Annotated in this window: 96 protein-coding genes and 1 pseudogene (1 of these 97 running past the window's edge); 52 read left to right on the top strand and 45 right to left on the bottom strand. The window is 38.4% G+C overall.

The annotated features are described in order from the left end of the window. The 6 genes and pseudogenes from G466_RS24060 to G466_RS24645 all read left to right on the top strand — a co-directional run. Window positions 1-1,423: pseudogene (locus G466_RS24060) on the top strand (hypothetical protein); the annotation flags it as partial. Between the two features lie 29 nt (window positions 1,424-1,452). Further along, on the top strand, window positions 1,453-2,607 hold the full coding sequence (locus G466_RS0102055; RefSeq protein WP_026812148.1) for a gliding motility-associated C-terminal domain-containing protein: 1,155 nt from the start codon (window positions 1,453-1,455) through the stop codon (window positions 2,605-2,607). A 520-nt stretch (window positions 2,608-3,127) separates the two neighbouring features. Beyond that, window positions 3,128-3,862 carry a M15 family metallopeptidase gene (locus G466_RS0102060; RefSeq protein WP_026812149.1) on the top strand — a complete coding sequence of 245 codons (735 nt, stop codon included), beginning with the start codon at window positions 3,128-3,130 and terminating at the stop codon, window positions 3,860-3,862. A 78-nt stretch (window positions 3,863-3,940) separates the two neighbouring features. Then, window positions 3,941-4,132, top strand: a complete 192-nt coding sequence (locus G466_RS0102065; RefSeq protein ID WP_026812150.1) for a hypothetical protein — start codon at window positions 3,941-3,943, stop codon at window positions 4,130-4,132. A gap of 33 nt (window positions 4,133-4,165) precedes the next feature. Next, complete coding sequence (locus tag G466_RS0102070; protein ID WP_026812151.1) at window positions 4,166-4,930, top strand: M48 family metalloprotease; 765 nt, start codon at window positions 4,166-4,168, stop codon at window positions 4,928-4,930. Window positions 4,931-5,061: 131 nt separating this feature from the next. Continuing rightward, the gene (locus tag G466_RS24645; RefSeq protein WP_308427454.1) at window positions 5,062-5,229 is read left to right on the top strand and encodes a DUF6747 family protein; all 168 of its coding nucleotides are present in this window, start codon (window positions 5,062-5,064) and stop codon (window positions 5,227-5,229) included. 129 nt (window positions 5,230-5,358) lie between these two features. Here the strand turns inward: G466_RS24645 and G466_RS0102075 are convergent, their stop codons facing one another. Then, entirely contained in the window at window positions 5,359-5,751 is a 393-nt protein-coding gene (locus G466_RS0102075) for an ankyrin repeat domain-containing protein (protein WP_026812152.1), read from the bottom strand. 230 nt (window positions 5,752-5,981) lie between these two features. On the opposite strand from G466_RS0102075, the gene gpmI reads away from it, so the two are divergent. The 3 genes from gpmI (at window position 5,982) to G466_RS0102090 (ending at window position 9,338) form a co-directional block, all read left to right on the top strand. Next, complete coding sequence (gene gpmI, locus G466_RS0102080; protein ID WP_026812153.1) at window positions 5,982-7,499, top strand: 2,3-bisphosphoglycerate-independent phosphoglycerate mutase; 1,518 nt, start codon at window positions 5,982-5,984, stop codon at window positions 7,497-7,499. Window positions 7,500-7,575: 76 nt separating this feature from the next. Continuing rightward, entirely contained in the window at window positions 7,576-8,394 is an 819-nt protein-coding gene (map, locus tag G466_RS0102085; RefSeq protein ID WP_026812154.1) for a type I methionyl aminopeptidase, read from the top strand. Between the two features lie 176 nt (window positions 8,395-8,570). Continuing rightward, complete coding sequence (locus G466_RS0102090) at window positions 8,571-9,338, top strand: class I SAM-dependent methyltransferase (protein WP_026812155.1); 768 nt, start codon at window positions 8,571-8,573, stop codon at window positions 9,336-9,338. Here the strand turns inward: G466_RS0102090 and G466_RS0102095 are convergent, their stop codons facing one another. The 8 genes from G466_RS0102095 to G466_RS0102130 all read right to left on the bottom strand — a co-directional run bounded on the left by G466_RS0102095 (window position 9,339) and on the right by G466_RS0102130 (window position 16,914). Further along, window positions 9,339-10,370, bottom strand: a complete 1,032-nt coding sequence (locus tag G466_RS0102095; protein ID WP_026812156.1) for an FAD:protein FMN transferase — start codon at window positions 10,368-10,370, stop codon at window positions 9,339-9,341. Continuing rightward, on the bottom strand, window positions 10,348-10,707 hold the full coding sequence (locus G466_RS0102100) for a hypothetical protein (RefSeq protein ID WP_026812157.1): 360 nt from the start codon (window positions 10,705-10,707) through the stop codon (window positions 10,348-10,350). Before G466_RS0102100 ends, G466_RS0102095 begins: the two co-directional genes overlap by 23 nt. A 101-nt stretch (window positions 10,708-10,808) precedes the next feature. After that, window positions 10,809-12,116 carry an NADH:ubiquinone reductase (Na(+)-transporting) subunit F gene (nqrF, locus tag G466_RS0102105; protein WP_026812158.1) on the bottom strand — a complete coding sequence of 436 codons (1,308 nt, stop codon included), beginning with the start codon at window positions 12,114-12,116 and terminating at the stop codon, window positions 10,809-10,811. Between the two features lie 3 nt (window positions 12,117-12,119). Then, window positions 12,120-12,860: an NADH:ubiquinone reductase (Na(+)-transporting) subunit E gene (gene nqrE, locus G466_RS0102110; protein WP_026812159.1), complete on the bottom strand. Its 741-nt coding sequence runs from the start codon at window positions 12,858-12,860 to the stop codon at window positions 12,120-12,122. A gap of 24 nt (window positions 12,861-12,884) precedes the next feature. Further along, entirely contained in the window at window positions 12,885-13,532 is a 648-nt protein-coding gene (locus G466_RS0102115) for an NADH:ubiquinone reductase (Na(+)-transporting) subunit D (RefSeq protein WP_026812160.1), read from the bottom strand. A 3-nt stretch (window positions 13,533-13,535) separates the two neighbouring features. After that, on the bottom strand, window positions 13,536-14,291 hold the full coding sequence (locus tag G466_RS0102120; RefSeq protein ID WP_026812161.1) for a Na(+)-translocating NADH-quinone reductase subunit C: 756 nt from the start codon (window positions 14,289-14,291) through the stop codon (window positions 13,536-13,538). Window positions 14,292-14,293: 2 nt separating this feature from the next. After that, window positions 14,294-15,562, bottom strand: coding sequence for an NADH:ubiquinone reductase (Na(+)-transporting) subunit B (locus G466_RS0102125; RefSeq protein ID WP_026812162.1), 1,269 nt, complete (start codon window positions 15,560-15,562; stop codon window positions 14,294-14,296). 2 nt (window positions 15,563-15,564) lie between these two features. Further along, window positions 15,565-16,914 (bottom strand): Na(+)-translocating NADH-quinone reductase subunit A, encoded by a 1,350-nt coding sequence (locus G466_RS0102130; RefSeq protein ID WP_026812163.1) that lies wholly within the window; start codon window positions 16,912-16,914, stop codon window positions 15,565-15,567. Between the two features lie 149 nt (window positions 16,915-17,063). Here G466_RS0102130 and G466_RS0102135 point away from each other — a divergent pair, with 149 nt between their 5' ends. The 3 genes from G466_RS0102135 to pruA all read left to right on the top strand — a co-directional run bounded on the left by G466_RS0102135 (window position 17,064) and on the right by pruA (window position 21,025). Beyond that, window positions 17,064-18,308, top strand: coding sequence for a type IX secretion system plug protein (locus G466_RS0102135; RefSeq protein WP_026812164.1), 1,245 nt, complete (start codon window positions 17,064-17,066; stop codon window positions 18,306-18,308). Between the two features lie 387 nt (window positions 18,309-18,695). Continuing rightward, complete coding sequence (gene apaG, locus G466_RS0102140; RefSeq protein WP_026812165.1) at window positions 18,696-19,082, top strand: Co2+/Mg2+ efflux protein ApaG; 387 nt, start codon at window positions 18,696-18,698, stop codon at window positions 19,080-19,082. Between the two features lie 314 nt (window positions 19,083-19,396). Continuing rightward, window positions 19,397-21,025, top strand: a complete 1,629-nt coding sequence (pruA, locus tag G466_RS0102145; RefSeq protein WP_026812166.1) for an L-glutamate gamma-semialdehyde dehydrogenase — start codon at window positions 19,397-19,399, stop codon at window positions 21,023-21,025. A gap of 288 nt (window positions 21,026-21,313) precedes the next feature. Here the strand turns inward: pruA and rsmG are convergent, their stop codons facing one another. Beyond that, window positions 21,314-21,949: a 16S rRNA (guanine(527)-N(7))-methyltransferase RsmG gene (rsmG, locus tag G466_RS0102150; protein ID WP_026812167.1), complete on the bottom strand. Its 636-nt coding sequence runs from the start codon at window positions 21,947-21,949 to the stop codon at window positions 21,314-21,316. 113 nt (window positions 21,950-22,062) lie between these two features. Here rsmG and G466_RS0102155 point away from each other — a divergent pair, with 113 nt between their 5' ends. After that, a complete protein-coding gene (locus G466_RS0102155; RefSeq protein ID WP_026812168.1) occupies window positions 22,063-23,166 on the top strand; it encodes a fatty acid desaturase family protein in 1,104 nt (367 codons plus the stop codon). 13 nt (window positions 23,167-23,179) lie between these two features. Next, window positions 23,180-24,364, top strand: a complete 1,185-nt coding sequence (locus G466_RS0102160; protein ID WP_026812169.1) for a pyridoxal phosphate-dependent aminotransferase — start codon at window positions 23,180-23,182, stop codon at window positions 24,362-24,364. Window positions 24,365-24,545: 181 nt separating this feature from the next. Here G466_RS0102160 and G466_RS0102165 read toward each other — a convergent pair whose 3' ends face one another. Both G466_RS0102165 and trkA read right to left on the bottom strand, forming a co-directional pair. Continuing rightward, window positions 24,546-26,036 carry a TrkH family potassium uptake protein gene (locus G466_RS0102165; RefSeq protein ID WP_026812170.1) on the bottom strand — a complete coding sequence of 497 codons (1,491 nt, stop codon included), beginning with the start codon at window positions 26,034-26,036 and terminating at the stop codon, window positions 24,546-24,548. Window position 26,037: 1 nt separating this feature from the next. Beyond that, window positions 26,038-27,387, bottom strand: a complete 1,350-nt coding sequence (gene trkA / locus G466_RS0102170) for a Trk system potassium transporter TrkA (protein ID WP_026812171.1) — start codon at window positions 27,385-27,387, stop codon at window positions 26,038-26,040. A gap of 430 nt (window positions 27,388-27,817) precedes the next feature. Between trkA and ubiE the strand changes: the two genes are divergently transcribed. Both ubiE and porT read left to right on the top strand, forming a co-directional pair. After that, window positions 27,818-28,546: a bifunctional demethylmenaquinone methyltransferase/2-methoxy-6-polyprenyl-1,4-benzoquinol methylase UbiE gene (gene ubiE / locus G466_RS0102175; RefSeq protein ID WP_026812172.1), complete on the top strand. Its 729-nt coding sequence runs from the start codon at window positions 27,818-27,820 to the stop codon at window positions 28,544-28,546. Window positions 28,547-28,641: 95 nt separating this feature from the next. Further along, complete coding sequence (porT, locus tag G466_RS0102180; RefSeq protein ID WP_026812173.1) at window positions 28,642-29,358, top strand: type IX secretion/gliding motility protein PorT/SprT; 717 nt, start codon at window positions 28,642-28,644, stop codon at window positions 29,356-29,358. 1 nt (window position 29,359) lies between these two features. Here porT and G466_RS0102185 read toward each other — a convergent pair whose 3' ends face one another. Next, window positions 29,360-30,085: a TrmH family RNA methyltransferase gene (locus G466_RS0102185; protein ID WP_026812174.1), complete on the bottom strand. Its 726-nt coding sequence runs from the start codon at window positions 30,083-30,085 to the stop codon at window positions 29,360-29,362. Between the two features lie 75 nt (window positions 30,086-30,160). Here G466_RS0102185 and tamL point away from each other — a divergent pair, with 75 nt between their 5' ends. From tamL to G466_RS0102215, 6 genes are all read left to right on the top strand, one after another. Beyond that, window positions 30,161-32,704: a translocation and assembly module lipoprotein TamL gene (gene tamL, locus G466_RS0102190; protein WP_308427457.1), complete on the top strand. Its 2,544-nt coding sequence runs from the start codon at window positions 30,161-30,163 to the stop codon at window positions 32,702-32,704. Window positions 32,705-32,764: 60 nt separating this feature from the next. Next, window positions 32,765-33,832: a class II fructose-bisphosphate aldolase gene (gene fbaA, locus G466_RS0102195; RefSeq protein ID WP_026812176.1), complete on the top strand. Its 1,068-nt coding sequence runs from the start codon at window positions 32,765-32,767 to the stop codon at window positions 33,830-33,832. Window positions 33,833-33,856: 24 nt separating this feature from the next. Further along, window positions 33,857-34,717 carry an acetyl-CoA carboxylase, carboxyltransferase subunit beta gene (gene accD, locus G466_RS0102200; RefSeq protein ID WP_026812177.1) on the top strand — a complete coding sequence of 287 codons (861 nt, stop codon included), beginning with the start codon at window positions 33,857-33,859 and terminating at the stop codon, window positions 34,715-34,717. A gap of 173 nt (window positions 34,718-34,890) precedes the next feature. Continuing rightward, window positions 34,891-35,160, top strand: a complete 270-nt coding sequence (rpsO, locus tag G466_RS0102205; protein WP_026812178.1) for a 30S ribosomal protein S15 — start codon at window positions 34,891-34,893, stop codon at window positions 35,158-35,160. Between the two features lie 234 nt (window positions 35,161-35,394). Further along, window positions 35,395-37,614: a polyribonucleotide nucleotidyltransferase gene (locus G466_RS0102210; protein ID WP_026812179.1), complete on the top strand. Its 2,220-nt coding sequence runs from the start codon at window positions 35,395-35,397 to the stop codon at window positions 37,612-37,614. A gap of 183 nt (window positions 37,615-37,797) precedes the next feature. Continuing rightward, a complete protein-coding gene (locus G466_RS0102215; RefSeq protein ID WP_026812180.1) occupies window positions 37,798-38,661 on the top strand; it encodes a sigma-70 family RNA polymerase sigma factor in 864 nt (287 codons plus the stop codon). A gap of 165 nt (window positions 38,662-38,826) precedes the next feature. On the opposite strand, the gene G466_RS0102220 is transcribed toward G466_RS0102215, so the two are convergent. After that, window positions 38,827-39,780, bottom strand: a complete 954-nt coding sequence (locus G466_RS0102220) for a TIM barrel protein (RefSeq protein ID WP_026812181.1) — start codon at window positions 39,778-39,780, stop codon at window positions 38,827-38,829. 137 nt (window positions 39,781-39,917) lie between these two features. On the opposite strand from G466_RS0102220, the gene G466_RS0102225 reads away from it, so the two are divergent. From G466_RS0102225 to G466_RS0102240, 4 genes are all read left to right on the top strand, one after another. Continuing rightward, on the top strand, window positions 39,918-41,153 hold the full coding sequence (locus G466_RS0102225) for a DEAD/DEAH box helicase (RefSeq protein WP_026812182.1): 1,236 nt from the start codon (window positions 39,918-39,920) through the stop codon (window positions 41,151-41,153). Window positions 41,154-41,295: 142 nt separating this feature from the next. Beyond that, the gene (rpe, locus tag G466_RS0102230; RefSeq protein WP_026812183.1) at window positions 41,296-41,955 is read left to right on the top strand and encodes a ribulose-phosphate 3-epimerase; all 660 of its coding nucleotides are present in this window, start codon (window positions 41,296-41,298) and stop codon (window positions 41,953-41,955) included. Then, the gene (locus G466_RS0102235) at window positions 41,955-42,947 is read left to right on the top strand and encodes a YpdA family putative bacillithiol disulfide reductase (protein ID WP_026812184.1); all 993 of its coding nucleotides are present in this window, start codon (window positions 41,955-41,957) and stop codon (window positions 42,945-42,947) included. Before rpe ends, G466_RS0102235 begins: the two co-directional genes overlap by 1 nt. 248 nt (window positions 42,948-43,195) lie before the next feature. After that, window positions 43,196-43,762, top strand: coding sequence for a hypothetical protein (locus G466_RS0102240; protein WP_034234420.1), 567 nt, complete (start codon window positions 43,196-43,198; stop codon window positions 43,760-43,762). A 79-nt stretch (window positions 43,763-43,841) separates the two neighbouring features. On the opposite strand, the gene G466_RS0102245 is transcribed toward G466_RS0102240, so the two are convergent. Beyond that, window positions 43,842-45,371, bottom strand: coding sequence for a GH3 family domain-containing protein (locus G466_RS0102245; protein ID WP_026812186.1), 1,530 nt, complete (start codon window positions 45,369-45,371; stop codon window positions 43,842-43,844). Between the two features lie 352 nt (window positions 45,372-45,723). On the opposite strand from G466_RS0102245, the gene G466_RS0102250 reads away from it, so the two are divergent. Both G466_RS0102250 and G466_RS0102260 read left to right on the top strand, forming a co-directional pair. Next, complete coding sequence (locus tag G466_RS0102250; protein WP_026812187.1) at window positions 45,724-46,395, top strand: ankyrin repeat domain-containing protein; 672 nt, start codon at window positions 45,724-45,726, stop codon at window positions 46,393-46,395. Between the two features lie 336 nt (window positions 46,396-46,731). After that, a complete protein-coding gene (locus G466_RS0102260; RefSeq protein ID WP_051315495.1) occupies window positions 46,732-47,607 on the top strand; it encodes a glycerophosphodiester phosphodiesterase family protein in 876 nt (291 codons plus the stop codon). A 55-nt stretch (window positions 47,608-47,662) separates the two neighbouring features. Here the strand turns inward: G466_RS0102260 and G466_RS0102265 are convergent, their stop codons facing one another. Together G466_RS0102265 and G466_RS0102275 are read right to left on the bottom strand one after the other, a co-directional pair. Next, entirely contained in the window at window positions 47,663-49,108 is a 1,446-nt protein-coding gene (locus tag G466_RS0102265; RefSeq protein ID WP_026812189.1) for a PHP domain-containing protein, read from the bottom strand. Between the two features lie 327 nt (window positions 49,109-49,435). Continuing rightward, entirely contained in the window at window positions 49,436-50,359 is a 924-nt protein-coding gene (locus G466_RS0102275; RefSeq protein WP_026812191.1) for a dihydrodipicolinate synthase family protein, read from the bottom strand. Window positions 50,360-50,590: 231 nt separating this feature from the next. On the opposite strand from G466_RS0102275, the gene G466_RS0102280 reads away from it, so the two are divergent. Further along, window positions 50,591-51,439: an AraC family transcriptional regulator gene (locus G466_RS0102280; protein ID WP_026812192.1), complete on the top strand. Its 849-nt coding sequence runs from the start codon at window positions 50,591-50,593 to the stop codon at window positions 51,437-51,439. A gap of 36 nt (window positions 51,440-51,475) precedes the next feature. Here the strand turns inward: G466_RS0102280 and G466_RS0102285 are convergent, their stop codons facing one another. From G466_RS0102285 to G466_RS0102315, 7 genes are all read right to left on the bottom strand, one after another. Then, window positions 51,476-52,114: a hypothetical protein gene (locus tag G466_RS0102285; protein ID WP_026812193.1), complete on the bottom strand. Its 639-nt coding sequence runs from the start codon at window positions 52,112-52,114 to the stop codon at window positions 51,476-51,478. 4 nt (window positions 52,115-52,118) lie between these two features. Further along, window positions 52,119-53,390, bottom strand: coding sequence for a hypothetical protein (locus G466_RS0102290; RefSeq protein ID WP_026812194.1), 1,272 nt, complete (start codon window positions 53,388-53,390; stop codon window positions 52,119-52,121). Between the two features lie 207 nt (window positions 53,391-53,597). Next, complete coding sequence (locus tag G466_RS0102295; protein ID WP_026812195.1) at window positions 53,598-54,719, bottom strand: metallophosphoesterase family protein; 1,122 nt, start codon at window positions 54,717-54,719, stop codon at window positions 53,598-53,600. A gap of 51 nt (window positions 54,720-54,770) precedes the next feature. Further along, window positions 54,771-55,982: a sialidase family protein gene (locus G466_RS21280; protein WP_051315497.1), complete on the bottom strand. Its 1,212-nt coding sequence runs from the start codon at window positions 55,980-55,982 to the stop codon at window positions 54,771-54,773. Window positions 55,983-56,187: 205 nt separating this feature from the next. Continuing rightward, entirely contained in the window at window positions 56,188-57,843 is a 1,656-nt protein-coding gene (locus tag G466_RS0102305) for a SusD/RagB family nutrient-binding outer membrane lipoprotein (RefSeq protein WP_205622016.1), read from the bottom strand. Window positions 57,844-57,860: 17 nt separating this feature from the next. Next, entirely contained in the window at window positions 57,861-61,262 is a 3,402-nt protein-coding gene (locus G466_RS0102310) for a SusC/RagA family TonB-linked outer membrane protein (RefSeq protein ID WP_026812197.1), read from the bottom strand. A gap of 63 nt (window positions 61,263-61,325) precedes the next feature. Then, the gene (locus G466_RS0102315; RefSeq protein WP_084418678.1) at window positions 61,326-62,276 is read right to left on the bottom strand and encodes a PKD domain-containing protein; all 951 of its coding nucleotides are present in this window, start codon (window positions 62,274-62,276) and stop codon (window positions 61,326-61,328) included. A gap of 307 nt (window positions 62,277-62,583) precedes the next feature. On the opposite strand from G466_RS0102315, the gene G466_RS0102320 reads away from it, so the two are divergent. The 10 genes from G466_RS0102320 (at window position 62,584) to G466_RS0102370 (ending at window position 75,741) form a co-directional block, all read left to right on the top strand. Then, the gene (locus G466_RS0102320; protein ID WP_034234422.1) at window positions 62,584-63,885 is read left to right on the top strand and encodes a hypothetical protein; all 1,302 of its coding nucleotides are present in this window, start codon (window positions 62,584-62,586) and stop codon (window positions 63,883-63,885) included. Window positions 63,886-63,896: 11 nt separating this feature from the next. Continuing rightward, window positions 63,897-65,279 carry a PhoPQ-activated pathogenicity-related family protein gene (locus G466_RS0102325; RefSeq protein ID WP_026812200.1) on the top strand — a complete coding sequence of 461 codons (1,383 nt, stop codon included), beginning with the start codon at window positions 63,897-63,899 and terminating at the stop codon, window positions 65,277-65,279. Continuing rightward, window positions 65,266-66,186 (top strand): alpha/beta hydrolase, encoded by a 921-nt coding sequence (locus G466_RS0102330; protein ID WP_026812201.1) that lies wholly within the window; start codon window positions 65,266-65,268, stop codon window positions 66,184-66,186. Before G466_RS0102325 ends, G466_RS0102330 begins: the two co-directional genes overlap by 14 nt. 19 nt (window positions 66,187-66,205) lie before the next feature. After that, the gene (locus G466_RS0102335; RefSeq protein ID WP_026812202.1) at window positions 66,206-67,231 is read left to right on the top strand and encodes a polysaccharide deacetylase family protein; all 1,026 of its coding nucleotides are present in this window, start codon (window positions 66,206-66,208) and stop codon (window positions 67,229-67,231) included. A 259-nt stretch (window positions 67,232-67,490) separates the two neighbouring features. Next, window positions 67,491-68,369, top strand: a complete 879-nt coding sequence (locus G466_RS21285; RefSeq protein ID WP_034234424.1) for a bile acid:sodium symporter family protein — start codon at window positions 67,491-67,493, stop codon at window positions 68,367-68,369. 32 nt (window positions 68,370-68,401) lie between these two features. Continuing rightward, complete coding sequence (locus tag G466_RS21290; RefSeq protein ID WP_084418680.1) at window positions 68,402-69,727, top strand: sugar MFS transporter; 1,326 nt, start codon at window positions 68,402-68,404, stop codon at window positions 69,725-69,727. Then, window positions 69,724-70,863, top strand: coding sequence for a sialidase family protein (locus tag G466_RS21295; RefSeq protein ID WP_205622017.1), 1,140 nt, complete (start codon window positions 69,724-69,726; stop codon window positions 70,861-70,863). The genes G466_RS21290 and G466_RS21295 overlap by 4 nt, the downstream gene beginning before the upstream one ends. Window positions 70,864-70,871: 8 nt before the next feature. Continuing rightward, a complete protein-coding gene (locus G466_RS0102355) occupies window positions 70,872-72,272 on the top strand; it encodes a neutral/alkaline non-lysosomal ceramidase N-terminal domain-containing protein (protein ID WP_026812203.1) in 1,401 nt (466 codons plus the stop codon). 12 nt (window positions 72,273-72,284) lie between these two features. Beyond that, on the top strand, window positions 72,285-73,850 hold the full coding sequence (locus G466_RS0102360) for a hypothetical protein (protein WP_026812204.1): 1,566 nt from the start codon (window positions 72,285-72,287) through the stop codon (window positions 73,848-73,850). Between the two features lie 511 nt (window positions 73,851-74,361). Further along, complete coding sequence (locus tag G466_RS0102370) at window positions 74,362-75,741, top strand: exonuclease domain-containing protein (RefSeq protein ID WP_026812205.1); 1,380 nt, start codon at window positions 74,362-74,364, stop codon at window positions 75,739-75,741. A gap of 45 nt (window positions 75,742-75,786) precedes the next feature. On the opposite strand, the gene G466_RS24580 is transcribed toward G466_RS0102370, so the two are convergent. From G466_RS24580 to G466_RS0102385, 3 genes are all read right to left on the bottom strand, one after another. Then, complete coding sequence (locus G466_RS24580) at window positions 75,787-75,912, bottom strand: hypothetical protein (RefSeq protein ID WP_262482311.1); 126 nt, start codon at window positions 75,910-75,912, stop codon at window positions 75,787-75,789. Between the two features lie 304 nt (window positions 75,913-76,216). Next, window positions 76,217-77,626, bottom strand: coding sequence for an MBL fold metallo-hydrolase (locus G466_RS0102380; protein WP_026812206.1), 1,410 nt, complete (start codon window positions 77,624-77,626; stop codon window positions 76,217-76,219). Between the two features lie 193 nt (window positions 77,627-77,819). Further along, a complete protein-coding gene (locus G466_RS0102385) occupies window positions 77,820-79,544 on the bottom strand; it encodes a SulP family inorganic anion transporter (protein WP_026812207.1) in 1,725 nt (574 codons plus the stop codon). A gap of 174 nt (window positions 79,545-79,718) precedes the next feature. Here G466_RS0102385 and G466_RS0102390 point away from each other — a divergent pair, with 174 nt between their 5' ends. Continuing rightward, a complete protein-coding gene (locus G466_RS0102390; RefSeq protein WP_026812208.1) occupies window positions 79,719-80,594 on the top strand; it encodes a 3-keto-disaccharide hydrolase in 876 nt (291 codons plus the stop codon). 59 nt (window positions 80,595-80,653) lie between these two features. Here G466_RS0102390 and G466_RS0102395 read toward each other — a convergent pair whose 3' ends face one another. From G466_RS0102395 to G466_RS0102415, 5 genes are all read right to left on the bottom strand, one after another. Beyond that, the gene (locus G466_RS0102395) at window positions 80,654-81,832 is read right to left on the bottom strand and encodes a cytochrome-c peroxidase (protein WP_026812209.1); all 1,179 of its coding nucleotides are present in this window, start codon (window positions 81,830-81,832) and stop codon (window positions 80,654-80,656) included. Window positions 81,833-81,917: 85 nt separating this feature from the next. Further along, window positions 81,918-82,550 carry a Crp/Fnr family transcriptional regulator gene (locus G466_RS0102400; RefSeq protein WP_026812210.1) on the bottom strand — a complete coding sequence of 211 codons (633 nt, stop codon included), beginning with the start codon at window positions 82,548-82,550 and terminating at the stop codon, window positions 81,918-81,920. Window positions 82,551-82,561: 11 nt separating this feature from the next. Then, a complete protein-coding gene (locus G466_RS0102405) occupies window positions 82,562-83,341 on the bottom strand; it encodes an aldose epimerase family protein (protein ID WP_026812211.1) in 780 nt (259 codons plus the stop codon). 117 nt (window positions 83,342-83,458) lie between these two features. Next, on the bottom strand, window positions 83,459-84,439 hold the full coding sequence (locus tag G466_RS0102410) for a PLP-dependent cysteine synthase family protein (RefSeq protein ID WP_026812212.1): 981 nt from the start codon (window positions 84,437-84,439) through the stop codon (window positions 83,459-83,461). A 230-nt stretch (window positions 84,440-84,669) separates the two neighbouring features. Then, on the bottom strand, window positions 84,670-85,911 hold the full coding sequence (locus G466_RS0102415; RefSeq protein ID WP_026812213.1) for an ABC transporter permease: 1,242 nt from the start codon (window positions 85,909-85,911) through the stop codon (window positions 84,670-84,672). A gap of 3 nt (window positions 85,912-85,914) precedes the next feature. Here G466_RS0102415 and G466_RS0102420 point away from each other — a divergent pair, with 3 nt between their 5' ends. Continuing rightward, complete coding sequence (locus tag G466_RS0102420) at window positions 85,915-87,162, top strand: exo-beta-N-acetylmuramidase NamZ family protein (RefSeq protein ID WP_026812214.1); 1,248 nt, start codon at window positions 85,915-85,917, stop codon at window positions 87,160-87,162. Here the strand turns inward: G466_RS0102420 and G466_RS0102425 are convergent. Further along, window positions 87,153-88,004, bottom strand: coding sequence for a sterol desaturase family protein (locus G466_RS0102425; protein ID WP_026812215.1), 852 nt, complete (start codon window positions 88,002-88,004; stop codon window positions 87,153-87,155). The genes G466_RS0102420 and G466_RS0102425 overlap by 10 nt on opposite strands. Window positions 88,005-88,275: 271 nt before the next feature. Next, entirely contained in the window at window positions 88,276-88,773 is a 498-nt protein-coding gene (locus tag G466_RS0102430; RefSeq protein ID WP_026812216.1) for a YkgJ family cysteine cluster protein, read from the bottom strand. 199 nt (window positions 88,774-88,972) lie between these two features. On the opposite strand from G466_RS0102430, the gene G466_RS0102435 reads away from it, so the two are divergent. Together G466_RS0102435 and G466_RS0102440 are read left to right on the top strand one after the other, a co-directional pair. Next, on the top strand, window positions 88,973-89,689 hold the full coding sequence (locus G466_RS0102435) for a class I SAM-dependent methyltransferase (protein WP_026812217.1): 717 nt from the start codon (window positions 88,973-88,975) through the stop codon (window positions 89,687-89,689). Window positions 89,690-89,745: 56 nt separating this feature from the next. Further along, complete coding sequence (locus G466_RS0102440; protein WP_026812218.1) at window positions 89,746-90,525, top strand: hypothetical protein; 780 nt, start codon at window positions 89,746-89,748, stop codon at window positions 90,523-90,525. Between the two features lie 578 nt (window positions 90,526-91,103). Here G466_RS0102440 and G466_RS0102445 read toward each other — a convergent pair. After that, entirely contained in the window at window positions 91,104-91,736 is a 633-nt protein-coding gene (locus G466_RS0102445; RefSeq protein WP_026812219.1) for a 7-carboxy-7-deazaguanine synthase QueE, read from the bottom strand. Window positions 91,737-91,919: 183 nt separating this feature from the next. On the opposite strand from G466_RS0102445, the gene G466_RS0102450 reads away from it, so the two are divergent. The 3 genes from G466_RS0102450 (at window position 91,920) to G466_RS0102460 (ending at window position 95,565) form a co-directional block, all read left to right on the top strand. Then, complete coding sequence (locus tag G466_RS0102450) at window positions 91,920-92,153, top strand: thioredoxin domain-containing protein (protein ID WP_026812220.1); 234 nt, start codon at window positions 91,920-91,922, stop codon at window positions 92,151-92,153. A gap of 251 nt (window positions 92,154-92,404) precedes the next feature. After that, on the top strand, window positions 92,405-93,019 hold the full coding sequence (locus G466_RS0102455) for a MarR family winged helix-turn-helix transcriptional regulator (RefSeq protein ID WP_026812221.1): 615 nt from the start codon (window positions 92,405-92,407) through the stop codon (window positions 93,017-93,019). Between the two features lie 173 nt (window positions 93,020-93,192). After that, window positions 93,193-95,565, top strand: a complete 2,373-nt coding sequence (locus tag G466_RS0102460; protein WP_026812222.1) for a S9 family peptidase — start codon at window positions 93,193-93,195, stop codon at window positions 95,563-95,565. A gap of 13 nt (window positions 95,566-95,578) precedes the next feature. On the opposite strand, the gene G466_RS0102465 is transcribed toward G466_RS0102460, so the two are convergent. Then, window positions 95,579-96,037, bottom strand: coding sequence for a RidA family protein (locus G466_RS0102465; RefSeq protein ID WP_229797135.1), 459 nt, complete (start codon window positions 96,035-96,037; stop codon window positions 95,579-95,581). 82 nt (window positions 96,038-96,119) lie between these two features. Here G466_RS0102465 and G466_RS0102470 point away from each other — a divergent pair, with 82 nt between their 5' ends. The 3 genes from G466_RS0102470 to G466_RS0102480 all read left to right on the top strand — a co-directional run bounded on the left by G466_RS0102470 (window position 96,120) and on the right by G466_RS0102480 (window position 99,096). After that, window positions 96,120-97,637, top strand: coding sequence for a helicase HerA-like domain-containing protein (locus G466_RS0102470; protein ID WP_026812224.1), 1,518 nt, complete (start codon window positions 96,120-96,122; stop codon window positions 97,635-97,637). 62 nt (window positions 97,638-97,699) lie between these two features. Beyond that, a complete protein-coding gene (locus tag G466_RS0102475) occupies window positions 97,700-98,248 on the top strand; it encodes a hypothetical protein (protein WP_026812225.1) in 549 nt (182 codons plus the stop codon). 8 nt (window positions 98,249-98,256) lie between these two features. Beyond that, entirely contained in the window at window positions 98,257-99,096 is an 840-nt protein-coding gene (locus G466_RS0102480) for an alpha/beta hydrolase (RefSeq protein ID WP_026812226.1), read from the top strand. Between the two features lie 35 nt (window positions 99,097-99,131). On the opposite strand, the gene G466_RS0102485 is transcribed toward G466_RS0102480, so the two are convergent. From G466_RS0102485 to G466_RS0102520, 8 genes are all read right to left on the bottom strand, one after another. Then, entirely contained in the window at window positions 99,132-99,968 is an 837-nt protein-coding gene (locus G466_RS0102485) for a sugar phosphate isomerase/epimerase family protein (protein ID WP_026812227.1), read from the bottom strand. A gap of 17 nt (window positions 99,969-99,985) precedes the next feature. Continuing rightward, complete coding sequence (locus G466_RS0102490) at window positions 99,986-100,957, bottom strand: aldo/keto reductase (protein WP_026812228.1); 972 nt, start codon at window positions 100,955-100,957, stop codon at window positions 99,986-99,988. Between the two features lie 53 nt (window positions 100,958-101,010). Further along, on the bottom strand, window positions 101,011-101,871 hold the full coding sequence (locus G466_RS0102495; RefSeq protein WP_026812229.1) for an alpha/beta hydrolase: 861 nt from the start codon (window positions 101,869-101,871) through the stop codon (window positions 101,011-101,013). 276 nt (window positions 101,872-102,147) lie between these two features. Then, window positions 102,148-103,335, bottom strand: a complete 1,188-nt coding sequence (fabV, locus tag G466_RS0102500; RefSeq protein ID WP_026812230.1) for an enoyl-ACP reductase FabV — start codon at window positions 103,333-103,335, stop codon at window positions 102,148-102,150. A 614-nt stretch (window positions 103,336-103,949) separates the two neighbouring features. After that, on the bottom strand, window positions 103,950-105,014 hold the full coding sequence (locus G466_RS0102505) for a PAS domain-containing sensor histidine kinase (protein ID WP_026812231.1): 1,065 nt from the start codon (window positions 105,012-105,014) through the stop codon (window positions 103,950-103,952). A 140-nt stretch (window positions 105,015-105,154) separates the two neighbouring features. After that, window positions 105,155-106,039, bottom strand: a complete 885-nt coding sequence (locus G466_RS0102510) for a bifunctional 5,10-methylenetetrahydrofolate dehydrogenase/5,10-methenyltetrahydrofolate cyclohydrolase (RefSeq protein WP_026812232.1) — start codon at window positions 106,037-106,039, stop codon at window positions 105,155-105,157. A gap of 463 nt (window positions 106,040-106,502) precedes the next feature. Then, complete coding sequence (ffh, locus tag G466_RS0102515; RefSeq protein ID WP_026812233.1) at window positions 106,503-107,840, bottom strand: signal recognition particle protein; 1,338 nt, start codon at window positions 107,838-107,840, stop codon at window positions 106,503-106,505. A 140-nt stretch (window positions 107,841-107,980) separates the two neighbouring features. Beyond that, window positions 107,981-109,711 (bottom strand): hypothetical protein, encoded by a 1,731-nt coding sequence (locus G466_RS0102520; RefSeq protein ID WP_026812234.1) that lies wholly within the window; start codon window positions 109,709-109,711, stop codon window positions 107,981-107,983. Window positions 109,712-109,829: 118 nt separating this feature from the next. On the opposite strand from G466_RS0102520, the gene G466_RS0102525 reads away from it, so the two are divergent. The 3 genes from G466_RS0102525 (at window position 109,830) to G466_RS0102535 (ending at window position 113,967) form a co-directional block, all read left to right on the top strand. Next, window positions 109,830-110,327 (top strand): RNA polymerase sigma factor, encoded by a 498-nt coding sequence (locus G466_RS0102525; RefSeq protein ID WP_026812235.1) that lies wholly within the window; start codon window positions 109,830-109,832, stop codon window positions 110,325-110,327. A 186-nt stretch (window positions 110,328-110,513) separates the two neighbouring features. Next, complete coding sequence (locus G466_RS0102530) at window positions 110,514-111,422, top strand: FecR family protein (RefSeq protein ID WP_026812236.1); 909 nt, start codon at window positions 110,514-110,516, stop codon at window positions 111,420-111,422. Further along, on the top strand, window positions 111,406-113,967 hold the full coding sequence (locus tag G466_RS0102535; protein ID WP_026812237.1) for a TonB-dependent receptor: 2,562 nt from the start codon (window positions 111,406-111,408) through the stop codon (window positions 113,965-113,967). The genes G466_RS0102530 and G466_RS0102535 overlap by 17 nt, the downstream gene beginning before the upstream one ends. Before the next feature lie 135 nt (window positions 113,968-114,102). On the opposite strand, the gene G466_RS0102540 is transcribed toward G466_RS0102535, so the two are convergent. Next, window positions 114,103-115,343, bottom strand: partial view of a DUF1080 domain-containing protein gene (locus G466_RS0102540; RefSeq protein ID WP_026812238.1) — the 3' end only. 2,161 nt of this gene lie beyond the right edge of the window; 1,241 of the gene's 3,402 nt are visible here — the last part of the coding sequence; the start codon falls outside the window, past its right edge — the gene reads right to left on this strand; the stop codon is at window positions 114,103-114,105.

Below are 115,343 nucleotides of genomic sequence, written 5' to 3' on the forward strand. Positions count from 1 at the left end.
CCTAAGTGACATGGGAGCCACTGATGGACAAATATTAAAGTGGGATGAGTTGGCAAATGCAGGTGCAGGAGGATGGACTTTAACAGAAGATCTCACTGACGGATCCGGTATTAAAGACTTAAGCAATGGGAAAATACTAATCGGTGACATTGACAACATCCCAGTAGAAATAACAATATCAGGAGATGCAACTTTAAATAACTTAGGAGTACTTACAATTGAAAACGATGCTATAACCTCTGAAAAAATTGTAAGTAAGACCATCAAATCAGAACACCTAAGTCCAATGGGAGCAGCTGAAAACCAAGTCCTTAAATGGAATGGAACTATTTGGGCACCAGCGGAAGATGACTCTGGTACACTACCCACATTAACTAATGCCGAAGTCATAATCGGGGATAATGCAGGCAATCCTGCAGCACGAACAATAACAGGTGACGCTACCTTAAATAATACAGGAATACTCACAATTGTGAACCAAGCAGTAACCTCTGAAAAAATTGCTAACAATGCAGTCACTACAGATAAAATAGCAGATGGTAATGTCATTGAATCTAAAATTAATAAAGGATTAGACGGCCAAGTTTTAACAACCGTAGGCGGGGCCGTAAAATGGGAAGATCCCTCCCCCGCAGTATTAGCAGCTAACTCCGTAACCTCTACCATGATAGCAGACGGAGCCATCAAAGCAAGTCATATTGCTCCTGGAGCAATTAAAGGTGGTCCAGGAGGAGCTATTGCTTTAAATTCAATAAGACAAGGGGACATAGCTCCAGATGCTATTGGCTCTAGTGAGTTGGATGCCGATTCCGTGGGAGAATCTGAACTAAAAGATGGTGCTGTAACAACTGATAAAATTTTGAACGGAACAATCCTTGACGCTGATATTAATGCAGGTGCTGACATAGCTGGAACAAAAATAGCTCCAAACTTTGGCGCTCAAAATATTGTTACCACTGGTACATTAGCAGCCGGTAATACTACAGTGACTGGAACAATCAATGCAACAGGAACTATTTTAACCACAGCAGGCCTTTCGGTGGGTGCAGATATACTATTAAATGGAAATTTAGTTCTCCCCGACTACGTCTTCCAAAAATACTTCCAAGGGTATTCCACCATAAACAACGACTACCAATTTAAAAGCTTGGCAGAGATTGAGGCATTTGTAAAACAACACAATCACTTGCCAGGGATTAAATCGGCAGAAGAAGTTAAAAAAGATGGCTTTTGGAACTTGAGTGAATCTAACCTTCAAAACCTGGAAAAAATTGAGGAATTGTTCCTGCATACTATTGAGCAGGAAAAGAAAATAGAGCAGCTTAAAAAAGAGAACGAAAATCTTTCTTCGGAGCTCCATTCCATAAAAAAGGACCTGGAAGAAATTAAATCGCTCCTTAAAAACAACAATCAAAAGCAATAGAAAGCAGAAACACTAGTGCATCTAAAACCATGAAAAATGTCCTCGCCATATTCGCTATTTTGTTAAGCCTAGGCCTCCAGGCCCAATCGGCTATGCACAATACCGGTAATATCCGGATACATGAACAGGGGCAGATAGGCTTTCATACCAACCTCATCAATAATACCGCCTTTGATCAAAACTTGGGTTTGGTAGGGTTTTATGGTAGTAATATTATTTCTGTTTCTGGGGCTTTTATGCCCATTTTCTACGATATCGAGATCGCTTTAGATCAAGAAGTACAACTCAATACCGGCATAAGTGTCCTAAACAACACTAATTTTATTGAGGGGAATATTGCCACCCCAAGGCAACAACAAGAGGTGTATTACAACTTTTTGGACGAAGCCGATTATATAGGGGAAACCGATTTTTCCAAAGTAGATGGGTATGTTACCGCAAACAACGTAAGTACCATGGAATTTCCTGTTGGCGATGCTACCCAACTCCGAGCCCTTACCCTAGTCAGTAATACTACCAACAAATTTGTGAAATGCGCCTACTATAGGGATAATGTGGACAATCCCTTAATTTCTACGCAACGGTTTGATACCATTCAAAAGCCTATGTCCGTTGGCCGAATCAGCACCAAGGAATTCTGGCATCTGGAAGCCACTGAAAACTCCAGTATCCAGATCAGCTGGAATCCCGATAGTGATCTAGCTGCCCTCACCGATAATGTGGCAAAAATTATTCCGGTAGGATGGAGTATTGCCAGGGGTTCGTGGGTAAATCTAGGAACCGAATCCGTAATGGGCGACCTGGAAACAGGAATGCTGATCTCCAGAAATTTTGTACCCTCGGATTATGCCGCCATTACCTTTGCTAGCGCATCCAAACCCAAAGACTTACTTACACTGGATAATTATTTGGTCACCCCAAACGGCGATGGCGTAAACGATTTTCTCTTTATAGAAGAACTACAACGCTCCCAAGACCACATGCTAAGGATCTTTGATCGGAATGGTTTAAAAGTGTACGAAGAAAAAAATTACACCAACGGATTTACCGGTTATTCCAACGTTAATAATCTGGTCATAAATCGCGATCAAGGTCTCCCTGATGGCATCTATTATTACATTGTGGATATGTACGACCTGAAGTTAAGCTATCAGGGGTATCTGTATTTGGAACGGAAGAGATAGTTTTCAGTCGTCAGTTATATTCAATAAACAATTAGCGGTAAACGATTAGCAATAAACATTTGCAGGGAGGTGTGGGTATTTAGATATGAGTAGTGAGATGCTATTCTGGCTATAACCTATCCAGAAAGACTGGGTATAAAATAACAATGTCACACTTAACTGAACATAACCGGCTAAAGCCATGGAGCGATTGCATCACTTAACCACAGACTAAAGCGTCGTGGCTATTCAAAAGCCTTCCATCTCGCCTGATGTCCAAATTGATACCTCTCCAAATCATTGGTAAATTGCTACATTGATCAATTACAACATTAATTCATTGTTACATTAATCAATTGCTACAGTAAATCACCATTTCCAAATTAACCCAACATCAATTTTTATTAAAATTGGATAACTTTATCCTTCTCTTTCCGTTTATAGATTAGGAAACCTATATTTATAGCACTAAACGCGCCACTTGCGGTGTTATTGAGTGGTATGGAGTACATAAAATCAACTATTAAACACGTATTGCCCTATGCAAAGAAGATCTTTTATTAAAAAAAGCGGTTATACCGGATTAGCATTAGCACTAATGCCCGGGATTGCCATGGCCCAAGATTCGGAATATTCGTTGGATGAATTAATGGGGAAAAAAGACATCGCATTATTTGGGAAGGACATCAATATGAAAAAAGCGGCCCATGATGCCTTCGTAGAAATGAGAAAAGCGGCCTCTAGTGACGGAATCGATTTAAAAGTGGTTTCTAGTTTTAGGAGCTTCTTTAGGCAAGATACCATTTGGGAGCGCAAATACCTGCAAAATACCAATGAGAGGGGTATGTCTAAACTGGCGGCAATAGAAAAAATTATTGAATATTCTACCATCCCAGGTACCAGCAGACACCATTGGGGAACGGATGTGGATATAATTGATGGCTACCCAAAAACTACCGGTGGCGTATTAGACCCGGCAAAATTTGAAGCGGGTGGCCCCTTTGAACTTTTTAAGCAGTGGATGGACGAGAATGCCAATAAATTCGATTTTTATTTGGTCTACACCGATAATCCAAAAAGGAAAGGGTTTAAATACGAACCTTGGCACTACAGCTATGCCCCTATTTCTAGACCTATGTTAAAAGCATATCGGAGAAATAATATCGCAAAACTGATTATGCAGGAAGATATTATTGGCAAGGAAAACTTTACGGCAGGCTTCCTTAGGGAGTATATACAAAACAATATATTGGATATAAATCCCGAATTATTGTAACCATTTTTTTCGTAAATTGTTCAATAAACGACGGATGAAATGGGGAATCATTACCCATCGTAAGTTGGACCAATATCAATGGTAAGCAAGGACAATTATGCGTATAAAGCAGTTGGGATGTTGGCCGCTTCTAGGTGCAATAACCACCAAAATCCGTACGTATGCCACAGCTGTTTAACCGTAGTTGCCAATAAGAACGGCAATGGAAGGAATGGGAACGGGAGGCATTGGATTTTTAGCGATATGCCACAAATTGGCACTGGACATTAGAACTATTTTGACTTAAACTAACATTAGGTAATCATGAGGCGAAATTGGAAAATCAGGATTTTTATTGGCTTGGCCATTGTCGCCTTCGCCTATGTACAACGCTGCACCAATAAGGAAGAGAATCCCTATACTGGCAGGGTGCAGAATATTAGCATGAGTACAGACCAAGAGATTGCCATTGGCTTACAGAGCGCCCCGCAAATTGCACAGCAGTACGGCGGACTCCATCCTGATGATAACCTACAGGCGCTTGTAGACCAAGTAGGCAACAAGTTGGTAAACAATAGCGTTGCCAGGGAAACTCCCTATAAGTATGAATTTCACCTTCTAGCAGACGACCAGACCATAAATGCCTTTGCACTTCCCGGGGGACAGGTTTTTATTACCTATGCCCTGCTTTCCAAATTAAACGAAGCCCAGTTGGCAGGGGTTTTAGGCCATGAAATAGGCCATGTGATCGGTAGGCACTCCGCCGAAAGGATTGCCGAAGGAAACTTTTGGAAAACAGTCTCCGTTGGCGCTTCCGTAGGGGCCGATGCTGGCGATATTGTAGGAAGTATAGGACAGAACACCTTACTGACCAATGGTAGGGAAGATGAGTTGGAAAGTGATGATCTTGGTGTTTTATTTATGCTTCGCTCTGGTTATGATCCAGAAGAAATGATTAGGGTCATGGAAATTTTAAAAGAGGCCGCAGGGCCAAATCAAGTTCCCGAATTTAAAAGCACCCATCCCGACCCGGACAATAGGATAGAGAAAATAAAAAGCGCTATAGAAAAATATAAAAATAACCTTTAGAACCAAAATAAAACAGGGCCTAACCCCCTGAATTCCAATTAATTTAGTATATTGCAACGATTCCCAATCTTTCATACTCGTTCAATTTAACCCCTTATAGCTTTGATTATTATTAATCTAAACAAGTCTATATGGGAACACTATTACATTTTAAACACCTTTATTTAAATGCATTTGAGAATTGTAAACCGGAGTTCGCAGTATTTGTTTTAAAGCTGTATTCCGTTTTCTGCCTCGTTATGCTATCATTGGCACTTTATGCTTTTTTGTTCAGAATTTTTACCGGATTCGATTTTTAATACTAAAAAAAAAATCACCCTTACTTAAACTGAACACTATAGTAGAGAACAACCACATTAAAAAATTGAAAAGAACCTATCGGATAATTTCGATAGGTTCTTTTATTTTACAGCAATACCGCTATGTTATTATCTTAAATGCGCATTAATCACTGCCAAAGCATCTGTAGCATTAGAAAGTTCTGCATGTTTCTTTGCAGTGTACCCACTATCGCACCTAATAGTCACGTCTGCACCATTTTTTATTAAGAGCGATACAATTTCAGCCTTGTTATAACGGGCAGCAAAAATAACCGGAGTTTTTCCCAAAGACTTTTCATTTACATCCTCTCCCAATGCAATTAACCGTTTTACGGTTTTAATATCCCCTTTCATAATAGCTTTGCAAAAAGAATTTAGTTCACGGGGGTTCTCTATTAGCGGCGAACTATAATTTTCTTGGGTGTCCACTAGTTTTTCGGCACTAAAGCCACTTGCCATACATAAAAATGCCATGGCAGCAATTACGATTGTTTTTCTCATGATGAATACGATTAAATTAAAAAATAGTTTTTGATTGTACCTAAAAGACCGAGAACTCGTTAATTCGTTACAAAAATCACATTTAAATAACATAATATTAACATAATAGAGCTGTTTGATAGTAGGCTGTACTATCTAATAACAGGAGGCAGTAATTTTAAAATTCATAGGTCAAATTCTAGTATTCCATGGGCAATAGTTCTATTTTTGACGTGAATAACAATAACATTATGAACAAAAAAGTAATCCTAATGATTTTGGACGGTTGGGGAAAATCACCCGACCCCAAAGTATCTGCAATTGAAAATGCCAACACCCCATTTATAGACTCTCTTTACACACAATATGCCAATGCCAATTTATTGACCGATGGTATGAATGTGGGTTTACCAGAAGGACAAATGGGTAATAGTGAGGTAGGACATATGAATTTAGGGGCTGGAAGGATCGTTTATCAAGATCTCGCAAAAATTAACCTTGCCATAGACCAGAACACTTTAAAGGATGAGCTTGTTTTAAAAGAAGCTTTATTACACGCTAAAAACAATAATAAGACAGTACATTTTTTAGGATTATTGAGTGATGGTGGCGTACATAGTCACACCTCCCACCTAAGAGGACTTATAGACGCTTGTGAAAGCTACGGCATTAAAAATAGTTATGTCCATGCCTTTACGGATGGTAGGGACGTAGACCCTAAAAGTGGCGTTGGTTATCTATCCGAGTTAACCGATTACTGTGCAGATAAGAACGTAAAATTGGCTAGCGTTATTGGTCGTTATTACGCTATGGACCGAGATAAGAGATGGGAACGTGTAAAAATGGCCTACGATCTTTTGGTAAATGGAGCGGGTACAAAAACCCAAGACATCCAAGCCGCTGTTTTAAATAGTTATGAGGAAGGTATAACCGATGAATTCTTGAAACCTTTAGTGGTCACCAATGAAATTAACGAGCCACTTGCAACCATAAAAGACGGGGATGTAGTACTATTCTACAACTTTAGAACGGATCGTGGTAGGGAACTCACCCAAGTATTGAGTCAGGTAGATATGCACGAGCTGAACATGCACAAACTAGACCTTTACTATGTTACCATGACCAATTACGACGACTCCTATATTGGGGTAAAAGTAATCTATGACAAAGACAATATAGAGGAAACTTTGGGCGAGACCTTGTCCAAAGCAAATAAGAAGCAGATCCGTATTGCGGAGACAGAAAAATACCCTCACGTTACATTCTTCTTCAATGGAGGAAGGGAAATTCCGTTTGATGGGGAGCAAAGAATCCTTTGCCCGTCACCAAAAGTGGCTACCTACGATTTAATGCCAGAAATGAGTGCATACGAAATTCGTGATGCTATTATTCCTGAGCTAGATAAGGGAGAAGTAGATTTTGTATGTTTAAATTTTGCCAACCCGGATATGGTAGGTCATACTGGAGATATGCAAGCAGCGATAAAAGCATGTGAGGTAGTGGACAGTTGTGCCAATTCGGTCATTACTGCTGGACTCAGGAACGGGTACACCACCTTGGTAATTGCAGATCATGGCAATTGTGAAACCATGATAAACCCCGACGGTAGCCCCAATACGGCCCATACTACCAATCCGGTTCCCTTAATTCTGGTAGACAAGGAACTACAACATATTAAAGATGGGGTGTTAGGTGATATTGCCCCTACCATTCTTGCACTTTTAGGAGTGCCACAACCAAAAGTAATGACAGGGCAAAGCTTAATTTAAGGAGATTGATGTTGGAAGTAGAAACCTAAGAATAGGGGTTTCCAGTTCTAATAGTAATGTTTTACCTTTGTAGACTATGATTATAACAAAAACACCGGAAGAGATAGAATTAATGCGCGAGAGTGCATTAATCGTAAGTAAAACCTTGGGGATGTTGGCCAGTGAAGTAAAGCCTGGCGTAACCACCTTGCACTTGGATAAGCTGGCAGAAACCTTTATCCGTGATCACGGGGCAACTCCAGGATTTCTTGGAATGTATGATTTTCCCAATTCACTTTGTATGAGTCCTAATGCTCAAGTGGTACATGGTATTCCTAACGATACCCCCCTTGAAGAAGGAGATATTATATCTATTGACTGTGGGGCCTTGAAGAATGATTTTTACGGAGATCATGCCTACACCTTTGAAGTGGGAGAAGTTTCCCCGGAAATAAAAAAACTTCTGGAAGTAACCAAAGAGTCACTTTATATTGGAATTCGAGAATTTAAGGTTGGTAATCGCGTTGGTGATGTTGGATTTGCCATTCAAAAGTTCACAGAAGACCACGGTTATGGAGTAGTACGGGAATTAGTAGGTCACGGTATAGGACGCAAGATGCATGAAGACCCTGAAATGCCCAATTACGGGAAGCGAGGCCGAGGAAAGAAATTTACCGAGGGAATGGTGGTTGCCATAGAGCCCATGACCAATTTAGGAACACGCCATATAAAACAATTGAGTGACGGATGGACCATTCTCACTCGGGATGGAAAGCCCAGCGCCCATTTTGAGCACAATGTGGCCATTGTAAATGGCAAACCAGAGATACTCTCTACCTTTGCCTATATCTACGAAGCCTTGGGAATCACTAGCGATGAGGAGGATGAATTCCGCCAAAAAGCGTTAGTGCTGTAATAAGATAATTCTAAACTCCTGTTTTAAACAAACAGGAGTTTTTGTATCCTATAGATTTCGATTTTTTTGCTCCTCCTATTCTCGTCAGGTTTATGCTCGTCAAACAACCTACATCAGAATAGCAGGTAAATGATAAACCTTACCTCACAGGGCTACCCCAACTTTTAACAATGGCATTGAAAAACATATTTAAACTGATCCTTAACTCGGTTCCTAGACCAATACTTATAAATTTAAGCTATGTAGCCAGGCCCATATTGGCATTGGCCATGCGTGGCACTAAGTACACCGACCCTATAGATGGAAAAACCTTTAGGAAGTTTCTACCCTATGGTTATGAGCGTCCGCGAGAAAACGTGTTGTCCCCCTCCACTCTATCCTTGGAACGGCACAGATTATTGTGGTTGTATCTAAAAAACGAAACGGATTTTTTTAAAAAGCGTCTCAAAGTTTTACACTTTGCACCAGAACAGGCATTCTACAAACGTTTTGGGAAACTTGAAAATTTAGATTATACCACCACCGATCTAGAATCTCCTTTAGCAGATATTACAGCGGACATTTGCGATCTACCTTTTCAGGATAACACTTATGATGTAGTTCTTTGTAACCATGTGTTAGAACACATACAAGATGACACTCAGGCAATGAAAGAACTTTATAGAATCTTAAAACCTGGTGGCTGGGGAATTTTTCAGATCCCTCAAGATTTAAAAAGAGCCCACACTTTTGAAGACAACACCATTACAGACAGGAAGGAAAGAGCCAAAATATTTGGTCAGTACGATCATGTGCGGATTTATGGACGTGACTATTTTGACAAACTACGTACTATTGGTTTTAAGGTAACGGAGGTAGACTACACCAACACGAAACTAACCCCTGATGAAGTAGACCGCTACCGTTTGGCACCAGGGGAAATAATCCCACTGGTAACCAAATAATTATTTTATCACCATCGTTTTAAAACCATCGGTCATATACTCCAATACCTCCCCGCTATCATCCAAATATATAATATAACCCTCCAAAGTTTCATCTGCATTTAATATCTCCTTGGAGTGCGCCAGGTCCATCGCCATAAATGCGGTAGCATAGGCGTCTGCAGTAGCACAGTCCTTCGCCACTATTGTTACGGCCAGGATATTGGAGTTTTTGGTAAATCCGGTCAATGGATCAATGGTATGTACATATTTGTCACCCGTATCTGGATCAATTTTAAACTTCCTATAATTCCCAGAAGAGGCCATTGCATTATCCTTCATATTTACGGTTTTCTTGGAAGTCCTTTCCCAATCCATCTGGGGGTCGTCTATAGCCACTACCCATTGCTTATTCTTAATGGCATTCTCACCTTTCGCAACCAGTTCTCCCCCTACTTCAAGCAAATAATTCTTAATCCCTTTAGCATCTAAGAACACTGCTATTCTATCTACTGCATATCCTTTAGCAATAGCATTAAAATCGAAATAAATAGTAGGGTCAGCTTTTGTTATCTTATTCTCTGGCGTGATACTCACTTTATTAAAACCCACATATTGCAAAAGACTATCTACACGCTCGCTATTCATATCCAGCTCCTTTCCTGGACCAAAGCCCCATGCATTGACCAAAGCGCCCACAGTGGGGTCAAAATAGCCCTCAGTGGCAGTATATATCTCATTAGAAAGGTTAAACACCTCCTTAAACATATGATCTACTACCACAGTAGTATCGCCACTATTAATCCTAGAAATATCCGAATTAGGGATATAGGTAGACATAGATTGGTTTATTACCTTAAAGATAGAATCGATCTCCTTTTGATAGTCGAGCTCTTCTTCCGCGATATAGATCAAGCTATAAGTGGTCCCCAGCGCTTCTCCTACATTACCATTTTTCACCCACTTCCCATTTTTCTGCCCACAACCCATAACCAGGAATAAAAGTGGAATGGTAATTATCCAGGAATAATTATAATTTAACAAGTCCTTCATATTCTAAAATATAGTCTTCATTTAAATAAACCGGTAAGCTTCTATCTACAGCATTGTAGAGCCCTACTCCTGCATAATACGCCTCCCCCTCCTGTTTCTCTGCGTGATCTTTCATTTTCTGCATAAATTCCTCATCATACGCTTTAGGATCTAACGGATAGGGAACATTACGAACCACAATAAAATGAAGCTTCCTGTCTTTTAAGCACACAAATTGTGGATTTTTTTTAAGCTCACTATTCACCCCCATAAATTCGTACCCTTGGGCCTCTAGCTCTTTTCCAACAATATTCATGGCCAGATTATGCAATTCCTGATTGGTTAATTCTTTTCTCATTTTAAATATTAAAATAAATAAACGGTTAAAAAAAAGAGACCTGTCTTGTTTTGGAAACAGGACAGGTCTTTAAAATCATTTAGATAAATATCAACTTTGGATTACCCACCAAAATCATCAAATCTAATATGCTCATCCGGGATACCAAAATCTTCTCCCATTTTCTGTACCGCCTTGTTCATCAATGGAGGTCCACAGAAGTACAATTCAATATCTTCTGGATTTTCGTGATGGTTAAGGTAGTTTTCTATTACACAATTGTGAATAAATCCAACGAACCCATCTCCAGGAGCATCTATATTCTCTTTTACTTTCCAGTTATCTTCCTCTAATGGTTCTGAAAGTGCCAAGTAGAATTTAAAGTTAGGGAACTGATCCTCCAACTGCTTAAAATGATCCAAATAGAATAACTCACGTTTAGACCTACCACCATACCAATAAGTAACCTTTCTATTGGTTTTTAGGGTGTGGAACAAATGATATAGATGCGATCTCATTGGAGCCATTCCGGCACCACCACCTACGTACAACATCTCAGACTCAGATTCATTGATAAAGAACTCACCGTAAGGTCCAGAAATAATACACTTATCGCCTTTCTTTAGGTTAAAGATATAGGATGATGCAATACCTGGGTTTACATCCATCCATCCATTTTTGTTCCTATCCCATGGCGGAGTAGCAATACGTACGTTCAACATAATCTCTCTTCCTTCAGCAGGGTAAGAAGCCATAGAATAAGCTCTTTCTACCGTTTCGGAGTTTTTCATTACTAAAGGCCATAGGTTAAATTTGTCCCATTCTGCCTGAAACTTATCTGGTGTCTCGTGCTCTTCTGGGTGCGCAGTGATATCCATTTCAGAGAATTTCACCTCACATTCAGGAATCTCAATTTGAATATATCCGCCAGCCTTATAGCCCATATCTTCGGGAATTTCAACTACGAACTCCTTAATAAAGGATGCCACGTTATAGTTTCTAACGACGGTAGCCTCCCATTTTTTAATACCAAAGACTTCTTCAGGAATGGTGATGTCCATATCCTGTTTTACCTTTACCTGGCAAGCCAAACGAATTCCTTCACTTAATTCCCTTCTAGAGAAGTGCGGGGTTTCTGTAGGCAATGCTTCTCCACCACCTTCTAGAACGTGGCACTCGCACTGAATACAAGTTCCACCTCCACCACAGGCAGATGGAAGGAAGATCTTTTGATTTCCTAAGGTGGTCAATAGACTGTCTCCAGAACCAACTTCAATTTTTCTTTCCCCATTAATGGTAATGGTCACTGGTCCTGACGGGGATAATTTCTCTTTGGTGAACAGCAAAAGTGCCACCAACAATAACAACAGTATTAAAAACGCGATTACTGTTATCAGTATAGTTCCAAGTGTGCTTGTAGCTAATATCATCTTCTAGTTTTTGTTTTTTATAGCGTTGTTATAGGAAACGGTATTTTCTTTAGCCTCTTCCGAAATTTTATCCTCATTCTCTTTTTGAACTGTAGTAGGCACTTCTTCCTGAGCAGCTTCGTCTCCCCCGGTCAACATACCTCCAAAGCTCATGAAACCAATTGCCATTAGACCTGTAATTATAAAGGTAATGCCAAGACCTCTTAAAGGTGCAGGCACATTAGAATATCTAATTTTCTCTCTAATAGCAGCGATGGCCAGAATAGCAAGGAACCATCCTATCCCAGAACTAAGTCCATAATTAAAGGCCAATCCTAAAGTCTGGATATCTCTAGACTGCATAAACAAAGATCCACCTAAGATGGCACAGTTTACTGCAATAAGCGGTAAAAATATCCCCAAGGAATTATAAAGGGCAGGAGAGAATTTCTCCACTACAATCTCTACCAATTGCACCATAGTAGCAATAGTCGCGATAAACAGAATAAAGGATAAAAATCCAAGATTATAATCGGCGTACTCTGGTCCTAACCATGCCAATGCCCCATCCCTAAGAAGGTACTGATCTAACAACCAGTTTAAAGGAACCGTCACAGCCAATACAAAGATTACCGCAGCTCCAAGACCTACTGCTGTAGCTACCCTTTTGGATACCGCCAGATAGGAACACATTCCTAAGAAGGTCGCAAATACCATATTATCAATAAATATGGATTTAAAAAATAACTCTATATGTTCTAACATAACATTCTATTATTTTGGTAACTACTAGTTTTCTTCTATTAAGGCCTTATTTCTTGAACGCTGTACCCAGATAATGAGTCCAACCACGATCAATGCCATTGGTGACAACAACATAAACCCGTTGTTCTCATAGCCTATGGAATATAGTCCGGTTTTAGCGATAGGATCACCCAAGACCTTATATCCTAGCAAGGTCCCAGAACCTAAAAGCTCTCTAAAGAAACCAATGATAACTAGAATAACTCCATATCCAGCGGCATTTCCAATACCGTCCAAGAAGGATCTCCAAGTTCCGTTGGCCAAAGCAAAAGCCTCAAAACGTCCCATAATGATACAGTTGGTAATGATTAACCCCACAAAAACAGATAGGGTTTTACTAAGCTCATAGGCGAACGCCTTTAAAACTTGATCCACTATAATCACAAGAGTCGCTACAACGACCAATTGAACAATAATTCTAATTTTTGATGGGATGATGTTTCTCATCAAGGAAATAACAACGTTCCCCATTCCCATTACAAACAATACCGAAATTGCCATTACTATAGAGGCTTTTAATTCGGCTGTAATTGCTAGGGCAGAACATATACCCAATACCTGAATGGTAATAGGGTTGTTATCCGATAGCGGATCTAATAATAGATTTGTATCTTTTTTTGAAAGTAGTGCCATAGTTTATTTTTTAACTCTTATGGTTTCCAAATAGGGTTTATATAAATTTAAAGTTTCTCTGATCATTGCGGTAACTCCATTACCAGTGATCGTAGAACCTGCCAATGCATCTACAGCATTATCGTCTTTTCGCTCATTGGTAGGGTCATTGTTTCCCTTAGCAACTTCAACACCTACGTATCTACTTCCGCTAAGGACAGACTCCCCAATAAAATCGTCCATAAAATAACGTTGGTTAATATTTGCACCAAGACCTGGCGTTTCACCAGCGTGGTCAAAGAAAACACCTTGAACTACCATATTAGCGTCTAAAGACATAAATCCCCATATTGCATCCCAGAGCCCTTTGCCCCGCATAGGGATAATATAGTATTCTTTTCCATCTCTTTCTCCAACAAATAAGGGAAGTCTTCTTTCCTTACCTGTCTTTGCCAAAGATTCTTCTTTTTTAAGATCAATGAGGTACGCATTCTCATCCTTAGTAATATCATCACCTTGAATAACCAATTGCTCTTTAATGTACTTTTCGAATTCGCCCGCTACTTCGCTGGTTGAAACAAAATTTACACTGCCTTCATCATCTCCATTCTCATTTACCCCCATGGCATAAAGAATGTTCTGTTGCTTCTCTAATCTTTCGTTTTCACTGATCTTTCCACTAAGTGATGAAGCTAAAAAAGCTAAAACCGATCCAACGATAACCACCATAATGGCGGCAAAAATAACCGTATAACTATTCTTCTCTGTATTAACTGCCATGTCTATACTGTTTCTGCTTTTAATTTTTCTGCTTTTCCTTCACCATCCGTAGGTAAAACCATAGCATTTTTTGCACGTTTCAACCTTCTGTTTATATTTCCTTTAACCACATAATGATCAATTGTAGGAGCAAATACGTTCATTAACAAGATGGCCAAGAAAACCCCTTCTGGATAAGCTGGATTGAATACCCTGATCAATACAGAGATCAATCCAATAAAGAACCCATAGATCCATTTTCCACGATTGGTCTGTGCTCCCGTTACCGGGTCAGTAGCCATATACACGATACCAAATGCCAATCCACCCACTAGTAAGTGCTTCCAATACTCAAAGCTCATTAAACCATAAAAGGTACTTGTCTCTGTAATCCAACCTGCAGAAACGGCGACGTTAAAAATAAGTCCCATAATTAAAGAACCTGCAACGGCACTTACCATAATCCTCCAACTGGCAACTTTAGTAAAAAGTAAAAAGAGTCCACCTAGAAGAATTAGCAAAGTTGAAGTTTCCCCAACGGAACCGGGGATAAATCCGTAGAACATATCAGCAACAGAATAAGACATCTCTGAAGTCTTTCCCTGAGCCAAGAAACCTAATACAGTTTCCCCTGAAATAGCATCTGGACCACCAGCTAAATCAACTGCTTGGTGCACCCATACCTTATCACCACTCATCCAAGTAGGATACGCAAAAAATAAAAATGCTCTAATGGTCAATGCTGGGTTTAGGATATTCATCCCTGTACCACCAAATACTTCTTTTCCAATTACCACACCAAAGGCAACAGCAACTGCCAACATCCATAACGGAGTATCTACAGGAACAATCAAAGGCACCAACATCCCTGTAACCAAATACCCTTCTTCCACTTCATGCCCTTTCATTACGGCAAAAAGAAACTCTATCGCAAGACCTACCCCATAAGAAACAATTACAAGGGGCAATACCGTCCAAGCTCCCATAATGAAGTTATCCCATGTTAAGAAGTTTCCAAAAAGAGATGCTTCACGGATAATTCCATTAGCAGCATCTACAGCGGCGTAATGTTGATAACCTGCATTGAAGATTCCAAATATTAAAACAGGAACCAATGCCATTATCACCGTATTCATGGTACGCTTTAAATCGTCTACTGCACGAATATGAGACCCAGAATGGGTTGTTTCATTAGGCGAATACAAGAAAGTATGCAAGGCATTAAATGCCGGGGCCATTTTCTTGCCCCTATACTTTTCTTTTAGTTGATGTAAATTATTTTTTAAGCTCATCTTTATCCTATTTCTTTATATAATAAATCCAACCCTTCCCTAATAATCTGCTGATGGGGCTGTTTAGAGACACAAATAAATTCAGTAAGTGCGAAATCTTCAGGAGCCACTTCATACAGTCCCAGTTGTTCCATCTCATCTATATCCTGTACCATACACGCTTTTAAAAGCTGTAATGGATAAATATCTAAAGGAAAAACCTCTTCATAGAAACCTGTAAGCACAAAGTTTCTATACTCCCCATTGGTATTGGTATCCAAGTCATATTTCTTCTTTGGCTGCAACCAAGAGAATGTAAGTGACCTAGTAGATGATATCTTATTAAAAACAGGCTTGTTCCAACCGAAGAATTCATAGTCATCTCCTTCTGGAATTACACTAACGGTGTTATTATAAAAACCTAAGTGACCATCTGGCTGTGTTTTAATACCTGTAAGTACATCGCCATTGATAACCCTAAAGTTTTTCGAGTTTACGCCACTGGCATAAAGAAATGTAGAAACTTCCGAACCTATCTTAGTAGTATAGTATTTTGGTGCTTTTACAGAAGAACCTACTAAAGCTATCACTCGCTCAGGATTATATTTCCCGGTAAGCATTAACTCTCCTATAACCACAAGGTCTTGCGGGGTAATGGTCCAAGCAACCTCCCCTTTATTAATAGGATCTATTCTATTAATCTGAGTACCCACCAATCCGGCTGGGTGTGGTCCTGACACTTTGTGCAATTCAATCCCCTCCATTCCCGAGAAAATAGAATTTTCACCTTTCCCTATAGACACATGAACCTTCCCTGGAGTAAGCTTATTCAAAGCGTTCAATGCCGCCTGAATCTCCTTATCCTTTCCTTTTAACGAAAACTCTAAATTTGCCGCTAAAGGACTGGTTACATATGCCGAAACAAAAATGGCCTTAGGAGCCACCTCTGGATTTGCGATAATATCATAAGGCCTTTGTTTGATAAATGGCCAACAACCCGATTTTAACAGCAAAGCCTTTATATCTTCTGCACTGCTGCTTGAAGACACTGGGGCATGAGCAATAGATTCCTGATTCTTATCGGCTAAAATTTTTAGCGACAATATTCTTCTCCTCGCTCCTCGCTCCACTTCTATTAATTCTCCGCTTACTGGTGAGACAAAAAGCATATCTTCCACGTCTTTATTATAAAACAGTGGCTCTCCTGCCTTTACCTCAGCACCTTGCTTAACTAACATTTTGGGAGTAATTCCGTGAAATTCCAGAAGATTGATCGCATAAACATTACTCACTACAGCCTTGGAAATAGATTTTTCCGCTTCGCCAATAAGATTAATGTTCAAGCCTTTCTTAATTCGAATGTCTTTTGACATATTTAGTAGACCTTAGGTTATCAAAATTTCGTGCAAATTTAGCACTTAATAGAAAGTTTTCATAATAAATATCGATAAATTTAGTGTTTGATAGCCCCAATCGACATTAGGCCCGCTTTTTGTTTACCTTTACCCTAAAAATTGGCCACATGCGTAGTATAATTAGCATTGTTTTCTTCTTAATTTTTAGCCTTTCCATTCATGCACAGATTCAGGAGGAAATAAACGCCCCCACCCATATTAAATCTATCCAATTTAAAGGCAATACGGATGATCAATTTCCTATAGTTGCATTGGGTGAAACTGTTTTTTTAGAATTTGATGATCTCCTTGCCAATGAACAGGATTATTACTATAAAATTGTACATTGCAATTACGATTGGACCCCCTCCTCACTGTTAAAGTCGCAATATTTACAGGGAATGGACAATGAGCGAATTACAGATTACCAAAACAGCTACTCCACTTTACAGCCCTACTCAAATTACAAACTTAGCATTCCCAATGAGTACACCAAGCTAAAAGTTAGCGGCAATTATATTTTAGAGGTTTACAATAGCTACAATGAAATTCAGTTTTCTCGAAGATTTCTGGTTTATGAAGATAGGGTAAAGGTAGGCGGAGTTGTTAAACGGTCTAGGGATTTTAACCACATCAATGAAAAACAGGTAGTTCAATTTAATATCAACACCCAAAATTACCCATTAACAAACCCCAGCAAGGAGGTTAAAATAGCAATTTTACAAAACGATCAATGGGCCACCTCCCTTGGAAATATACCACCGCAGTTTATCCTTGGCACCGAACTGGTCTACAAATACGATAAAGAAACCAGTTTCTTTGGTGGGAATGAATATTTTAATTTTGATACCAAGGACGTACGAGCCCCTAGCTCTTCCATTTCAAGAATAGCGCTCACTGACCTCTACAACCACTATTTATTTGCAGATTACTTTAGGTATGACCGTCCCTACACCTATTATCCTGATATCAATGGGGATTTTGTAATAAGAACCCTTCAGGGGCCAGAAGCGTCCAGGGAAGCAGAATACACCTATGTACATTTTAAACTCCCCTACACGGATAAGATCGGTCTAAATGAAGTATACGTATATGGGAAATTTAATAATTACGCGTTAAACGAGGAGAACCTAATGACCTATAATGAGGAGACAGGCCATATGGAAGTCACACTTAAACTGAAACAAGGGTTTTACAACTATAAATATGTAATGGTACGCCAGGACGGCACCTTAGATAAAAATACCATTTCCGGAAACTTTCATTTTACTGAAAACAAATACTTAATCCTTGTATATTACAGGCAATTTGGAGATCAGCACGACAGCCTGATAGGAATTGGATCAGCAAATTCTAGGAGCATCACAAATTAGCATTAAAATACCCCTAAAACCATATCATCACCAGATATTCACGCTTTCCTTGACGAAGGGCTAAGATTGAAGCATTTACACCGAATAATTGTTAATTACCTTCTCCCTTTATTTTTTCTTCTATACCTTGCTGTCGGAAAGCAAAAAAACACGCACTCTCGTTAAAGTTAATAGCATTGGCATTAAAGTTAAAGACATCGAAATTTTTCTTTGTATTTTTGAAAACCCTTATTATTAAGTCGATTACTTAGTTCATAATCGGCATTTGGCAGGGAGAATAAAACAATCAAGTTTAAAGCAAAAGGCCCATTGAAGAATAGTCCGGATGCCCATTCGTTTTACCGAAAGAAATAGCTTTTTTTATTAATAAGTTTAGATGAGAATCTTATGATTACACAGGTAACCAAAGGGATAAAGATATCCGTTAGCACCACTTTTGAAGGTACATTTTTTAAGAATTATAAAATGCACTTTGCCTTTGGGTATACCATTACCATTGAAAACCAAAGTAAAAATTCAGTTCAACTTACCTCCCGTCACTGGCAAATTTATGACTCATTAAATGAGTTGGAAATTTTAGACGGCGAAGGAGTAATTGGGCAAAAACCCGTTATTAAGCCAGGGGAATCCCATACTTACAGCTCTGGCTGCCTATTAGCTTCTACTATTGGCGCTATGAAAGGACATTACAATATGGTAACTTTATCGACTTCCGAGAAGTTTAGAGTTTACATCCCCACCTTTAAATTTAGCGCACCTTTTGCATTGAATTAAAATCAATAAGAAGACACTTTAATTATAAATTCACTTAGAAAAGCAAGGTGCTGCTGTGCTTACGATGAAAAACACGTAATTAAACGCGCTGTTATTGTTTTTGAATCAGGTTCAATACAGTAAGTTGCGCCTAACAATTTTTATATATACCCCTCACCTTACCACCAACTACATCATCTATTTTTTACGCGAGCACTCCCTTATAACCCATAAAATCTTGCTCCCTAAAACCCAATAATCCTATTCTGTCATGTTTTATTATCGCGGATGCTTTTAGTACCTTTGCGTGAAATTAAATATTTAAAATCATAATTATGGGTAAAGGTTTTTTTCAAGTACCTACAGCATATAATGAGCCAATAAAGAGCTACAAACCGGGATCTCCAGAACGGGAAGAAGTATTGATTCAATACAATAGCTACTTTAACAATTCTGTAGATATTCCAATGTACATTGGAAGCAAAGAGGTGAGAACAGGCAACACCAAGCCTATGTCTCCTCCACATGACCATCAACATATTGTAGGGCATTATCACCTTGCAGAAAAGAAACATGTTTCAGAAGCTATCGAAAATGCTTTGGAATCCCGTGAAAAATGGGCAAATCTGCCTTGGGAGCAACGGGCCGCTATTTTTTTGAAAGCTGCAGAATTGATTGCAGGACCATATAGGGCCAAGATCAATGCAGCCACCATGATTGCACAGTCTAAAACGATTCATCAGGCTGAAATTGATGCCGCGTGTGAGCTTATAGACTTCCTACGTTTTAACGTGGAGTATATGTCTCAGATCTATGCAGATCAACCAGATTCTTCTGAAGGTATTTGGAACCGCGTAGAATATAGACCATTAGAAGGTTTTGTCTATGCTATAACCCCTTTCAACTTTACTGCTATTGCAGGAAACCTTTCAGCCAGTGCCGCCATGATGGGGAACGTGGTATTGTGGAAACCTAGCGATAGCCAAGTATATTCCGCAAAGGTAATCGTAGACATTTTTAAGGAGGCCGGCGTACCAGACGGAGTAATCAACGTAGTATATGGCGACCCAGTAATGATTACCAAAGTAGCTTTGGATAGTCCAGACTTTGCAGGTCTTCACTACACCGGATCTACACATGTATTTAAGGAACTATGGAAACAGATTGGCAACAACATACACACCTACAAAACCTACCCTAGGATCGTAGGCGAAACAGGGGGCAAGGATTTTATTATTGCGCATCCAACAGCCAATCCAAAACAAGTTTCTACCGCTATTGTTAGAGGTGCATTTGAATTTCAAGGACAGAAATGTAGTGCCGCTTCCAGAGTATATCTTCCAAAATCGATTTCTAACGAAATATTGGAATTTGTGAAGGCGGACCTAGCGTCTATGAACAAACCAGGATCTCCAGAAAATATGGGGAATTTTATTACTGCCGTAATCCACGAAGCCTCATTTGACAAATTGGCCAAGTATATAGACCAGGCTAAAAAGGACAAAAAAGCAACCATATTTGCAGGTGGGAATTATGATAAGACCAAGGGCTATTTCATAGAGCCAACGGTGATAGTCACTACCGATCCAAAGTACACTACTATGGAAACAGAGCTGTTTGGACCCGTAGTTACTATATATGTTTACGAAGATAAAGAATGGTCAGATACCCTAAAGTTAGTAGACAGCACTTCTGAATACGCGCTTACGGGAGCCGTTATTTCCGGTGATCGATACGCCATAGATGAGGCTACAAAAGCACTACAGAACTGTGCTGGTAACTTCTACATTAATGACAAGCCTACTGGCGCCGTAGTAGGACAACAACCTTTTGGTGGCGCTAGGGCCTCTGGCACCAATGACAAAGCAGGATCTGCACAAAACCTATTGCGATGGGTATCTCCAAGATTAATAAAGGAGACTTTTGTAACTCCTGTAAATTATAAATATCCATTCCTAGGATAGAACAAGTCGCGTTTGAACAAAAAACCCGTAGTGCTAATGGCGCTACGGGTTTTTTTATTTTATGATTTCCGGAAAAAGAATACCCTTCCCCGAACACAATATTGGTTGAAATTTAGCGTTACCATATAACGACTATCCACTTACAACCTAAAACATTACTTTAATGAACAGACCAACAACCCACAACAGGAAAAATTTAGAAATAACTTCTTGGGCCGCGAACTTCCCTAAATCACTAAAGGAATATGCAAAACGCTGTAGAGATTCATACCAATTTATGTTAAAGCTTTAAACCTTATACTTCATTGGCAGATAAACCAATTTCTTAGTTTCAAAAAACTCTTCCTCAAAATAATCCGATATCGGATATACTTCTACGGTACGATACTCTTTTAATTCTTCTTCCAAATCGCCACCCTTAAGATAAAGGATGCCATTTTTTCGATCGTGAACAGAGTCCTTTTTTATTTTCCCCTTTACCCAATGCACAAAGGTGGGCATGATCGCTACAGCTCTACTAACAATAAAATCAAATTGCTGATCTAACTCCTCCACACGGGAATGAATAGCCGTTACGTTGGTAATCCCCAGTTTATCTACCACCTCTTGTACCACTTTAATTTTCTTGCCTATGGCATCTACCAAAACAAACTGTGTTTCCGGAAATAGAATCGCTAGGGGAATCCCAGGAAATCCACCACCCGTTCCTACATCTAATACCGAGGAATTTGGAGCAAACTCTTGAAATTTTGCGATTGCCAAAGAATGCAAAACGTGGCGAATATAAAGTTCATCTATATCCTTCCTAGAAACCACATTGATTTTCATATTCCAATCTTGGTAAACTTCTTGCAACTTTGTAAATTGCTCTTTTTGCAACTCCGTTAACTCGGGAAAGTATTTATAGATAATAGTAAGATCCATATTTTTGATAAATTATTGCCAAAAATAGCAATTTCATGGCCATTGGCTTCGTTTTAACTACACCTAAATAATAAATAATTTTCTTTTACCGTATATTTACAAAAAATTAAATCATGGAGAATAAAACCATTCGATTTTCTAGAAAAGATTCAGCTCAGTTTTTCAGAACATTAAATAAAAGAGTCAACGATTACTTTAAGGAAAATAACATTAAAAAAACAGGCAACTGGAAATTACATATAAAAACAGCCGTTATGTTCACGCTGTTCCTAGCTCCGTACTTCTTAATACTTACGCTAGGATTGCCTAATTGGGCAAATCTACTGCTTACCATCGTCATGGGAATAGGCATGGCAGGTGTAGGCATGAACGTAATGCACGATGGTAACCATGGTGCATATTCCAATAAAAAGTGGGTAAACAAAATAATGGGAGGAAGTATTTACATACTTGCAGGAAATGTTTACAACTGGCAGGTACAACACAACGTACTGCACCACACTTACACCAACATACACGAACACGATGAAGACCTAGAAGCAGGTAGGATCCTTAGATTCTCTAAGCACGCCAAATGGCATAAGTTTCATAGATTCCAACATTACTATTCCATTCTACTATATGGACTGTTGACCTTTAACTGGGCCATTACTACCGATTTCCAACAAATGTACCGGTACACTAAAAGAAAATTATCTTATGGTAAGTTCCCTAGTCCTATTTTAAACTGGAGCATGCTAGTGGTTACCAAACTTATCTACCTTACCATTTGGATTATAATTCCCATGTTATTTCTTAGTATAGCATGGTGGAAGATTTTATTAGGATTCTTTATCATGCATTATGTGGCAGGGGTTATTTTAAGTGTTGTTTTCCAATTAGCACACGTAGTAGACCATGCAGACACGCCTCTACCTGCAGAAGACGGCAGTATGAAAAATACTTGGGCAATCCATCAACTTTTCACTACCGTGAATTTTGGCACCAAAAACAGAATCGTTAATTGGTTTACGGGCGGACTTAATCATCAGGTAGAACATCATATCTTCCCCAACATTAGCCACATTCATTACACAAATATTGCTAAAATTGTTAAAGAGACTGCAAATGAATTTAATTTGCCTTACAACGAATATGAAACTACAAGAAAAGCTATAATTTCGCACTTCAAACATTTAAAAGAATTGGGCAAAAATCCAGAAATACAATATCAGTAAACCTAATACTATAATGAAGAACCATTTATCCGATAGGATTAACTCAATGTCCACTTCGGCCACATTAGCTATGGCCGCGAAAGCGAGAGAATTAAAAAACGAAGGCAAAGATATCATTGGCCTTAGTTTGGGAGAACCAGATTTTAACATTCCTGAATTCATTAAAGAGGCAGCAAAGGAAGCGATAGATCAGAACTATAGCAGTTACTCCCCAGTAGATGGGTATGCCGATTTAAAAGAAGCAATAGCCAATAAATTTAAAAGGGACAACGGCCTTACTTACGGCCCTAGTCAGATAGTAGTCTCTACCGGTGCAAAACAATCCTTGGCCAATGTTGCCATGGTAATGTTGAACCACGGTGATGAAGTTATTCTCCCAGCTCCTTATTGGGTAAGCTATAGCGATATAGTGAAATTAGCGGAAGGGGTACCTGTTGAGGTGCCAACGAGTATAGACACCGATTTTAAGATGACCCCGGCCCAGCTAGAAAACGCCATCACCCCAAAAACTAAAATGATATGGTTTAGCTCCCCTTGTAACCCAAGTGGATCCGTATACAGCAAAGAGGAATTGGAAGGCCTTGCAGCAGTATTGCGTAAGCACCCAAATATCTTTATAGTATCCGACGAAATATATGAGCACATCAATTTCAAAGGAAATCACGTAAGTATTGCCAACGTAGAAGGTATGTACGACCGCACAGTAACCGTAAACGGGGTGTCTAAAGCGTTTGCTATGACTGGATGGCGTATTGGATACATTGGCGCACCAGAATGGATCGCTAAAGCTTGCAACAAGTTTCAAGGGCAGATTACCAGTGGAGCCAATGCCATAGCACAACGCGCTACCATTGCTGCTCTAAATGCACCTGTATCGTCCATAAAATTCATGATTGATGAGTTTCATAAGAGACGAGACATCGTATTGGAATTATTAGGTGAAATAGAAGGATTTAATTTAAACGTACCAGAAGGTGCATTTTATGTATTTCCAGATATTTCCAGCTTCTTTGGAAAAACACTTAACGGAACTACAATTAATAATGCTTCCGATTTCTCATTATACCTTTTGGAAAAAGCCAATGTAGCTACCGTAACTGGTGAAGCATTTGGAAATGAAAACTGTATTAGAATTTCTTATGCAGCCTCTGAAAAGGAATTAAGAGAGGCTATAGCCAGAATAAAAGCGGTTTTATAGTCGCATTTAAATTTCGTAAAAACAAAAATGGACATCCTAACCGATGTCCATTTTTTTTTGTTTTTACATTTTGCTAATACCGACCAGAAGACAGAAACTCTACAACTTCTTTTCCGCTTGCCATAGTACTAAAGTAGGGAAGACAAAATCGCCAACCCCATAATAATGCATTAATCACCCTTTAGCTCCTTTTCCAAAAGTAAGGCGTTATCAATATCAACACGGTAAATAGCTCCAACCTACCTAATAACATTAAAATTCCGCACCACCATTTTCCAAAAGCGGGCAAACTATTATAATTGCTCACGGGATTTAATTCCCCAAAAGCAGGCCCTACATTCCCGAGTGAGGATGCAGCACCCCCGATAGCACTAATAAAATCCAGTCCAAGCGCTCCCAATACCAAAGAGCCAATAATAAACAACAACATATATAGCACAAAGAAAGCTATGATATTATAAACTATATGCTGCTGAACGGTCTTATTATTATAACGCACCGGAATTATAGCGTTGGTATGTAAAGTGCGTTTAAATTCCAGCAAGCCATTTTTTATAATCAGAACATGGCGCATAACTTTTATACCTCCCGAAGTAGAACCTGCGGACCCTCCAATAAACATTAGTATAAAGAACAAGATTGTTAAAAATGGAGTCCATGCAGTAAAATCTGCCGTTACAAATCCCGTGGTAGTAATTACGGAAACCACTTGGAATAGCGCATGTCTAAATGCACTTTCAGCTTCTCCAAATACCATTGGATGAAAGTCCGAAACCGGCACATTGGCCTTTAAGTATATTACCAAAGCCGAAAGAAGAGCAAAACATACAACTAAAATGGAGTACACTTTAAACTCCTCATCCATAATAACTTTTTGGACCTTCCCTTTAAAGGCATAATAACTCAATACAAAATTACTACCCGCCAAAAACATAAATAATATGACTATATACTGAACCAATGGTTGATCGTTCCAATACGCCATGCTGGCATTTTTTGTAGAAAATCCACCAGTAGAGAGTGTAGCCAAAGAATGATTAATCGCATCAAAAAAGCTCATTCCGGCCAATTTTAACAAGATTGTTTCCGCCACGGTATAACTAAAATAGATCAACCATAATCTTTTAGCCGTATCGGTAATCCTTGGATGCAACTTATCTCCACTAGGACCTGGCGCTTCTGCGGCAAACAACTGCATTCCTCCTATTCCCAATAATGGTAAAATAGCTATAGCTAACACAATTATCCCCATTCCACCTATCCAATGTGTAAGGCTCCTCCAAAAGAGAATGCCTTCTGGCAACGCCTCAATATCATCTACTATAGAGGCACCAGTTGTAGTATAACCCGATATTGTTTCAAAAAAGGCATTGGTTACTCCAGGAATACTTTCAGAAAAAAGATAGGGCAACATTCCTGAAATAGACATTACCAGCCATCCAAAAGTAACTATAATATAACCTTCACGGCGCTTAACCTCTTTATCATGCTCCCGGGTGTAGAACATAGATAAGGTTCCGACTAACATAGTAACAATTGCTGCAAGGGCAATTTCTATGGTTACACCGTCTTCATAAATACCACTAACAATGGCTGCTAAGACCATAAACCCACCATTGCATAGCAACAGTAGCCCCATTAAGTGAAAAATTATCTTTGAGTTTAGCGCCATTTTAAAGGAAAAGCTTTTCTATTTTACGGATAGCACTCGGCAAACAACACACCACTACCCTATCGCCCTGGGAAATCTTAAATCCACCCAAGGCAATTATCCCTTGATTATCACGGATCACACCACCAATGGTAGCTTCTTTCGGGAAATTTAAATCCCTAATAAATTTACCGTTTACTAAAGAAGTAGGTTTTACAATAAACTCTAATATTTCTGCATTTAGATTATTCAGCCTCGTCATGGCTACCACTTCCCCTTTTCTAATATGTCTGAAAATATGGTTGGCAGCAAGTAATTTTTTATTCAGTAGCGTGTCGATTCCAATGGAGTGCGATAATTGAAAATAATCCATATTTTCTACTAGGGCCATCGTTTTCTTTACATTTTTAGATTTCGCGACTAAACAGGACATAATATTCGTTTCAGAATTTCCGGTCACCGCAATAAAGGCATCCATAAATTCCAAATTCTCCTCCTCTAGCAATTCAACATTTCTTCCATCCCCATTAATAATCAGCGCATCAGGTAATTCATCTGCAAGCTCAAACGCCCTTTCCTTGTTTTTTTCTATCAATTTTACATTGAATTTATTTTGACAAAGGTCCCTAGCCGTCTTAAATCCCACATTACTACCCCCTAGGATCATTACATTCTTTATTTCTCTCTTAACCTTTCCTGTAAGCTTGTAAAGATCATCTAATCCGGCTCTATTGGTTACAAAATATACTTGATCCTTCTCCTTAAATACAGTCCCACCTCTAGGCACAATGGTATATTGAGTACCCATTCTTTGAATGGCAATAGGCATAAAATGCAGTTCAGGAAAGATTTTAGCGGCTTCCATAACTGATTTCCCCACAAAAGGCGCTGCTTTGGGGAGGGACACCCCTACCATAATCAACAATCCTTCTTCAAATTCATAGGTATTATTAAAGGCAGATTGATTTAATAACAATTGTATTTCCGCAGCTGCAAGGGCTTCTGGGGAAATTAGCTCATCAATCCCCAATTCATCAAATTTAATAAGGTCTTTATTATGGATAAACTCCGCGTTAGAAATACGGGCAATAGTACGCTTGCACCCCAATTGCTTGGCCAACATACACAAGGTTATATTGGTTGTCTCCGAGGAAGTTACCCCTATCATAAGGTCCGATTTCTCTATTTGGGCCTCCTTTAAAATGGCAATCGATGTGGCATCGCCTTTTATCACCCTAATATCCAAATGACTATCAGCGTAAGAAAGACTATCCTTATTACAATCTATTAGCGTAATATCTTGAGCTTCATAAGATAATAGTTTGGCCAAATGAAAACCCACCTCACCAGCACCTGCAATAATAATTTTCATTGGTATGTTGAATTGATTAAAAGCAATTAAAAGTAATGTATATATTTGAAGTCCAGTTCTATTTAAACCGTTTCTGTTCTAGTTTATTTATGTATAATGTTTTCTGCCAAACAAGAAAACATGAAGAATCCGAAATGGACTGCCTAGAGAAATTCATAATCATATAGCCATTACAGCTTTTTATTAGAACCCTCACACCATTTCGTCCTAACTAATGAGACTAAACTAGATCCCCAATGATTAAAGTTAGCTACAATTTTTCAAAAAAAAACAAGTTTAAGAACTTCTTAAACAGACGCAAAACTACATAATAATATCTGGTTGACTTACATAAACATCAACTTAAAAAAGACATTGGCACACTGATAAATCAAAAAACAAACCCATAACTCTATCACTATATAGTATATTTACCAAAAATTTCACGCTTATGAATAAGAAAGTTACCCCATATAAAGATTCCAGTCTTGGAAAGAAGGAGCAGGTAACAAAAATGTTCGATACTATTTCCGGTAAGTATGACGGATTAAATAGGGTAATCTCCTTTGGGATCGACATTAAGTGGAGGAAACGGGTAGTGGCTATTATTGGCAAAAATAATCCTGAATCTATTTTAGATATTGCAACCGGTACTGGGGACTTGGCCATAAATATGGTACAAACCGGAGCCAAAGAGATTATTGGCCTCGATATTTCCCCTGGTATGCTAGAAGTAGGAAGGAAGAAAATTGAAGCAAAAAAATTGGACACTACCATAAAAATGGTGGTTGGGGACAGTGAAAATCTTCCCTTTGAAGACAATACTTTCGACGCCATTACTGTTGCCTTTGGCGTCAGGAATTTTGAAAATCTTGAAAAAGGCCTTTCCGAAATTTACAGGGTCCTAAAGAAAAATGGCACTTTTGTGGTATTGGAAACCTCCAATCCTACGAAATTCCCATACAAACAAGGTTATAATTTTTATTCGAAATATATCTTACCGTCCATTGGAAAATTATTTTCTAAAGACCGTAGCGCCTATACCTATCTTTCCGAATCTGCTGCAGTTTTTCCCCATGGCGCAGCTTTCAACAATATTTTAAAAAAAATAGGGTTTATAGATGTAGAGAACAAGCCCCAGACATTTGGAGTGGCGTCTATTTACGTTGCAACAAAATAATAGGCAAAAGTCAGGTATAGGGCCGTTCTTTATGCTAACTTAGTATTGATATGCAATTTATCGTGAATTTAAAAAAAGCATGCGTTTCCAGACTGATGAAAAAAAATACAATCCTATTTGTGTGCTGTATTCTTTTGGGCACTACATTATCTGCACAATTTAATGAAAGACCGGTTTTAAACTTACAAAACGAGGATATGTATCCACTTAACTGGGGGTACTTTCTAGGCTTTAACCAGTACGACTTTAAATTTGAATATATAGATGACAAACAAGACCGCGGCAATAACACTGATATTTTAGTAGGAAAATCTTTGGGATTCAATGTAGGTTTGATTGGAGAGCTACGGATTAACAATCACTTGGACCTTAGATTTGAACCTGGACTACACTACAATAGAAGGGAATTAGGATTTCCTGATTTTGTTAATTCAGAAAAGGATGGCTTTAGGGAAGTGAAATCTACCTACCTCCATTTTCCCTTACTACTTAAAGTAAGCACCAAACGATTGGGAAACTGGAAACCATTTTTAACCGGTGGTGTCTCCACATCCTTAAACCTTAGTAGCAACGAAGACAGCAAGGACGACAATTCTAGTAATAGATTTAGAATGAAAAAAAACACCTATTATTACGAAATGGGGTTTGGAATTGATTTTTACTTGGAATATTTTAAATTCTCCCCTTCTATCCGCGGCATATTTGCCATCAATGACGAACTGGTGCGCGACAATTCGCCCAATAGTCCATGGACAGGCAATATTGACGCAATGAAGACCCGTGGCCTATTTGTAAACTTTACTTTTGAATAGATTACCCAGACCTTCTTATTTCACTCAACAAAATAGCGGTAGCCGTAGCCACATTTAAACTCTCGGCAGTTTTAGGTCCAAATTGAGGGATACTTATCCTTTTATTGACGATTCTTTCGATTTCATTCGATATTCCGTTGGCCTCGTTCCCCATAACCAAAATACCTGTACTTGGTAAGGATGACTTATACACCACCTCTCCGTCCATAAATGCTCCCACTACCATTGACCCTGCTTCCTCTATAACTAAAGGAAGCTCCTTATATACAATATTTACCCTACTAATAGAGCCCATAGTTGCTTGAAGTGTTTTAGGATTGTAGCAATCTACCGTTTTTAGTGAACATATTAGATCCGATATGCCAAACCAATCACATAACCTAATAATAGTACCTAAATTACCGGGATCACGAACATCGTCCAAGGCAATCACCCACCCGGAATAATCTACTGGTTTGGGTTCTGGGAAATGAAAGACCCCTACTACTTTGTTAGGAGTGGCCAATCCACTCATTTTCTTGAGATCCGCTTCGCTTATTACTTCTATATCCGTTAAATGTTCATTCAATATTGAAGCATCTTTAACGTATACCTTGTAAGGTTTTAGGGAAGACGCTAGGAGCTCCCTGACTGTTTTAATGCCCTCCACAACAAATAAGCGATTCTGTAAACGGTACTTTTTCTGCTGTAAACTTTTTATAAACTTTATTTGGCTTTTAACAACCATACAAATAATGTATTTTTGACCTCCATGGGGATGCGATCGTTTATGAATTTTAACGTTACGAAAATAAGCTTATTATTGCTAGCAATTGCAATGACCTCGTGCAACGCATTGAGGAGGGTAGGCGATAATGAGCTATTATTAACCAAAAACACGATCTTTGCCGATAGTGTAAAGGTCAATAATGAAGATGTACATAGCCTCATTTTCCAGAAGCCCAATAGCACAGTATTAGGGTACCCCTTGAGATTAAACTTATATAATCTAGCAAAGAAAGACCCTGACTCCTCTTTCAGGGCATGGCTTCATAAAAAAGAAAAAAGAGAACAACGCCTTATTAACTTCCTATCTAAAAAACAGGTAGAACGGTTAGGGGAGTCCTTTTTTGTAAAAGGCGCCAGCATTTGGCTCAAGAATATTGGGGAAGCTCCAGTAGTGATAGACACCTTTAGAACCAGAAGATCCCTCCAAAGACTAAGTGCCTATTATAAAAGCAAGGGGTACTTTAACAACAATACCACTTTTGTCTTAGACAGCAGCAGACGTAAACAGCGTGCTGCAATCAATTATAACATAGCGTTGGGGGAGCCGTATAAAATAGATTCCCTACAAAGTAGCATAAATTCTCCCCAATTAGATTCCATTCATCGCTTAAACCTAACGAAATCTTATTTAAAGTCAGGCAATCAGATTAAACTGGAAGATTTAAGTAACGAAAGAGAAAGGCTAACCGAGCTATTTAGAAACACTGGCGTATATAACTTTCAAGAAAGTTCTATTTCATTTGACCTGATAGGAGATACGACTAAAATAGGGTCCAATCAAAAATTAGATATCCTTTTAAATATTGAGAATCTAAATAAGAGAACAGACAATGCCATTACTACTTCGGAGTACAAAGTGCATACCTTTAAAAAAATAAATATCTATACCGACTACACCTTTAATGGTTTAGAGGATAGTCTACAATCTGTAGATTACAAGGATTTTACCATTTATTATAAAAACAAGCTACGCTATAAACCAAAGGCATTGACCGATGCTATATTTATAAAGAAAGATAGTATTTATAAGGAGATAGATCGAATTAGGACTCACCGTCAAATCTCCAATTTAAACACCTTTAAATATCCAAATATCGAATTTGTTGAGGATAGCACTGGGTCTAAATTAACAGCCAACATACATTTAAGCCCACGACCAAGATATTCCTTGGGGATCGATTTTGACGTTACCCATTCCAATATTCAATTTTTAGGTCTTGGATTTAGCCCCTCCTTGCAGGCAAGGAATTTGTTTAAAGGTGCTGAAAATCTCAGTATTTCGGGAAGAATCAATATGGGTGCTTCCAAGGACCCCAGCATAGTGGACAGTCGGTTTTTTAATATTCTGGAATTTGGAGCAGACATCAATCTAAATACACCTAGGATATGGATGCCCCTTTTCAGCACTTCCAAACTGATTCCAAACTATATGGTACCCCAGACCAAAATATCTTTGGGAACGAGCTTTCAACAAAATATTGGGCTCGATAAAGAAACCTTTAATGCAATTTTAGGATATAATTGGTCGCCCACAGATTACAAAAAGAATACTATAGAATTGCTAAATGTTCAGTTTGTCCGCAATGTTAACCCCAACAGATTCTTTTCGGTCTACCAGAACACCTATAACAAATTGGATAGGTTAGCTAACAATTATCAAAACAATCCTGCCCTTTCCGAATTTTTTGAAATTCCGGAGGGCGGTACGGAGCCACAACTTATTATTCCGGAAGGAACCTCTGGCTTCACCAATGCCATCTTAAACAAGGACGTGTATTCCACTTCAACGCATTATAATGAAATAAGCAGCATAGAGGAGCGAAGAAAGCGGCTTTCTGAAAACAACCTGATTTTCACCAGTAATTATACTTATAACAAAAACAATAAAATAGGGATCACAGATAATGATTTTTATCAGCTCCGTTTTAAAGTAGAAAGTGCGGGCAACCTACTTTCGGGCGTTTCCAATATCATACCATTCGACAAAAGTGACAGCGATAAGAAATTGGTATTTGGAGTACCCTTTTCCCAATATGTAAAAACAGAATTCGATTACATACAACATTGGAGTATTTCTAGAAACGAGGTACTGGCCTTTAGAGGTTTTTTCGGGATAGCCATTCCTTATGGGAACTCGGATAACATCCCTTTTGCACGAAGTTATTTTGCGGGCGGATCTAACGATAACCGTGCATGGCTCCCCTACTCCTTGGGACCGGGACGCACCCAAGATGTTAACGACTTTAATGAAGCAAACTTAAAATTAGCTTTAAATATAGAGTACCGGTTTCCTATAGTAGGAAATATTAAGGGAGCCCTTTTTGCCGATGCAGGCAATATCTGGAACGTATTAGATAATGTTCAGGATGAAGCCGCTACTTTTAACAACTTTAGCTCCCTTGCCGACGTTGCTTTAGGCACAGGATTGGGGATCCGGTACGACTTTTCATATTTTGTATTCCGGTTAGACATGGGCTTTAAAACCTACAATCCGGCCGAAGAAAATTCAAAAAGATGGTTCAGGGACTATAATTTGGCGAACGGGGTATTCAACATAGGTATTAATTATCCTTTTTAAGCCTAATAATTTTATTTACTTTTGTCCCATCTATTTAATCATTTACAATAAATTAAGATTATGGCACACAATATTAAACCAGGAGTTGCAACTGGAGATGACGTTCAGAAAATTTTCAACTATGCAAAAGAGAATGGGTTTGCACTACCTGCTGTCAATGTTATTGGTTCTGACACAATAAATGGAGTATTAGAAACAGCGGCAAGTTTAAATGCTCCGGTAATTATACAGTTCTCAAACGGAGGCGCACAGTTTAATGCGGGGAAAGGCTTATCCAACGAAAACCAACAAGCTGCAATACTAGGAGCTGTTGCAGGTGCTAAGCACGTACACGCATTGGCAGAAGCTTATGGCGCTACAGTTATATTGCACACAGACCATTGTGCCAAAAAACTTTTACCATGGATAGACGGCCTTTTAGATGCTAGTGAAAAGCATTTTGAAGAAACAGGAAAGCCGTTATACAGTTCCCATATGATTGACCTATCGGAAGAACCGTTGGAAGAAAATATTGAAATCTGTAAAAAATACCTTGCTAGGATGAGCAAGATGGGAATGACTTTAGAGATTGAATTAGGTATCACCGGTGGAGAGGAAGATGGTGTTGATAATACCGATGTGGACGATTCTAAACTATATACTCAACCAAAAGAGGTAGCTTACGCTTACGAAGAACTTTCTAAAGTAAGTCCCAAGTTTACCATTGCAGCTGCTTTTGGAAACGTTCACGGTGTATATAAGCCAGGAAACGTAAAATTAACCCCAACGATTTTAAGGGATTCCCAGGAATATGTATCTAAAAAATATGGCGTAGAGCACAATCATATCGATTTTGTTTTCCATGGTGGATCCGGATCATCAATCGAAGAAATTCGCGAAGCTATTGGATACGGAGTAATTAAAATGAACATAGACACTGACCTTCAGTATGCTTTTATGGAAGGGATCAGAAACTATATCCAAGACAAGAAAGACTATTTACAATCGCAGATTGGAAATCCAGATGGAGCGGATGAGCCAAATAAAAAGCATTATGACCCACGTGTTTGGTTAAGAGAAGGCGAGAAAACTTTCGTTACGCGTTTAAAAAAGGCCTTTGAGGACCTTAATAATGTGAATACCCTATAACCCCCTAACCTTAAAAAGAAACTTATGTCATCTTGGTTTAAGAGAAAGGAAAAAGGAATTCAGACCGCTACGGATCAGAAGAAAGATACCCCAAAAGGACTTTGGTACAAGTCTCCTACTGGGAAGATCGTTGAATCTGATGAATTAGCAAAAAACTTTTATGTTAGTCCTGAGGATGATTATCACGTACGAATTGGCAGCAAGGAGTACTTTGAAATCTTATTTGACAACAACAAGTTTAAAGAATTAGATGCTAAGCTATCCTCCAAGGATCCGCTAAAGTTTGAGGATACCAAAAAATATGTAGATCGTTTGGCCTCTGCGGAGAAAAAAACAGGCTTAAAAGATGCCGTTAGGACCGCAGTAGGTAAATCTCAAGGAAAGGATTTGGTAATCGCCTGTATGGACTTCAGTTTTATTGGCGGTTCTATGGGTAGTGTTGTAGGAGAAAAAATTGCTAGGGCAATAGACTATTCCATAAAAAAGAAGATTCCATTTCTAATGATCTCTAAATCTGGAGGAGCTAGAATGATGGAGGCCGCCCTATCGCTTATGCAGTTAGCCAAGACATCGGCTAAATTAGCTCAACTCGCAGACGCTGGCATCCCTTATATTTCACTTTGTACCGATCCTACAACTGGTGGTACAACCGCATCATACGCCATGCTTGGTGATATAAACATATCCGAACCAGGGGCTTTGATAGGTTTTGCAGGACCTCGTGTAGTTAAAGAAGCCACCGGTAAAGAATTACCAGAGGGTTTCCAGACTGCCGAATTCTTACAAGAGCACGGTTTTCTAGATTTTATTGTCCACAGAAGAGACCTTAAAAAGAAAATCAACCTCTACATAGATTTAATAGAAAATAAACCCGTAAGGAAATAACAGAAGAGGCCTTGACTATAAAATCAAGGCCTTTTTTTTATTTACCCCTTGCAGTTGCTATTAAATCTTTTGAAAAATCATCAAACATGCTCGTTGGATATAAAAAATAGCCTATCTTTGCGCCCTGATTGAAAAACAATCACATACATAAAAATCATTAAACCAATATTGGAATGTATTTAAGCAAAGAAGTAAAGGCCGACATTTTTAAAAAACACGGCGGTGATGCAAAGAACACAGGTTCTACTGAAGGACAAATAGCTTTGTTCACTTATAGAATTGAGCACCTATCCCAACACCTAAAGAAAAATCGTAAAGATTTTAACACTGAGCGTTCCTTGGTGAAATTGGTAGGTAAGAGAAGATCACTTTTAGATTACCTAATTAAAACTGATATCGTAAGGTATCGTGAGATAATTAAAGAATTAGGAATCAGAAAATAAATTTAAAAAGGGGAAACGTTTTACATTTCCCCTTTTTTTTATATTACCTATACTAAAATTTTTATAGTTTTAGTTTTATTACAAAGTCCCTTGGTTTATATTAGGGCAAAATAAAAAGCTTACACACAGTTTTTCATTGGTCAACAACAACTACAACACAACAACGTCGTCTATACAGACGAAAGACCATTGTTTAACAAGCCTACATATACAGGTAGGTTTTAATTCGTATTTATGATACCAAAAGTATTTAGAGAGGTTATTGACCTCGGGGACGGTAGGGAAATTTCTATCGAAACCGGAAAATTGGCAAAGCAGGCACATGGTTCTGTTGTTGTACAGTCAGGAAAATGTATGTTATTATGTACAGTTGTTTCCAATTACAAACAAAGTGATGTGGATTTCCTTCCACTTACGGTAGATTACCGTGAAAAATTTGCAGCATCTGGACGTTACCCAGGTGGTTTCTTTAAGAGAGAAGCAAGACCTAGTGACGGGGAGGTGTTAACTATGAGATTGGTAGACCGCGTATTGCGTCCACTTTTCCCAAAGGATTATCATGCTGAAACCCAGGTAATGATCCAATTAATGTCTCATGACGATGATGTTATGCCAGATGCTATGGCTGGATTAGCCGCTTCTGCTGCTATTCAATTGTCTGATTTTCCTTTTGAATGTCCTATTTCTGAGGCTAGAGTTGGTCGTATCAATGGTGAATTCATCATAAATCCAACACGTGCACAATTAGCAGAGTCCGACATCGATATGATGATTGGTGCTTCTGCCGATTCTGTAATGATGGTGGAAGGTGAAATGGATGAGATTTCTGAAGAAGAAATGGCCGAGGCCATTAAATTTGCCCATGAAGCAATTAAAGTTCAGTGTGCTGCACAGGTAAGATTGGCAGAAGCATTTGGAAAGAAAGAAGTTCGTGAATACGAAGGAGAAAGGGAAGATGCAGATTTAGCAAAGAAGATCCATGATATGGCATACGACAAGGTATATGCCGTTGCAAAAGCAGGTTCTTCCAAGCAAGAAAGAACCGCCGCCTTTGATGCTATAAAAGAAGAAGTTAAAGCTAGCTTCTCGGAAGAGGAAACAGCGGATTTTGGATCAATGATTTCCAAATATTATTACCAAGCAGAGAAAGAAGCGGTTAGAGACCTTACCTTAAATGAAGGCCTCCGTTTAGACGGTCGTAAGACTGACGAGATTAGACCCATCTGGTGTGAAGTAGATTATTTACCTTCTACACACGGTTCTGCTCTCTTTACTCGTGGAGAAACTCAAGCCTTGGCAACAGTTACATTAGGTACCTCTAGAGAGGCGAACCAAATAGATATGCCCTCTTTTGAAGGTGAAGAGCGTTTCTATTTACATTATAACTTCCCACCTTTTTCAACAGGTGAAGCAAGACCTATTCGTGGAACATCTCGTAGAGAGATAGGACACGGTAACCTAGCACAACGTGCCTTAAAAGGAATGGTTCCTGATGAGTGTGCTTACACAGTTCGGGTGGTATCTGAAGTATTAGAATCTAACGGTTCTTCTTCCATGGCTACTGTCTGTGCTGGTACAATGGCACTTATGGATGCGGGTATTCAGTTAAAGAAACCTGTTTCTGGTATAGCTATGGGATTGATTTCTGATAGTGATTCTGGAAAGTATGCTGTATTGTCTGATATTTTAGGTGATGAAGATCACTTAGGAGATATGGACTTTAAAGTTACTGGAACCGCTGACGGTATTACCGCCTGTCAAATGGACATTAAAGTAAAAGGATTGTCTTACGAAATATTAGTGAATGCGTTAAAGCAAGCACGTAATGGTCGTTTACATATCCTAGAGAAATTGACTGAAACAATTGCTACTCCAGCTGCAGATGTTAAGGCTCATGCTCCTAAAATGATTACAAGACGTATACCTAACGAATTTATTGGCGCCTTAATTGGACCTGGTGGAAAAGTAATTCAAGAATTACAAAAAGTAACCGGTACAACTATCGTTATCAATGAAGATCCCGTTACTGAAGAAGGAATTGTAGAAATTTTAGGTGTTGGCAGTGAAGGTATTGATGCTGTTTTGGCAAAAATAGATTCTTTATTATTTAAACCTGAAGTTGGTAGCGTATACGAAGTGAAAGTAATTAAAATGCTCGATTTTGGTGCGGTAGTAGAATACATAGATGCCCCAGGCAACGAAGTATTGCTTCACGTTTCTGAATTGGCATGGGAACGCACCGAAAATGTTTCCGATGTGGTAAACATGGGGGATGTTTTTGATGTGAAATACTTTGGTGTAGACCCAAGAACCAAAAAGGAGAAGGTATCTAGAAAAGCTATCTTACCTAAACCCGAAGGTTATGTAGCAAGACCACCGAGAGAAGATCGTGGTAGAAATGACAGGGGAAACGATAGAAATAGAGATAGAGATCGCAAACCTAGAAGAGACTAACTAAAACATAGTCACCATATTAAAAGCCCCGTTTTCCAAATATTTTGTGAAAACGGGGCTTTTTTCATGTTGTATGAACAAAAATCAAAAATAATACAGCTTAATTGTAACATTTCTAACTTTCCTACGTATAACTATTGCAGCTTATGATTAGTGCACTTAATTTAGAAAGGAAAAATTTCGATGAGACAGCTTAAAATTACAAAACAAGTTACCAATAGGGAAACTGCTTCTTTGGACAAATACCTACAAGAAATTGGAAAGGTAGACCTGATTACTGCAGATGAGGAAGTAGAATTGGCACAGCGGATCAAGGCAGGTGATCAGATTGCACTTGAAAAACTTACCAAGGCCAACTTACGATTTGTGGTATCCGTAGCAAAGCAATACCAAAATCAAGGTTTAACGCTTCCCGATTTAATTAATGAAGGTAACCTTGGCCTTATAAAGGCTGCCCAGCGTTTTGATGAAACTAGGGGTTTTAAATTTATTTCCTATGCAGTATGGTGGATACGTCAGTCTATCTTACAGGCATTGGCAGAACAATCTAGGATTGTTAGGTTGCCATTAAACAAAATTGGCTCCATCAACAAAATAAACAAGACTTTTGCCTTCTTGGAGCAAGCTCATGAAAGACAGCCATCCCCAGAAGAGATTGCCAAAGAATTGGATATGACTGTTGAGGATGTAAAGCAGTCCCTTAAAAACTCTGGTCGCCATGTATCCATGGATGCTCCATTGATAGACGGTGAAGATTCTAACCTATACGACGTATTGCGTAGTGGGGAGTCGCCTAATCCGGACAAGGAATTATTGCACGAATCTTTAAGGACAGAAATAGAAAGAGCTTTGGAAACATTAACCCCTAGGGAAGCGGATGTAATCCGTTTATACTTTGGCTTAGCGGGACAACATTCCATGACGCTAGAAGAAATAGGAGAAACATTTGACCTTACCAGAGAAAGGGTACGTCAGATAAAAGAAAAAGCTATTAGAAGATTAAAACATACCTCTAGAAGCAAGATTCTTAAAACATATCTTGGGTAACCCCAATCAATTTAAATTTTACACAAGTAGACACCTTAATTGGAAATTTGTAGTTAAAATCGTAAATTGTACCGTTAACAACAGTTATCATGACTGTTCGTTTTTTGATTGATGAATAAACTCCGGCTGATTACCGGAGTTTTTCATTTTATATATTAGGACAATCTACAATTCATAATAGAAAGAATCCCTTAGTACTTCTAAGCTTTTTGGAACTGCTGTTTCTGGAGATTCATTTCCCTCAAATTCAAGCGAAACATACCCTCGATAATTAGTATCGCGCATTATCTGTCCAATTTTAGGATAATCTATATCCAAAGTATACCACTTACCCCCTCCATAATAGGTTTTTGCCTGCACCAAAAAAGCCTGTGGAGCAAGTAACTTTATCTGTTCCTCTCTATTTTCTAAAAAATTACCCGTATCTAACGTCACCTGCAACCATGGACTGGCTATACTATCTACTATTCGCTTTACCCCTTCTGCAGTTCTTCCTAAGCCCCAATGGTTTTCTAGACCTAATACTACTCCGCATTTCTCTGCTACTGGCAAACATTTCTCTATGGCCTCTATCACCCAAACAAATGCATCATCATCGGTATAACCTTCCAAGGGCGATTCTATTCCTTTGTTGGCCATAAGCTCATCAAAAGAACCAGACGTTCCCCAGCGCCCTGTATTTAACCTCATTGTGGGTATACCCAATTTATATGCTAACTCAATTTGATGGATAGTCTTTGCTATATTTTCATCGCGAGAGCTTTTTTCTGGGCTAACATATCCCTGGTGGGTGGAAAACCCCATTAAATCCAATCCCGCATGAAATGCTTGTTTTTTAAGTTTTTGCAAATACCCATTTTCCTCAGAACTCATCTGAACCAACAAAAGTTCAATTCCGTCAAAACCCATCGCTGCTGCCTTATCTATACAGAACTCCATAGACACTTCCTCTTTTGGCCCATTAAACTGCCAAAAAGAATAGGTGGACACCCCAATAGGATTGTGCTTAATCTTTTTTATTTTTTTGGGATCAGCAACCGCACTCATGGGGCTAAAACTGGTTAAGGCTGTCCCCGCTCCCACCACAGCAGCGCCTTGAATAAATTTTCTTCTATCCATAAGTCTATATAATTAATTAATCTTAATTCTAAATATACTCATTAAAACCATAATCTAATAGTCCAAAAATTTTAGGTTTAAATGATAAACGAGGATTTAGATGTATCTTTGCATCCATATTATATTAAATAAAATGCATGAATTTCAAGGAATTAAAGCTTAACAAACCTATTTTAAGAGCTGTTGCAGAAAAAAACTACAACGCCCCTACCCCAGTACAGGAAATGGCTATTCCATTAGTCTTAGAAGGGAAAGATATAATTGTATCTGCACAAACCGGAACTGGGAAAACTGCTGCTTATGCACTTCCCATTCTTCAAATGCTATATAATAGGCAAGAAAGCTCAAAAAAAGGAAATAAAATAAAAGCTTTAATCGTGAGTCCCACTAGGGAATTAGCCATTCAGATTCAAGAAAGCTTTCGGGATTACGGTTTATACACCAGTCTAGTTTCCACGGTAGTCTATGGTGGTACCCCAATGGAACCGCAGATTGCCGAACTGAAAAAAGGAGTAGATATCCTTGTCGCAACCCCAGGTAGACTCTTAGACCTACACAAACAGGATATTATAAATTTGGATTATGTGGAAACCCTTGTCCTGGATGAAGCCGACCTTATGTTGGATATGGGGTTTATAGATGATGTTAAAAAAATAGAGCGGCTCTGTCCTTCGGGAAAACAAACACTTCTTTTCTCGGCTACTATCCCCTATAAGGTGGTACAACTGGCTGACAGCATTTTAAAGGATCCCACAAAAATTACGCTCACTCCAACCTCCTTGGCTGCTGCAAGAGTACATCAATTACTTTATTTTACTCCAAAAGCAAAGAAGATAGAACTGTCCCTGCACCTTTTAAAAAACACTGTAAAAGGCAATATCCTTATTTTTAGGAGAACAAAATATGGGGTGGACAAATTGGAGCAAACCCTGCTAAAAAATAACTATAAAGTAGAAACTTTACACGGGGATAAATCTCAAATAGATAGGCAGGAAGCACTTAAGCGATTCAAAAACAAGGAAGCCAGTATTTTAATCGCTACCGACGTGGCCGCCAGAGGGATAGACATAGACAACTTAGATAATGTTCTAAATTTTGATCTTCCAAACATTCCTGAGACCTATGTACACCGCATTGGAAGAACCGGAAGAGCCGGACAAAGCGGAACGTCATATTCCTTCTGCTCTGCCGACGAAAAAGAATATGTGATAAGCATACAAAAGCTAATGCAAAAACATATAGATGTTGTTGAGGACAATCCTTATCCTTTAGATCCCAAAGCAAAGCCCGAAATACATAAGAGGAAGGGAAGTAAACACAGAAAAGGAAGAAAATCTGAAGCGTCGAAAAAGAAAAAGAAACGGTGGTATTAGTATTTACTTGATTAAATACGCTATAATTTTACATCGATCTGTAATAGAATTATCGGTAGCGGCTCATTAAACAAACCGACCAATTTAGCAGAACCTAGCAAATTCCTTATCTTTATAAAAATTAACTTTTAGACAATTAAGAATGGATAAAAAATGTATTGCTCCTTCCTTATTAGCAGCCGATTTTGGCAATCTTCAGAGAGACATAGAAATGGTGAATAGAAGTGATGCAGATTGGTTCCATATAGATATAATGGATGGGGTCTTTGTACCTAACATCTCCTTTGGCATGCCAGTATTAAAGGCAATTACTGCCCACGCTACAAAGACCATAGATGTGCATCTTATGATTGTAGATCCTGACAGGTATATAAAAACATTTGCACAATTAGGTGCCAATAACCTTACGGTACACTATGAGGCTTGCACGCATTTACACCGCACTTTACAGGCCATTAAGGACGAGGGTATGGCAGCAGGGGTCGCCATTAATCCACATACAAATATCAGTCTCTTAGAAGATACTATTAACGATATTGACTTGGTATTGATCATGAGTGTAAACCCAGGATTTGGAGGTCAATCTTTTATTGAAAATACCTATGATAAGATTAAAGCCTTAAAAGCATTGATCAACCGAAAAGGAGCACATACCCTAATAGAAATTGACGGTGGAGTAACCTCTGAAAATGCCAAACCACTTATAGATGCCGGAGCAGATGTTCTAGTTGCGGGAAGCTTTATCTTTAAGAGTGATGACCCCTCTAAAACAATAACAGAATTAAAAGAATTAGTAGGATAATGAAGGATTATGATATTATTATTATCGGGGGTGGACCAATAGGAATAGCATGTGGACTGGAAGCTCAGAAGAAAGGAATGTCCTATATAATTATAGAAAAAGGATGTATCGTAAACTCTCTCTACAACTATCCTCTTAACATGCAATTTTTTTCCTCTTCGGAAAAGCTAGAAATAGATAATATCCCATTTATCAGCATAGAGGCCAAACCCAAAAGGAATGAAGCCTTGGAATATTATCGTAGAATAGTAACCTCTAACCAATTACAAATTCAATTGTTTGAGAAGGTTACTTCAATAGACAAGAACAACGGTCAGTTCCTTGTAAACACCACAAAAGATAACTATAAAACGGATAATATCATTGTTGCTACGGGGTTTTATGATATCCCCAATACGATGGATGTCCCTGGTGAAGATTTGGAAAAAGTATCCCATTACTATAAGGATCCACACTATTATTCCAATCAGAAGGTTGCTGTAATTGGAGCTAGTAATTCTTCTGTGGATGCTGCTTTGGAATGCTACCGTAAAGGAGCCGATGTTACCATGATTGTCCGTGGACCAGAAATTGGGGAACGCGTTAAATATTGGGTAAGACCCGATATTGTAAACAGGATTAGCGAAGGGAGTATAAAAGCCTATTACAACAGCAACGTAAAGGAGATTACCGAAGAAGAAATCCACATTGCAACACCAGAGGGAACCATATCTATAGAGAACGATTATGTATTGGCCTTAACGGGATATATGCCGAATTTCAATTTCTTGGAAAAATTAGGAATCCACTTATCAAATGACCATAAAAAACTCCCAAACTATAATCCTAAAACTATGGAAACCAATGTTTCGGGTATCTATTTAGCTGGAGTAATATGTGGAGGTATGGAAACCCATAAATGGTTTATAGAAAATTCTAGGATACACGCCCCTATGATCATAGATCATATTGAAAACAAAATCAGAGAGCAAAAGACAACTATTGCGGATTAATTACTATTGAAGTAATTGCCCTAATTTTTCATTTTCTAAGCCATAAATAGTTGCCTTTTTAAAAAGAATACAATACAAAAAGCGTTAAGATTACCCCAACACCACCCCCTCCATTAACGCATTTCCAACATTCTTTAATGCTATAGCAAATGCGCTCTTGTACCCGTATATTTTTATATAACTTATACTACCTCTAACGATAATCATTGGGAATCCAGATGAGAATTCTATTAATCTTTATTTTTTTTATGACCTTAGTTTCATTAAACGCCCAACATATTGCTCCCAAATCCATTAAAGATGAGGTAGCTACTGCCCTTTCCTATTACCCCGAACTGGCGGACACTCCTGTTACCGTTAAGTTTAAAAAAAATATTAGAAAATCTACTATGATGGCCCAGCCTAATTTCTGGAGCCTCTTTGGGTCAAGGAAGAATAGAAAATACCTTATCCTAATAAGTGAAAAGTTTAAGATTTCAGGGAAGGAGTTTCATACCAAATCCATTGATCCTAAGATTATGATAGGATGGATTGGGCATGAATTAGGTCATATTATGGATTACAAAGATAGGAGCAACCTTAATCTTTTTTGGTTTGGCATTAAATACTTCCTCTCTGGTTCTTATATAATAGAAGCAGAACGTGCTGCGGATACGTATGCTGTATCCCACGGAATGGGCACTTACATTTTAGGTACCAAAAACTTTATCCTGGACCATGCAGAAATCCGACAAGACTATAAAGACAGAATCAAGAAATATTATTTATCCCCCGAAGAGATCATGGTTTTGGTTGAACAAATGGAAGATAAATAGCTTACTTACCCTACGATACCACTTACCCTCCCTGTTATTATAATTGAACGAATACCAATAAGAGATAATTTTAAGCGTATTATGATTGTCTGTTTTCCATCACAAATTGTTCCCACTCTTCAAACTTTTCCTCTCCCATTACACGTTCCATTTTTACCTGTCCGCCTTTCTTTTTATTAGCCGCATTCCAATCATGGAATATGGAAACTGGCACTGGAGTTACCTTTACTCCTTTTAATGCTTTTGAACGTGCCACCTTATAATTCTTATTGGCACTTTTTAAATATTCATCCAAGTTTTCTGCGGTTTCATGCTCATCTAATTGTTCATCCGTGCCTAAGTACCAACAATGATGAAATTCACCTCCAATCTTTTTAGCGCAGATAGTGTATTCTGGAATTTTTATAGAAAATTGATCCTCAAGATGGTTTACGGCATCGTCCATTTTATTTACAGATAGTTGAGATCCCACCACATTCAGGAAAAACTTGGTCCGCCCTGTTATCTTAATTTCTGCCCGTTCTATGTCTGTAAATTCTATGGTGTCTCCAATAATATATCGCCAAGCCCCAGAAACCGTACTGATGATTAGAACATAATCCTGATTTAATTCTACTTCTGACAAAGGGATACACGGGGCATCTTTTATCAGGGCTCCATTTTGATCTATATACTTCGGATTAAAGGGCACAAACTCAAAATAAATCCCTCCATTGGTTACCAATTGCATGGCATCGGTTTCTGGTCTCGCTTGGAATGCTATAAACCCTTCAGACGCCAAATAGGTATCAATAATTGTGATGGGCTTCCCCAATAACGCATTAAAACTTTTTTCGTATGGAGAAAATGCAACTCCTCCAGAGGTATACACCTGCAAATTAGGCCATAGTTCGTGAATGTTCTTCAGTTTATGTCTTTCAATTACCTCCTTGAGCATCAGTTCCATCCAAGATGGAATACCACTTAGGGCTCCTATATCCCACTCGGTAGCTTTTTCGGCAATCCGATTAACACGTTCGTCCCAGTCATCTATTTCTGCAATTTCTTCTCCTGGCTTATAGTAACCCCTAAACCATGCGGGAATCTTACTTGCGCTTATTCCGCTAATTTCCCCTTCCAAATGTTCATCTACATTATCTAAGGCAGTAGAACTACCTAACATCATAATATCTTTTTCAAAGAAATCGGCAGGCAGATCAAAATTCGTTAAAGCATAGACTTGTTCTATTCCGGCGTCTTTTATCGCCTTAATCATTTCATTGGTCACCGGAATACGTTTACTAGTCTTCCCAGTTGTACCGGAACTTAGAGCAAAATAATCTGGTCTGCCCGGCCAGCTAACATCATTAGCCCCTTCGTGGATTTTGCACCACCACTCGGTGTTCATTTTATTATAGTCAAAATAAGGTACTTTTTGGGTAAAAGCATCTAACTGGTCTGGCGATTGTAAAATCTCATTAAACTTATAATGCTTACCAAAGTCGGTATCCTTAGCGGTCTCCAAAAGCATTTGTAATACTTCTTTTTGGGATTCTACCGGATTTTTTTCGCTTACCAACTGATCTCTTAAATCTAAAAACCCTTTAACTATACTACCTACTATCGCCATTTTTTCTTTAAAAATATGAGAGCTCCCTATAACTGATGAACGCGGACGATTAATATGTTGATGCAAATAAAATATTGTTGATAAAACTAACCTCAATTAATCATGACTTTGGGAGAAAACTAAGCTAAAAACATGAGAAGGAGGCCAGTTTTTATCTGTGGCGATACAGTGATTTCTAATAGCACGGACAGGCCAAAGCAACATATAATAAAGAACAAGATGAATCCTAAATTTTAATTTGATTATTATTATATACGAGAGATAGGCCACAATTCCCATAAAGACGGTTATCACCTTAAAAATCACTTCCTATTATCGACAAGGATGCTTAACTTTAGCAAAAATGTAATTAATGAAAACCGTTTTTTTAGTCAGTTTCATACTTTTTGTAGGGGTCTCCTGTGCCCAAAATAATGGAGATAATAATATGCCCAACACCTTATTATTTAAAGCTGCAGCAAATAACGACACTATAAGCTTAATACATGCGATTAATAAAGGTGCCAATCTGGAATTTAAAGACAGTAAAGGAAAAACGGCATTAATGATCGCTACCTATAATAATTATATAGAAGCCGCTAAGATCTTAATTAATGCAGGTGCCGATGTTAATGCACAAGATCATATGCTAAACTCCCCCTTTCTTTATGCAGGTGCCGAGGGTTTTACCGAAATTGTAAAGTTATGCATGACCGCTAATCCAGATTACCGGGTGGTAAATCGCTATCAAGGGACCGCGTTAATTCCGGCTTGTGAAAGCGCCCATTTGGAGGTCATTAAGATATTACTTGAAGACCCTAGCTATCCTGTAGACCATATTAACCGTTTGGGATGGACTGCTCTATTGGAGGCTATAATTCTAGGACATGGCGGAAAGGCGTATCAACAAACGGTTTCCCTTTTAATAGCTGCCAATGCCGATGTAAATATCGCTGACAGCAATAATGTATCCCCCCTACAGCACGCAGAACAAAAAGGATTTAAAGAAATTGTTCAAATTCTAAAAAATGCCGGGGCTAAATAATTCATTCCTCTTGTAATTGAATTATTGACCAATGTCTTTCAGTATTAATGAAGAAATATAATGTTCAGCAATGTAAGGATCACCTAACCCTTAAAAAAAACCACCCTTCACATCTAATTAAATTTTTATTCAATTTTTTTGCGCCTAAAAGCGTACACTTTGCTGATTGCATTAAACACCCTAGTGGGTTTATGGAAGATTAATAATATCAACTTATTAAATAGCCGCTTCATCCCTTCTAAAATGGAAACTTAAATGCTTTATAGATCAGGATAATTCACTTATCTTAGAGTTATCCATAATTGCAAATTACTACGCGCTTAATTCAATTTTTAAATGAAAAATTATTTATCGTTATTAGTGAAAAGAAATCTCTTTGTTCTATTTCTTTTTCTCACTGTTGGATTGTCTGCACAAGAGTCTAACTTAGATAGTATTTTATCCGACTTTAAAAATAAACCTCAACGAGTTCTGGTTGCTGCCCATAGAGCTACCAATGATAATTACCCAGAGAATTCTTTGGGCGCGATAAAGGAAAGCATTCTTATAGGTGTAGATATCGTTGAATTAGATATTAGGCAAAGCAAAGATGGGGAGTTGGTAATTATGCACGATCGTACCTTGGACAGAACTACCACTGGCAGTGGAAATGTAGAAGACTATACCCTAAAAGAACTTAAAAAGCTGCTACTAATGCATATGGACAGCGTTAGTACAGAGCACATCCCCACCTTCGAAGAGGTGCTTCAATTGACTAAGGGAAAAATTCTGCTAGACATCGATTTTAAATTAGAGGATATGGCCTCCATTGAGAAGACCTATGCCCTCATTCAAAAATACGGCATGGAAAACCAAATTCTATTTTTCCTTTATGATTATAAAGACACCCCAACCTTGCAAAAACTGGACAAAAGGATACGAATTATGCCAAGGGCCTATTCTAGAAGGGAAGTGAGGAGAATTTTAAGGATGGATAATATTGATATTGTTCATATCGACGAAAGCTACTATAAAGACAGCGCTATGCGCAACATCATAAACTCCGGAGCAAGGGTTTGGATAAATTCATTAGGAAAATATGATGCTATGGAACGCGTGAAAAAAGATTCTGGATTTAATGCTTTGTTGAGCAAGAAGTATGTTAATGTAATACAGACCGATTTACCAGAAGCCCTTTTAAATTACCTAAGAGCACGTAACCTCCACCGTTAATTTTGCCATATTATAAAGTCGGGAAAATCGATATTATTTTAGACAAATATTTTGATTACGTATTTTCGTTTTTTCTAACGAATCGATAATATATCACCATTCCCGAATATAGCAAAAAGACACCTCCAATAATATACAAGAGGGTGCTGTACTCAGTATACAATTTTGTATACCCTTGCAAGGCTTGGCCGCGCCTATAATAAAAAACTCCCAAAACCAGCATAAACAAGGAACTTAATGCTCCCCAAATAGGCAAAGCATTAACACAATCCAAATTCTTAATCTTTTTAAATTTTAGCAACAACTGGAGAATGGCCCACCACATCATCCAAGATGCCACTTGATACCCATTAAGAGACCTAAAATAATTAATAATCGTAACAGGCGGACTCAATAATAGAGGTATGCCCTTATAAGAAGGCCGATCCCGATACATTAGTATCTTTAGCTTGCTCTGGTCCCTATCTCTTAAAATTTCGACTATAGACCTCACTTTTGCCTTTGGATCCATAGCATACCAGTTGGGGATTGTAAAGGCATTCCAAATTGCGCATACCCTTCCATAACCATGATAATCCAACCCTCCCACCATAATTAATTCATTTTCTTCACAATATTGTTTAAGCTCCTGAAATAAGGTACGATCATAATACAATTCCTTACCTACATTTTCAATTTCAAATCCATCAGCTCCCAATTCTTTATAAAATTCCTTTTCTTTCCCCTTCCCATCAAACCAATGATTTATTATTACCGCACCACCATTATTATGCGTTAACTTAACAATGGTAGAATCTGGTTGCTCCATGGTCTGAAAACTTCCATCTAGCCCCAAAAGACTCATATGGTTAGAGCCCGAATGTTCTTGACCCACCATGACCATCGGCGTTAATGGAAATTTGTTATCCCGCTGTTGACGGGAAAATTCCATGGTTTTATTGTAATTGGCATGATCAGTAATAAAAAAAGCATCAAATCCATTTCTTTTATGCCACTCCCACATATTCTTTTGAGTAGTAAGTCCGTCATGGCTATATTCGGTATGGGAATGGGTGGTAACCAAAATATCATTTTTAGAATTATTAACTATAGTATTGTTAGGCAAAGGGATAAATAGCATTACCAAGAAGAAGGCAAATCCTACCGCAAGTAATAATGGAATATCACCAAACATCTTTATTAGCTTTTTTCTTTTTAAAGACTTGGAAGGAAGGGTTTTAAGTTGCATCAACCTATAACCGCTATAAAGAAACAACATCCATAAAATTGCAATTGGTATCTCACGCAAAGGATCTACCGCACGATTAAAAAAAAGTAAAGGCCCAAAAATAGGCTCAAACAGCATTCTCCATACAGGTATATGAATACTAAAATCAGCTACCGGCTGTACTGTTAATGCATTAATTATTTCGATGGGGAATGGAAATAAAAGAACTAAAATGAGTAGAAGAAGAGGTCCTACAATCCCTATTATAATCTCATCCCACTTTTCTTTTCGCATGTCCAAAAACTATTTTTACACCTTAGCTTTACTTTTGTTGAAATACACAAAAAATAAAACCATAATCCTATCTATGGCCTTTGATTCCTTTATGATGTGCTACACATTACTGTACCTCCCCACAAGTACCCTCGGAAAGGTCTATTATCAGGGCTTCTTAAAATACAATCAAAATACTGAAAAATAGGTAGAATCCCGTCAGATCTAAAACAGTTTGTTTAGTTTTTACGCTCATCGCTATGATGGTGAAAGTTTAAGTTTTTTGAAAGCCAACCTATCAGGGCATACGTTAGCCATGAATAACCTATGCCTAACAAGATAAAGAATTTATTGTCTAGGATTAGAGGTAGTATAATAGTTAAATGCTTTTACATACTCTTTTATTTGCGTCTGTTGCTCTGGATTGAACCGTTGTAAAGGCTCTGCTACAAAATCCTGACAAATGTTCATCGCTAACAAAGCGGACTTAGTACCTTTAATATGTCTAGATGAATATTTCCCCACTTCATAGATGGTATTATGGATCTTAATCACCTTTTTGCGCAAGGATTTTACCCTCTCAAAATCCTTTTCTTCAATCGCCTCATAAAGCTCTACAAATAATCCAGGAAAAAAATTAGCGCCTCCCGCCACAGCGCCATGTCCTCCATTCATTATAGTTTCAGGTAAGAACAATTCGGTTCCCGTCATGATAGAAAATAGGGGATCCTTTTTAAACTCCTCGATTAACATATAAAGAAATGACAGATCACCAGAACTATCCTTTATTCCTATTGCTCCTAACTCCCATGCTTTCCTTACTATTTTCATAGTTAAGTTTAGTTTTGTACAGCTAGGCATATTGTAAAGAATAAATGGCAATGGCAGTAGTGGCACTAAATTCTGCAAATAATCCAACATTTCTTTTTCCGAGATAGGAAGATAAAATGGAGGTGCTATCACCAAAGCATCGGCTCCTTCTTTTTTTGCATGGCTAGCCAAATCTATTGTTTCTTCAAACGAAGTGTCCGTAACACCCACAAGTATGGGCACCTTCCCGGCTACCAATCTACAGGTTTCGGTGATCAACTTTTTACGGAGGTTATGGCTTAAGCTAGGTCCCTCACCTGATGTCCCCAAAAGGAAAATACCGTGTACTCTACCATCCAATAAATGATAAACCAAATTCTTTAAGCCAATAATATCTAACTTTAGATTCTCTTGGAGTGGAGTAACCATTGGCGGGATAATCCCCTTTAAAGGTAAATTCATTTGCCTGTATTTATAAGTCTTCCGCATACGGGTTACATCGATATCAAACAAATAGCCTACTCTAGCAATAAGACTTGTCAATATACCGGTATTAACCCTATATAGGATATACACAAAATAAAATGAATTATAAACCTCACACCACTATAATATTGTTTTAATTACATTAAATATTACCTTTTATTTAAAATTAATTAGTTATATTCACAATATAATGTCAATATATTAAATATGGAGTTTGTATTTGAGAATATCTATGTCCCGACCAAACATTCATTTATTTCGAGGAAGTTACCATTGGCATCCAATGCAAGAATCCACTCTCATAAAAACTTCGAATTAAATTTTATTACCTCGGGTTCTGGAAGAAGAATTGTAGGAGACAATATTTCTGGATTTGAAAATGGTGACCTCGTACTTTTGGGGCCTAACTTGCCCCATTGCTGGGAAGCTTTGGATGCCGAAAAAGGGAAAGATCCCTTTTGTATTGTCACCCATTTTTCGGAAGACATTATAAACTCGGATTTTTTCAAAATGCCTGAGTTGGAGCAGGTGTTGGATTTACTAAAACAATCTAATACTGGACTGCGATTTAAGCTTAAAAATGATACTTACATACGGTCTATCCTAGAAAAAATCACCCAGTTGACAGGTTTGGCATATTACATCCAATTATTAACTATATTCAATTATCTGATTCACGTTGAAGAAAGGGAAAATTTATCCAACCCCAATAGCCACTCTCCTACTTTTTCAAAAAATCTGGATAAGATCAACAAGGTGTATGAATATGTCTTTCAAAACATCCAGGAAGGGGTGAAATTAGAAGAAGCTGCTGCTGTATTAAATATGGCCCCTAGTAGTTTTTGCAGATATTTTAAGAAAAAGACTGGCCTTACCTTTATGGAATATGTAAAAAGCGTAAGGGTAGGCATAGCGGCCAAATTACTTGCGGAAACCGATAAGCAGATTACCCAAATTTGCTTTGAAAGTGGCTATAACAATCTTGCCAATTTTAATCATTATTTTAAGTTTATCATGGAAAAGACCCCATCCGAATATCGTAAGACGTTTAGATAATTCTACCTCCGTGCTGGCCTTTAATACAAATGAACCCTACCGCTTAAAAACATTAATCAACACTCCTAAAGATATTACTACAAAAGAAACTAAGGTGATAGGAGGCAGTCCCCCTTTCCAATTAGCAAAGTTCATCCAATTGTGATATCCCAAAAAAAATAGATGTAGCCCGAATAATAATAACAATCCCAGTATAAATTTACTAGAGGTCAAAAAATTCACCAGTCTTTCTTTACCTACTCCCCCATTCTTGAAACATTGATGATAAACTACTAACATCATAAAACTAATCACCCCAGCTAATAAACTTATTCCTCCCCTAGCAGACAACGTGCCGTTCTCTTCAAAAAAAACATTAAAATAAGAGGGATTAAGAATTAACAAACTCAATAATACATGGAGAATGGTCATTAAAAGTCCAGAAATCCCCAATAGTTTCTTAGCAGCTCTTGTTGAAAAAACAACTATGCCCAGGGTGGACAACGGCCTAATGGAAACACATAAAGTAAGAATGGTTATAGCCCCTAAGGACACTCCCTTATTAAGGACGAAGATGGGAAAGTCCTTCCAAGGCACATCCCCTTTTAGATGATACCTTAAAACAGCATATCCTATAGCTATTATCACAACAACTGTGATGAAAAAAATGTTCTTTTCTTTATCTTTATTCGTCATACACCTAGTCTAAAGGAAATCTATTGTGACCCCCTATATCGCCATGCAAAGTAATGGCCAGCAATGCCAAAAGAGCCATAAATGTTATAGCAACCAACAAATAGAGAGACCATTTTTTTATTGGCACACTGTCTTGGTTCCCAAAAGAAAAGGGTGCTTTTATGAAACGAAGTAATAGTATAAGTATTAAAATATTTAGTAAATACAGGTGATGCGTAGCTTCCATTATCCCTCCAAAAATCCCTTTAACGATATAACTCACCAACATATAGGGAACCAATAAAATAAATAAGGTTTGGAACACCTCTTTCTGCCCTAATTGCCTATTTCTCAATTGCAAGTACAGTAAAATCATCATTAAAAATAGTACTACAGCTGCCACCACCGTACTAATGGTGGCGAGCGACTCCAAGTTTGGTAAATTTTTTAAACGCCTAGCAAAGTGTGCGTAGCTCAGGGATTCTCTATAAACGATTAGCGGTATAAATAGAGCAATAACAACCCAGGCACTCCAGTTTTCCCACTTTTTTGGCTCTGGAATATCCATTGGCCATTTGGAACTGAAGACACCATAGGCCATCCCCAAGCCCCCAAAGAACCCGATACTATATTCCATAACATTCCACATATTAAAGGAAACCAGTGCTGTGATGCCCAATACCTGTAAAAAGTTACCTAATCCAAAGCCAATACCTGCTCCTAGCATTGAAAAAAATGCTACCCTAATGGCCGACAGTCTTTTTTCCCTAGCCATATGCCATAACATGGCTAATGCGGCACCCAAACAAACTGCCCAAGCCTCGGACCGTGGCGGAGTCATTTTTACACCTATTTGTTCTACTAAAAGATAGTAAGTTAAGAGTCCGCCAACTGTCATTTCTGTTATTAACGCTCCCCATTTAACTCTATTTTCCTTGGTAGAATCTAGGGTAAGCCCAACTAGTCCACCTCCTAACCATCCAAAAAGTCCGCCTATTACAAATAACATTCCCAGACCATAAAAGGCATTGATAAAATTGTCTGCTTTGCCATAGCCAACTATCATTCCGTAGCTAATCATACCGCCTGCTCCCCAGCCAATTCCAGAAGCCAAGGCGACAACCATCATTTTACGGTACCAATCTTGTCGTCGTGAAACCAGCACCAGTGCAACTCCGCCTATGCCGCCCGCCCATGCGGCACCCTGCTCATGCCCAAACTGACCCCGTATAGCCCATGCAGTTGCCAAAGACATAGCAACAATTAGTGCTGGGATTCGCCAAGTGCCTGTTTTCATAATAATGATTTTTGACTATTTTATTTCTTCGATCACACGTTTTACATGTCAATGAGTTCCACTAATTACCATCAGTCACCAATGAACGTAGTGGTACATCTCTGCCCCATAGGCTCCGTTTTCTTCTTTTATACTTAGCAATCAGATCAAGACTCAGTTCGTTAGTCCAATTGTGAGTGGCCTATTAGCTTAGGGTTTTGGTCTAATTTATTTTCGTCTCTTAACTTCTACTGTTTCTATTTCGTTTCCGTTAATATCCGTCACCAATAGAATGGCTTTGTTTTTTTTAACCTGCACGTTAACAAAATGCTCTATTTTAGTAGCTTTTTTTGTTTCGGGAAGTTCAAAATCAATGTCATATAGCGGTGCACCGGCACCAGCAGAGGTAATATAGTGAACGCCATTTTTTGTTGCTCTATGGTAATGATGATCATGACCGTTAAAAAAGACCTGCACATGGTGTCTTTCAAAAATATCGCCCCAGAACTTCCTAGTCTTTTCCGCTTCCGCTTTTCGATTTTTCATGGCACTGTAAAGGGGTTTGTGTTGAAAAATAAAAACAAAACCTGCTTCCTTATTTAAGTCCAACACTTTTTCCAACCATTTTTTTTGAGTGATGAAATATTCCGAGAATGCCTCTTGCCAAAAAGCCTCACTATTTTTATCGGTCACAAACTCGGGTTGGGAGATCTGTTTTCCTTCACTATCCAAAACAATCATAAGGGCATCACCTACAGTAAAGTAGTAGTATTTCTCATTATTGGGAAGATCGAAAAGGTCATAATAATAAGGGGAATCCTTCTCATGATTTCCTAATACTGGATAATAGGGGGTATTCCGCATCAAATCTTTATTCACTTCAAAAAATGCTTCCCAATCTTCTATAGATCTACCATTGGATACCAAATCACCAGAATTGACAATAAACCGTGGATTGGTTTCCATTATTTTGGCTACTACCTTGGCATGTACATCATGCCTACTTCTAGAATCGCCAGTAACCACAAAATTAAACGGGGCTATTTCCTCGGGATAGGTAGTTAATGTACCTTTCCCTTCATCCGTGCCATCATTAAGCACATCATAAGTATACTCCGTATTGGGCATTAATCTTCCCAAATGAATCTTATGGTGTTTATATTCACTTACGGTCTTTACATTTCCTTCGGGATCTGTAATAGTAGGCTCACTTACTTTAGTAGACCAGCATATGGTAGCGTCCTTGGTTCCCATTTGTTGTATATAAGGTCCAAAAGCAATCTTTGGATTTTCTTGTGCCAATCCAAATGCACCGATCAATAAGCATAATAAGAACAAAACTTTTTTCATGATTTACTATTTTTATATTTTAATTTATTGAGATACCATTTCCCTTTTACATCATTTATATTCCTTTACCCATTCTAGAGGAAATGCAACATGCTTAATAGTCTTATTTCCTTTGATATGATATGAATACGTAATATGGATTAAGCCATCCTTGGACTGAATCATGGACGGATAGGAAAAAGACCCTTCTTTGTTAACCTCATTTTCCAGGTTTCGGGTCCACTTCCATGTTTTACCTTCATCATCGGATACGCTTACAGCCAGACTATACCTTCCCGATTCAATATCATTATAGACCATAATCCAATTCCCATTCTTTAGTACAATGGTTTCTACGCTGGTACCAGGATTAGGGATTTTAGATTCGCTGGCATGGGTCCAAGAATAACCTTCATCCTTAGAAGTACTTTCCAAAATACGACCGGGAGCATCTCCATTATCGCGCATATAGGCAACTAGGCTTCCATCTTTCTTTTGTACAATACTAGGCTGAATATTACCATAGCCCACAATAGGCAAGCTCGGTTGCCAGGTAGCCCCATTATCATCTGAAATACCAATTAAGGAGAGGTTATAGCCATCCGAATAAAGTGGTAGGAGAATACGACCAGAAGGGAGTACTGTGGGATGAATACGGGTCATCCATCCCGTTTCTTTTTTGGTTTTATCCTTAGCGGCTTCTATGATCATGCTTTCGTAATTTGGCGCAAATTCTGCCCATGTTAGCCCACGGGAAGGCATCGCCTCAAATTGTTCCTCGATAGTTTTTTCAAAGGCTTCATCGGGTTTTAATAAAATAACATCTTGCCATTCCCATTTTGGAATTTCAGCTTTCATATAATCCGAAGCCACCTTATATTTCAAAATGGATCTTTCCCATCTATTCGCCTGAACCACGACCCAGAAGAGGTATAATTTATCTTTCGCATCCAAAAAAAGCACTGGGTTGCAATCTGGTTGACCGGGAGTGTCCGCGAGTAGAAAAGGTGCACTCCACTTCTTGCTTCCTTTTTTTAGTCTAGAACCATTTATTACAACGTCATTGGAATTACGTTCCCCTGAACCTTGAAACCAACTGGATAATAGGTCTCCGTTAGGAAGTTCCACTATAGAGCTTGCGTGGACATGCTGCCCTTGAAAAGGGAAAATATATTCTTCCCCATACCGCTGTTTTTGAGAAAACAGACTAACGGATATAAAAAATAAACCAATAAAATATCGGAAGGGCGCTGACGAATTTTGGATGGTACTAATTAGCTTCATTTTATAAATTTAGAAATTGATTATTGTTCAATGATTTTGATGGCAAATAATAAAAAAGAGGATGTTTAAATACAGTATGATTTATGTGTTGAGCTCAATGGAAATTGGTTAATATTTAACCAATACAATTTTCCAACTTTGCTAAAACGAACATCAAAATCTACATTTAAACTCCCTCCTTACTTATTGAAAAAACAAAAAAAAATCAATAAGGTTTACCTGTACCTTGTAGAACCCACATTTTAGACCATGCACTGTTATTACTGGTATCTTCTCCCTTAAACTGAGTGGCATCGAGCTTGCTTATTGCGGCATCGGCATTTTCAGAATTGGTGTCAATCTCATTGATATGATAATAAAACCTCAAGGGTAATGCATCTCGTTTAGAAGCCTCGCCGGTCTGTAAATTTGGGAAACCTGTTCTCCTATAATCAAACCATGCTTCTGCTGCGGAAGTCCAGTTTGCTATCCACTTTTGCAGCATAATATCTTCTAGACCTCCGTAGCGAGCACCTGTAATATAATCGTTATAACTACCTCCTACGCCCCAAGTTTCCAAGGATTGCTTAATACCTTCATTATAATGGCCCTCTGGACTACCAGACACCCAACCTTTGAGTGCTGCTTCCGCCAAAATAAAATGAACCTCAGCTGCAGATAACAAACGAGCTTTTAATAAGGGCCCCTTTGCTTCTTTATAAATATCATTTAACTGTGAAACATGTGGATTAAATGAACCTTGTTTAAATTCCTTCTTTAAGTTAAAAGCAGGACCCAAGGTGATAGCAGTTGGCAATCCAATATAATCCTTAGCATAATTTACTGGCACTCCCACCACATCTTCATATGCATCCACAATATCTTGGGAAACATGCCTTTCTCCATCCAGCATATAATCCGTACCATCTGGTGCCCCTGCATCCAAAACCAGGGGTATACCCACTTTATTCGCCCATACCCCTAATCTTGGATCATCCAAAGATTTTAATACCTCCACTAAGGTTTCTGCTATTTTAATTCTAAAATACGCTCCTTGGGAATCTGTGTCAAACTTAGTATTAGTAGGCCAAGAATCGTTCCCAGTATTACCTACATATGCCATAGCCGCATCATCCGCTGCGTTCAAGATCAAAGGATATTGCCCTGGGTTGGTAGTTATTCTTTTGATGCCATCTTCTGCCAAACCTGGCTCTTTTTCGGACAGTCTCATATAATACCTTAACGCCAGCGAATTAGCAAATTTTCTCCATTTCGCAACGCTCCCCGCGTAAAGTACATCTTGAGCCCCCTTAATTCCAAAATAGGAATCTTGACTTTTAGACAACAACGTATTAGCCCTAGCAAGATCGTCTAGGATTCCAAGATAGATATCTTTTTGATCGTCAAAGGCCGCATCAAAAAATGCTGCTCCTTCATTTCCTCTGAGCGCTTCAGAATAGGGAGCATCTCCCCACAGATCTGTAATCATTCCAAATAAATAAGCTCTCATAACCAGTCCTAATCCAAGGTGGAATTCTAAATTCTCACTCTCCGCCTTTTGAATTAAGGTTTTGTTATTGGTTAGAATGCTATACAGGCCATTCCAACTATGGGAGTCATTGCTCCAATCATAGGTATTATGTCCTCCGGACCACCCGTCTTTTTGTGTGTGTTGCATTACCCCCGCCAAATCACCGAAACCTAGATTCAGGGTGTTTTTTGCGGCACCTGTTATTACCGTCGGTACCAATAAATTAGGTTCCACGGTTTCTGCACTTATTTGATTTGGGTTTTCATTTAACTCTTCCAAACCATGGCAGGACACCAAAAAGGCAAGGCCGATTAACATTACAGCAACTTTATTTCTTATGTGATACATCATGATCATAGTTTTATTATTTAAAATGTGATACCAATTTTAAACCCTACCGGGATCACCCATGGATCTACGTTATAGCGCTCAATACCTTGTTTAAATTGTGTACCGCGTTTGTCTTGCCCAGATTCTGCCTGATATGCCCTTTCGGGATCTATTCCGAAAGCCGAATCCTTAGTCCACAACATAATGTTCCTACTATATACCGAAAGGGTTACATTGTGTAGTCCGGCCCTATCTACAAATATACGGGGGAGATCATAGCCCAAGGATATTTCTCTTAGCTTGATGAAGTCTGCATCGAACATATGGGGAGTTCCAAAATCCCATGCATTGGCAACTGAAAAGGGGATAAAACTGGTGCCTTCCAAGCCAAGGTTCTCTCTTTCCAATATAAAGTTGCCATTTTCATCGTGATACCCTACCACACCAGCGTTAAAGACCCCATCATAGACAACGCTACCCCCTAATGCTTCTGGGAACCCACCATTTCCTGGAGGTCCTCCAATGGATATAAAATTCTCTCCATAAATTAATAAGTCGGCATTGTCCAGCACCCAATCCTTTAATTCCTGTCCAGTAGAAGAAATCCCGGGATTGATTAAATTATCCAATAATTGCTGACTATATCCATCCTCGGTCATATACCTGGAAGTTTGGGACATATACTGTCCTCCAGAGCGCCAATCGAAGGTTAAATTCAGTGTAAAATTCTTATAGGACAGACTACTCTGTAATCCCATAATAAAGTCAGGATTATAATTCCCCACCTTTACGCGTTCTTCTTCTGCCAGCCATTCGGCATCCTCACCTTCACCTAGCAAAGGGTATCCAAAATAGGGAGAACTAGTATCTGTTACTCTTTTTATTTTGGGAGAATAAAGATTACCCACTAGGCCATCTTCCCCAGTAGCGGGACTGGCAACATAACCCCTAGAGACACTTTTATTATCGCTCCAGAATTCAATATAATCTATCCCTTCGGCAAGCGCTTTTATCTTGGATTCATTGGTGGTGAAATTTAGGTTTAGATCCCAATTTAAATTTTCTGTACTAATTGGGGCAAGCCCTAAAGAAAATTCATAGCCCTTACTTTCTAGAACCCCCGCATTTATGCTTACACTGCTATATCCCGATGAACCTGGAATTGGCACACTGGGAACGATTTGATTTTTGTTTTCCACCGTATAATAGGTCCCCTCAAAACGAACCCTATTATTAAAGAGGGCTAGATCTAAACCAAATTCCTTGGAGGTTGCCTCCTCAGGTTCCAAGCTTGGGGTGCTTAATCCTCCCGAAGCACTATACAAGATTGCATTAGCCCATTGGCCAGCGTTGTTATAATAGGCTCCCAATTGATAAGGACTGGTGTCGTTCCCTACCCGGGCCCACCCTCCTCTTAATTTAAACAGATTCATTTTGGGAATATTGACCACTTCGCTCAATAAAAAACTTAATGAAGCTGATGGATAAAAATAAGAACGATTATCTATGGGCAAGGTACTGGACCAATCGTTCCGCGCCGTAACATCCAAATACAGCATATCCTTAAATCCGAAATTGGCAAGACCGTAAACACTATTGATTGCTCTTTCACTTAAATAACTAGAATATTCCAAAGCAGTTGGTGCTATATTTTTCACCGTAAACAGATCGGGTACTATTAGTCCAACCCTAGATGCTGCAGAATTACTGAGGCCACTACTTTTTTGATACATTAAATTACCCCCTGCGGAAATACTAACATCAAGATCCCCATAATCCTTGGCATAGGTGGCCAGTAAATCCACATTGGTCTCCAACCCATCCGATTTAGCAATACCATAGGTCCCATTATTAGGTTCATTATTATACCCAGGAGACATTTTGGTTTCTTGCGTCTGATTGTAACTGTTCAGGTTATAACTGGTTCTAATATTGAAATCAGAGGATAGTTGCCAGTCCAAGGCCATATTACCAAAAATACGGTAGCGAGAATTGCTGTTGTTTATCCCATACGCCAAAAAATAGGGATTATTATAATCCTCGGAGATACTGAGTACGTCTGTACCTGGAAGATCATAATCCTTAATACTCCGTATATCTATATTGGCAGGCATGGCATATGCCCATTGTAAAGGATTTGCTCCTCTATTGGATGCTGGCCTATTATCTGAAAAGCTATGCACCACATTTACGTGGGTACTTATGATTAGTTTTTGATTAAAATTTGACGATGCTGAAAGGGAAAAACTGTTTCTATTGACATCGGAATTGGGAACAAGTCCTTTATTCTCCATATTGGTTACCCCTAACCTATAATTAAGCGCTTCTGTACTGTTGGTCACCGTAAGGCTATTGGATGTAGTAATTCCCGTTTGCAAGAAATTCTTAATATTGTTGGGGTAAGACCTGAGTTCGGTAGGTATGCGAACGCCATTGGCATCTAATGGTGCGTTCCATTGTACCGCATAATACCCTTTATCCAATTCTGGACCGGAATTACCTCCAGACAAGGATATTTCGGGTAGAATATTACTTCCTCCCTGGGATTCTGGGGAGAAAGAAAAATACCCAGAAGCAAATCTCGTCTGCTGTTTTAAATATTTATAAGGAACATCGAAAACGGTACTGGACGAAAAGGAGACTTTCATTTTTTCCTTATCCTTTGCTCTCTTAGTAGTAATCAATACCACACCATTACCAGCTCTGGAACCATAAAGTGCCGCAGCACTAGGTCCTTTTAATATACTTACATCCTCTATACTCTCAGGATCCAAATCCGAAATAGCGTTCCCGTAATCTACTCGGTTATCCCTACCAAAACCGCCAACGTTATTAACCGAGTTGGCAATTGGCACCCCATCTATTACAAAAAGCGGCTGGTTATCCGAACTCAATGAAATAGCGCCTCTTATCACCATACTTACAGAGGAACCAGTACCTCCGGTAGCGTTTAGGGTTACCCCTGCTACTTTCCCAGAGAGGGAATTTAATACGTTCTCTTGGGCCACACGGGTAAGTTCTTCGCCTGCGACATTTTCTACAGAATACCCTAAGGATTTTTCTGCCCTTTTAATACCAAGTGCAGTAACAACCACCTCATCTAGGTTTTCCGCACTGGTTTCCAAAACTATATTAATAGTTGCTCTACCATTTATGGGTGTCTCGGTTGGCTTATATCCCAAATAAGAATAGACCAAAACACTATTGCTTGAAGGTACATTAATACTATAATTTCCATCAAAGTCGGTAGACACCCCCTGGGTGGTACCCTTAACTAGTATGGTTACTCCAGGTAAGGGAGTTCCGTCATCCCATGACGAAACATTACCCGATACCGTATGTTGACCTGATTGTGCCGATAGTGCAGCCGTGCTTAGGAACAACAGCAGCAAACAAACTTGTCCAACTATCGGTTTTAGATAATTTATGTAATTGTTCATAAAATTGTTTTGTGGTTGGTTAAATTTTTTCGGAATATCCCCGTGTACTAATGATTTAACGGTTTATTTCACAACTTCAAAGGTTAAAACCAATGCGTGGGTATTAATTCCAATAGCATCTGTAGATGCTGCCATAAACATTGCCGCTCGCATTGTATTATCATTAACTTCCAATAGGATTACTTTCCGTTGGAAATCCATAAAACCCAAAAATTCAGTACCTGAAAAATCAAGGGTACTTACTGCTTTATAGGTTAAGGACATACCTGGGCCATATACTGAAGGAACGGTAAAGTCCTCACTTTCCACATAGGTAAACGTTGCGGAGTCATCTGGGGTATATCGTCCTGTACACAATCCAAAACTTTGATCGGCACTAGGGTTCACAATTCCAGCTCCTCCCGTGGTCACAAATTGGTAGACAAGACCACTGAAAGCAGCCCCGTCAGCTTTCACATCGTGCTCGTACCTACCATCAAAATGAAAGGTATACTCGTCTTCGTACACCTCCCCTATGCCTAAACCAGCACCCATAATTCCTGCAGGAAGTGGATTTGGCGCACCGGCAAACGGCGATAATGACGCATCCGCATTAGCGAAATAATCTGAAGCAGAGTGACTACTAGCTAATTTCCAAGTCTTGCCATTAGTTGCCGTTGGGCCGCCAGTAAGAAGAATATAGGGCGTAAGATCTACGGCCAACTGGATCTCTTTAGTTACAGAACTCCCATTGGCCCCCGTAGCTGTTAAAGTAGTAGTATAATACCCTCCCGTGGCGTAATTATGTACAGGATTTTTCTCAGTGCTAGTGTTTCCGTCTCCAAAATCCCATGTCCAGGAGACTGCACTATTCGTTAATCCTTGAAAGGCTACCTTCTTCCCCTTTACGCTATTAAAGATATCCGCAGAGAGCGGAAAACTATCCTTAACCGAATCGTCTGAGCTACAGGAGGACAAAGACAATAAAAGAGAAAACAGCATTCCAAAAATTACTGTTGTATTTTTTTTCATCATAGGTATTGCTTTTAGTTAAATGTGTGGTTGGTTAAAATTTCATTTTAAGTATTTAAAAGCTTGTAATCTTCCCCCTACTAACTTGCATTTTCAAATTCTCATTATAATCATAAGATATTAATTAATCATCAAACTTAACCTTAATATTTTCATTATAATTCAGCTATTTTATTAAAAACACATTAAATATTAACCTTCGATTTAATTATTTAAATATAATTTTACCGAAAAAGTCAATATTCTTAATGTTACGCCTTTGTTTAGAATTACAACTTTTCCTGACTATAATGTTAAATAACGCTATATAATGCTAAATTCTTCACGATTTTCCCCGTTGCTATTTAGTCTTCTTTGCTACTGTTTCTCAGTTGGGCTACAGTCTCAGCATCTTAAGGTTGGAGCAGCTATGCGAATGATTACGCCAGACCCTCTTATTGCCGTTTCTGGAGGTGTAGGAGTGCCAAAGCCCTCAAATGTTAAAAAAGGCGAACTAACCGTTAGGGCGATGGTCCTAGAAAAGGCAGGAGAGCGAATTGCAATAGTGAATATAGATAACCTGGGCTGGCCCGCTGCCCTTGGAAACAGAACAAAGGCATTGATTAAAGGCATTCCTGCAGAAAATATTGTAATTGGAGCAACCCACACCCACAGTGCGCCAGATGCGTATGCCTTCCCTGATAAAACAGGAAAGACTACCGCAGATCTAGCTTATTTAGACTGGTGCGTTATACAAATGGCAGAGGCAATAAATGAAGCTATTGAAAGTTTAGAATCCGCTTATCTAAAAATTACAGTTGGAGAAGTAATGGGTAAAATTGCTTACAACTATTATGCACCACAACTCTATGACCCTAGATGTGGGGTAATACAAGCGCTTGGCACTTCTGGAAAAAATAAAGACAAGCCTATTGTCACCTTGATAAATTATGCGATTCACCCTGAAGTTATAGGTAATAATCAAAAAATATTGAGTCCAGATCTAATTGGTCCGTTATATGATCGTATTACCTCCAAGACCCAAGGAATGGCCCTTTTTATGAACGGGGCGCAAGGAGGTATGGTCACGGCAGACAATAGATTAGATAATGGCAAGGAGGCAAACGATTGGGAAGAGTGTATTAGAATAGGTAATTTATTGGCAGATGAAGCCTTACGTTTATTATCGGATGCAAAACCCCAGCTCGATCCGCAAATGTTCGTACAGAGCAAACAAGTCATTTTTCCAATTGAATCTGAAATGATGCGTTTTATACTAAACAACTCTCCATTAAGCACGGGAACTTCTGATGACGGTAAAATTTCAACCGCTATTACGCTTTTAAATATAGGTACTGCCCAGGTTCTAACCATCCCCGGCGAAGCCTTACCCAATATTGGTTATTATCTAAAGCGAAAGATGCCTACAGATCATTCTTTCCTGTTTGGGTTGACTAATGATGCTTTTGGTTATATCTTAACCAAAGAAGATTATAACAGTTTTAAGCGATACGAATATATTACCAAGACTAGTTTAGGAGAAATGACCGGTGAAATCTTGGTTACGGAATTACTGGAACTCATTAATAAAAGTCCATTACCAGACAGCATTAAAACATACTCATCCAATTAAAACAAATAGCAATGAAAAAATACCTATCACTTTTTACACTAGTATTCTTAGTACTAGTTTCGGCCTGTAAGGAAGGTCCAACCAAATTAGCAGATAATAAGAGTGTTTCGGACCCTATAACTCCCGAAACTGCATTAAAAAGTTATTTGCACAACAATGACTCTCATTATGAGTGGGAAATTAAGGAAACTTATAACCTTGGAGAGTCCACTGTTTACGAGCTATTACTTACTTCCCAAAAATGGCGCGAATTTACTTGGAAACACCAACTTACCCTATTGGTGCCAAAAAAAGTATCTCATGATGGCGCCTTATTATTTATTACGGGGGGAAGCATAAAGGATGGCTCTCCCAATTGGTCGTCCAATAAAGAAAATAAAAGAGCACAAAGTTTTAATCATATCGCAGATAAAAACCAAGCAATTGTAGCGATTATAAAACAAGTTCCTAATCAGCCTCTCTATGATGGGATGGTAGAGGATGAGCTCATATCCTATACCCTACACAATTATAAAAATGACAAAGATTTAACCTGGCCCCTACTTTTCCCTATGGTAAAGAGTGCGGTAAGGGCTATGGACGCCATACAGGAGTTTAGCGATAAAGAATTAAAACAACCAATTACCCGTTTCACTGTTTCCGGAGCCTCTAAAAGAGGGTGGACCACTTGGCTTACTGGTGCTAGTGATAATAGGGTTACCGCAATTGCTCCTATGGTTATAGATGTGCTAAATATGCCTGTAAGCTTAGATTATCACATTACTGCTTGGAATGAATACAGCGTACAGATTAACGATTATATAAAATTAGAAATTCCGCAAACAGTGCGCTCTGCAGACGGAAATGCCCTAACCCAAATGATAGACCCTTACTCATATAGGGATCAACTTACTATGCCTAAACTGATATTTATTGGCACCAATGACGAATATTGGCCAGTAGATGCCGTTAAAAATTACATAGATGATATTCCGGGAGAAAACTACCTTCATTATGTCCCCAATGCTGGCCATGACCTTGGAGGAGGAGAACAAGCCCTTAGGGCACTAAGTGCTTTCTGGGGAAATTCATTGAACGAGGAACCCCTATCCCCTTTAACCTATAATATATCCACGAACACAGAATTGGCTACCCTTACTGTACATTCCACGGCAAAAGATCTACAAAACGCCTATTTATGGTCCGCAGATTCCGAAGATCGAGACTTTAGGGATGAGGAGTGGTCACCTATAAAAATTGACATCACAGATCCGGAAAGTATTATTTACAATATATCCTTCCCTGAGAAAGGATATAAGGCCTTTTATATCGATTTGGAATATACCGATTCCAATGGAGAGCTATACACAAAGAGCACTAGGATGTATGTAACGGATACCAATGAAGTTCTTTAATAAAAAAAGCAGGATTTGGGTAGCGAGCTTTATCGCCCTATTGCTATTAAGCTCACTTTTTTTGTGGCTATCCCTATTTAAAACCAAGCAAACTATAGCCGTAACTAGTTACTATGAATATGATAAGGTAATCCCCCTAAAAGACACTTTAGCCCTACTTGAAGAAACTGATGTTTTTAAATTATATCATTTAAAGTATACTAGTGCACACAACAAAATGGTAACAGGCTTATTGAGTATTCCTAAAAATGAAAAAGCGCCTTACCCTGTAATCATCCTAATGCATGGTCTCGGAGACCATAAAGAGGTAGATTATGTTACATACGGTAATTCCCGCTTCACTAAAAATGGATATGCAGTACTACGTTTAGACATGAGCGACCATGGGGAAAGAAAAGGTGATTTCTATGATTTTGACCTTACAGGAGACTATAAATATTGGACTCGGGAGATTATATCCCAGACGGTCTTTGATTTAAGACGTGCTGTAGATTTTATTGAAACCCAAAAGGAATTGGACGCGAAAAGAATAGGATATTATGGGATTAGCTTGGGAGGAATTACAGGCACTATATTTTGCGGGGTAGAAACGCGGGTAAAAGTACCTATCGTAGCCTTAGCTGGGGGACAACTGAATTTACTTTATGGAAGGACTGGCCTTTCCCATGAAGCGAAAGAATTTACCAGTATTATAGAACCACTCAACTTTGTACAAATGATTGCCCCACGCCCCTTTTTGATGTTAAATGCAGAAAATGATGAAGTAGTTCCGCCAATTATGTCCAAGTTACTGTTTAGGAAGGCAAAACAGCCAAAAGCTATAATTTGGTACAACGCCAAACATAGGGATACTCCTTTAGAAAGAATTTATGGAGATGGCCTAAACTGGTTTAATGAACATTTATAATCAACAAAAAAACATGACCATGAAAAAATCACACAAACCTAAATTTATCCTAGGCCTTTGCCTATCTGTTTTCTTAATAGGATGCGGAGAAAAAAAGAGTAATAACCAAATGGCTACAGAAACCTTGGAGACTGCGGAAATATCACAGAACACACCCAGTACCTGGGCGGAAAAATTAGGATGGCCAGCAGGAAAAAAGGTTATCATGTTACATGCTGATGATATTGGCATGTGTCCAGAAGCCAATATTGCGGCAAAAGCACAGCTAACAGCTGGTCAAATTCAGTCCGCAGCAGTTATGATTCCTTGTCCAAATGCGGAAGAATTTATTAGCTGGGCTATAAAAAATCCGTCTATGGATATAGGCCTCCACCTTACATTAACCAGCGAATGGAAAGATCATCGTTGGGGACCGATTACCGATAAAACCGAAGTTCCGGGCTTATTAGACCCTGAAGCTAAATTATGGCGAAGCGTTCCCGAAGTGGTACAACACGCCACTGCCCAAGAAGTGGAAAAAGAGATTCGTGCTCAAATAGAACAGTCCCTAGCTTGGGGCTATACTCCACATCATATAGACACCCATATGGGGACGCTTTACGGCGATCCCAGTTTTGTAAAAGCTTACATAAAAGTAGCACAGGAATATGGCATCCCAGCCAATATTATTGATATTTCCAATCCAAAAGTATTAGCTATTTTTAAGGAGCAAGGATATCCGTTAGATGATTCGGTAGTGAACATGATTGCGGACTACACGCTCCCAAAATTAGACTTTTTCACTAGTGCGCCTAAGGCGAAATCCTACGAAGAAAAGGTAGAGAACTTTAAAGCATTAATCTTAGGGTTAGAACCAGGACTAACCGAGATTATTTTCCATCCCTCCGTGGAAACAGAAAATTTAAAAGGCATAACCAATTCATGGCAAGAAAGGGTTTGGGAAGCTAAGATGTTTGGAGATCCAGAGTTAATAGAGTTCTTTAAAAACGAGGATATTATTTTTACGAATTGGAGGGAGATAATGAAACGGTTTAAAGAGATGTAAATATAGTAGCAAATAGCAATATTGATACTGTACGAATCATTCCATAGAAAGAAGCCACAAGGAGCTCTTAAATCTATTCTCAAGCTGTATTGGTTAGTTAGTTTGCAACTAAAATATCCATTTAAGTTGAGTCAATATATGATGCATATAGCATAATATATACGAAGCAATTGTCCTTGCTATATGGTTTATTTGTTGGTAGTGGATGGACTACCATCCTGAAGATTTAGGATTAATAATTAAGATATTATAATTATTTATGAATACTACCTCTGGAATTATCCTCGCTATTTCACTTATCATTATCATGTTTGGGATGGGATTATCTCTTACCCTTTCAGATTTTAAAAGGGTATTGATTTATCCAAAAGCAATGATTGTGGGACTTTCTTGCCAAATAATCTTATTACCTTTAATTGGATATCTTATAACCATATATTTAAACCTGTCCCCTACCACCGCTGTTGGCGTGATGTTATTGGCTGCATGTCCTGGAGGCCCCACCTCCAATATGTTATCTTACTTAGCCAAGGGCGACCTGGCGTTATCCGTTTCCCTCACTGCAGTATCTAGTTTACTAACCATCATCACAATTCCTATTATTGTACAATTTGCCCTCATAGAATTTGCTAACCAAAGTTTAGCGGTTTCTGTAGAAGCCCTTACCATGGTAAAGCAATTATTTGTAATCGTATTGATCCCAGTGGGTTTGGGAATGTTGGTTAAAGGCCAATACCCACACTTCGCGCTTAAAATGGATAAACCCGTAAAAATAGCTTCGGCCATAATATTTATTCTAGTAATTATAGGGGTAACCATTAGCATTAAAGATGTATTCATGAGCTACTTGCAGGAAGCAGGGCTCCCAGCTATATTGTTAAATGTAAGTACGATGACCCTAGGTTTTCTATTAGCCGTTATCTTTAAATTATCCAGACCGCAGGCCATTAGCATATCTATAGAAACCGGAATTCAGAACGGGACCTTGGCCATAACTTTAGCTACCATAGCACTTAATAATGCTGAGTACTCCATAGTTCCTGCTATCTACGGACTCCTAATGTTTGTAACCGCCACAGTGATCATATTCATAAGAAAGCCACTTGGCGTAAAAGACGAACTAAGCGTAGAAGAATAATCCTATTTTAACTCCCCTCACACCCCTGTTATATGAGAAAAAAACACCTAATTGTAATTCTAATCCTTTTCATCTTTTTTGTTATTTCTTTTCTAACTAATATTTTAGGGCCATTGATCCCTGATATTATTACGGATTTCGAAATGAGCCTCACTATGGCCGCATTATTACCATTCGCCTTCTTTATAGCCTACGGTGTATTTTCTATTCCTTCTGGAGTTGCTGTAGAGAAATATGGTGAAAAGTCCTCTATCCTAGGCGCTTTTTTCATCGCTTTCTGTGGTGCTATATTGTTCTCGTTGATCCCCACTTTTCCCATTGCTTTACTTTCTCTATTCCTAATAGGTTCTGGAATGGCAATGTTACAAGTTGCAATAAACCCATTATTAAGGGTCGCTGGCGGAGAGGAAAATTTCGCTTTCAATTCCGTATTGGGACAATTGGCCTTTGGACTGGCTTCTTTTGTGAGCCCTTTCCTTTTTTCTTATCTCGTTCTAAATCTAGAAGGTTATTCCGAAACAGGTAACAGCAGTTTTATTATTACGTTTTTTCATAATCTGGTGCCCGCAGAATTACCTTGGGTTTCCTTATACTGGATATTCGCTTTAATTTGTCTACTGATGTTAGTCTTCATCTCCCCAATAAAACTTCCTAAAGTGGAAAGAAATGAGGACGAAAAAACAGGCAATTGGGCAACAAACAAAGATCTCTTAAAAAACAAAAAAGTCATCCTCTATTTCATGGCTGTATTCGCCTATGTGGGCACTGAGCAAGGGGTAGCAAACTGGATGTCCCAGTTTTTATCCCAATACCATGGCTTAAACCCAAGAATTGAAGGAGCAAGCTCTATTTCTTTGTTTTGGGGATTATTAACGGTAGGCTGTATTTTAGGTCTTATATTACTAAAACTAATGGATAGTAAATTAGTTTTAAAACTTTTTTCTGGCGCTGCCATTCTGAGTCTCACCGCTGCTTTATTCGGGACTGCACAAATTGCACTAATTGCATTTCCTATGGTAGGATTTTTTGCTTCTGTGATGTGGTCCATTATTATTTCATTAGCTTTAAATTCCGTACGAAACAACCATGGGGCATTATCCGGTATTTTGTGCTCCGGCATAGTTGGCGGTGCAGTAGTTCCTTTAATCGTAGGTGTTCTTGGAGATGCTATAGGCCTTAGGGGCGGAATGGTGTTTTTATACCTTACTCTTGGCTTTATATTTAGCATTGGCTTTTGGGCCAACCCCCTTATTAACAACGAGACCATTAAAATAAAGGAATTATTTGGTTCTCCTACGCCCCCTAAACCCTTTACCGATTTTAGTAGCAATATTTACAACCAAAAGATTAAAATATGAAGAAGAAAACTATGATTACAGCAGTACCACCACATCAATTAAATAAAACCAATCGCATGAAATTACTATTCTTTCTCTGCTCCTTGACACTGGTATCTTGTAATGAAAAAATGGAAAAATTACCTCAAGTTATTCCATTAGATCATCCTGCCATTGTAGAACAAGCATTTATTTACGAATTGGATAAGGCACTAACTCCGGAGTGCCATGCCTCTACCGTAGAAGTAAGCAATGGTACTGTGGTAGCTTCCTGGTTTGGGGGAACCAAAGAAAAAAATGACGATGTAGGTATTTGGGTATCGCGCAAAACAGACGGCTCTTGGTCTACTCCTGTAGAGGTAGCTAATGGGATACAGGACGATGGCTCTAGATTTCCGTGCTGGAACCCTGTACTGTTTAAGCCAAAAGGACAACCTCTAATGTTATTCTACAAAGTAGGACCCGATCCTAAGGAATGGTGGGGTCTTTATATGACTTCCAATGATGATGGAAAAACATGGTCTGCCCCTACAATGCTTCCGGATGGAGTGTTGGGTCCAATAAAAAATCAGCCTATACAATTGGCCAATGGAGAAATAATTTCTCCTTCCAGTACAGAAAGTGATGAGGACGGATGGCAGATACATATGGAGCATAGTTCAGATTCGGGTAAAACTTGGCACCGGACCGAATCGCTGAACGATGGGAAGGAGTTTGGCGCCATACAGCCGGTAGTATTAGATTATGGAGATGGAAAACTACAGTTATTGAGTCGCACCGAAAACGAGGTAATCTCCCAAAACTGGTCTAATGACTATGGCAAGACCTGGGACAAAATGACCGCTACGGAACTCCCCAATCCAAACTCGGGTATAGATGGAGTAAGTCTAAAAGATGGCCGACAATTGTTGATATATAACCCTACAGGGAAAAACTGGGGCGACCGAGTACCCTTGAGTTTGGCACTATCTACGGATGGCAAAAAATGGAATAGGGTACTAGATTTAGAACCACTACGCGAAAACACGGATAAAGAAGGGGAAGAGTACTCCTACCCTACTATGCTTCTTGCCGATGATGGAATGGTTCATATTGTATATACTTGGAATAGGAAAACAGTAAAATACATAAAATTAGATCCTACAAAGCTTAAATAAAAGGGATAATGAAAAAATGGGGAAAGGTATCACTGAAAATTATGGCTGGGCTTCTATTATTATTAGCCTTAATTTTCTTTTTTGCTACTGCCACTATTGATACCACTCCCTATTTTGAAACGGCGTATTACCATAATACCATTGCAAAAATGGAGCTGGCAGCAAAAAACAAGACGGAATCCAATGGTCCGCTTCTTGCCGGCTTTGCCAAGGTAAATATTACCCCCACGATAGTCAAGGGAAATCCGAATCCAGAAAAAGGAGAATTTAGCGGAATTAAACTAGCAGGGTATGGGGATGGTAAGCTTGCCAAAGGAGTGCACGATTCTATTTATGCAAAAGCCATTGCTTTAGAGGTGGGACAAAAAGAAGTGGTTATAATTAGTGCCGATCTCCTCCTAATGCCAGAACCTATAGTATTGTCAGTTGCAGAAAAACTAAAAGGCATAATTGCAAGGGATCAACTATTATTTGGAGCCACTCATACCCATTCTAGTATTGGCAACTGCCTTCCTAGTTATGTTGGGGAAAGTTTTGGGGGAGAATACCAACCAGAGATGGTTGCATGGCTGAGTGATAAGATAGCCACCCTTATAAAAAAAGCCTTAGCAGACAAACAACCCGCTCAGTTTTCATCGGGGGATATTAGAGTTCCTAATTTGGTGAAAAATAGAATCATCGGAGAGTCGGGAAGGTTAAATGATAGGTTAGATGTGTTATCCTTTAAGCAAGACTCAGGAAAAAGCGCAACTATAGGAGTCTATTCTGCACATGCCACTGTGATAGGAACATTTAATGACGAATTCAGCGGGGATTACCCAGGTTATTTTCAGCGACATTTAGAGGAGAACGGAACTGACCTTGCTCTTTTCTTTGCTGGCACAGTAGGTAGTCATTCTAACAAAGGAGAAGGCGAAAAATTTGAGAAAGCCAAATATATAGGGGAAACCTTGGCAGATTCTGCTCAAGTAATTTTACATGGATTAGAATATCATGCAGACCTCCACTTATCAACCATCAATACAGAATTGGAGATTCCAAAACTACAGTTCTTTAAGATTTCTGACCGATTGCGATTGTCTCCATTTTTTGGAAAAAAATTGATGCCTAAAATAACATCTATCCCTTTGCAAGGATTAAAATTAAACCATCTTGTTTGGATTACCCTACCCTATGAATTAAGTGGTGAGTATGGATTAGACCTTAAAAATGCAATGGAAGCTGCAGATCATCAATTGGTCCTAAGTAGTTTCAACGGACAATATCTAGGCTATATCATACCTGCAAAATACTATTATTTTGACACCTATGAAGCGGCACTAATGGGATGGTACGGCCCTAGCATGGGAGATTACCTTATGGAACTTAATTTTAAAATGGCCAATGCGCTTATTCATCCCAATTTGTAAAGCAGCAGAATTATGAAGACGCTTAAAAAAATTTTAAAAATAACGGGAGTTGTTCTCCTACTCACCTTAATTGCGGCTGCTTCCATAGCCATGTATAATTGGCGAGACCGAAATCCAGGGTATGCACTTGATCTAAAAATAGAGAACAAATCAATGAATCCCATTAGAGCAGGGTTTGCAAAAAGACCTATTACTCCAACCATCATAGATACATGGAACGATGCCAATGGCAATCATAAATACAATAAGAAGGAGGGCGACACGTATAATGACAACAATAATAATGGGAAGTTTGATGCCTACTGGATTGCTGGAATGAGCAATGCAAAACCTGCACAGGGAGTGCATGACGATGTTTGGTCTAGAGTAATGGTTATTGAGGATAATAGTTCAAGAATTGCCATGATCTCATTGGATGCTATCGGCTTTTTACATGGCGATGTGGTAGCTATACGAAACCGAATTCCCAAGGAACTTGGGATTGACTACACCCTTATATCCTCTACCCACACCCATGAAAGCAATGACCTTATTGGAATATGGGGCGAGAATATGTTCAACACAGGGGTAAACCCTGAAATGATGGAATATGTAAAGACACAGACCGTAGCAGCTATCACCGAAGCAGTTGGCAATATGCGCAGTGCCAAACTAGTCTTTGCAGAAGACCTTTCGGGAGCCGATGGAGCGTTTATTAAAGACACCAGAGAGCCTATTGTAAAAGCAACAGGAATACATCTTATGCAGGTGTTGGATGCCGAAAACGAAACTACCATGGGTACGCTGATCAATTGGTCCAACCACCCAGAAACGCTTTGGTCCCAGAACCTTCTAATCAGCTCAGATTTCCCTCATTTTATAAGGGAAGCTGTAGAGAGCGGGGTGTACCATAACGACCAATTAATGGAAAAAGGCTTAGGGGGAATGGCCATTTATTTTACTGGGGCAATAGGCGGACTCATGGCGCCGCATCCCTCCTTGCCCATTCCAGATCCTTTCACAGGAGAGGAATATTTGGAACCTACCTTCAAGAAAACAAAGGCATTGGGGGATCAAATTGCCTTATTATCCCTAGCAGCCCTAAAACAAAAAGGGGACACTATTCCAGAAAGTAATATTTCCTTAAGCGCTAAAACACTCTCTGCTCCAGTTGAAAACAATACATTTAAACTTACCAGTGCCATTGGGCTAATCCAGATGGGAATGCCCGAATATTTTAAGCTTAGGACCGAAGTTGGTGCCATCCGCATTGGTCCCAGCCTTTGGCTAAGCATTCCAGGAGAAATCTATCCCGAAATTGTATTTGGTGGCATTGAAGCGCCTGAAGGGAGCGATTTTAATATTGATCCCATTGAAGTCCCTCCCATAGCAGAATTTATTAAGGACCAATATAAATTTTACCTTGGATTATCCAATGACGAGATTGGATATATCATCCCTAAAAGCCAGTGGGATGTAGAAAAACCCTATCTCTATAATCGAGAAAGAGCCACTTATGGGGAAAGTAACTCCCTAGGCCCAGAAACCGGTCCTTTAATTTATAAAGCTCTAATAGAAGTGATTCAAGATTTGGATTGATACAATTAAATTAATCCCATTTTTAAGAGCAACTTTAGATATTTAAAATTTGAGCGGGTTACTACCTTCAACATAACAATTATCGTATATTTAAGCAAATGAACTGATTCTGTGCCATTTAGTGATTTTAGAAAAATCCGTTCTTATCTTATAATCCTTTTCCCAACATCTAGACAAATTTCGGCAAGTATACTTCCCAGTTTCGGGCCAGGCTCTCTTATTGGACCATTATCGATGCTTTCCCCTGCTTGACTTCTATATGGATATAATATCACTATCACCATATACAATACCATAAGAATTTATAAAAAGAAACCAGTGAAATACGGACCGACCTTAGCTGTTTTAAAGTAGTTAATTTGCAACTCAAATGCTTTCAGTTTTAATGGACCATTTTCATTATTCATTGAAAATATACCCAAGTTGAAAATTAGATTTAATAGGCAACATCCCAATTATCTAATCAATTTCCCATAACTTTAAGGTCCTCAAAAAAGCAGGAAAGAAGTAGATGTACAGCATTATAGATATAGAAACCACTGGGAATGGTATTAAGGGCAATAGGATAACAGAAATCTCCATATTTAATTTTGACGGTACGGAGGTAGTGGACGAATTCACTTCTTTAGTAAATCCGGAATGTCCAATACCCCAGTTTATTACCGGCCTAACTGGAATAGACGATAACATGGTACGGAATGCCCCCAAATGGGAGGAAATAGCCGACACGGTTTTGGAAATGACCCAAAACACCATTTTCGTGGCCCATAGTGTCAACTTCGACTATAATGTGATAAAAAATGAATTTGAAAATTTAGGAATTATCTATGTTCGGAAGAAACTCTGTACGGTAAGACTTTCCCGTAAATTAATTCCGGGCTTTAACTCCTATAGTTTGGGAAAACTATGCTCCGCCTTAAATATTCCCTTAACCGATAGGCATAGAGCAAGAGGAGACGCACATGCTACCGTTTTGTTATTTAAAAGATTACTTGATGCCGAAGGAGCTAATGATGTATTTAAAACCTTCCTTAACTCGCGTTCTCAAGAAGCTACCCTTCCACCTGGCCTGCCAAAAGAGGTTTTTGATAAACTCCCCAACGCGGCAGGGGTCTATTATTTTAAAGACGAAAATGGTAATATAATATATATCGGAAAGGCCATAAATATTAAGAAAAGAGTCCTCGGCCATTTCTATAATAAATCCAATAAAGAAAATCTACTATGTAAAGCTACTCACGACATAGATTATGAGCTTTCAGGTAGTGAATTAGTGGCGCTTTTAATGGAGTCCCATGCTATAAAGCAACATTACCCTAAGTTTAATGTTAGTCAAAAAAGAAATACACAAGAGTATGCTATTTTTACTTATGAGGATAGAAATGGCATCATCCATCTAGCCTACAACAATGCAAAGATGGTTATGGACCCTATTTGTACATTCAATAATATTACGGAATGTAGGTTCTTTCTAGAAGATATTTGCCAATCCCATAACCTATGTCCGAAATTCTGTCATTTACAGGAAAACACACAAAGTTGTTCTCACTTTAGCCTTAGCAGCTGCCAAGGGATTTGTAGGGGTAAAGAAGTAATTACAGACTATAATGAAAGAGTAGAAGAGGCCATAGAAAAAGTAAAAGAGAAGAATATACATATTTTAATTACTGAAAAAGGAAGACAGCCTAATGAAAATGCGTTTGTTTTAATAACTGATGGTCAGTACAAGGGGTTTGGTTTTATCCAAAAAAGCGAGCAGATTACTAGCTTGGAGGTCTTAGAAACCTATTTGGAACGCAAAAAAGAAAATTTAGACACGAAACGAATTATTGCTGGCTACCTCAAAAAATTTCCCCATAAAAGTATGCCACTACCACTGACATCAATTTAGGAAAACCTAAAAAGAACAATTAGGCCCCACTTCTATAAATTGTAATTATTTCTTTTTGCCGCTGCTTAAAAACACAAGCACTATACCAACCAATGCTACGCACACCACGGCAAAGATGGCGATCATTACAATTCCATTATTCCAGTTCACCAAGGGTAAAAATCTCATCATTATCTAAGAAGTTAAAAAATTTCAAAATGCTAAAGTAGGTAATAGTAGCAGCCGAAATTATGACAATTGTCAGTCTTTAAAATTTATCCCCAGTCCAGCTATTACCGCCATTTATTATCAAAAGACATTAAAATATCCAGAAACCATTGCTATTAGTCAAATAAAAGGTCTTCGCAAAAAATATTGCAAGCAAGTTTAACAACTGAAAAATAGCAACTTTACTTCAAAAAGAAATGCCCAAACAATGAGAGAACAAAGTCCATTATTTGAGCATAATAACTTAACAAGTTTACGCTTTACAAAACTATAATGTTGTTGGACACACATAGTCGGTTACCGGTATTCCGCTTTTCTTTATATCGGCAAATCCTCCTGCTATATCTATAAGATTGTGTATACCCCTGCTCTTAAGGATTGAAGCAGCAATAACCGATCTATATCCACCTGCACAGTGCACATAGAAAGGCTCCTTTTTAGGAAACTCTGCCATATATCGATTAAGATAATCTAAAGGTGTATTTTCCGCATCCAAGACGTGCTCTGATTGGTATTCTGTTTCTTTTCTTACATCATAAACAGGAGCTTTTTCTTTAGACAATATAGTTTTTAACTCTTTTGCCGGAATTGAGGTTATGGTATCATAATCCTTACCTGCATCTTTCCAAGCTGAGAAACTACCCTTAAGGTATCCGATTGTTGCATCAAAACCAACTCTGGATAGGCGAATAATAGCTTCTTCTTCCCTCCCCTTATCCGTTACCAATATTATAGGTTGTTCTACATCTGCGATTAAAGCTCCTACCCAAGGTGCAAATCCGCCATCTAAACCAATAAAGATAGACCTGGGGATATGTCCTTTTACAAAATCGTTCTGATGGCGTACATCTAATATTATCGCATTGGTAGCATTAGCCGCTTCCTCAAACTCGTCTGGTGAAAACGCAGTAGTTCCTTTTTCTAGGATCTCTCCAATATCTGCGTAACCTTCCTTGTTCATTTTCACGTTCAAAGGAAAATATTGAGGAGGAGGTAGAAGTCCGTCTGTAACTTCCCTAATAAATTCTTCCTTGGTCATATCTGCCCTTAAGGCGTAATTCATTTTCTTCTGGTTGCCCAAAGTATCCACGGTTTCCTTCATCATATTTTTTCCACAAGCGGATCCTGCTCCGTGGGCTGGATAAACAATTACCTCATCGTTCAACGGCATTATTTTATTCCTAAGGCTATCAAACAAAATCCCCGCAAGATCTTCTTGAGTCATGTTAGCCGCTTTTTGTGCTAAATCTGGCCTACCTACATCTCCTAGGAACAAGGTGTCTCCAGAGAAAATAGCGTGGTCCTTTCCATTTTTATCCTTCAATAAATAGGTAGTACTTTCCATGGTATGCCCAGGGGTATGAAGAACTTTTATGGTGAGCTCACCCAACGGAAACTCCTGTCCATCTTCAGCTATAATAGCGTCATAAGAAGGGTTGGCCAAAGGACCAAATACAATGGGGGCCCCAGTTTCCTTAGAAAGGGTTATATGTCCACTTACAAAATCGGCATGAAAATGCGTTTCAAAAATATATTTCACCTTGGCATTATCCTCTTTTGCACGTTTTATATAAGGCTCTACTTCTCGCAGCGGATCTATAATAGCCACTTCCCCTTTACTCTCTATATAGTAAGCTCCCTGTGCCAAACACCCTGTATATATCTGCTCAATTTTCATCTCTCTAAATTTTATATTTTTATTTATTTCAGCATTAACCCATGTCCTCATTGACCAGCTTGCAACCTATTGAACCAAATAATTTCCGTGAGGATTACAAGGGGAATAACACTGTTAACGTCTATTTCTACTAGGTCTAAAATTTTGGCGCACCTTACAAAAGTAATAGTTTCCTTTCACTTGGCAGGCAATATTATTCCCATCGGTTTTGGTAGGCTACTCTTTCCCGTAATGCAGAGATGGAGTTAGGATCGTCAAAATAATCTACCGCCTCCTTTATTTTCACAAAAAGGTATGCTTTATCTAAAGAATTGACAATTCCGCTTTTAAAAATAATATCCCTTGTTGGCCCTATTGCCCCTGCAATATAAAACTGTACATTCATTTTATGAATATCTCCAATCACTTGGATCAGCATATTAGAGGCACTTGCATCTATATAATTAATAGCTTCGGCGTTTAAAATCACTGCTTTTAAGTTAGGACCTTTCGCATTGATAAATTTGAAAAGCTGACTTTTAAAATAAGCGGTATTCCCAAAATAAAGCTGAGAGTCGAACCTAACGATCAAAAGATCGTCACGAATCTCAACCTCATTCCCAAAACGATTAATATTCTTATAATAGTCTGATCCTTTTATTTTTCCCAAAACTACAAAGTGGGGTTTAGAAGTCCTGTAAACCAACAATAATAAGGCTAACAATACCCCTATAACGATTCCTTGGACAATACCTACTGAAAGTGTAATTAAAAAAGTAAGTCCCAGAACCAAGAATTCATCTTTATGTCTTTTCCACAAATATTTTGGGTAAGACAGGTCGATTAAACCAAACACCGAAACCATAATTATAGATGCCAAAGCTGCTTTAGGCAAATTATAGAACAAGGGAGTTAAAAACAACAAGGTTAATATCACCATTATTACACTAACAACAGAGGCAATAGTACTTTTTGCTCCTGCTTCAAAATTAATAGCAGATCTAGAAAAGCTAGAGGTAACAGGATAAGCTTGAAAAAAGGAACCAATCATATTTGCACTGCCCAAAGCCACCAATTCCTGACTGGGATCTATGGTCTCTTCCCTGTTCTTTTCCTCAAATGCCTTACCAATGGAGATAGCCTCCAGGTATCCCAACAAGGCCAAGGTCAATGCAATTGGCCATATCTGGGTTATCTTTTCCCATGTTATATTATGCATCTGGAAACTGGGCAATCCTGCTGGTACGTAACCCACCACTTGCACATCATAGATTTCCAAATTAAAAAAGTAGACAACTAAAGTACTTAATACAACAACCACTAGAATTGCGGGAAATTTTTTAAACCATTTTTTGAAAGATAGTATTATAAGAATACCGGCAAGGCCGATTCCAAAATCGTAAATATTGGTATCTCCAAGGTTTTGAATGGTATTGACTACTAGGATGTGAAACTTATTGCTGTTCGCAATATCGGCACCTAACAGATGCTTTATCTGACTAAAAATTATAATTAGAGCAGCTGCAGAGGTAAAGCCACTGATAACAGGTTTAGACATAAAATTTACCAAAAACCCCATCCTCAGCAACCCTAAAATCAATTGGAAAAGTCCCACCATAAAAGACAGGAACAGTGCCATGAGGATATAATTCTCTACTCCAGTAATTGCTAGAGTCCCTAATCCTGCAGCCACAAGTAGTGAATCCATAGCTACAGGCCCAACCGCTATTTGTCTAGATGTACCCAGAAAAGCATACACAAGCACGGGAAAGATGGAAGCATAAAGTCCGTATACGGGCGGTAAGCCTGCAATCATCGCGTAAGCCATCCCTTGAGGAATCAAAATTATCCCAACTGTAAGTCCGGCTACAATATCCTTTCCAAAATATGATTTTTTATATTTTGGTAGCCAATCCAAAAAAGGGAAAAATTTTCTCATCTGTCAAAATTAGTATTAAATACTTAAATCGAATCTAAACACCCTTATTCAATTTAAATACTATTTCATCTTAAAGCAAGATATACACAGATATGCAGACCAAAGGCATATCATTTGAAATTATTTAGATTAAATCTCCTATCTTGTGCGCTTAAATTTCCAAAATAAGCAACAATGCAAAACTATCCAACTCTTATACTGTTCTGTCTATTAGGTTTACTATTTACACAGTGTAGTACTGTGAAATCTGTTGCCCAGCAAGATGATGACGGCTGGGCAGAAATGTTTAACGGAAAGGACATAGAAGATTGGACTACCAAGATTCACCATTATGAAGTTGGTGACAATTATGGCGACACCTTTAGAGTTGAGGATGGTATTATTAAAGTGCGATATGATAAATATGAAGGCGACTTTAATGAAAGATATGGCCATCTATTTTACAATACACCCTATTCTTATTACCATTTAATAATTGAATATAGGTTTGTAGGGGAGTTACATCCAGGTGCTCCCGGCTATACCATAAAAAACAGTGGAGTTATGTTTCACTCCCAAGATCCAAATACCATCCTAAAGGAACAAGATTGGCCCATATCTGTAGAAATGCAATTTTTAGCAGGCTTGGAGGAAGGCAAATCTCGTCCTACAGGAAATATGTGTTCCCCAGGAACGGATGTGGTCTATGAAGGAAAAATAGACCCTCGCCATTGTATAAATTCAACTTCCAAAACCTATTATGGAGATCAATGGGTACGTGCAGAAGCCATTGTTTTAGGTAGTTCTTTAGTGACGCACATAGTTAACGGGGAAAAAGTATTAGAATATTCCAATCCACAAATTGGAGGTGGAGTGGCCAATAGATACGACCCGGCAATTAAAATAGATGGAAAATTGTTGAAAGAGGGGTTTATTGGGTTACAATCTGAAGGTCAGCCCATAGATTTTAGGAAAGTATCCATTAAAAATCTTAAAGGTTGTATGGATCCAAAAGCTAAAAATTATAAGAGTTACTATATAGAGCCCGATGCAGAGAACTGCAAATACTAATTAAAGATCACGTCCTTATTTATTATTACACCTAGTGTTAGGTGAAGGTTAGAATAAACCTAGTGAATGTTGCCCCCTACAGGGAGTCCGCTTGGTACTCTTTCTGGTATATCCGTATCAAAATCAGGATCGTTAAGCGTGTTTAAAAAGGAAATTATTCTAGACATATCCTTTACACTCAGCCGTAGTTCCCTAACTAATGGATCAAACATTTCTTTGGATACATTGGGGTTTCTAGTTTTTCCAAAAGAAATATCCTCATAGAACTCCAACACTTGTCTTAGGTCCGGGAAACTACCATTGTGCATATAGGGTGCTGTAAACCTTAAATTTCTCAAGGTGGGTGTTCTAAAGGCATAACTACTATCCAAACCGCTATCTGGCACATCTAACTTGCTATTCTCTGGCACTCCCAAAACATGTAATTTATAATCCGAAAACATAGGACCATTATGACAATTGATGCAGCCAACGGATTTAAAAAGCGCAAAACCTTCCTTTTCCGAACTAGAAATAGCATCTAAATCCCCATTCATATACTGATCAAATCGGGAATTATTGGCTATCAATGTTCTTTCAAATGCAGCAATAGCTTTAGCAATATGTATGCTATCTATAGAAACATGGTCACCAAATGCCTTATTAAAAAGATCCCTATACTCAGGAATATTTTTAAGTCTTTGTGTGACTTCCTGTAATATCTCCGATTTCTCAAAATGATTCCCTCTCATTTCTTCCAGGGTTTTAATGGGTTCCAAAGCTTGATCCTCAAGGCTCTTTATCCGATCATCCCAGAACATGGGCGCTTCCAAAGGATCATACTCATACTTATCGGTAATACCGTTAAAAGCCGTATTTAGAATAGTTGGGGAGTTACGTTTCATCAAGGGAATGGTATTGGGTGAGTTAAATACTCTTTTACTACTTAACCCCTTACCATTAGCACCAATGGAAAGATCTAAAAATTCTGCATATCCAGTAGAAGGATGATGGCAACTTGCACAGGAAACATCCTTTCCCCCCGAGAGAATAGGGTCATAAAATAAGACTTTCCCTAAATATTCCTTATCTGCGGAATTGGGATTGTCGGAAGGGAATCTAATTTCAGATGGCAATGCGGCTACAGTAGGCATTTGCCTAACAGGCTCAGGATTATTAATGTTCTCAACTTTAGGATTCCCACAGCTTATCCAAAGCATAGGCAAAATCAACATATAATTTAAGGTGGCACATTTCATCTATTAGATACTTTTCATAAAAATATTAAATACTTTTCATAAAAACATATATTCTTGGCCCTGTATAACTTAAGGTGAAAAGGAACTAAAGTTTTAAAATTTTAATATGGTTCCGGTTAAGTTCTATTTCACCGTCATTTTCCATCTTTTTCAGTAACCTAGAGACCACCACTCGGGAAGTGTGCAAGTCGTACGCAATTTCCTGATGCGTTGTATAAACAACATTATTCTGGGTTACCTTGGCTTTATCATGTAAATGTTTAAGTAAACGCTCATCCATCTTTAAAAATGCCAAGGAATCTACCGTCTCCATCAACTCCATCATCCTAGAATGATAGCTATCTAAAATAAATCGCTGCCAAGTTTTATATTTCCCCATCCAGCTTTCCATATATTCAACGGGAATCATCAGCAATTCGGTGTCCATTTCGGCCATTGCCCTTATTTCGCTCTTTTTACCTCCAAAACAGCAAGAAAACGTCATAGCACAGGTATCACCTCGCTCAATAAAATAAAGAAGTAGCTCGTTTCCATCGTCATCTTCTCGCATCACTTTCACGGCACCTTGCAATAAGAGGGGCATTGTTTGAACATTATCGCCAATATCCATTAATTTTTCGCCTTGCCCTATTTTTTTATAAATACCTACATTTCTAATTTCTTCCAACAATTCTTTCTCAAATAGATACCCGTAATAACGATCTAAAGCTTCTATCATGTTTGTTCTCTTTAATTATTGGTCTCGATTATCACTTTGAATATATTTCCCGAGTTTTTAAGCTTTTGAAAACCAGCATGTAATTGGGACTGCGCCACATTATAAGGGTAAAAAGTGATAGGCTCCAGGCATACCATATTAGACACCTCGGTCCACAGCATAAAGTGTTCAAAACCTTCGGTCTTAATCGTTAATTTCTTACCATCTGACAAAGTTAAAATGTTACAATCCAAAATGGGAAGCGCCCTATTCCCAACGGCCAATATTTGATCTAAAGAAACAGTTTTATTGCCAGCGATAACTACTGGATTGGCCGTATGAAGTTTAAAGGCCGGATGATATCCCAACATAAATGGCATGCCTTCTTCTCCTTTTATCTCAAATTGAACGGTTAATCCTCCCTCATTTAGATGATACGATTTCAAGAACTCAAAGCTATAAGGCCAAGACAGATGTTCCTCTGTGGATTTGTCTGGGAACTTACTATTCTTTACCTCTGAACCTGCAACATATTTTTTAATAAAGATGGCGCTAGTTTCCGTATGATGGGCGAGTTCATAGTTTAGTTCACGGAGCAGGCCATGTTGGTCCTGTAATGCCACCCCATTTGCGGTTTCCACTCTAAAATTTGCCGCTTGCGTAGGCCCAATTATAGGAAACATCTCCGTGTCCGAATTCCTCCAACCAGGACTCCCTTTTTGGTGAATAAACTCATGACCATCTACATTATATCCCACTAATTCTCCAGAATCTATTGTGACCTTTTTTTCGTTTTTTATTAAATTCAGCATCCTTTTTTATTGTTGTATTAATCTAAATATTATTAAGGCAATTCTATTATTATCACCTCTTTACATTTTATGGCAAAAGCAGGGCTTAACGATATAAACCATAGCCCTATGGCGATCCTATTCCAAGAATCCTATTTCTTTCATCCATTCATCGTTAAAAATTTTGCCAACATATCTGCTTCCGTGATCGTGAAATAAAACTACCACCACATCGTCTTTAGTAAAATGATTTGCTAATTGCAATACACCTTTTATTGCTGCTCCTGCAGAATTCCCTAAAAACATAGCTTCCTCCTTGGCTAACCGCCGAGTATAAATTGCCGCATCCTTATCGGTAACCTTTGTAAATCCATCTATAATATTAAAATGTACATTTTTTGGTAGAATATCTTCACCTATCCCTTCCGTAGTATAGGGATAAATCTCTTTATCGTCAAAAATACCCGTTTCATGATATTTCTTAAAAATAGATCCATAGGTATCTACCCCCCAAATCTTAATATTCGGATTCTTTTCCTTTAGATAGGTCCCAACTCCAGAAATGGTTCCTCCGGTACCCACACCTACCACAAAATGAGTAATCTTACCCTCGGTTTGCTCCCATATCTCTGGACCAGTACTTAGGTAGTGCGCTTTGTAATTGGAGGGATTGTCATATTGATTTACATACCAAGAATTCGGCGTTTCCTCAGACAACCTTTTCGCCGTTGAATAATAACTTTTTGGGTCTTCTGGGGGAACATTAGTAGGGCATACATAAACTTCGCTACCCATAGCCCTAAGAATATCTACCTTTTCCTTGGACTGCTTGTCACTAATAACGCAAACCATTTTATATCCTTTGATAATGGCCACCAACGCAAGTCCCATGCCCGTATTTCCCGAAGTACTCTCTATAATTGTTCCTCCAGGTTTTAGCAAGCCCGAAGTTTCTGCATCCTCAACCATCTGAAGTGCCATTCTATCCTTCACAGAATTACCAGGATTAAATGTCTCATATTTAGCAATTACCAAGCAAGGCAAAGCTGCCGTTATACGGTTTAATTTAATCAGGGGCGTATTCCCTATTGTTCCAAGTATATTCTCCGAGTACTCCATATGCTATAAAGATAATGGATTATTAAAGGAACAACAATTTACCTTATTTTGGATTAATATATAATCATTCCTTTTTAAAGACAATTATGTAGTTGATGTATACCGACAATAAGCATACTCTTACATAAAATCATCATGATAAGACAAAACTGATATAGATTGATACTATATCACCCCAATACTAATCAGAAAAGCATCGAGGTTTAAATTATTTAGCAATCCTATTAAGTTTATTCAAACTTAATGGCCTTAACCGGAGAAATTTTAGTAATTACATAGGAAGGAATCAGTAGCATCAACAAACATAAAAACAAGACTCCTATATTTAGCGCCAACACCATCCAAACATCAATATACACCGGCACATAGTCTATATAATATTCCTTTGGGTTAGGAAACTTCAACATTCGAAATTTATACTGTAGCCCAATAAAACCCAATCCAATAATATTCCCCAAGAGTAGACCCACCCCTATAAGGTAACTGGCATTGTACAGAAATATTTTTCTGATGCTCCAATTAGAAGAACCTAATGCCTTTAGTATCCCAATCATCTGGGTACGTTCTAGAATCAGCACCAAGAGGGCGGTAATCATATTAAAGCCCCCCACTATAATCATAATTCCGATAATGATAGCGATATTTAAATCGAAGAGTCCGATCCACTCAAATATTCTAAAATATTTACCTTGAATGGTCTGGGTATCTAGATCGGACAAGGTTTTTCCATAGATCTCTTTTGCTTTGACTTCCATGTCATCAAAATTATCCAGAAAGATCTCAAAATTACCCACCTCATTATCGGCCCATTTATTCATATGGCGAATATGGCGGATATCGATAAAAATGTAAGATGCATCGAGTTCCTCAAATCCACTGTCATAAATTCCTGTGATAGTAAATTTACGTTGGTTAGGCATTTTAGATTCGTCGTCCTCCTTAAAAAAGATCGATATAAAAGTATCGCCTGTTTTAAAATTTAGCCTGTTGGCCAAGACATGTGATATTAGAACCTCATCATTCAACTCCCCTGTATAATCGGGAAGTTTACCATCTATTAAAAATTCTTTAAAAACCTCCCAATTAAAATCGTTGCCCACTCCTTTGGCAATAATTCCTTCAAAAGTTTCCTCGGTCCTAATTATACCAGCTTTTGCGGCCACACCCTGAATGTGCTGTATACCACTGATGTTTTTAAACTCAGGGTAAAATTCCTGCTCTAGAGAAACGGGGACAACGGATACGTCCGAATTATTATTATCGTAATTGTAAATCTGGATATGCCCGTTAAATGCAGCAATCTTCTCCCTTATCTTGTGTTTTAATCCTACGCCTGTCGCTATTGCCACCAACATCATTATTACACCCAGAGCAATTGCTGCGATTGCAATTTTTATTATTGGAGCAGATATACTAATTTTATGCTCTTTTGCAGTTACTAGCCGCTTGGCAATAAAAAATTCTAAATTCAAATTATGGCAGTTTTTTCCGTTTTCAAAAATACAGTTTTATTATTGGTTTTTATAGCTTCTTCTTGTGGAAACCTATCCAAGTCCAACAACAAGGATCAAGGTACTAATTTGAGCGCAACAGTCATGGAAACCGATTCACCTATAATTGTAGGCGCTAATAGAACCGAAAAATACCTTCCCCTATTAAAGGGTAAAAAGGTGGCTGTAGTAGCCAACCAGACCAGTGTTGTTTTTAAAGATCCAGAACATTTGACCTACACCCATATTGTAGATTCCCTAAGATCGTTGGACATAGACTTACAACTTGTATTTGCACCAGAGCACGGCTTTCGTGGTGAGGCAGATGCGGGAGAAAAGGTGACGGATGGGAAAGACGAAAAGACGGGCCTTCCCTTAATCTCTCTGTATGGAAGTAATAGAAAACCATCTAAAGAACAATTGAAAGGTGTAGATGTAGTCCTTTTTGACATACAAGATGTAGGCGTTCGTTTTTACACCTATATTGCCACTATGCAGCTGGTTATGGAAGCATGTGCCGCAGAAAATATTCCTGTAATTGTACTAGACCGGCCTAATCCAAATGGTCATTATGTAGACGGACCAAGCATGGAAACAGAACACAGAGGGTTTTTAGGGATGACAAATATTCCTTTAGTCTATGGGATGACCATTGGAGAATATGCGAATATGATTAATAAGGAAGGTATGATGGAGAACAAGGTAATGGCGGACCTTACCGTAATCCCATTAGAAAACTATGACCATTTTAAGGACTACATCCTACCAATTAGGCCATCCCCTAACCTACCCAACAACACTTCTATTTATCTTTACCCTAGTTTAGGTTTTTTTGAAGGCACCAATATAAATGCTGGCCGAGGTACCGAGTTTCAATTTCAAAGATACGGGGCTCCATTTTTAGATAGTACCCAGTACAGCTTTAAATATACTCCTAACCCCAATTTTGGCTCTAAAAGCCCAAAACATAAGGGCAAGGTTTGTTATGGTAAAGACCTATCTCAAATGCCTAAAATGAAATCGGTAGATTTAAACTTTTTATTGGATGCTTATCAAAACAGTACCGATAAAGAATTATTCTTTCTCACTAGTGGTTTTACTAGGCATGCTGGAACAGAAAAACTACAAAAGCAGATTGAGGCTGGACTCCTACAAGATGAAATAAAAGCGACTTGGCAGGAAGACATCAACCACTTTAAAAAAATTAGGGAAAAACACTTACTTTATAATTGATTAGTAGCTTTTAGATCCACTTCTTCGGGAGACTTATAAGTTTTAAAGGGTATTTTCATCAGTACGCCAATATTCGAATTTTCTTTTTCATTAAAGTAAGTATCCACACCGTATACAATATCTTCCTTGGGAAGTTTTTGGAAGGTTCCAAAGAGTCGGTCCCAAAGAGAGAAGATATTACCATAGTTACTATCGGTATATGGCAATTTATAATGGTGATGTACCTTATGCATATCTGGTGATACTATAATCCAGCTTAAAACATTATCCATTTTTTTGGGCAATGAGATATTAGCATGGTTAAATTGCGAGAAAATAACTGAAAGGGCCTGATATATCATAATTATAGCTACCGGCGCACCAACAATTAAGGTCCCAAAACATGTAAATGCGAATCGGACCACACTTTCTCCTGGATGATGTCTATTGGCCGTGGTAGTATCTACTTGGTGGTCTGTATGGTGGATAATGTGAAACCCCCATAACAACTTTATTTTATGCTCTACCCAGTGGGCTAGCCATGCAGCCAAGAGATCGAGCAACATTACGCCAATCAAAATTTTGGCCCATAATGGCAATTCAGGTAACCACTGCAAGATCCCAAAATTATTTGCTATGGTCCAATCACTTGTTTTTAACAATAAAAAAGCCAATGGGAAATTTACCAAAACTGTTGTTAGGGTAAAAAAGATATTAACTCCTGCGTGCTTTATTTTCTTGTAATTAAGCTGAAACAAGGGAATGATATATTCCAGTATCCAAAAAAATGCAATTCCAGAAACTAAAATCAGACTCCTATGAGCTGGCGGGATTGTTTCAAAATAAGTATAAATACTTTCCATGATTTAAAAATACAAAAATTTTATACGGAAATATCAAAACGAAATAATCTCTACTTTGTTGTTTCTGAACTCCGTACGCCAAAGGTTAAACGGACTCACCTCCTTAAATTTTGCTGGGATAAGTGCCGTCCTCTAAGGAAATCATCTATAAATATAAATTGGAAATATTCTTTTTGGACTGTTTTTGCCGATAATACCTTGTAGTCCCCATCATTAATTACAAGGGAATCTAAATCTACAATTGATAGACCAGATAACCAAAAGGATCGGATCACTTATTGGCAAGTAGTTTTTTCATCTCTTCAACAATATTATAAGCTGCTGGGCAAATGGCTACATTCTTCATGGTGAGATTACTGATTTGCTGAAACTTTTTTCTATCTGTATGCGGAAATTCCCTGCATGCTTTTGGCCTTACCTCATAGATGGAACAGTAATTATCTGCCCCTAAAAATGTGCAGGGCACACTTTGCAATACATAATCTTGATCCTCATCTATCCGCAAGTAAGTCTCCACAAATTTTTGTGGTTTCATCCTATAATGCTTAGCAATACGCTCCACATCGCTATTGGTAAACAAGGGCCCAGTAGTCTTGCAGCAATTGGCGCATTTTAAACAATCGGTTCTTTGAAATTCCGCCTCATGCAGATCCCGCATCATATAGTCTAATTCCTTTGGTGGCTTTTTACGTAGCTTGGCAAAGAATTTCTTATTCTCATTTTGTTTTTCTTTGGCCAGTTTTGGCAGTTGTGCTATTATATTATCCATTCTGGATTGAATTTATGAGCTATATTAAAAAGGTCAGTGTAGTTAAACTAGCCTGCTTATGGGATTCCTTCATTTATTAACCACCTTACACCTATCCTTTATAGTAAGAGACCGAAAAAATAAACTCTTCAAAATTATAAAAAGTCGACCCGAATTACGCATAAAAATCCCACTTTTGTAAACAAATATTAAATTTAGAATGGACAAGGATATCTTAGGCAGGGCAGTATTGGATTACCAGAATGGGAATTATTCCGAGGATATAAAAACGTATTCTTCCCTTGAAGAAGAGGATATTATTCCCTTACCTTATCTTTTTAGGAGCTATAAAAATATGCCTGACCTAGAAAAAGAGGCCCTGAAGCACTGCAAAGGAAGCATTTTAGATATAGGGTGCGGCGCAGGTAGCCACAGCCTATACTTACAGAAAAAAGGATATTCGGTAACAGCCTTAGATAATTCCCCAGGAGCGGTAGAAACTTGTAAACTTAGAGGAATTGATAAGGTAATACAGGCTGAGATCTTAGAGCTAGAAAACAAAAAATTTGATACATTGTTGATGCTTATGAATGGTATTGGCATTGTGGGCAAATTAAATAGGATAGATGCTTTCCTTCGTCACCTTAAATCTATTTTACAGCCCAATGGACAGATTCTTTTAGACTCCAGCGATATTATTTATATGTTTGATGAAGATGAGGATGGTGGATATTGGATTCCGGATGGCATAGAATATTATGGAGAGGTAACCTTTATTATGGAGTATAAGGGCCAGAAAAGTGACCCCTTGCCTTGGCTATATATAGATTACAATACCTTACAACGGGCCGCAAATGCGAACAACTTATCTTGTGAGCTGGTTTATGAGGGAGAGCATTATGATTATTTGGCAAAACTCACTTTATTAGAGGAGTAGCCCTGTAGGATTAAATTTCATTCAAGGGACTATGTCCATTATTAAATTAAAATATTATGAGAAAGTTTTTCTTTTTGCTGGCCCTACTATTTATTTGTCTTCTTAGTTGCTCTAAAGATGGCGGCGAAGATCTAATTAAGACCCCAGATAGAAGTGCTAATTTAAGAGGTCCCGGAGATTCTGCCAATGAGATGCTTTCCAATTCCAAATTTAAAAATATGGTTATCGAAATAGCTTATGTAACGGGATATGCCCCCACTGAAGCTGCAATTTCAGATTTCACCACTTTGTTAGAAGAGCGCACGCATAAAGATAATATAAGAGTAGTAAAAAAAGAACTCCCCTCCCCTGGAAAAGATAGCCTTAGCGTAAATGAAGTTTTTGATCTAGAGAAGGAAAATAGGACGGTTTATAATGATGGCGACACAATAGGGATGTATATCTATTTTACGGATGCCTCTTCGGATAGTGACAAACCCGAAGAAGACCTAGTAACCTTAGGTGCGGTCTATAAAAACACTTCCATGGTTATTTACGAGGCCACCATTCGAAGATTAGCTAAGAAAAGCCTTCTAATTACTACTGCAGATGTAGAGGCTGCCACCCTTTCACATGAAGTAGGACATTTATTGGGGCTGGTAGATTTGGGATCCCCATCCGTTAACCCACATCAAGACCCCGAAGCCCCAAGTCACTGTAGTGAAACAAACTGCCTAATGAGGGCAGAACTACAATTTGGGAGCGGTATGGCAAAAATGCTGGCTGCAAAAAGGGGAAGCAACCCAGGATTTGGAGTGGAATGCATAAAAGACCTGCGTGCCAACGGGGGAAGGTAGTTTTATAGTATTAAGTAGTTAGTATTAAGTATTGCGTCCCTCGGGAAGGCCCGAGAATACTAACTTTGACTAACTTTTGTCCTAGTTATGGTTATTGAGTGTGACTGTAGAAGGCGATGCTTAAGTCACATTTAAAATGGCTTCACAGGCAACCATAATGGATTTCGACTATACCTCGCTAACGGGAGGCTAGTTGAATCGCCCACAATCCGGCGACCAATGATTGTAGCGTGTTGAGCAACTATTTGATAGGAGTAGTAAGAGATGACGAAAACATTAAATTTACCAAAGCTGAGTATTGAGTGTACCAACCGAAGCTTAGGGAACTAAATTATACTGTTTTATTTGGTTGATTAATGTAATTTGAATCACATAATGGTAAACAATAAAATTAAAGTTGCTAACTGGGGCGCATAAATCTTATAGTAAAAATTAGCTATTAATATGGTAATATAAGTTCTCCCGTAGTGACCAACAACCCGTCCCACTAATTTTCACGCAAGCCTATTAAATGAAAAAGGATAGTAATAGCAAAATTCTATCCTTTCTATTACTTTTCATAGGTCTACCTTATTACCCTAAGGAATATTAAGGTATTTATGTGTTTGAAGAGAAACTTTCCATTTCGGATTTTTCATCACATAGTCTACGATCATCGGAACTACCTTATCTCTTACACTCCACTCCGGTTGTAAATATAAAATACATTCCCTATTTGTTTTGGCAGCCTCTTGCTCCGCAAAAATTAGGTCGTGCTTATTGTACACTATTACTTTTAATTCATGGGCTTTATCGTAGATGATCCCCTCTGGCAATTTGTTCTTTTTTGGAGAGAGACAGATCCAGTCCCAAGTTCCCGAAAGTGGATACGCCCCTGACGTTTCAATATGGGTCTTTAGATTTTTAGCTTTTAATGCCGCCGTTATAGGCCCCATATCCCAGGTTAAAGGTTCTCCTCCGGTAATAACTATAGTGTCTGAATATTTTGCAGCGTTGGCCACAATATGATCTATCCCGGTGGGCGGATGGGTCTCCGCATTCCAACTTTCCTTTACATCACACCAATGACAACCAACATCGCAACCCCCTACACGAATAAAATAAGCAGCAGTTCCCTTATGGAAACCCTCACCTTGAATCGTATAAAACTCCTCCATCAAAGGGAGCATAAGCCCCTGATCTACTAGCGCTAAAACTTCTTCTTGTACCATTCGGCAAAGATAGAACATAGACTACTCTAGCCCTACTATTTTATCAAAAGAAATCTCACTACAACCCAAACCAGATCAGAAAACATCCTATCCAGTTCAAGATATATCAACATTTAACTCATTTAGTTAGGATTCCTTACTATATTTGAATTGCAATATTGCAAAAATCCTAATCCAATAAAAATGAAAAAGTCAATTTTTTATCACGCAGGATGTCCGGTATGTGTTAGCGCAGAACAGGACATCCTAGAACTAGTAGGTACCGATAATGTAGAAATTGTTCATTTTGGCGAGAGCAAATCCCGAATTGCGGAAGCAGAGAAAGCGGGTGTAAAATCGGTACCAGCCCTAGTAACCCCAAATGGAAATGTTCTTCATATTAACTATGGCGCTTCCATGGCAGATGTAAAAGCATAACCCTAACTTTACTTGGCTTTAAAAGATAGGACCCCACACTATTGGAGTCCTAACTTTTAGAGTTAATAATTAATATGAACACTAAATTATTGAAGATGAAATAAACCTTATAGCAGGTTTTAACAATAGGCACCGAGAGAGTTGAATATGGAAAAAGCAGACTGCCCATTATCGAAATCTTCCTAATAAAGGGTAATAATCCAACGGTATAATTATTTTTACCTATCGGGCAAATCCCGATAGGCGTTTATATGAAAGAACAGAGCGTTTTTAATCCAGCCCATCAGAATTCCGATATTTCAAGCAAAATTGTTGCTGGACTATCGCGTATATCCGAAGCATTTAAGGTACTCTTATGGGAAAAAGCTAAACTTTTAGGACTGAGTCCCATTCAAATACAAATTCTCATTTTTATTGCCTACCACAAACCAGAACTCTCCAATGTAAGTCATCTAGCTAAAGAGTTTAACCTTACTAAACCTACCATTAGCGATGCTATAAAAGCGCTTCATCAAAAGGGAATGGTTACCAAAGAGTTTTCTCCAACAGACCACCGGAGCTATACCATTGGTCTTACCGAAGCAGGGAGGAATTTAATTCATGAAACCGATGATTTTGCCAATCCTCTAAAGAAAGGGCTTCAAGATATTGATGAAGTTAGTTTGGAGGAACTCTTTGCCACCCTTAGTACTGTAATCTATCAATTGAACCGCACAGGTATTCTCACGGTGCAACGCACCTGCTACGGATGTAAATTCTATAGTAAAAATAAAGAAACCGACTATTGTAATCTACTAAAAACAGAACTACTCAATACCGATATTAGGTTAGATTGCCCAGAATTTGAGGATAAAAACACCATTTAGAAAGATAAATCAATAGTAGAAAATACCCCTTGATCCATAAAAAAGTATCTCACATTAATTTATCTACAACTTTGTGATAGTTCTAAGGATTTAGGATATTTACCACTTTTAGATTTCCCAAAGCTCTGGGAAATAAAATCCGAGATTATTACATCGCACTTAATACATTGAACATGAAAAACCTTTGGCTACTGAGCGGCATATTCCTATTGTCCATCTCCTCAACTTTTGCTCAAATAGAGAACCTATCCCCTCTATCTATTAAAGAAATAATGCAAGGGGACCACTTTATAGGCCATCTCCCTTCCAACCCACAATGGGCCATAGACGGCGAAACCCTATATTTTAAATGGAACAGAGAACAGGCATATAGTGATTCCCTATATGCCTATCATTTAAAATCGTCTAAAACAATAAAAACTGATTTCGAAACAGAATATGCCCTCCCTAGTGCTTATGGAACTTATAATAAAGATAAATCCCTAAAGGTGTACTCCAAACGAGGAGATGTTTATCTGTTAAATTTAAAGAACCAAGTTATCACCCAAATTACCAATACCGAAGAATACGAGGATAGCCCTCATTTTACAGACCACGGTACCAAGGTGGCCTACGTAAAGGGCAACAATTTATATAGCTGGGATATTGGCAGGGGAACAACTACTCAGCTGACTAATTTTATACCCGAAAAAAAAGAAAAGAATAAAAGCGAAAAGGACGAGTGGTTATATAATGATCAGTTAGCGCTATTTGATGTACTACGTACTAGGAAAGATAAAAATGACCGTGCAGAAGAATTAAATAAAAGATTTGAAGCAAAAGCACCATTATCAATTAATCCCAAAGGCAAAACGGTTTCCAATATTAAAATTAGTCCTGATGGTAAATTTATTACCTATTTAACTTCAAAATCCCCTTCCGATGGGGACGGCACCATTGTGCCCCATTTCGTTACTGAGTCTGGTTATACCGAGGATCAGAAAACAAGAACTAAGGTTGGGGATGAACCTACCGAATATGAACTTTTTGTTTATGATATACAAAACAGAAAGGTTTACCCTGTAGTTCTAGACAATTTGGAAGGGCTAGATTATGTTCCAGAGTATACCAATGACTACCCTGACAAACCCTATGAAAACAAGAATAGAATTGGTTATATCACTGGTCCTATATGGAACAATAGCGGAAAATATGCGGTACTCGATATTAACACCAACGACTATAAAGATAGATGGATAGTACTGTTGAATATAGAAGACGGAACAGTTGTTAATTTAGACCATCAGCATGACCAAGCTTGGATAGCAGGCCCCGGCATTGGTGGTTACCGTGGAGGAGCAATAGGATGGATGCCCGACGACAAAAGCATATGGTTTCAGTCCGAAAAAACAGGTTATTCCCATCTATATGTAATGGATGTAAATTCTAAAAAAGCGAAGGCCCTAACTTCTGGTAATTTTGAAATTTACGACCCTAAAATTTCTAAGGATGAAAAACGATGGTATTTTACTGCCAATAAAAACCATCCTGGAGATAGGCAGTTTTATAGCATGCCCCTTTCTGGCGGAAAACTTCAACAGTTGACACAGATGACTGGAGGCAATGAGGTTGTATTATCTCCGGACGAGCGAAAAATGGCCATACTTCATTCTTATACCAATAAGCCCACGGAACTTTACCTGCAAGACAATCCCGTTTGGGGAAAATCGAAGGTAGAAGCCAAACAAATTACTTTTTCTACTACCCAAGAATTTAAGGAGTACCCATGGCGAGATCCAGAGGTAATCACTTTTAATGCTAAGGATGGCGTCGCCGTACACGCGCGACTCTATAAGCCCAATGCTGATGTGAAAAATAAGGCAGCGGTTATTTTTGTCCATGGTGCAGGCTACTTACAAAATGCCCACAAATGGTGGAGCAGCTATTACAGAGAGTATATGTTCCATAACCTTCTTGTAGACAACGGGTACACCGTATTGGATATAGACTATAGAGGTAGTGCCGGCTATGGTAGGGATTGGAGAACAGGCATATACCGACACATGGGTGGAAAGGACTTGTCTGATCAGGTAGATGGAGCCCAATTTTTGGTAGATCAATTGGGAGTAGACAAAGATAAGATAGGTATTTATGGCGGCTCTTACGGTGGATTTATAACCTTAATGGGAATGTTTAACGCGCCAGAAACCTTTACGGCCGGTGCTGCAATTAGATCTGTAGGCGATTGGGCGGCATACAACCACGGTTATACGGCGCGAATTTTGAATACCCCGGTTACGGATAGTTTGGCGTACCGAAGAAGCTCCCCTATTTACTTCGCAGAGGGATTGCAGGGCGACTTACTTATACTACACGGAATGGTAGATGACAATGTACATTTTCAGGATATGGTGCGACTCTCACAGCGATTGATAGAATTAGAAAAACACAATTGGGAAATGGCCTTGTACCCAGTAGAACGTCATGGTTTTGTGGAACCAAGCAGCTGGACCGATGAATACACCCGCATCTATAAGCTGTTCCAAAAAAGTCTGCTAAACAAATAATCAGCTAAAAACACTAGTCGTTTTTAACTGCAACCACCTCGATCTCTATTTTCGCATCCATGGCTAGTCCACTGGCTGCGAAGGTAGTTCGGGCTGGTTTTTGAGGGAAATAATTGGAATACACCTCATTAAAAGTCGCGAAATCTGCCATACTATGTAGAATTACCGTGCATTTAACCACATTATTAAGTTCCATACCATGATGCTGCAATACGTCTTGGATATTCTGTATCGTTTGTTTTGTCTCAGCAACGATTCCCCCGCTCACCACGGTTCTGGTTGTATTGTCGATACCAATCTGTCCCGATAGGAAAAAGAGATTCCCTACTTGAACCGCATCGCTAAAAGGAGATTCTTTCTTTCGTTCCACATGGCTCTCATGAAAAATTGGCACATCCACTTTCTGGGCGATTAATTCCGAAGCAGAGGTCAGGATACAAATAAAAATGATAATGGTATATTTTCCCATCATTAAAGAGTTTTAGGACAAACACAAATATAGTGCGCTTTTCTGTTGACTAAATTTACCCTATTTTTATCAAAAATTTTATACAATGGATGCTAAAGAAAAGTTCTTTGCACATATAGAGGAGGGATATACTACCCAAGGTGATTATATAACCATGGGTGCGGCCATGCTTAATGAGGAGACTTTGACCAATGCCTTTGTAAAAATTCCGTTAAAAACATTAAACAGGCACGGACTTATCGCAGGGGCAACTGGTACGGGAAAGACCAAAACCCTTCAGGTAATGGCCGAAAACTTATCAGCCAAAGGAATCCCTGTGCTCTGTATGGACCTTAAAGGTGACCTTAGCGGTCTAGCACAACCAAGCCCTGGTCATCCCAAAATAGATGAGCGGCATGCTAAAATTGGACTACCTTTTACCGCTTCTGGATTCCCTGTAGAAATCCTCTCCCTATCCGAGCAGGGAGGTGTTAGGTTACGGGCGACTGTTTCCGAGTTTGGCCCCACCCTCTTATCCAGAATCCTAGACCTATCTGTTACCCAGGAGGGAATCGTAGCGGTGATTTTCAAATATTGCGATGACAACCATTACCCCCTATTAGACCTTAAAGACTTTAAAAAAGTATTACAATATGCCACCAATGAAGGCAAACAAGAATTTTCAGAAAACTACGGACGTATATCTACCAGTTCTACAGGCACGATTCTTAGAAAAGTAATAGAATTGGAACAACAAGGAGCCGATCTATTTTTTGGAGAAAAATCTTTTGAAGTGGACGACCTTACCCGAATAGATGATCAGGGGCGCGGCTATATCAACATCATAAGGTTGACCGATATTCAAGACAGGCCTAAATTGTTTTCCACTTTTATGCTTAGCTTATTGGCAGAAATATATGATACCTTCCCTGAACAGGGAGATAGTGGGAGACCAGAATTGGTGCTCTTTATAGACGAAGCCCACTTACTGTTCAAGGAAGCTTCTAAAGCACTATTGAATCAAATAGAAAGCATTGTAAAGCTGATTCGTTCCAAAGGTATCGGACTATATTTTGTGACCCAAAATCCAACTGATGTACCTGATGCCGTTTTAGCGCAATTAGGTTTAAAAATTCAGCATGCCCTAAGAGCTTTTACAGCAAAGGATAGAAAAGCGATAAAACTTACCGCGCAAAACTACCCAATATCAGAGTATTACGATACCACAGAAGTGCTAACCTCTCTTGGGACAGGTGAGGCCCTCATTTCTGCCTTAGACGAAAAGGGCAGGCCTACCCCCTTGGCCGCTACAATGGTAAGGGCCCCTATGAGTCGTATGGACGTGCTTACTGATAGTGAGCTAAAATCCCTGATAGACCATTCCAAATTAGTTGATAAATACAATGAAACGATAGACCGGGAAAGCGCCTATGAAATGCTGAACGAAAAAATTGATCGTGCAGAAAAACTGGCAGAGAAGGAAAGTGCGAGTTCTCCTTCCAAAAGCGCAACCAGAACCAGTAGTCGCAGAGCCAGTACCCGGCAAAACCCTGTTATAAAAGTGCTTACCAGTGCTACTTTTATCAGAGGAGTGATGGGCGTATTAAAGAAAGTAATGCGCTAGAACAGCCCCTAACACCGAAGAGCATTTAATTAAACTAACTTACAAAATCCTTGAATCTAAAAATGACAAGACTCCCTATTTATGCAATAGTTCTTTTATCCCTATTATTTATTAATTGCAATACTAACAACGACTTTTTAATCACTAAAGATCAGGTAGGTAAGCTAGAGAAATCTACCCCCATAGACCAATTGGAAACTATTTTTGCTGCGGACTCCATTGTAAGGGATACAGCATTTACTAATATTGGGGAGCGGGTAAGAAAAATAGACATCTTTGAAAAGGGAGGAGCACATCTTATGACGCTTACTCCTTCTTTGGACAGCGTACCTAAAGTAGATATAATCCGAATTTACGACCCTAGGTTCGTGACAGACAAAGGAGTGCGATTAAATAGCACGTTTAAAGATATTAGAGATAAGCATAAAATTGCAAAAATCGTTACCGCATTAAATAATGTGGTGGTATTCCTTAAGGATTCGGACGCCTATTTCACTATTGCAAAAACAGAGCTACCTAGTAGCCTTCAATACACTTCTAGCACCAATATTGAAGCGGTTCAGATTCCTGACGCTGCTAAAATAAAGTACATCATGGTGGGTTGGGAATAATACAACGAATGAACAAAATCCTATACCATACCATGGCATTGTCCTATGGGGCGTACTTTAATAGCCTTGCGCTTTTTTCACCATCCCTAGCAGCGAAAAAAGCATTAAACCTATTTAGCACGCCTAGAAGAGGAAGAGTATTGCCCCATCAGGAGCAGTTTCTAACCAATGCCAAGGGAAAAATGGTTTTCATCAACGGCTTGGGTATACAAACCTATCATTGGTCGGGCGACAATGAAACGGTACTACTAATGCATGGCTGGGAAAGCAATGCCTTTAGGTGGCGCAACCTAATTGAAGCGCTACTAGAAAGACGTTTTAACATCCTGGCCTTTGATGCACCAGGACATGGTTATTCCGAAGGCAATATGCTAAACTTGCCCATTTACTCAGACAGCGCCAAGCAAATTATTAAAATGTACAAGCCCCAATATATAATAGGACACTCTATGGGCGGCCTAGCAACAATTCATCACCAATACCAGAATCCAAATACTTCTATTCAAAAAATAGTCTCCTTAGGTGCTCCTGCCGAACTTTCTCAGCTTATGGAACACTACCAAGACCTACTTAAGTTTAATAACAAGGTTCTACAAGGAATAGACAATTACCTCTACGAGCACTACAGTTTTAGAATTAAGGATATCTCTACCCCAATATACGCGCAATCTATAGCTAAACCAGGTTTAATTATACATGATAAGGAAGATACCATTACTCCCTTTAAGGCTTCAGAGTCCTTACACCAAAACTGGGAAAACAGTCAACTGATAGCTACTTCAGGCTTAGGGCATTCCCTTCATCAAGATGAGATAAATCAAAAAATAGCCGATTTCCTAAGCTCCTAGAAAGCGCTATATTCCTGATTGATATAATAGGCAAACTAAAATCTTTTCATGTACTTCATATTGTGCGCCATACTCTGGAAAGGTGAGTTTGCATATTCTTCTTGTTCTATAAATATATATTCTAGCCCCGAATCTTTCTTATGCGCTAACATTTGTGGAATATTAAGTCCGCCCTTACCAAACTCGGTACTTTCTTTTTTCTCCATGTCCATATCCTTTAGGTGCCATAATGGAAATCTCCCCTTATATCTTTTAAAATAATCCAAAGGGTCTTTTCCGGCGACCACCACCCAACCTAAATCTAGTTCCATATGTACTAAATCTGCTTGGGAATTATTTAGGAGCACCTCATATAGCACTTCCCCATTATGCGACTCAAATTCATATTCATGGTTGTGGTAACCAAATTTTATTCCTCTTTTCTTACAATCTTCACCAGCTTTATTGAACGCTTCCGCAACTGCTTTATAATTATCCACAGTCTGACCATTAGTAGGTAGGGATGAACAAATTAGATACTCTTGGCCCGACTCTGAAGCTTGGTCCAGGGTATTTGCCCAATTTTCGTCCAAGGCAATATGGCCACTCCGAAGTGTCATTCCCAAGGATTTGCACACCTCTTTCATTTCTTTTGGCCCAAGCCCGTAGTACAACCCTTTAGCACTCCTAGCCGTTTCTATTTGCTTTATGCCAAGTGCGGCAATCTTTTCCAAAGTCCCTCTAGCATCCGCCAACATTTCATCGCGGAAAGTATATAATTGGACACCTAAATTTTGCTCCGCTTTTTTCTGCGCAAAAGTTAATGAAGGTAGCAATACAGCTCCTGTGGCCAATAAGCCCGATTTTAATAAAAACTCTTTTCTCGTTGTCATAGTTAATGGTTTAAAAATTATTGAGACCAAGAAGTTGGCTTTCTATCCCAACGATGTTCTTTTAGCTCTTGATATAGTTCTTTAGAAAGGCCCTTTCCATCACTCAAGGCCGTATTCATCAATACGTTTCGTTCCTTTCTCATTCCAGGAATAATGGTACTCACTATTCTATTCATAGTAATAAATCGCAGGGCCATTTCTGCCATAGTCATCCCCGCTGGCACCAAAGGCCTAAGCTTATCTGCTCTTTCAGCGCTTTCAGCTAAATTCTCTGGAACAAAATAACTAGCACTCCAACTATCTTCTGGGAATACGGTATCTTTAGTAATATTACCGGTAAGCGTACCCTCATCAAAAGGGACCCTAGCAATAACCGCTATATTTAAATCTTCGCATAACGGAAAAAGTTTGTCTTCGGGAGCTTGGTCAAAAATATTATAAATCACTTGTACCGATTCAAACATCCCGGTTTTTAATGCTTCTATCCCATTTTCGGGTTCCCAGCGATTAACACTAATCCCCATAGCCGCTATTTTTCCCGAAGCTTTTAAATCCTCTACCGCACGCTTCCATTCTTCCTGATGAGACCAACTGTCATCCCAAGTATGGAACTGCAAAAGATCTATCTGCTCTACACCTAAGTTTTTCAAGGACTTCTCGGTATACTCAATAATATGGTTCTTGGGATAGGATTGCTCCAAAGTGTATTCGGGTTTTGCCGGCCATTTAAAATTCTTCGCTGGAATTTTAGTAGCCGCATATAATTTCTTGTCAGGATGCCTCCTCAACAATTCCCCTAATAAGTTTTCACTATGTCCGTGACCATATGCCCAAGCGGTATCAAAGAAATTTACCCCCCGTTCTACAGCAAGATCCAAAGCCTTAACAGAAAGCAGGTCATCTTCCTCTGTCCACTCCCCCATCCCCCACATTCCATATCCTATCTCACCTACATCCCATTGCGGCACTCCAAATTTCCTATGTATCATTTTCCGTATTTAACTATTCCTGAAATATTTAAAATCTCTTATTCCTTTATATTTTAATATTGATGGAAGGCATCGGACACAAATTCCAACACCTTAGGCAATGATTCTCGCCAATACGTCCAGCTATGCCCACCATCCCTTACTCTATATTCATGAGGTATTTCCTTTTTTTTCATGGCAATATGCACTAAGCTATTGCCTTCATATAGAAAATCATCATCGCCACAATCTATATACCATCGCACCGATTTTATATCCTCTACCGCCATATTTTGAATTAAGGAAATAGCGTTATGCTTATCAAAATAAGCCTTAACATCCCTTTTGTTATAATTTTCATCATTCCTCTTTAATCGTTCTTCCATCTCCGAAACACGTAATGGACCAATATATGCGCTTAATGGACAGGCAGAAGAAAATAATTCGGGTCGATATAGGGCGTACATAAATGCCCCACCTCCTCCCATAGACAGACCTGCAACGGCCCTATAGCGCTTCTCTGATTTAATTCGATATTGTTTTTCCACATGGGGCATTAATTCTTCAAAAAAGAAATCTTCATAGCGCCAATCCCCATTAATAGAATTGAAATAACCGCGAACCCCACTATTTGCATCGGGCATTATAATAATCAAAGGGGTAGCTTTTCCTTCCTTAATGGCTAAATCCGTAATACGTAAGACCTCACCAAATTGTATCCAGCCCGTTTGATCGTCCCCCGCACCATGAAGTAAATACAAGACCGGATAACTCCTTTGGGAAGTTTCATAATCTGGCGGTAGGTAAACGGCATATTTCCGCTCACTATCTAAAATAGTGCTCTTCATGGAAAGTTCATCAAATACTTTTCCAGATTGTGCATTAGCCGCCCACAGCCCGGAAATAAGGAATAAAAATATAAACTGATTTTTCATAGGTGATAATATCTTTAGGGAATAGCGAGAAATCCTAAACGAAATCCCTTCCAATCGGATTTATTAAAAATAGAAAATATTTATCGCTTTACACCTAACAATGAAAGGATTAAATCTTTAAAAAAATCCATGGGGTCTATAGTTTTAAAAGGTGGTAATCGGTATATAAAGAAAAGTCCGTTAGAGATAGTAAATCCACAGCATCTTGTGCTAAATTTCTACTGTTCCTAACGGACTTAAATTATAAATGTAGGCTATCTTCTAATTAGCAATAACTTATTGCAACCCTGCAATCTCTACCATTTCATTAACATCTTTATCATAGTCTACACCAGGCACCATAAATCCAAATAGATTAAAGAAGTCTTTTTTATACCCTTCTAGATCTCCAATGCTTGGCAAAGTTTCTGTTGTAGCCTTTTCCCATAGTTCTGCTACTTGAGCCTGTACATCATCGCGCATCTCCCAATCGTCAATTCTAATTCTACCTTGATCATCTGTTGGCGTGCTATCTGAATACAATCGGTCTTGGAACAAGCGCTGTATCTGCTCTATACATCCTTCATGAATTCCCTTTTCTTTCATCACTTTATAAAGTAGGGATATATAAAGAGGTATTACCGGAATAGCAGAACTTGCTTGGGTAACCAAGGCTTTATTTACAGAGACATAAGCTTCTCCTCCTATTGCTTTTAGGCTATCTCCAATTTCAAAGGCTGTAGCTTCTAAATGATCTTTCGCCCTACCTATAGTACCTTTCCTATAAACTGGTTCAGTAAGCGCTGGGCCAATATAGGAATAGGCAACTGTTTTACTACCGTTGGCTAATAGTCCTTCTTCTTGAAGCGCATCCATCCACATCTTCCAGTCTTCTCCACCCATAACTGCAATAGTATTATCCACATCATCCCCAACTGCGGGTTCTATGGAAATATCTGAAACTACCCCTGTATGGAAGTCAACCGTTTTATTTTTATAGCTAGACCCAATTGGTTTTAGTACTGACTTGTATTTAACGCCTGTTTCGGGATGTGTTCTAACTGGCGAAGCCAAACTATAGATTACTAGATCAACTTGACCCAAATCTGCCTTGATTAAATCTAAGGTCTGTCTTTTAATCTCTTTAGAGAATGCGTCCCCATTAATACTTTTTGCATAGAGTCCGGCTTTATGGGCTTCCTCCTCAAAAAAGGCGCTATTATACCATCCTGGAGAAGCCGGTCTACCTGCAGAAGGTGGTTTTTCAAAAAACACTCCAATTGTAGCTGCGTCTGACCCAAAGGCGCTAGTTATTCTAGAAGCTAGTCCAAACCCAGTAGACGCCCCAATAACCAACACTTTTTTAGCCCCATTAATGGCTCTCTTTGATTTTATATGCTCAATTTGATCAATAACGTTTTGTTGACATCCAGTAGGATGTGAAGTGAGGCATATAAACCCTCTTGTTCTAGGTTCTATAATCATGTTCTGTTTCTTTTCAAAGCCTAATGCTCTTGCAATAAGCGTAGTAGTTAAAGTGTTTAAAATTTACCAATTATCGAAGATATAGAAAAGATTTATAAGACACCCCTAACGATCATAAAATTGAATGAAAAAAAATCTCCAAGTCGTTATCAAAAGTTGCCTATACAACTGAAAAACAAATCTTAACCAGAAATGATATTTCCAGATTTAAAAATACTATAGTGGCACTCCCCTCCCCATACTAAGCAATGGTAAAATGCCGGACGATCTATAAAGCTCTTAAGACATAAGACGCTAATTATCAATTCATCTAACATAACAAAAGGGATGTTATTACGTTATCGTATGTAATTTACTTTGGATAACGCCTACCAAATTCTAAACTCATGAAAAAAGCGGCTATTGTTCTCATCATATTTTTTTGCTGCATTGCCATTGGCAGCTGTACTAATGATGAAAATGATGAGAAGATTGACGTAATATTCCCTATAGACAGTACTAAAATCAAGCAGTCGGTTCGGATTATAAGCGCTTAAGGCCATAATAAGTAGCTTGTAAATATGCTCCTTTTATAGAGTGCTATTTATGAAATGCTATAGTGAAAGTGCTAATTGTTAAAAAGTAATTACGAAGGTAGTTCCCTCATTAATTTTACTATCTACAGTTATAGAACCTCCTAGGCTTGTTATATGGTTATAGACCAAGTATAATCCAACACCCTTACTGTCACTATTACCGTGGAATTTTTGGTTCAGGCCAAATATTTTATCTCCTACCGCTTCTAAATCGAAGCCAAGGCCATTATCGGTAAAAACCAGCTGTTTCTTCCCGTTTGTCATAGCTGTGGTCATATGAATTACCGGAGGAATGTCGGGTCTAGCATATTTTATAGAATTGGTCAATAGGTTTAAAAAAATGCTTTCCAAATAATTTCTATTGAAAAGAACCGTAGGCAATTCTGAAAAATCCAGTTTTATTTTCACCTTTGAATTTCCCAAGAGCGAACCTATAGACTGCTGAACATATTTAAAGGTTGATTCAAATTCTACCTCTTCCAGCTCTACCTTCAGCGAATCGTTCGTACTTAACAGATCCACATATTTATCCATAGACTTATGAAGACCTTCCGTAGCCATCCTCATATAGTCTAAAGTTTCCAAAACTTCCGGATCAGTAATTTTAGATAAGTCCAAAATACTAAATATGGACAAGAGGTTGTTTACTGGAGATCTTAAATCGTGAGAAGTGGTATAGTTAAGTTGTTTTAAGTCTTTATTTATCTTTTCCAATTGAGCCATATGACCATTCCGCTCTTCTTCCAACTTTTTTTTGTGCGTAATATTTTTGGCAATCGCATATATCAACTGTTTATCTGGCAATGGGATAGAGGTCCAATGCAACCATACTATTTCTCCAGACGCTGTTACAAATCGGTTTTCATAGTTGATCAAGGGAACTTCTTTTTTTAAATTCTCTCGATAGCTGGCTGTTAGAGGTTGGTCCTCTTTATAAATAAATTGAGAAATATAATTGGAAAACAGCACTTCTTCAGGGTAGCCTAAAAGCTTACGGAAGGCTGGATTTATTTTTTTAAAATATCCATCATAACCTGCAATGCATAGCAAGTCCATAGATAGCTCAAAGAAAGGCTCAAGACTGAGTTCAACGGTTTTCTCCATAAAGGCATTTTAAATATCGAAATATTAAATTAATATTTCCGTCTAAAATCAAAAAAATAAGAATAATGGCAAAAAATAGTTAGCTGCAAGAGAGTCAATAAAAAAAGCCCGCATTCTATAATAGCTGCGGGCTTTAAAAATTATTTTTTATTTCTATGCCTTTCCCTAGCCAGTAGGGTATTCTTTAACAACATTGCAATCGTCATGGGACCAACCCCGCCAGGAACAGGTGTAATAAAAGAAGCCTTCTTACTTACATTCTCAAAATCGACATCTCCCGTAATATAGTATCCTTTTTCTTTAGTTTCGTCCGGTACTCTTGTAATACCTACATCTATTATAACCGCATCATCCTTTACCATCTCTGCTTTTAAAAAGTTGGGAACTCCTAGGGCCGAAATTATAATATCTGCCTGCGAGGTAATCTGGGTAATATTTTTTGTGTGACTATGGGTTAAGGTTACCGTTGAATTCCCTGGCCAGCCTTTTCTTCCCATTAATATACTCATAGGTCTACCAACTATATGACTTCTACCAATTACAACGGTATGCTTGCCCTGAGTATCTACCTTATAACGTTCTAACAGCTCCAAAATGCCGAAGGGAGTGGCAGGAATGAAGGTACTCATATCCAAGGCCATTTTTCCAAAGTTGGTAGGATGAAATCCGTCTACATCTTTATCCGGATCTACTGCCAACAACACACGCTGCGTATCTATTTGTTCTGGCAACGGCAATTGAACAATAAACCCATCTATATTCTCGTCTTTGTTTAGCTCTTCAATTTTATTTAACAACTCTAGCTCTGAAGTGGTACTGGGTAGTTGCACCAAGGTAGATTCGAAACCTACTCGCTTACAAGACTTTACTTTACTACCTACATAGGTTAAGCTAGCCCCATCGTTACCTACGATTACTGCTGCCAAATGAGGCACTTTTTCTCCTCGTTCCCGCATTTTTGCCACCTCAGCGGCAATTTCTTCCTTAATTTGATTCGATACTTTTTTACCGTCTAGTATTTCCATTTGTTCGTATTCAGTTCTCAGTAGCAGTTGGCAGTACTAAACACCAAACTTCCCTGGGTTATTAATCATATATTGTAATAATCTACCTTTTTCCAAGTTCCTATTGGTAAGATCTTGTTTTTTTAGTTGATAAAAAGTGACAAGATTCTGCAAAATCTAGCTAAACTAGCGTTTCAGAGTTCTCACTACCTGCATCGGTCAGCCCACTAATAATAGGCTTCTCATAGCGCCTTTTTCTATACGCTGCCAAAATTTTGCCACAAACAGAATCAGAATACCTTCTTATTTAGTCGGTCCATATATAAGTTTCTCTTTTTGAAAACGATTTTGACACTTTAAATATCTCCGTCGCTACATGGAATCCTTTTTGGTAGGCTAACAAATTATTATATCCCATACTTACGATTTAATTTTCAAGGATTAAAATATAAGCTGCTACCAAAAACTGCCAACCTTTAAAAAATTACTTCATCCCTTTCATGGCACCCATCATCTGCATCATCTTTTTACCGCCTCCACCTTGCATCATCTTCATCATTTTGCTCATTTGGTCAAATTGCTTTAAAAGCTGGTTGATCTCTTGGACTGATGTTCCACTTCCTTTGGCAATCCTTTTTTTCCGACTGGCATTCAATTTAGAGGGTGTAGCTCTTTCGTCCGGGGTCATAGAATGGATAATGGCTTCAATATGCTTAAAGGCGTCATCGTCTATATCCAATCCCTTCAATGCCTTACCTGCTCCTGGGATCATTCCCATAAGGTCCTTAAGGCTACCCATCTTTTTAATCTGTTGTATCTGACCTAAAAAGTCATCCAGACCAAATTTATTCTTGGCTATTTTCTTTTGAATCTTTCTAGCCTCCTCTTCATCAAACTGTTCTTGGGCACGTTCTACTAAAGACACCACATCTCCCATCCCCAATATCCTCTCTGCCATACGGGAAGGGTAGAACACGTCTATAGCATCCATTTTCTCCCCCGTACCAATAAACTTAATGGGCTTATTGACTACAGATTTAATAGATATGGCAGCACCTCCACGGGTATCCCCATCTAACTTGGTCAAAATTACCCCGTCAAAATTTAGGACGTCATTAAATGCTTTTGCTGTGTTTACTGCATCCTGTCCTGTCATGGAATCTACCACAAACAGCGTCTCTTGAGGTTGAATAGCTTTATGGATGGCAGCAATTTCGTTCATCATCTGCTCATCAACCGCCAACCTACCTGCGGTATCTATAATAACCACATTAAATCCGTTTGCCTTTGCGTGTGCAATTGCTGCCTTGGAAATAGCTACTGGATCTGTATTTCCACGATCAGAATACACTTCTACCCCTATTTGCTCCCCTACAACATGTAGCTGGTCTATAGCAGCGGGCCTATATACATCACAGGCAACCAATAACGGTTTTTTTGTTTTCTTGGTTTTCAGGTAATTCGCCAGCTTTCCTGAAAAAGTAGTTTTACCTGACCCTTGTAATCCAGACATTAATATGACCGATGGTGTTCCGGATAGGTTAATTCCTTCTGTATCTCCCCCCATCAGTTCGGTAAGTTCGTCTTTAACCAACTTAACCATTAGTTGACTGGGCTGTAGAGAGGTCAGTACATTTTGGCCTAGCGCCTTTTCCTTGACCGTATTGGTAAACTCCTTGGCAATTTTAAAATTGACATCGGCATCCAATAGCGCTCTTCTAACCTCTTTTAGGGTTTCCGCAACATTTATTTCTGTAATTTGTCCATGTCCTTTTAGAACATGTAACGCCTTATCTAACTTATCACTTAAATTATCGAACATAGTCTTACCGTTTTTACAGGAAAGCGCAAATTTAAGAATAAGTAAGGTAAGTGTGAAGTTTGAGATACAAAATATAAACGTAAAAAGGGTAATCTCATAAAGAGACTACCCTTTTCCAATAAAACTTGGGGCAAATTCGGTTATTTTCGTTCAAAAATTAAAACATTAGTACCACCATCGTCATCCTTATCCCTCAATTCCAACTTGGCAGCACTGGAAGAAACCACCTTCCAATTATTTGTAAGCTCTTGCAAGGAACCTATTGATCCAAAGTTGAGATAGCACTTTAACTGATCATCATTACCTTTTATGACTTTCCATATTCCCAGGTGAACTGGAAGCGAATTGGCAGACACAGTTACTAACGCAAGGGCTGAAAAAGTAAAATCAAAATTAGCATAGTCGGAAGTTTCATCTTCCCCATCATCCAAGTATTTAGTTACCACCCATTTACCTGTTTTCAACATATCCCTAATTTCAGCCGCATTTAAATCGTCAATATTACTAGGACAGATTTTCTCTAAAATTAACTCGTAATCATCGTCGTCCATACTAAATTCTAAACGCTCATCTTCACGGTCAGACAACAACCATTCAAAACTAAGATTAGGTTCATCCGCTATTTCTATTGCCATAACCAATCTTCCTTGAGAATTATTACGAACCTCCCAAGTTCCATCCTTGGTGCTAGTTCCATTGATCAAAGTTGCACCTCCATCTGCCATAAAGGTTAATTCGTAACCTAATAATCTTTTCAATTCCCCATCGTCTACCTTAACTTTATTAATTACCCAGTTACATTCCTTTAAAATTTGCCTGAAGACTTCCGGATCATTATTTATAATGTCACAGCCCTTTTTTAAGATTATCTTATTTCCATCTTTGGCGATTAATTTTATCCTATCATCTCCTTCATCATATACAAACCACTCTAAGGATATATCTTCTAATTCAGTAAAATTCAATTTTAATTTCACCTTAGAACCTATCTTAGCGGTACTCCAATTTCCAGTTATAGTATTCCCCGCACTTCTATTTATAGATACAGCACCATTTGCTTCAAATCTCATTTGGTTATCAAGGTATTGAGTAGCTTGGGATTCTCCGTTGGCAATCACTTCTTTCATTAACATGGGGCAGGCAACTAGATAATTTTCCAATTCCTCTTTTGTAAAGTCATCATCGTCATTATCGCAATTTTCTTTAGCGCTTTCTATTACGTCTACCAATTCTGTATTACTGTTGACTGCAAATTCAATATCATTATATAGTTTTAAGGAAATAGGAAATTGAAAACTAATTAGGTCATCATCATCCAAATTATCAAAATAAAGTCTTAGCTGCATATCGTTCTCTAGAGTAACACTTCCTGTTTGCTGAAAAGTGATATCGAAAGAGTATACTTTTAAAGGAAACATAAAGCTAACACACTCTATATCATCATCGTCATCCAAAACCTGACACATTTCCACAAGGTCTTCTAATTCATCTTCATCTGTAAGAGTAATTTCACTATAATCGGTTAAGGTTACGGTTATTGGAAACTGTATCTCCAAATCATCATCGTCATCACCCAATAGATCTTGGATCAATTCCAGTTTGCTTACCGTATTTACAATAATATCTAAGCCGTTTACATTTACTACATAGGGAAAATTAATAGAAAAACAACTAGCACCATCTACTATATTGTCAAAGGAACCATCATTTGAGGAGGTACTTTTTATAAGTTGTGCTGTACTGGAGCTAGCTTTAATAGCTTCTTCATTATTCTGTTCTGGTAGGTCCTCAAATTCCTTTTGACAAGCCCCAAGACTAATAAGTACCATTAGTGTACTTGTATACAGTAAATATGAAATTAACTTTTTCATTTTTAGTTGGTTTTCTGTGTTGCACCTATTTAACAACCACCTTTTAAAATACCCTACCACAATTTTAAATTAATTTAAAATATCTTTGTGCAAAACAAAGAAATTGAAAGAAGAGAATATAACCAATGTTTGCGAAGAGGAAGTATACGCTTCTATCTTTAGTTCTCATTCCAAAACGATTTTTAATTACATATATTATAAGTTTGGTAATGAGGAGAAAGCTTACGACGCAGTACAGGAAGCTTTTATAAAACTTTGGGAAAACTGCTCCAAGGTTGCACCCCACAAAGCTAAATCTTTTGTCTATACCGTAGCCAACAACCTGTACCTTAATGTAATAAAAGCAGAAAAAGTACGCTTAAAACACAGAGAAAAGGCTCAAAACACCGAATATGAGTCCCCAGAATTTTTAATGGAACAACAGGAGTTTAAGGAAAAACTAGACAAAGCGCTTCAGGATCTTCCAGAAAACCAACGCACCACCTTTTTACTAAATCGTATAGATGGAAAAAAATATGCAGAGATTGCTGAAATGGAAGGAGTTAGCGTAAAGGCAATTGAAAAAAGAATGCACCTGGCTTTAAAATCCCTACGGGAGCAGATTGACGGAATTTGAGTAGAATAGAAAATAGTAACATTAAATTACCTCTCAGTCTTTTATTCCGACGTGAATTTGTCCCCCTATCTATTGTTTGGATACATTTAACCTATTACTAAAGCTTGGAGTCTAAGAATTAAATTTTAATACTGCTGGTAGGGTTTTCATTATTAAAGTTGTTATAGTTATATAATGTTGAATAACATGGAAGAAAATTATCTAGCAAAATGGCTCAATAACGAGCTTTCCGAAGAGGAAGTCGCCAAATTTAAGGCGACCAAGGAATATACGTCCTATAAAAAAATTGTGGACGCAACCAATTCCATGGAAGCACCAACATTTGACATGGCCAAAGCCAAAAGGGATCTATATAAAAGAAAAGAAGCAAATGAGACTAAGGTATTGACCTTAAATCCTTATAAAAAATATTTGCGTATTGCAGCTGTTATTGCGGTAATAGTTGGAATATCCTATTTCTATAATGCTCCCACGAACGAAATTGTTAATACTCAATATGCAGAACGTGCAGCTGTTATCCTTCCAGACGATTCTGAAGTACAACTAAATGCAGATTCCCAAATTTCTTACCAAAAGAAAAATTGGAAAGAGAATAGAAATATAGACTTAAAAGGGGAAGCTTTCTTTAAAGTCGCCAAAGGAGAGCGTTTCACCGTATCTACCGATATGGGAATGGTAACCGTTCTAGGGACTCAATTTAATGTAGAAAATAGAGAAGGGATTTTTGAGGTTAGTTGTTATGAAGGATTAGTGAGCGTACTCTATAACCAAAAAGAAACAAAACTTTCGGCTGGGCAATCCCTTGTAGTTATTAACGGACAATTAAAAACTTCTGAATTAGCTAACGGCCATCAGCCGTCATGGTTACAAGATGAGAGTACCTTTAAAAGCATTCCTCTCAAATTTGTTTTGGATGAGTTCCAACGACAGTTTAATATGGAAGTAGAAACCAAAGATTTGGACTTGGAACAATTATTTTCAGGGTCCTTTAGCAATACCGATAAAAATCTAGCGTTGCAGAGTATAAGTGCTCCTTCCGGTCTAAAATATAAAATAGAAGGAGAAAAAGTGCTATTCTATGCCGAAACGCCATAATTACGCTGTACTCCTTATCTATGTCTACCTTTTCCTATCATCACTGTTAGGAAAGGCTCAGGTAGACCCCCAACAAACTGTACCGTTGATTGCCTATATAGGTCAATTAGAGCAAGGGCACAACGTTAAGTTTTCCTATATAGATTCTGACATACGCCCAATTACGATTACCGTGCCTTCTGCACTACTTTTAACTGAAATACTGGCTAATCTTGAGCGACAAACCAACCTACGTATTTCCAAGCTCAACAATCGCTATTATACCATAGTTAAAAACCCGTTGGTAAATATATGCGGTATATTAATCGATAATTTTGAAAACAATACCATTCCCAGTGCTACGGTAGAAGTCCTAGGCACCATAAAGAACGTGATTACGGATGCCAATGGAAAGTTTTATCTTTCTAACATCCCCAAAGACGCCCATTTAGTCATAAACCATCTTGGATATAAGACCAAATATTTCGCAGTTGACGCACTCTTATCTTCACCCCCATGTAGAGAAATTAAAATGGTTGCTAATTATGAACAATTGAATGAAGTAGTCGTTTATCAATTCTTTACTACAGGTATTAATAAGGAGCAAGATGCCAGTATTACTTTAAATACAGGTAAAATTGGCATCTTGCCCGGACTTATAGAACCAGATGTACTACAGACCATTCAGGCCCTACCAGGTATTAAAAGTGTAGACGAAACGGTATCGGATATCAATGTAAGAGGAGGAACCAATGACCAAAACTTAATTTTATGGGACGGTATAAAAATGTATCAATCGGGACATTTTTTTGGATTGATTTCTGCTTTTAACCCCTATATAATAGAAGAAGTAACGCTTATAAAAAATGGCACCAGTGCGGAATATGGAGATGGAGTAAGTAGCGTAATCAGTATTCAGACTGAGAATAAGATAAAACAGAATTTTGTTGGAGGTGCAGGTTTTAATTTATTAAGCGGTGACGTTTTTGGCCACTTACCACTATCTGATAAAATCACCTTTCAGTTTTCTGGAAGACGCTCCACTACCGATTTTGTAAAAACACCCACCTACGACCGATTTTTTGAAAAAGCATTTCAAGATAGCGAGGTAGCAGAAACCAATAGTGCTGAAGACGCTAACATATTAACCCAAAACGAAAATTTCTACTTCTATGATGTAAGCGCAAAGATCCTTTATGACATTACAAATAAACATAAAGCACGACTCAGTTTTATCCACATCAATAATGACCTTAATTATAATGAAACCACTGAGAATGATAACCAAAACAGTAATTTAAAACAAAACAACCTGTCTTTTGGTGGAAGTTTAGAAAGCAATTGGACCTCGCGGTTCAAGACCCACCTCAACCTCTATTACACCAAATATAATCTGGATGCTCAAAATATAACTTCTGAGTCACAGCAGCTATTCCAGAATAACCAAGTATTGGAAAAAGCACTGAAATTAACCTCACAATATAAACTCTATAATACCTTACAGTGGCTTAACGGTTACCAATTAAACGAAACAGGAATTATCAATCACACCTTGGTGACACAGCCCTCTTTTAAAAGCAGTATAAAGGGGGTAATCGTTACACACTCCCTATTCTCTCAACTTGCGTTTAATTCGCTAAACAGCAAATGGTTTGCCCGGGGAGGAATGCGTTTAAATTATATTACAGACTTAAAAACGTTTGACACTTTTGATACTTTTTCCCTAGAGCCCAGATTGAATGCAAGCTATGCTATTAACCCCAACTTAAAAGTAGAAATGTTGGGTGAGTTTAAAAGTCAGACCACCAACCAAATAATCGATTTGGAACAGAATTTTTTAGGTATAGAAAAAAGAAGGTGGATATTATCCAATGAAGAAACCTTACCTATTACCAAAAGTAAACAAGCCTCTCTAGGGCTTAACTACGATAGAAACAGTCTTTATATAGGCCTTGAGGGATTCTATAAAAAGGTAGATGGGGTAAGTACCGCAACTCAAGGATTCCAAAACAAAGATCAATTTAACGGAGAAATAGGAAGTTATGATGTTTCAGGGCTAGAGTTTCTTATCAATAAAAAAACAAAACTGTATAGCACATGGTTAAGCTACACCTATAACTACAATAATTATTATTTTGAGGATCTTGTCCCCCATAAATTCCCAAATAACCTAGATATACGACACACCTTTACCTTTGCTGGCACCTATACCATCAACGATTTTAAAGTTGGACTTGGGGCTAATTACCGGACCGGAAAACCCTACACTCAACCGCTAGAGGGAGACATTGCAATAGACAATAGTACTTTCCCAAATAGGATCAATTACGCGGAACCTAATAGCAGAAGACTTTCTTACTACCTTAGAGCAGATGCCTCTTTTATCTATCATTTTCAGTTGGGAAACCAGATAAGGGCTTCCGTGGGTGCATCTGTATTAAATATTCTTAATAAAAAGAATATTTTGAACACCTACTATCGTCTAAATGATAAAAATGAAATAGAAACTATAAAGCAGGTTTCTCTAGGGGTTACCCCTAATTTTAGCTTCAGATTGAACTTTTAACCCCAGGTAGCTCTCCTCCCCCAGTAGATCAGCATAACTTCCAAATTAAATGACGCTAATACATCACAAAAAAAATCGGAAGCCTTGAGAACCTATTTTTCCCAAAACTTCCGATTTAAACCACTTTATATTTGACTATTTAGCCAAGTCTTTTATTCTAATATTTCTAAACGCAAGTTCCGATCCATGACCAAGGAAAGCGATATGTCCTTTATTTCTTAATAATCCTGGATGATCTTTTTTATCTAAGGTACCATTCTTGGTAGCCTCTTTAATATTTTCATCCACAATTACTTTGCCATTAAGGGTAATTTTTATATGATCTCCTTTCACGATTACTTCTTGAGAGTTCCACTCCCCAACAGGATTTAGTGCTCCTTGCTTGGCCGCTATGATCCCATAAACAGAACCATGATATTGATATGGTTCTAGGTTGGCATAGATTTCTGCAGTATCGTCTAAAATCTGTAATTCCTTACCTGCATAAGCTACATCACCAGTCAATGGAGCGTGAATCCCAAGACCATTATTAGCTCCTGGTGTAAGTTTAAAGTCGAACCTAAAAATAAAATCGGAGTACTCTTCAACAGTATATAAATTTCCGTGCCCTCCTTGTTTTGGACGCACTAGCAATTCATTGTTTTCTACAAAATAATCGGTTTTATTTCCAGTCCAATGATCTAATTCTTTTCCATTCAATAAAGATTTAAACCCTTCTTTCTTTTCTTGCTCGGTCAATTGATCTTCACCAGAACTAATTTCCCGTACATAGATATTTCTAAATCCAAGATCTTCACCATGTGCTTGCAATTCTATAGCTTCTTTAGCAAAGATGGCCTGCTTACGATCCCAATAATTTTCTAACACTACATTATCCGTAACCAAAACTCCATTTAAGTGAACGGTAACGCGTTCTCCAATCATTTTAATCCTAAAGGTATTCCATTCATCCACGGGGTTATCAGCAACTACTAATGGTTTGCTTTCATGCACCTGATTATTATATAGTCCACCAGAACCAACTTGAGCACCTACCTTAACTAAAGCAGTGTCCCAGATCTGAACCTGTGGAGTTCCTCTTAAATAAATCCCAGAGTCTCCCCCATTGGTAATCTTCCAATCTACAATCATTTCAAAGTCACCATAATCTTTAATGGTAGCTATGTTGTTATATCCTTCGCCTTTAAAACCAATTACGCCATCTTCTATATACCAATCCTTCATCATTTGCTCATTGGCTTTAGCCTGTGCCTGCGCTAGCTGTTTCTTAGACATTTTGGAACGTGCAATTGGATTCTGCACTAATCCTTCCCATCCTGTAAAGTCTTCCCCATTAAAAATGGAAACAAAACCTTTCTCATTGGGCATTTTATCTA

The sequence above is a fragment of the Arenibacter certesii DSM 19833 genome (assembly GCF_000429545.1).
GTDB classification, from domain to species: Bacteria; Bacteroidota; Bacteroidia; order Flavobacteriales; family Flavobacteriaceae; genus Arenibacter; species Arenibacter certesii.

Bases quoted from the DNA above. Each gene is read 5' to 3' on its own strand.
- G466_RS0102060 (WP_026812149.1), top strand. From the start codon at position 3,128: ATGCAAAGAAGATCTTTTATTAAAAAAAGCGGTTATACCGGATTAGCA.
- G466_RS0102430 (WP_026812216.1), bottom strand. From the start codon at position 88,773: ATGGATAATATAATAGCACAACTGCCAAAACTGGCCAAAGAAAAACAA.
- G466_RS0102320 (WP_034234422.1), top strand. From the start codon at position 62,584: ATGCTAAATTCTTCACGATTTTCCCCGTTGCTATTTAGTCTTCTTTGC.
- G466_RS0102335 (WP_026812202.1), top strand. From the start codon at position 66,206: ATGAAAAAATCACACAAACCTAAATTTATCCTAGGCCTTTGCCTATCT.
- G466_RS0102290 (WP_026812194.1), bottom strand. From the start codon at position 53,390: ATGAAAACAGGCACTTGGCGAATCCCAGCACTAATTGTTGCTATGTCT.
- G466_RS0102510 (WP_026812232.1), bottom strand. From the start codon at position 106,039: ATGGAAATACTAGACGGTAAAAAAGTATCGAATCAAATTAAGGAAGAA.
- G466_RS0102095 (WP_026812156.1), bottom strand. From the start codon at position 10,370: ATGAAGGACTTGTTAAATTATAATTATTCCTGGATAATTACCATTCCA.
- G466_RS21295 (WP_205622017.1), top strand. From the start codon at position 69,724: ATGAAGAAGAAAACTATGATTACAGCAGTACCACCACATCAATTAAAT.
- G466_RS0102445 (WP_026812219.1), bottom strand. From the start codon at position 91,736: ATGGTACAAGAAGAAGTTTTAGCGCTAGTAGATCAGGGGCTTATGCTC.
- G466_RS0102450 (WP_026812220.1), top strand. From the start codon at position 91,920: ATGAAAAAGTCAATTTTTTATCACGCAGGATGTCCGGTATGTGTTAGC.
- G466_RS0102280 (WP_026812192.1), top strand. From the start codon at position 50,591: ATGGAGTTTGTATTTGAGAATATCTATGTCCCGACCAAACATTCATTT.
- rsmG (WP_026812167.1), bottom strand. From the start codon at position 21,949: ATGGATCTTACTATTATCTATAAATACTTTCCCGAGTTAACGGAGTTG.
- G466_RS0102155 (WP_026812168.1), top strand. From the start codon at position 22,063: ATGGAGAATAAAACCATTCGATTTTCTAGAAAAGATTCAGCTCAGTTT.
- apaG (WP_026812165.1), top strand. From the start codon at position 18,696: ATGATTACACAGGTAACCAAAGGGATAAAGATATCCGTTAGCACCACT.
- G466_RS0102135 (WP_026812164.1), top strand. From the start codon at position 17,064: ATGCGTAGTATAATTAGCATTGTTTTCTTCTTAATTTTTAGCCTTTCC.
- G466_RS0102120 (WP_026812161.1), bottom strand. From the start codon at position 14,291: ATGGCAGTTAATACAGAGAAGAATAGTTATACGGTTATTTTTGCCGCC.
- porT (WP_026812173.1), top strand. From the start codon at position 28,642: ATGAAAAAAAATACAATCCTATTTGTGTGCTGTATTCTTTTGGGCACT.
- G466_RS0102485 (WP_026812227.1), bottom strand. From the start codon at position 99,968: ATGACAACGAGAAAAGAGTTTTTATTAAAATCGGGCTTATTGGCCACA.
- G466_RS0102275 (WP_026812191.1), bottom strand. From the start codon at position 50,359: ATGAATTTACCTTTAAAGGGGATTATCCCGCCAATGGTTACTCCACTC.
- G466_RS0102440 (WP_026812218.1), top strand. From the start codon at position 89,746: ATGAGAAAGTTTTTCTTTTTGCTGGCCCTACTATTTATTTGTCTTCTT.
- G466_RS0102070 (WP_026812151.1), top strand. From the start codon at position 4,166: ATGAGGCGAAATTGGAAAATCAGGATTTTTATTGGCTTGGCCATTGTC.
- G466_RS0102460 (WP_026812222.1), top strand. From the start codon at position 93,193: ATGAAAAACCTTTGGCTACTGAGCGGCATATTCCTATTGTCCATCTCC.
- G466_RS0102520 (WP_026812234.1), bottom strand. From the start codon at position 109,711: ATGAAAAAGTTAATTTCATATTTACTGTATACAAGTACACTAATGGTA.
- G466_RS0102295 (WP_026812195.1), bottom strand. From the start codon at position 54,719: ATGAAAAAAGTTTTGTTCTTATTATGCTTATTGATCGGTGCATTTGGA.
- fbaA (WP_026812176.1), top strand. From the start codon at position 32,765: ATGGCACACAATATTAAACCAGGAGTTGCAACTGGAGATGACGTTCAG.
- G466_RS0102425 (WP_026812215.1), bottom strand. From the start codon at position 88,004: ATGGAAAGTATTTATACTTATTTTGAAACAATCCCGCCAGCTCATAGG.
- G466_RS0102470 (WP_026812224.1), top strand. From the start codon at position 96,120: ATGGATGCTAAAGAAAAGTTCTTTGCACATATAGAGGAGGGATATACT.
- G466_RS0102480 (WP_026812226.1), top strand. From the start codon at position 98,257: ATGAACAAAATCCTATACCATACCATGGCATTGTCCTATGGGGCGTAC.
- G466_RS0102330 (WP_026812201.1), top strand. From the start codon at position 65,266: ATGAAGTTCTTTAATAAAAAAAGCAGGATTTGGGTAGCGAGCTTTATC.
- G466_RS0102360 (WP_026812204.1), top strand. From the start codon at position 72,285: ATGAAGACGCTTAAAAAAATTTTAAAAATAACGGGAGTTGTTCTCCTA.
- G466_RS0102505 (WP_026812231.1), bottom strand. From the start codon at position 105,014: ATGGAGAAAACCGTTGAACTCAGTCTTGAGCCTTTCTTTGAGCTATCT.
- G466_RS0102455 (WP_026812221.1), top strand. From the start codon at position 92,405: ATGAAAGAACAGAGCGTTTTTAATCCAGCCCATCAGAATTCCGATATT.
- G466_RS0102495 (WP_026812229.1), bottom strand. From the start codon at position 101,871: ATGAAAAATCAGTTTATATTTTTATTCCTTATTTCCGGGCTGTGGGCG.
- G466_RS0102100 (WP_026812157.1), bottom strand. From the start codon at position 10,707: ATGAGAAAAGAATTAACCAATCAGGAATTGCATAATCTGGCCATGAAT.
- G466_RS0102075 (WP_026812152.1), bottom strand. From the start codon at position 5,751: ATGAGAAAAACAATCGTAATTGCTGCCATGGCATTTTTATGTATGGCA.
- G466_RS0102065 (WP_026812150.1), top strand. From the start codon at position 3,941: ATGGTAAGCAAGGACAATTATGCGTATAAAGCAGTTGGGATGTTGGCC.
- G466_RS24645 (WP_308427454.1), top strand. From the start codon at position 5,062: ATGGGAACACTATTACATTTTAAACACCTTTATTTAAATGCATTTGAG.
- G466_RS0102405 (WP_026812211.1), bottom strand. From the start codon at position 83,341: ATGCTGAATTTAATAAAAAACGAAAAAAAGGTCACAATAGATTCTGGA.
- G466_RS0102355 (WP_026812203.1), top strand. From the start codon at position 70,872: ATGAAAAAATGGGGAAAGGTATCACTGAAAATTATGGCTGGGCTTCTA.
- G466_RS0102390 (WP_026812208.1), top strand. From the start codon at position 79,719: ATGCAAAACTATCCAACTCTTATACTGTTCTGTCTATTAGGTTTACTA.
- G466_RS0102315 (WP_084418678.1), bottom strand. From the start codon at position 62,276: ATGATGAAAAAAAATACAACAGTAATTTTTGGAATGCTGTTTTCTCTT.
- G466_RS21280 (WP_051315497.1), bottom strand. From the start codon at position 55,982: ATGAAGCTAATTAGTACCATCCAAAATTCGTCAGCGCCCTTCCGATAT.
- G466_RS0102385 (WP_026812207.1), bottom strand. From the start codon at position 79,544: ATGAGAAAATTTTTCCCTTTTTTGGATTGGCTACCAAAATATAAAAAA.
- G466_RS0102115 (WP_026812160.1), bottom strand. From the start codon at position 13,532: ATGGCACTACTTTCAAAAAAAGATACAAATCTATTATTAGATCCGCTA.
- gpmI (WP_026812153.1), top strand. From the start codon at position 5,982: ATGAACAAAAAAGTAATCCTAATGATTTTGGACGGTTGGGGAAAATCA.
- G466_RS0102535 (WP_026812237.1), top strand. From the start codon at position 111,406: ATGCCGAAACGCCATAATTACGCTGTACTCCTTATCTATGTCTACCTT.
- G466_RS0102370 (WP_026812205.1), top strand. From the start codon at position 74,362: ATGTACAGCATTATAGATATAGAAACCACTGGGAATGGTATTAAGGGC.
- nqrE (WP_026812159.1), bottom strand. From the start codon at position 12,860: ATGTTAGAACATATAGAGTTATTTTTTAAATCCATATTTATTGATAAT.
- G466_RS24580 (WP_262482311.1), bottom strand. From the start codon at position 75,912: ATGATGAGATTTTTACCCTTGGTGAACTGGAATAATGGAATTGTAATG.
- G466_RS0102125 (WP_026812162.1), bottom strand. From the start codon at position 15,562: ATGAGCTTAAAAAATAATTTACATCAACTAAAAGAAAAGTATAGGGGC.
- G466_RS0102465 (WP_229797135.1), bottom strand. From the start codon at position 96,037: ATGATGGGAAAATATACCATTATCATTTTTATTTGTATCCTGACCTCT.
- G466_RS0102165 (WP_026812170.1), bottom strand. From the start codon at position 26,036: ATGGCGCTAAACTCAAAGATAATTTTTCACTTAATGGGGCTACTGTTG.
- G466_RS0102235 (WP_026812184.1), top strand. From the start codon at position 41,955: ATGAAGGATTATGATATTATTATTATCGGGGGTGGACCAATAGGAATA.
- G466_RS0102285 (WP_026812193.1), bottom strand. From the start codon at position 52,114: ATGACGAATAAAGATAAAGAAAAGAACATTTTTTTCATCACAGTTGTT.
- G466_RS0102420 (WP_026812214.1), top strand. From the start codon at position 85,915: ATGGCAGTTTTTTCCGTTTTCAAAAATACAGTTTTATTATTGGTTTTT.
- G466_RS21285 (WP_034234424.1), top strand. From the start codon at position 67,491: ATGAATACTACCTCTGGAATTATCCTCGCTATTTCACTTATCATTATC.
- G466_RS0102435 (WP_026812217.1), top strand. From the start codon at position 88,973: ATGGACAAGGATATCTTAGGCAGGGCAGTATTGGATTACCAGAATGGG.
- pruA (WP_026812166.1), top strand. From the start codon at position 19,397: ATGGGTAAAGGTTTTTTTCAAGTACCTACAGCATATAATGAGCCAATA.
- G466_RS0102400 (WP_026812210.1), bottom strand. From the start codon at position 82,550: ATGATAGAAGCTTTAGATCGTTATTACGGGTATCTATTTGAGAAAGAA.
- nqrF (WP_026812158.1), bottom strand. From the start codon at position 12,116: ATGATATTAGCTACAAGCACACTTGGAACTATACTGATAACAGTAATC.
- ubiE (WP_026812172.1), top strand. From the start codon at position 27,818: ATGAATAAGAAAGTTACCCCATATAAAGATTCCAGTCTTGGAAAGAAG.
- ffh (WP_026812233.1), bottom strand. From the start codon at position 107,840: ATGTTCGATAATTTAAGTGATAAGTTAGATAAGGCGTTACATGTTCTA.
- G466_RS0102530 (WP_026812236.1), top strand. From the start codon at position 110,514: ATGGAAGAAAATTATCTAGCAAAATGGCTCAATAACGAGCTTTCCGAA.
- accD (WP_026812177.1), top strand. From the start codon at position 33,857: ATGTCATCTTGGTTTAAGAGAAAGGAAAAAGGAATTCAGACCGCTACG.
- G466_RS0102490 (WP_026812228.1), bottom strand. From the start codon at position 100,957: ATGATACATAGGAAATTTGGAGTGCCGCAATGGGATGTAGGTGAGATA.
- G466_RS0102250 (WP_026812187.1), top strand. From the start codon at position 45,724: ATGAAAACCGTTTTTTTAGTCAGTTTCATACTTTTTGTAGGGGTCTCC.
- G466_RS0102240 (WP_034234420.1), top strand. From the start codon at position 43,196: ATGACCTTAGTTTCATTAAACGCCCAACATATTGCTCCCAAATCCATT.
- G466_RS0102185 (WP_026812174.1), bottom strand. From the start codon at position 30,085: ATGGTTGTTAAAAGCCAAATAAAGTTTATAAAAAGTTTACAGCAGAAA.
- G466_RS0102265 (WP_026812189.1), bottom strand. From the start codon at position 49,108: ATGCGAAAAGAAAAGTGGGATGAGATTATAATAGGGATTGTAGGACCT.
- G466_RS0102305 (WP_205622016.1), bottom strand. From the start codon at position 57,843: ATGATGTATCACATAAGAAATAAAGTTGCTGTAATGTTAATCGGCCTT.
- G466_RS0102380 (WP_026812206.1), bottom strand. From the start codon at position 77,626: ATGAAAATTGAGCAGATATATACAGGGTGTTTGGCACAGGGAGCTTAC.
- G466_RS0102410 (WP_026812212.1), bottom strand. From the start codon at position 84,439: ATGGAGTACTCGGAGAATATACTTGGAACAATAGGGAATACGCCCCTG.
- G466_RS0102055 (WP_026812148.1), top strand. From the start codon at position 1,453: ATGAAAAATGTCCTCGCCATATTCGCTATTTTGTTAAGCCTAGGCCTC.
- G466_RS0102160 (WP_026812169.1), top strand. From the start codon at position 23,180: ATGAAGAACCATTTATCCGATAGGATTAACTCAATGTCCACTTCGGCC.
- trkA (WP_026812171.1), bottom strand. From the start codon at position 27,387: ATGAAAATTATTATTGCAGGTGCTGGTGAGGTGGGTTTTCATTTGGCC.
- G466_RS0102260 (WP_051315495.1), top strand. From the start codon at position 46,732: ATGAAAAATTATTTATCGTTATTAGTGAAAAGAAATCTCTTTGTTCTA.
- G466_RS0102220 (WP_026812181.1), bottom strand. From the start codon at position 39,780: ATGGATAGAAGAAAATTTATTCAAGGCGCTGCTGTGGTGGGAGCGGGG.
- fabV (WP_026812230.1), bottom strand. From the start codon at position 103,335: ATGATTATAGAACCTAGAACAAGAGGGTTTATATGCCTCACTTCACAT.
- G466_RS0102325 (WP_026812200.1), top strand. From the start codon at position 63,897: ATGAAAAAATACCTATCACTTTTTACACTAGTATTCTTAGTACTAGTT.
- G466_RS0102310 (WP_026812197.1), bottom strand. From the start codon at position 61,262: ATGAACAATTACATAAATTATCTAAAACCGATAGTTGGACAAGTTTGT.
- G466_RS0102130 (WP_026812163.1), bottom strand. From the start codon at position 16,914: ATGTCAAAAGACATTCGAATTAAGAAAGGCTTGAACATTAATCTTATT.
- map (WP_026812154.1), top strand. From the start codon at position 7,576: ATGATTATAACAAAAACACCGGAAGAGATAGAATTAATGCGCGAGAGT.
- G466_RS0102245 (WP_026812186.1), bottom strand. From the start codon at position 45,371: ATGGCGATAGTAGGTAGTATAGTTAAAGGGTTTTTAGATTTAAGAGAT.
- G466_RS0102210 (WP_026812179.1), top strand. From the start codon at position 35,395: ATGATACCAAAAGTATTTAGAGAGGTTATTGACCTCGGGGACGGTAGG.
- G466_RS0102395 (WP_026812209.1), bottom strand. From the start codon at position 81,832: ATGAAATGTGCCACCTTAAATTATATGTTGATTTTGCCTATGCTTTGG.
- G466_RS0102215 (WP_026812180.1), top strand. From the start codon at position 37,798: ATGAGACAGCTTAAAATTACAAAACAAGTTACCAATAGGGAAACTGCT.
- G466_RS21290 (WP_084418680.1), top strand. From the start codon at position 68,402: ATGAGAAAAAAACACCTAATTGTAATTCTAATCCTTTTCATCTTTTTT.
- rpe (WP_026812183.1), top strand. From the start codon at position 41,296: ATGGATAAAAAATGTATTGCTCCTTCCTTATTAGCAGCCGATTTTGGC.
- rpsO (WP_026812178.1), top strand. From the start codon at position 34,891: ATGTATTTAAGCAAAGAAGTAAAGGCCGACATTTTTAAAAAACACGGC.
- G466_RS0102475 (WP_026812225.1), top strand. From the start codon at position 97,700: ATGACAAGACTCCCTATTTATGCAATAGTTCTTTTATCCCTATTATTT.
- G466_RS0102225 (WP_026812182.1), top strand. From the start codon at position 39,918: ATGAATTTCAAGGAATTAAAGCTTAACAAACCTATTTTAAGAGCTGTT.